84 protein-coding genes and 1 pseudogene are annotated in these 87,365 nt (G+C 33.3%); 39 read left to right on the forward strand and 46 right to left on the reverse strand.

The annotated features are described in order from the left end of the window. The 24 genes from BLQ93_RS06650 to hypF form a co-directional block, all read right to left on the reverse strand. The coding region (locus tag BLQ93_RS06650) for a cache domain-containing protein (protein WP_143338715.1) at positions 1-1,039 on the reverse strand (1,039 nt) is incomplete at its 3' end. Between the two features lie 38 nt (positions 1,040-1,077). Beyond that, the gene (locus tag BLQ93_RS06655; protein WP_092129105.1) at positions 1,078-2,172 is read right to left on the reverse strand and encodes an aminopeptidase; all 1,095 of its coding nucleotides are present in this window, start codon (positions 2,170-2,172) and stop codon (positions 1,078-1,080) included. Next, positions 2,150-2,344 carry a YgaP family membrane protein gene (locus BLQ93_RS06660; RefSeq protein ID WP_092129107.1) on the reverse strand — a complete coding sequence of 65 codons (195 nt, stop codon included), beginning with the start codon at positions 2,342-2,344 and terminating at the stop codon, positions 2,150-2,152. The genes BLQ93_RS06655 and BLQ93_RS06660 overlap by 23 nt, the downstream gene beginning before the upstream one ends. Before the next feature lie 12 nt (positions 2,345-2,356). After that, complete coding sequence (locus BLQ93_RS06665) at positions 2,357-2,917, reverse strand: CDP-alcohol phosphatidyltransferase family protein (RefSeq protein WP_025391251.1); 561 nt, start codon at positions 2,915-2,917, stop codon at positions 2,357-2,359. Next, a complete protein-coding gene (gene lepB / locus BLQ93_RS06670) occupies positions 2,907-3,551 on the reverse strand; it encodes a signal peptidase I (protein WP_092129109.1) in 645 nt (214 codons plus the stop codon). Before lepB ends, BLQ93_RS06665 begins: the two co-directional genes overlap by 11 nt. Before the next feature lie 12 nt (positions 3,552-3,563). After that, positions 3,564-5,363, reverse strand: a complete 1,800-nt coding sequence (gene lepA / locus BLQ93_RS06675) for a translation elongation factor 4 (protein WP_092129111.1) — start codon at positions 5,361-5,363, stop codon at positions 3,564-3,566. Beyond that, entirely contained in the window at positions 5,341-5,757 is a 417-nt protein-coding gene (locus tag BLQ93_RS06680) for a hypothetical protein (protein WP_025391248.1), read from the reverse strand. The genes lepA and BLQ93_RS06680 overlap by 23 nt, the downstream gene beginning before the upstream one ends. Next, positions 5,727-6,284, reverse strand: a complete 558-nt coding sequence (locus BLQ93_RS06685; protein ID WP_092129113.1) for a phospholipase D family nuclease — start codon at positions 6,282-6,284, stop codon at positions 5,727-5,729. The genes BLQ93_RS06680 and BLQ93_RS06685 overlap by 31 nt, the downstream gene beginning before the upstream one ends. Then, positions 6,235-7,686 (reverse strand): IMP dehydrogenase, encoded by a 1,452-nt coding sequence (gene guaB / locus BLQ93_RS06690; RefSeq protein WP_025391246.1) that lies wholly within the window; start codon positions 7,684-7,686, stop codon positions 6,235-6,237. Before guaB ends, BLQ93_RS06685 begins: the two co-directional genes overlap by 50 nt. A gap of 10 nt (positions 7,687-7,696) precedes the next feature. Next, positions 7,697-9,712: a glycine--tRNA ligase subunit beta gene (gene glyS / locus BLQ93_RS06695; protein WP_092129115.1), complete on the reverse strand. Its 2,016-nt coding sequence runs from the start codon at positions 9,710-9,712 to the stop codon at positions 7,697-7,699. Then, positions 9,709-10,551: a glycine--tRNA ligase subunit alpha gene (locus BLQ93_RS06700; RefSeq protein WP_092129117.1), complete on the reverse strand. Its 843-nt coding sequence runs from the start codon at positions 10,549-10,551 to the stop codon at positions 9,709-9,711. Before BLQ93_RS06700 ends, glyS begins: the two co-directional genes overlap by 4 nt. Further along, positions 10,548-11,333: an exodeoxyribonuclease III gene (gene xth / locus BLQ93_RS06705; protein WP_092129119.1), complete on the reverse strand. Its 786-nt coding sequence runs from the start codon at positions 11,331-11,333 to the stop codon at positions 10,548-10,550. Before xth ends, BLQ93_RS06700 begins: the two co-directional genes overlap by 4 nt. Positions 11,334-11,440: 107 nt before the next feature. Further along, the gene (locus tag BLQ93_RS09415; RefSeq protein ID WP_159427509.1) at positions 11,441-11,608 is read right to left on the reverse strand and encodes a TOBE domain-containing protein; all 168 of its coding nucleotides are present in this window, start codon (positions 11,606-11,608) and stop codon (positions 11,441-11,443) included. Further along, positions 11,608-12,318, reverse strand: coding sequence for an ABC transporter permease (locus BLQ93_RS06710; RefSeq protein WP_092129121.1), 711 nt, complete (start codon positions 12,316-12,318; stop codon positions 11,608-11,610). Before BLQ93_RS06710 ends, BLQ93_RS09415 begins: the two co-directional genes overlap by 1 nt. Positions 12,319-12,344: 26 nt before the next feature. Then, positions 12,345-13,274 carry an extracellular solute-binding protein gene (locus BLQ93_RS06715; RefSeq protein WP_092129123.1) on the reverse strand — a complete coding sequence of 310 codons (930 nt, stop codon included), beginning with the start codon at positions 13,272-13,274 and terminating at the stop codon, positions 12,345-12,347. A gap of 9 nt (positions 13,275-13,283) precedes the next feature. Beyond that, a complete protein-coding gene (locus tag BLQ93_RS06720; RefSeq protein ID WP_092129125.1) occupies positions 13,284-14,468 on the reverse strand; it encodes a molybdopterin molybdotransferase MoeA in 1,185 nt (394 codons plus the stop codon). Between the two features lie 6 nt (positions 14,469-14,474). Then, positions 14,475-15,695, reverse strand: a complete 1,221-nt coding sequence (locus BLQ93_RS06725; protein ID WP_092129127.1) for an NAD(P)/FAD-dependent oxidoreductase — start codon at positions 15,693-15,695, stop codon at positions 14,475-14,477. 56 nt (positions 15,696-15,751) lie between these two features. Next, positions 15,752-17,560, reverse strand: a complete 1,809-nt coding sequence (locus BLQ93_RS06730) for an aldehyde ferredoxin oxidoreductase family protein (protein ID WP_092129129.1) — start codon at positions 17,558-17,560, stop codon at positions 15,752-15,754. A gap of 1 nt (position 17,561) precedes the next feature. After that, the gene (locus BLQ93_RS06735) at positions 17,562-18,041 is read right to left on the reverse strand and encodes a 4Fe-4S dicluster domain-containing protein (RefSeq protein WP_092129131.1); all 480 of its coding nucleotides are present in this window, start codon (positions 18,039-18,041) and stop codon (positions 17,562-17,564) included. A gap of 225 nt (positions 18,042-18,266) precedes the next feature. Then, a complete protein-coding gene (locus tag BLQ93_RS06740) occupies positions 18,267-18,551 on the reverse strand; it encodes an RNA recognition motif domain-containing protein (RefSeq protein ID WP_025391235.1) in 285 nt (94 codons plus the stop codon). 98 nt (positions 18,552-18,649) lie between these two features. Beyond that, on the reverse strand, positions 18,650-19,615 hold the full coding sequence (hypE, locus tag BLQ93_RS06745; protein WP_245670452.1) for a hydrogenase expression/formation protein HypE: 966 nt from the start codon (positions 19,613-19,615) through the stop codon (positions 18,650-18,652). Further along, a complete protein-coding gene (gene hypD / locus BLQ93_RS06750; RefSeq protein WP_025391233.1) occupies positions 19,605-20,693 on the reverse strand; it encodes a hydrogenase formation protein HypD in 1,089 nt (362 codons plus the stop codon). The genes hypE and hypD overlap by 11 nt, the downstream gene beginning before the upstream one ends. Beyond that, entirely contained in the window at positions 20,680-20,919 is a 240-nt protein-coding gene (locus tag BLQ93_RS06755; protein WP_092129135.1) for a HypC/HybG/HupF family hydrogenase formation chaperone, read from the reverse strand. Before BLQ93_RS06755 ends, hypD begins: the two co-directional genes overlap by 14 nt. Then, positions 20,910-23,117 carry a carbamoyltransferase HypF gene (gene hypF, locus BLQ93_RS06760; RefSeq protein ID WP_092129137.1) on the reverse strand — a complete coding sequence of 736 codons (2,208 nt, stop codon included), beginning with the start codon at positions 23,115-23,117 and terminating at the stop codon, positions 20,910-20,912. The genes BLQ93_RS06755 and hypF overlap by 10 nt, the downstream gene beginning before the upstream one ends. A gap of 259 nt (positions 23,118-23,376) precedes the next feature. Here hypF and BLQ93_RS06765 point away from each other — a divergent pair, with 259 nt between their 5' ends. The 15 genes from BLQ93_RS06765 to BLQ93_RS06835 all read left to right on the forward strand — a co-directional run bounded on the left by BLQ93_RS06765 (position 23,377) and on the right by BLQ93_RS06835 (position 37,738). Next, complete coding sequence (locus tag BLQ93_RS06765) at positions 23,377-24,594, forward strand: hydrogenase small subunit (protein ID WP_092129139.1); 1,218 nt, start codon at positions 23,377-23,379, stop codon at positions 24,592-24,594. Positions 24,595-24,611: 17 nt separating this feature from the next. Then, a complete protein-coding gene (locus BLQ93_RS06770) occupies positions 24,612-26,324 on the forward strand; it encodes a nickel-dependent hydrogenase large subunit (protein ID WP_092129141.1) in 1,713 nt (570 codons plus the stop codon). Between the two features lies 1 nt (position 26,325). Further along, positions 26,326-27,009, forward strand: a complete 684-nt coding sequence (cybH, locus tag BLQ93_RS06775) for a Ni/Fe-hydrogenase, b-type cytochrome subunit (protein ID WP_092129143.1) — start codon at positions 26,326-26,328, stop codon at positions 27,007-27,009. Next, on the forward strand, positions 27,006-27,485 hold the full coding sequence (locus tag BLQ93_RS06780; RefSeq protein WP_025391227.1) for a HyaD/HybD family hydrogenase maturation endopeptidase: 480 nt from the start codon (positions 27,006-27,008) through the stop codon (positions 27,483-27,485). The genes cybH and BLQ93_RS06780 overlap by 4 nt, the downstream gene beginning before the upstream one ends. Beyond that, positions 27,478-27,828: a hydrogenase maturation nickel metallochaperone HypA/HybF gene (locus BLQ93_RS06785; protein ID WP_025391226.1), complete on the forward strand. Its 351-nt coding sequence runs from the start codon at positions 27,478-27,480 to the stop codon at positions 27,826-27,828. The genes BLQ93_RS06780 and BLQ93_RS06785 overlap by 8 nt, the downstream gene beginning before the upstream one ends. Then, positions 27,828-28,487 carry a hydrogenase nickel incorporation protein HypB gene (gene hypB / locus BLQ93_RS06790; protein WP_092129145.1) on the forward strand — a complete coding sequence of 220 codons (660 nt, stop codon included), beginning with the start codon at positions 27,828-27,830 and terminating at the stop codon, positions 28,485-28,487. Before BLQ93_RS06785 ends, hypB begins: the two co-directional genes overlap by 1 nt. Before the next feature lie 104 nt (positions 28,488-28,591). Then, positions 28,592-28,954: a 30S ribosomal protein S6 gene (gene rpsF, locus BLQ93_RS06795; RefSeq protein ID WP_092129147.1), complete on the forward strand. Its 363-nt coding sequence runs from the start codon at positions 28,592-28,594 to the stop codon at positions 28,952-28,954. A gap of 8 nt (positions 28,955-28,962) precedes the next feature. Continuing rightward, entirely contained in the window at positions 28,963-29,355 is a 393-nt protein-coding gene (locus BLQ93_RS06800) for a single-stranded DNA-binding protein (RefSeq protein ID WP_092129149.1), read from the forward strand. Between the two features lie 23 nt (positions 29,356-29,378). After that, complete coding sequence (rpsR, locus tag BLQ93_RS06805) at positions 29,379-29,645, forward strand: 30S ribosomal protein S18 (protein WP_092129151.1); 267 nt, start codon at positions 29,379-29,381, stop codon at positions 29,643-29,645. 28 nt (positions 29,646-29,673) lie between these two features. Beyond that, positions 29,674-30,126 carry a 50S ribosomal protein L9 gene (gene rplI / locus BLQ93_RS06810; RefSeq protein WP_092129153.1) on the forward strand — a complete coding sequence of 151 codons (453 nt, stop codon included), beginning with the start codon at positions 29,674-29,676 and terminating at the stop codon, positions 30,124-30,126. Beyond that, complete coding sequence (dnaB, locus tag BLQ93_RS06815) at positions 30,116-31,543, forward strand: replicative DNA helicase (protein ID WP_092129155.1); 1,428 nt, start codon at positions 30,116-30,118, stop codon at positions 31,541-31,543. Before rplI ends, dnaB begins: the two co-directional genes overlap by 11 nt. 91 nt (positions 31,544-31,634) lie before the next feature. Next, positions 31,635-34,481, forward strand: a complete 2,847-nt coding sequence (gene uvrA / locus BLQ93_RS06820; protein WP_092129157.1) for an excinuclease ABC subunit UvrA — start codon at positions 31,635-31,637, stop codon at positions 34,479-34,481. After that, on the forward strand, positions 34,441-34,893 hold the full coding sequence (locus BLQ93_RS06825; RefSeq protein ID WP_092129159.1) for a TIGR00725 family protein: 453 nt from the start codon (positions 34,441-34,443) through the stop codon (positions 34,891-34,893). The genes uvrA and BLQ93_RS06825 overlap by 41 nt, the downstream gene beginning before the upstream one ends. 71 nt (positions 34,894-34,964) lie before the next feature. Then, positions 34,965-36,611 carry a methyl-accepting chemotaxis protein gene (locus tag BLQ93_RS06830; RefSeq protein ID WP_092129161.1) on the forward strand — a complete coding sequence of 549 codons (1,647 nt, stop codon included), beginning with the start codon at positions 34,965-34,967 and terminating at the stop codon, positions 36,609-36,611. 8 nt (positions 36,612-36,619) lie between these two features. After that, the gene (locus tag BLQ93_RS06835; protein WP_092129163.1) at positions 36,620-37,738 is read left to right on the forward strand and encodes a glycerate kinase family protein; all 1,119 of its coding nucleotides are present in this window, start codon (positions 36,620-36,622) and stop codon (positions 37,736-37,738) included. Between the two features lie 101 nt (positions 37,739-37,839). On the opposite strand, the gene BLQ93_RS06840 is transcribed toward BLQ93_RS06835, so the two are convergent. The 11 genes from BLQ93_RS06840 to BLQ93_RS06890 all read right to left on the reverse strand — a co-directional run bounded on the left by BLQ93_RS06840 (position 37,840) and on the right by BLQ93_RS06890 (position 51,078). Further along, entirely contained in the window at positions 37,840-38,811 is a 972-nt protein-coding gene (locus BLQ93_RS06840; protein WP_245670453.1) for an NAD(P)H-dependent glycerol-3-phosphate dehydrogenase, read from the reverse strand. Further along, positions 38,804-39,559 carry a type III pantothenate kinase gene (locus tag BLQ93_RS06845; protein ID WP_092129167.1) on the reverse strand — a complete coding sequence of 252 codons (756 nt, stop codon included), beginning with the start codon at positions 39,557-39,559 and terminating at the stop codon, positions 38,804-38,806. The genes BLQ93_RS06840 and BLQ93_RS06845 overlap by 8 nt, the downstream gene beginning before the upstream one ends. 8 nt (positions 39,560-39,567) lie before the next feature. Beyond that, positions 39,568-40,785 carry a tyrosine--tRNA ligase gene (gene tyrS / locus BLQ93_RS06850; RefSeq protein WP_025391214.1) on the reverse strand — a complete coding sequence of 406 codons (1,218 nt, stop codon included), beginning with the start codon at positions 40,783-40,785 and terminating at the stop codon, positions 39,568-39,570. Further along, positions 40,785-42,917, reverse strand: coding sequence for a vitamin B12-dependent ribonucleotide reductase (locus BLQ93_RS06855; RefSeq protein ID WP_025391213.1), 2,133 nt, complete (start codon positions 42,915-42,917; stop codon positions 40,785-40,787). Before BLQ93_RS06855 ends, tyrS begins: the two co-directional genes overlap by 1 nt. Before the next feature lie 2 nt (positions 42,918-42,919). After that, on the reverse strand, positions 42,920-44,596 hold the full coding sequence (recJ, locus tag BLQ93_RS06860; RefSeq protein ID WP_025391212.1) for a single-stranded-DNA-specific exonuclease RecJ: 1,677 nt from the start codon (positions 44,594-44,596) through the stop codon (positions 42,920-42,922). Further along, a complete protein-coding gene (gene argH, locus BLQ93_RS06865) occupies positions 44,574-46,397 on the reverse strand; it encodes an argininosuccinate lyase (protein WP_092129169.1) in 1,824 nt (607 codons plus the stop codon). Before argH ends, recJ begins: the two co-directional genes overlap by 23 nt. A 117-nt stretch (positions 46,398-46,514) precedes the next feature. Further along, positions 46,515-47,801: a homoserine dehydrogenase gene (locus tag BLQ93_RS06870; RefSeq protein ID WP_025391210.1), complete on the reverse strand. Its 1,287-nt coding sequence runs from the start codon at positions 47,799-47,801 to the stop codon at positions 46,515-46,517. After that, a complete protein-coding gene (locus BLQ93_RS06875) occupies positions 47,794-48,864 on the reverse strand; it encodes an NAD(P)H-dependent flavin oxidoreductase (protein WP_092129171.1) in 1,071 nt (356 codons plus the stop codon). The genes BLQ93_RS06870 and BLQ93_RS06875 overlap by 8 nt, the downstream gene beginning before the upstream one ends. Positions 48,865-48,976: 112 nt before the next feature. After that, on the reverse strand, positions 48,977-49,549 hold the full coding sequence (gene pth / locus BLQ93_RS06880; protein ID WP_092129173.1) for an aminoacyl-tRNA hydrolase: 573 nt from the start codon (positions 49,547-49,549) through the stop codon (positions 48,977-48,979). 9 nt (positions 49,550-49,558) lie between these two features. Beyond that, on the reverse strand, positions 49,559-50,131 hold the full coding sequence (locus tag BLQ93_RS06885) for a 50S ribosomal protein L25 (protein ID WP_092129175.1): 573 nt from the start codon (positions 50,129-50,131) through the stop codon (positions 49,559-49,561). Positions 50,132-50,142: 11 nt separating this feature from the next. After that, positions 50,143-51,078: a ribose-phosphate diphosphokinase gene (locus tag BLQ93_RS06890; protein WP_025391206.1), complete on the reverse strand. Its 936-nt coding sequence runs from the start codon at positions 51,076-51,078 to the stop codon at positions 50,143-50,145. Positions 51,079-51,392: 314 nt separating this feature from the next. Here BLQ93_RS06890 and BLQ93_RS06895 point away from each other — a divergent pair, with 314 nt between their 5' ends. The 3 genes from BLQ93_RS06895 to BLQ93_RS06905 all read left to right on the forward strand — a co-directional run bounded on the left by BLQ93_RS06895 (position 51,393) and on the right by BLQ93_RS06905 (position 54,873). Further along, on the forward strand, positions 51,393-52,556 hold the full coding sequence (locus BLQ93_RS06895) for an NRAMP family divalent metal transporter (RefSeq protein ID WP_092129177.1): 1,164 nt from the start codon (positions 51,393-51,395) through the stop codon (positions 52,554-52,556). A gap of 87 nt (positions 52,557-52,643) precedes the next feature. Further along, the gene (locus tag BLQ93_RS06900) at positions 52,644-53,246 is read left to right on the forward strand and encodes an IS607 family transposase (RefSeq protein ID WP_092129179.1); all 603 of its coding nucleotides are present in this window, start codon (positions 52,644-52,646) and stop codon (positions 53,244-53,246) included. After that, on the forward strand, positions 53,239-54,873 hold the full coding sequence (locus BLQ93_RS06905) for an RNA-guided endonuclease InsQ/TnpB family protein (RefSeq protein ID WP_092129180.1): 1,635 nt from the start codon (positions 53,239-53,241) through the stop codon (positions 54,871-54,873). The genes BLQ93_RS06900 and BLQ93_RS06905 overlap by 8 nt, the downstream gene beginning before the upstream one ends. 135 nt (positions 54,874-55,008) lie before the next feature. On the opposite strand, the gene BLQ93_RS06910 is transcribed toward BLQ93_RS06905, so the two are convergent. From BLQ93_RS06910 to pilB, 6 genes are read right to left on the reverse strand one after another with little or no spacing between them, the layout of a single operon-like run. After that, a complete protein-coding gene (locus BLQ93_RS06910; protein WP_038572152.1) occupies positions 55,009-55,773 on the reverse strand; it encodes a slipin family protein in 765 nt (254 codons plus the stop codon). A gap of 3 nt (positions 55,774-55,776) precedes the next feature. Next, positions 55,777-56,220, reverse strand: a complete 444-nt coding sequence (locus BLQ93_RS06915) for an NfeD family protein (protein ID WP_025391203.1) — start codon at positions 56,218-56,220, stop codon at positions 55,777-55,779. Beyond that, positions 56,217-56,711, reverse strand: a complete 495-nt coding sequence (locus tag BLQ93_RS06920) for a MogA/MoaB family molybdenum cofactor biosynthesis protein (RefSeq protein WP_038572149.1) — start codon at positions 56,709-56,711, stop codon at positions 56,217-56,219. Before BLQ93_RS06920 ends, BLQ93_RS06915 begins: the two co-directional genes overlap by 4 nt. Further along, positions 56,708-57,490 (reverse strand): nitrilase-related carbon-nitrogen hydrolase, encoded by a 783-nt coding sequence (locus BLQ93_RS06925; RefSeq protein ID WP_092129182.1) that lies wholly within the window; start codon positions 57,488-57,490, stop codon positions 56,708-56,710. Before BLQ93_RS06925 ends, BLQ93_RS06920 begins: the two co-directional genes overlap by 4 nt. Next, positions 57,487-59,622 (reverse strand): ATP-dependent DNA helicase RecG, encoded by a 2,136-nt coding sequence (locus BLQ93_RS06930; protein WP_092129184.1) that lies wholly within the window; start codon positions 59,620-59,622, stop codon positions 57,487-57,489. Before BLQ93_RS06930 ends, BLQ93_RS06925 begins: the two co-directional genes overlap by 4 nt. A gap of 3 nt (positions 59,623-59,625) precedes the next feature. Beyond that, positions 59,626-61,293: a type IV-A pilus assembly ATPase PilB gene (gene pilB / locus BLQ93_RS06935; RefSeq protein ID WP_025391199.1), complete on the reverse strand. Its 1,668-nt coding sequence runs from the start codon at positions 61,291-61,293 to the stop codon at positions 59,626-59,628. 147 nt (positions 61,294-61,440) lie between these two features. Here pilB and BLQ93_RS06940 point away from each other — a divergent pair. Next, positions 61,441-63,105: pseudogene (locus BLQ93_RS06940) on the forward strand (acyl CoA:acetate/3-ketoacid CoA transferase). A gap of 77 nt (positions 63,106-63,182) precedes the next feature. Then, a complete protein-coding gene (locus BLQ93_RS06945) occupies positions 63,183-63,848 on the forward strand; it encodes a nitroreductase (RefSeq protein WP_092129186.1) in 666 nt (221 codons plus the stop codon). A 3-nt stretch (positions 63,849-63,851) separates the two neighbouring features. Here the strand turns inward: BLQ93_RS06945 and der are convergent, their stop codons facing one another. From der to BLQ93_RS06965, 4 genes are all read right to left on the reverse strand, one after another. Continuing rightward, on the reverse strand, positions 63,852-65,120 hold the full coding sequence (der, locus tag BLQ93_RS06950; RefSeq protein ID WP_092129188.1) for a ribosome biogenesis GTPase Der: 1,269 nt from the start codon (positions 65,118-65,120) through the stop codon (positions 63,852-63,854). Next, positions 65,117-67,174: a glycoside hydrolase family 57 protein gene (locus tag BLQ93_RS06955; RefSeq protein WP_092129190.1), complete on the reverse strand. Its 2,058-nt coding sequence runs from the start codon at positions 67,172-67,174 to the stop codon at positions 65,117-65,119. Before BLQ93_RS06955 ends, der begins: the two co-directional genes overlap by 4 nt. Positions 67,175-67,249: 75 nt before the next feature. After that, entirely contained in the window at positions 67,250-67,594 is a 345-nt protein-coding gene (locus BLQ93_RS06960; RefSeq protein WP_092129192.1) for a hypothetical protein, read from the reverse strand. A gap of 21 nt (positions 67,595-67,615) precedes the next feature. Further along, entirely contained in the window at positions 67,616-69,607 is a 1,992-nt protein-coding gene (locus tag BLQ93_RS06965) for an aconitate hydratase (protein WP_092129194.1), read from the reverse strand. A gap of 84 nt (positions 69,608-69,691) precedes the next feature. Between BLQ93_RS06965 and BLQ93_RS06970 the strand changes: the two genes are divergently transcribed. The 14 genes from BLQ93_RS06970 to ruvB are packed head-to-tail and all read left to right on the forward strand — an operon-like array spanning position 69,692 to position 82,016. Further along, a complete protein-coding gene (locus tag BLQ93_RS06970) occupies positions 69,692-70,732 on the forward strand; it encodes a protein-glutamate methylesterase/protein-glutamine glutaminase (RefSeq protein WP_159427510.1) in 1,041 nt (346 codons plus the stop codon). A gap of 3 nt (positions 70,733-70,735) precedes the next feature. Continuing rightward, positions 70,736-71,704: a flagellar motor switch protein FliM gene (gene fliM / locus BLQ93_RS06975; RefSeq protein WP_092129198.1), complete on the forward strand. Its 969-nt coding sequence runs from the start codon at positions 70,736-70,738 to the stop codon at positions 71,702-71,704. Positions 71,705-71,714: 10 nt separating this feature from the next. Next, positions 71,715-72,593 carry a flagellar motor switch protein FliN gene (gene fliN, locus BLQ93_RS06980; protein WP_025391190.1) on the forward strand — a complete coding sequence of 293 codons (879 nt, stop codon included), beginning with the start codon at positions 71,715-71,717 and terminating at the stop codon, positions 72,591-72,593. A gap of 6 nt (positions 72,594-72,599) precedes the next feature. Further along, a complete protein-coding gene (locus BLQ93_RS06985) occupies positions 72,600-73,049 on the forward strand; it encodes a CoA-binding protein (protein WP_025391189.1) in 450 nt (149 codons plus the stop codon). Further along, a complete protein-coding gene (locus BLQ93_RS06990; RefSeq protein WP_092129200.1) occupies positions 73,046-73,903 on the forward strand; it encodes an ROK family protein in 858 nt (285 codons plus the stop codon). The genes BLQ93_RS06985 and BLQ93_RS06990 overlap by 4 nt, the downstream gene beginning before the upstream one ends. Then, a complete protein-coding gene (gene murA, locus BLQ93_RS06995) occupies positions 73,896-75,146 on the forward strand; it encodes a UDP-N-acetylglucosamine 1-carboxyvinyltransferase (protein WP_025391187.1) in 1,251 nt (416 codons plus the stop codon). Before BLQ93_RS06990 ends, murA begins: the two co-directional genes overlap by 8 nt. Next, positions 75,143-75,754: an ATP phosphoribosyltransferase gene (gene hisG / locus BLQ93_RS07000; protein ID WP_025391186.1), complete on the forward strand. Its 612-nt coding sequence runs from the start codon at positions 75,143-75,145 to the stop codon at positions 75,752-75,754. The genes murA and hisG overlap by 4 nt, the downstream gene beginning before the upstream one ends. Next, the gene (locus BLQ93_RS07005) at positions 75,755-76,408 is read left to right on the forward strand and encodes a uracil-DNA glycosylase (protein WP_025391185.1); all 654 of its coding nucleotides are present in this window, start codon (positions 75,755-75,757) and stop codon (positions 76,406-76,408) included. Further along, entirely contained in the window at positions 76,409-77,491 is a 1,083-nt protein-coding gene (aroB, locus tag BLQ93_RS07010) for a 3-dehydroquinate synthase (protein WP_025391184.1), read from the forward strand. It begins immediately after the preceding gene. Next, positions 77,488-78,234: a tetratricopeptide repeat protein gene (locus BLQ93_RS07015; protein ID WP_025391183.1), complete on the forward strand. Its 747-nt coding sequence runs from the start codon at positions 77,488-77,490 to the stop codon at positions 78,232-78,234. Before aroB ends, BLQ93_RS07015 begins: the two co-directional genes overlap by 4 nt. Next, a complete protein-coding gene (locus BLQ93_RS07020; RefSeq protein ID WP_092129202.1) occupies positions 78,221-78,796 on the forward strand; it encodes a hypothetical protein in 576 nt (191 codons plus the stop codon). Before BLQ93_RS07015 ends, BLQ93_RS07020 begins: the two co-directional genes overlap by 14 nt. Positions 78,797-78,813: 17 nt before the next feature. Beyond that, on the forward strand, positions 78,814-79,668 hold the full coding sequence (locus BLQ93_RS07025) for a sulfide/dihydroorotate dehydrogenase-like FAD/NAD-binding protein (RefSeq protein ID WP_092129204.1): 855 nt from the start codon (positions 78,814-78,816) through the stop codon (positions 79,666-79,668). Next, positions 79,661-81,070 carry an NADPH-dependent glutamate synthase gene (gene gltA / locus BLQ93_RS07030; protein ID WP_092129206.1) on the forward strand — a complete coding sequence of 470 codons (1,410 nt, stop codon included), beginning with the start codon at positions 79,661-79,663 and terminating at the stop codon, positions 81,068-81,070. The genes BLQ93_RS07025 and gltA overlap by 8 nt, the downstream gene beginning before the upstream one ends. After that, positions 81,048-82,016, forward strand: a complete 969-nt coding sequence (ruvB, locus tag BLQ93_RS07035; RefSeq protein WP_038572143.1) for a Holliday junction branch migration DNA helicase RuvB — start codon at positions 81,048-81,050, stop codon at positions 82,014-82,016. Before gltA ends, ruvB begins: the two co-directional genes overlap by 23 nt. Here ruvB and pseC read toward each other — a convergent pair. Further along, a complete protein-coding gene (gene pseC / locus BLQ93_RS07040; protein WP_025391178.1) occupies positions 82,013-83,164 on the reverse strand; it encodes a UDP-4-amino-4,6-dideoxy-N-acetyl-beta-L-altrosamine transaminase in 1,152 nt (383 codons plus the stop codon). The two genes, ruvB and pseC, sit on opposite strands and share 4 nt — an antisense overlap. Before the next feature lie 123 nt (positions 83,165-83,287). Here pseC and BLQ93_RS07045 point away from each other — a divergent pair, with 123 nt between their 5' ends. The 5 genes from BLQ93_RS07045 to pstS form a co-directional block, all read left to right on the forward strand. Beyond that, positions 83,288-83,947, forward strand: a complete 660-nt coding sequence (locus BLQ93_RS07045; protein ID WP_025391177.1) for a Crp/Fnr family transcriptional regulator — start codon at positions 83,288-83,290, stop codon at positions 83,945-83,947. Positions 83,948-83,976: 29 nt separating this feature from the next. Then, a complete protein-coding gene (locus tag BLQ93_RS07050) occupies positions 83,977-84,327 on the forward strand; it encodes a hypothetical protein (protein WP_143338716.1) in 351 nt (116 codons plus the stop codon). Continuing rightward, positions 84,302-84,949: a response regulator transcription factor gene (locus tag BLQ93_RS07055; protein ID WP_092129210.1), complete on the forward strand. Its 648-nt coding sequence runs from the start codon at positions 84,302-84,304 to the stop codon at positions 84,947-84,949. The genes BLQ93_RS07050 and BLQ93_RS07055 overlap by 26 nt, the downstream gene beginning before the upstream one ends. Further along, a complete protein-coding gene (locus BLQ93_RS07060; RefSeq protein WP_092129212.1) occupies positions 84,946-86,064 on the forward strand; it encodes a sensor histidine kinase in 1,119 nt (372 codons plus the stop codon). The genes BLQ93_RS07055 and BLQ93_RS07060 overlap by 4 nt, the downstream gene beginning before the upstream one ends. 356 nt (positions 86,065-86,420) lie before the next feature. Further along, positions 86,421-87,365 (forward strand): phosphate ABC transporter substrate-binding protein PstS (gene pstS, locus BLQ93_RS07065; protein ID WP_092129214.1); only part of this gene is annotated, 945 nt, incomplete at its 3' end.

An 87,365-nucleotide genomic window follows, 5' to 3' on the forward strand; every position in this document is an offset into this window, starting at 1 on the left:
TTATTTCTTTTGCTTCATCGGAAGATACCCTTATGTCTTCTGTTGATCTTGCAATACCGGATAGTGCATTTGCTGTGTCTTCTGTTGCGTGTGATATCTCTTTTGTGTTTGATGATACCTGCTCGCTTGAAGCAGATATTTGAGCAGCTGAAGTGGCAAGAGAGTTTACAGAAGATTGGACTTCTTTTGCCTTTGAAACAATCTGGCCAACAATATCTTTAAGTGTTGATATGAATTTGTTGAGATTGTCTGTTAGTTCTCCAAATTCATCATTTGAGTCCTTTGGCAATACAATAGTTAAATCACCACCACCTTTGGCAAGGGTGGAGACAAGAGAGTTTATATGAGAGAGGGGTTTAATAAGTTTTTTTGCTAATAACATACCAATTAAAGCCACAGCAGCAATTATAAAAATTACAATTATAGATGATACAATTAAAGAAGAAATCATATTTTTAATAATTATATTTCTTTGCTGTTCAATATCTTTGTTTAGGCCAGACAAATAAAATCCTGTGCCTAAAATAAATCCAAAATCTTTATCGTATCTTACATAAGTTACTTTCCTATCAATTTTATTTGTTGAAGGATTTTTAAAATTGTATTCGACATAGCCTGAACCTTGTTTTAAAGCAGTAGAAATTATTTCTTTAAAAATATATTTACCATTTGCATCTTTAAAGTCTAAAACATTTTTCCCCTCAAGCGAAGGGTCTGCCCTGTCCGCAAGCAATATACCATCTCTATCAACTACAAATATATAATTATTATTTCCGTACTTAACCTTTTTAATCCAATCAAGCGCGACTGCTTTTGCATCATCAAAACTCAATTCTCCGTTTTTGTACCTTTCGTATGGTCTTTGAATCATAGATGACACAGAATCTATAATGGAAACCAAGTTTTTCTTGTTATATGAAATAATTAATTCTTTTGTTGAGTTAATTTCCTGCTTTTCTAAGTTTAAATTCCAGTAAATTGCGTATACACCAAACAAACCAACAAAAATTAATACACTTAAAACACCGTATAAAACCATTTTTGTTTTGAAACTTATACATCCTCCACCTTAACTAATTAATCAAAATTCAAATATCGAGAACCATCGTCTTTTATAACAATCACATTGGGATTAAAAAGTACAAAATCCTGATGAAATGGGACACTAACTTTGCCGCCAAAAGATGAATTGTCTCCCAAAGCCATATGTATGGTTCTGTAAATTTTTTCAGCTTCTAGGATATTGAGTGGATCTTTTGCCTTAGTGTTTGTACCAATGCCAAGCTCAGCTACATTTGCAGCTTGTGGATGTTGATCAATTATCTTTTTTAGCGTTTTAGCGTAATTATCACTTCCTATAATTTCATTTAGCATACCATTCTTTATAACAAAACATAAATTACCATCAAACTTAAATGTAGGTCCAAACTCTGCTACAAAATAACCATTTGTTTTGCCTTCATTTGGTGCAATAAACACTTCTCCGGCAGGTAAATTTCCAAAACTACCCGGTTTATCCAATAAACCATAATCAGTTAAAAATTCTCTGCCTTCTAAATTAAACTCTATTTCTGTGCCATTTTTGGCATTAATTTTTATTATTTTAGCGTTTTTTACGACCTCGTATACTTGAAGCGTTTTATCTTTTAGTTCTTCTATGTCAATGCTTAATGGTCCAAAAAGCATACTTTCGTCAAATAATGGCATGCTTGCAAATCTGCTTTTGCAGCTATTGGTTAAAAGTTTTCTAAAAAATGTGTGGCTTGTAGAATAATTTGGCAGCGCAATAATAACATCTACACAATCGCACTTTTGCTTGACAATATCTTCTATAAAAGCTTTTTCTTCATCGCTTAAAGTCTTAGCAATTATTTTGTCTTTTAGGTGTTTAAACTGACTTGTACAGGATTTCCCAAAAGCTATTTCCCAAAGCTCAAAAGGTGGCTCACCTGCAGGTGAGCCAAGCGAGCCATATTCAAAGTAAAAAGCTTTTGCAAGTGAATTTGCTTCTTCAAAAAAAGCTTTTGCTATGTATGGAAGCTTTTTCCTTCGTAATTTTTCTTTTTCATCAACATCCTCATTTAGAATATCTGTAAACACAAGACATCGCTCATATGGCTTCAAACCCATATTGTCTTTGAGTATTTTTTTAATTATCCTGTCTGCGTTCATATGTATTTACACCTATTAAATCGTACAACGTACATTTTTGCAAGATTGCAGTGCCAAGCACCATCGCGCCTGGAACAATGAGTGCTTTCTTTTTTAGTAATCCGCATAAAATCAAACCAACACCAACTGCGTATCTAATCTTTTGGTCAAGTCCACCTACATTTTTTTTCATTAAAAACCTCCATTAAGTTTTAATTAAGTATAAAGCTTTTTTTACATAATGCAACAGGGCAAAAATCGAAAATGCAAAGGTTATATATACGATAACACTTAAAGCTAAATTATTGTGCAAAATATTAAGTTTCTCAAACAAAATATAAAGCAAAAGAACAATTTGAAAAAATGTAGCAAGTTTACCTGCATAAGAGCTTTTTATGACATGTTCTTTATTGTATGTCAAAATTACAAGGCTTCCAACAATCAAAACTGTATCTTTAAAAAATACTGTAACCCATAAAAATTGTGGTATAGCTCCTTTTATTGTAAAAAGCAAAAATGCATAATTTATCAAAATTTTATCTGCCAAAGGATCAAGAAGTTTGCCAATAAGTGTAGTCTGGTTTAACTTTCTAGCCAAAAAACCATCAAGAAAGTCTGTGATTGATGCAATAAATAATACAAAAAAAGCCTGCTTGTAAAATTCATTTAAAAGTAAATAGATTGTCGGAGCAATTAGTATAATTCTAAAAAAGGATAAACTATTTGGTAAATTTATAATTTTTTCATCGCAAAATTTATCTTCCATCTTGAGCATTTGTATTTATAATTTTAAATATTCGATTGAACCTTATTTTCCAATGATAAATTGAAAAATAAATAATAAATGGTTCGCCTGTAATATCATAGCGTGGCACAAAACCCCAAAATCTTGAATCGTAAGAATTGTCTCTGTTATCGCCCATCATAAAATACTCATGTGGTGGAACCTTAACAGGCCCCCAATTATCTCTTGAGCCATAAGGCGTTGTAATGCCTGGTATTTGAGCATTTCTTGGATAAATAATAGGACTCGAAAAATAAGCGTATGGTTCATAGACTTTTTTACCATTTATATAAACCTGCCTGTTTATTATCTGAACCGTATCACCTGGTACACCCATGCAACGTTTGATAAAATGCACGCTTGGGTCAGGTGGATACCTAAAAACTACAATATCTCCAACTTTAGGGTCTTTGCCTTTCCATAAAAATTCATGCGTAAAAGGTATTTTTATACCATATGATATCTTGTTTACAAGTATATAATCACCTGGCAATAGTGTAGGCTCCATTGAACCAGATGGAATTTTAAAAGCTTCAATAAAAAATGTCCTTATAAAAAGCGCTATTAATAGCGCTATAAGTATTGATTTTGTCCAATCCCAAAATTTTTTTGACATAACTACTCCTTTTTATCTTTTTGTGGGTTCCAAAAGTTTCATAAAGGCCTCCTTTGATATAGCAACCTTTCCTAATTGTTTTAACTTTTTTTTGCCTTCTTTTTGCTTTTCAAGCAATTTTCTTTTGCGTGTTATATCACCACCATAGCATTTTGCAAGCACATCTTTTCGAAGAGCTTTTATTTCCTCTTTTGCTATAATTTTGCCACCTACTTTTGCCTGAAGCCTTATCTCAAACAATTGTCTTGGCACAAATTCTTTCAGTTTTGCTAGCACCTCGCGAGCCTGAGCGTAAGCTTTATCCTTGTGGACGATTTGAGAAAAGCTATCTATAGGTTCATTGTTGATTAAAATTATCATTTTTACAAGATCCGATGGTTTATAGCCTTCAAATTCGTAATTAAAAGAAGCATAACCCCTTGTAATTGATTTAAGTGTGTCATAAAAGTTTGTTATTGTTTCAGATAAAGGAGCACTGTAAGTAATTAAACATCTATTTGCAGATAAATAGCTTAAATTTTTTTGATATCCTCTTTTTTCCTGCAACAAGTTTAATACGCTACCAATATACTCAGAAGGAGTTATAACATCAATGCTTACATAAGGCTCTAAAATAGATCTAATAAATTGGGGTTCAGGTAAGTCTTTGGGATTTGATATCTCAATTATGCTACCATCTGTTTTTTCTACTTTATACAAAACAGAAGGGTTTGTAACAACTATATCTAAACCAAATTCTTCTTCTAGACGTTCTTTTGTTATATTCATATGAAGCATGCCTAAAAAACCACATCTAAAGCCAAAACCTAAAGAATCGCTTTTTTCTGGTTCAAATTCCAAACTTGAGTCATTTAATTTAAGTTTTTCTAAACCTTCTTTAAGATCATCATATTTTTCAGTGTCAGTTGGGTATATACCTGCATATACAAAAGGTTTTATCTTTTTAAAACCCTTCAGGGCAGCTTTTGCAGGATTACTTGCAAGTGTTATTGTATCACCAACAAGCACATCATCTATATTTTTAATATTGGATATTAAAATACCAACTTCACCGGCATGCAAAGTTTCTATTTCTTTTGGTTTTGGTGTCAATACGCTTATACTTTCAACATTATACTCTTTTTTGTTTGAAAATATCATTATACGGTCATGGATCTTAATCTCACCTTCAAATACTCTAACAAGACACACAACACCTTTATAATTATCATACCATGAATCAATAATAAGAGCTTTAAGTGTCTCTTCGTTATTGATTTTTGGTGGAGGTATATATTTTATTATGGCTTCCAAAACTTTATCTGTACCTATATCGTTTTTTGCTGAAATCAAAATAGCACCAGAAGCATCTAAACCCAAATTTTCTATTTCACTTTTTGTTTTTTCAATATCTGCTGTGGGTAAATCTATTTTGTTTATAACAGGTATTATTTCTAAATTATTTTCTAAAGCCAAATATAAATTTGCAACCGTTTGTGCCTCAACACCTTGTGTAGCATCAACTACAAGCAATGCACCCTCGCATGCTGATAAGCTTTTTGATACCTCGTATGTAAAATCAGCATGCCCTGGAGTATCAATCATATTTAATTCGTATAAGACACCGTCGTATAAATACTCCATTCTAACAGCCTGAGCTTTTACGGTTATACCATGCCTGCGTTCCACTTCAAGATTATCTAAAACTTGATCTTTCATCTGCCTTTTATCAAGAGAACCGGTTTTTTCAATCAGTCTATCAGCAAGCGTTGATTTGCCATGATCAATATGGGCTATGATTGAAAAATTTCTAATGTTTTTTATATCTATCATACACTTTTTTTTCCAGTATATAAGTATCGTATCTTGCATGTTTGCATAATAATGAACTGTCAATATCAATTAATTTAAAGACTTCTTCCAAAACACGTAAAGATTCCTCGGTTCTTTTAAAGTTTGCAATTAAAACATCAAATAAAGAATCTCTATTTTTTTCTTCTTTCAATGTTACTTTTGTTAAACAGTCATTTTGTGTATCTCTGTGTTCAATTGAATCAATATGTTTTTTTGCAATAGAACCTAAAAGTGCACGTATACTTTTAGAGAAAGTTGCTAATTCTTCATCATCATACTCAAACCTTATTATATCTTCAACTACGCGAAGAGCTTCTTTTGAACGGTTCAAATTAGCATCAATTATTCTTTTGCAGGCAGCGCTTGATTCCATAATTCCTCAAATTGTTTTTTGTAAATATTTGCAATATCTGGCCTATCAATAATTAAAACATTTTCATCGTTTGCTTTGGGAGCCTGAGCTGTCCAATTTAGAGAACCAGTTTCAACTATTTTATCATCAAAAATAGCAAATTTATTGTGCATTATACCGTATCTATCATAATACTTGTGAGGCTTAGCAAATCTAATATCTATGCCATTTTTTAACAGGTACTCTACTTTTGAATATTTGTTTTTTGGACTATTCCATTCACCGTCTAATAAAAGCCTTACCTTGACACCGCGTTTTTTTGCATTTATAAGGCTTTGAGCAAGCGGTCTTGATGTAAAAGAGTACATTGCAACATCAATAGACTTTTTTGAATTATTTATGAGGTTAACAATCTTTTCTATAGGTACATCAGATGGTGTAAAATAAACTTCAATATCCCGTGCATAAGCAACATTGATTAAAACTAAAAATAAAACGCTAAATATTATAGTTAGGCGCTTCTTTTGTAATAATAACATCGTGAACATGACTTTCTCTCCATGAGTTTTCTGAAATTTGAATAAATGGCACTTCTCTAAGCTCTTCAATGGTTTTTGAACCAGTATAGCCCATACCTGCCTTTAGACCACCAACAAGCTGGTATAATACATCTTTTAATTCGCCTTTGTAGGGAACTCTACCTTCAATGCCTTCTGGTACAAACTTTTCAGGCTCAACTTCGTCCTGGAAATACCTTTCTTTGCCTCCTTTTTCCATTGCAGAAAGCGATCCCATCCCTCTGTAAACTTTGTACTTTCTACCTTGATATATAATGGACTCACCAGGTGATTCTTCCACGCCGGCAAGTAAATTACCAATCATTACACATGCAGCACCTGCAGCTAAAGCTTTAACAATATCACCTGAATACTTAATTCCACCATCAGCAATAATTTTTACGCCAAATTTATCGGCTTCTTCTGCACATTCTGATATTGCTGTAATCTGCGGCACACCAACGCCCGCAATAATGCGTGTTGTACAAATTGAACCTGGCCCGATTCCTACTTTTACAACATCTGCGCCAGCTTCTATCAAGCTTCTTGTGCCTTCGCGTGTGGCTACATTACCACCTATTACACAGCAGTCAAACTTTGACTTTATCCTTTCTATAGTCTTTAATACTTTTACAGAGTGTCCGTGCGCTGAATCTAATACTATAATATCAGCACCTGCTTCTAAAAGTGCTTTAGCTCTTGATTCACCATCTTTTGTGCCAACACTTGCAGCTACCAAAAGCCTGCCTTTTGAGTCTTTTGTGGCATCTGGATACTCTTCTTTTTTTATTATATCTTTTATTGTAATTAAACCTTTTAATTTATAATCTTTATCTACAATGGGTAATTTTTCAATTTTATTTTTCTTGAGATATTCAATTGCTTCTTTGAGCGTTGTACCTTCTGGAGCTACAATTAAACCTTTAGAAGTCATTAGGTCTTTTACTTTTTTTGTATAATCTGTCTCGAATCTTAAATCTCTATTAGTTATAATGCCAACGAGCGTATTATTGCTATCAGTTACCGGTATGCCAGAGATATGGTAGTTTCGCATTAAATTAAGGCAATCATTTATCGTAGCATCCGGGTGAATAACAATAGGATCCGTTATCATACCACTTTCACTTTTTTTGACCCTAATTACCTGTCTTACCTGTTCTTCTATAGTCATGTTTTTATGTATAACGCCAAGGCCACCGTTTCTTGCCATGCCTATTGCCATACGGTACTCTGTAACTGTATCCATAGCGGCTGAAATTATTGGAATCTTTAGTGCGTACCTGTTTGTCAGGTTTGTGCTTGTATCAACTTCGTTAGGTAAAACATGAGATTTTCTTGGAATTAAAAGCACATCGTTAAATGTCAAACCCAAAGTGTCTTTAAGTCTAATCATACACTCACCTTCAAATGTTTAAATATTTAAAATCTGCTACTTTTAATACTAATTGTTTGTAGTTGTTTAATAAAGCCAATCTATTATTTTTGATTTTTTCATCCTTATCCATAATAAGAACATTATCAAAAAAACTTGATATTATATTGTTGTCTATCATGTTTTTTAAATAAGATAAATAATCTTTAGTTTGCAAAAATTTTTCCAGATTTTGTTTTAAAGATCCTACAAATTCAAAAAATTTAGATTCTTCGCTAAAAACAAAAAGCTCACGATCAACATCTATTTTTTTAAAACTATCTGGCACTATATTAAACACCCTTTTTATACTATACAAATTTTCTTCATTGCTTTGAGTGTAAAAATCTTTTAATGCCTCGATTTTTAAAAATGCATCGTAAATATCACTAAAATCAACCTCAACCACAGCTTTTACAATCTGACTGTGTTCTTCGAACATATTTATAAATCTCACTTTTATAAATTCAAGTGTTTGGCTTACTGAATTTAATTGAGATATACCTTGTTTATCATAAAGATTTGCCGAGAATTCAACAATATCTTTAATATTAAAATTTAGTTTTGTGTTTAATGCAATTTTTATAATCGAAAGAGCTGCCCGGCGCAGTCCGTAGGGATCTTTATTGCCACTTGGCTTTAGATCAGCTATCATACCACCAACAATCAAATCAAACTTATCAGCTAATGATAGCGCTATACCTTCTTTTGTTTTAGGGTAAACTTCATCTTTGGGTAAATACTGTTCATATATGCAGTTTGCTACAAGCTCTTTTTCTGATTGCTTTTTTGCAATAATCGAGCCCATTATACCTTGTACTTCTGGAAATTCATAAACCATATGCGTTAAAAGATCTGCTTTTGATAAATATGCTGCACGCTGCGCCACATCTACATCTGCACCAATATCACTTGCTATTTTTTTGGTAAGCTCAACAAGCCTTTCTACCCTATCATACATTGACCCTAGTTTTTTATGAAAAAGCATATGTTTTAGTTTATCTACTAGGTCTGATAACTTGACTTTTAAATCTTCTTCATAGAAAAAAGCTGCATCTCTAAAACGGGCCCTTAAAACACGTTCATTACCTTTTACAATAACAGAATCATCATCTGTAATCATGTTTGAAACTATACAAAATTTATTTGTAAGCTTACCATTGTTTAAAGAGTAAAAGTATTTTTGATTGGCTTTCATTGAGCTTATTAAAACTTCCTGGGGCAATTTAAGAAACTCTTCTTCAAAAGTCCCTTCCAGGCAATTTGGGTATTCTACCAAATTTACAACTTCATTTAACAAATCCTCATCTAAAACATAGCGCTTTTGCGCGTTTGATAGTTTTTCAAGCGAATCTTTAATAATTGATTGCCTTGTGTGTTGATCTACTATTACATAGTGCTTTTTAAGTTCTTCCTTGTAGTCTTTTGATATTAAATCTATTTTGTGGCAAGCCAAAAATCTGTGACCAAATGTGTAAGAAACGCTAGGCTTGCCAAACAAAGAACATTCTATTACTTCGTTGTCAGCTAAAAGCACCAAATTGTGTACGGGCCTTAAAAAAACAAAATCGCCACTTCCCCAGCGCATTTGCTTTTCAAATGGGATTGAGCTTAAAAATTCACTAAAAATACCACATAAAAGCTCTTTTACTAACTTTTGTGTTTGTTTTGCAAAAACGCAAGCATAAGTACCTTTGCTTGTATTTTCAAAAAAGCACTCATCAATATTTGCATTGTTTTTTTCTAAAAAACTTAATAAAGCTTTTGTTGGCTTATTATCTTTGTCAAAACATACGTTTTTTGGCGGTCCAAAAATTTTTTGATTTTGCTGTTTTGTAAACTCTTTACAATTAATTATAGCAGCTATGCGTCTTGGCGTAAAATATACACTGGCGCTTTGATAATCAATATTGTGTCTGTCCAAGACCGCACAAAGCAAGCTATCATTTATATTAAGCAACTCTTTTGCTGGTAATTCTTCTGTTAACAATTCAAACAATACCCTCATTGGCTTTCTCCTACATAAGCTTTTGCTATGGCAACAGCCAGATCGCGCACCCTTTTTATATAATGCGTACGCTCTGATACGCTAATTGCACTCCTTGCATCAAGCAGGTTAAAAACATGAGAACATTTAATACAATAATCATACGCTGGTCTTATAAGATTAGCCTGAATGCATCTGTTTGATTCTTTTTCAAATATGTTAAATAACTCAAAAAGCATTTTTACATCAGCAACTTCAAAATTGTATGTAGAATATTCCCATTCATCGTGCTTATGAATATCGCCATAAGTTAAATGATCGTTAAATTTCATATCAAAAACATTTTCTACACCTTGAATATACATACCAAGTCTTTCTGTGCCATACGTTATTTCGACAGGTATGAGTTTTAAATCAACACCACCTATTTGCTGAAAATATGTAAACTGTGTTACTTCCATACCATCTAACCATACTTCCCAGCCAAGACCCCATGCGCCAAGCGTAGGAGATTCCCAGTTATCTTCAACAAACCTTATATCGTGTTGCTTTGGCGATATGCCTAAGAATTCAAGACTTTCTAAATACATTTCCTGAATGTTTTCCGGTGAGGGCTTAATAATTACTTGATATTGGTAGTAATGCTGGAGTCTATTGGGATTTTCACCATACCTACCATCGGTTGGTCTTCTTGAAGGAGCAGTATAGGCAACACTCCAGGGCTTATCGCCAAGCGATTTTAATACTGTAGCAGGATGAAATGTTCCTGCACCAGACTCAATATCGTAGGGTTGCAATATTACACAGCCTTTCGATTTCCAAAACTCCGATAATTTTAGTGGTATGTCCTGATAATTCATGATACACCGCCTGTATTAATATTTACTTTTGCATAAACTGGTGCGTGGTCAGATGCACCAGGCTTTGCACGTTCTTTTTCGTCTATATCGCACAACACGACTTTTTCAAAAATTTCTTTTGTTGTCAAAATATAATCTACCCTCATGCCTTTGTTTCTTAAAAAAGAATTTGCTCTATAATCCCAAAAACTAAATAGTTTTTTGTCTTTATGAAACTCGCGACATACATCAAAAAAACCGATGTTCAATATATCCTGTAAGGCATTTTTCTCTGAGTGTGTAAAGCCGATTTGATCACTCATCTGCGAGCTATTATAAACATCCAGGTCTGATAATGCAACATTTAAATCACCCATAAGTATTATTTGTTTTGTATCTTTCATTAAAGAAATTAAATACTCTTTTAATTTAGAAAGGTAATCTAACTTATAGTAATAATCACCTGTTCCAACCTGTTTACCGTTTGGTATGTACACATTTATAATTTTAATACTATTAATTTCGCAGCTTATCATACGCTTTTGGGCTCTTGCATCAAGTGCAAAACCTTTTTTAATGTTTTCCATTGGAAATTTCGAAGCAATTGCAACACCATTAAAACCAACTTCTCCAAAACTTTCAACATTATAACCTAAATCTTTGAAATTATTATATGGAAATTTATCATCCGGTGCTTTAATTTCTTGCATAGCTATAACATCTATGTTTTTTTGGGTTATCCAATCTAAAATTTTATCAAGCCTAACTCTAATAGAGTTTACGTTCCATGTAGCTATTCTCATTACTTTTCCTTTCTAAAAATTTAATTTATTACCTTCAATGCAAAAATGGCTCTTTGCCACAAAGCATTTAATATTGAATATATTAGCTATAATGTAATTTTTTTCAACTATTGATCTGGCAAAATTCTAACAGACGTTCTAGAAAAGCTTGCATAAACATTGGTGCCAATTTTTATATTCAGCTCATCAAAATAGTATTTTGTGAGACTTGCTTTTAGCTTAAAGCCGCAATTTAAATAAACACTATACACATGTCCGTTGAAACTATAATCCATTACCTCGCAAGGTTCATTTCGTTAAAAGCATTGTAAATTTTAACAGGAGCTGTCATTGGATAATATGCAAGCATAACGACTGCTCCAAACTCAGAAATAGCCCTTGCCCATACCAATATAAAACCAGAATAAATTGCACTTTTTGATAATGGCAGGTAAATATCTTTAAAGATATTAAACTCACTTGCACCAAGCATCTTTGCTGTTTTTTCAAGTTCTTTATCAATGCTTTTAAAACTTTCTTTAGCAGCATTAACCATATACGGCAAAGACACAAACAGCATTGCTATTGTAATGGCAATGCGCGTACCTGTAATCTGAAATTTAAATAACTTATAAGAAAGACTGCCGATAATACCTTCTTTCCCATATATAAATAACAAAGCTATACCAGCTACAGTGTGTGGTATAGAAATTGGGATATCAGATATTGTTTCTACAAACTTGTTGAATCTTTTAAAAAAATTTTTAGACAAAAGATAAGCAAATGGCACACCAACTCCTATAGAAATCAATCCGCAAATAAACGATAAAGAAAGACTATTAAAAATTGCTTCCAATACAGAACTTTGCTCTATTACGCTAACAGTTTTTGGATTTATAAAAAGCACAAGACGCGCAAGAGGAACAATTATAAAAACAAGCACAAAAAGGCTTATGATTAAAAATGAAACTTTTAGAGCTTTATCGCTTAAATAATTGTGCTTCATATTGATAAGAGAGGAAAAGCTTCCTCTTACTTAGTCAATTTTTTAACAACTGGCGGTATCTGAGTTATGTCCCCTACAGCTATAGCTGGACTGATTGCGGGCTGTCCGCTGTCGCTTAATATTTTTTGACCTTCTTTTGAAATTAAAAAGGCTAAAAACTTTGCAGCCAGTTCTTTGTGTTTTGCCTGATTGGGTATTGATATACCATAAATTATTGGTATACCGGGTGCTACTTTACCGGATTTTAACTTAAATGATACCTGTGAATAATATTTTGCATATTTTGGATCACCAAAGTTTATTTCATTTGGTAATTGTACATAGTCTAAACCATACTGTTTTGCTATGGATAAATACTCAAAAGCGTAATCAAGCTCTCCTGCTTTTAGATAAGCAATCAAATCTTCAGCTTTTGGTCTTATGTTGTTTTTATTTACATGCGATAAAAGGTAATCTGCAAGTTGAGGCTTATGATAATAAATAGAAGCAAGTTTTAAAACCATAACGGCTGTATAACCACCTAGGTCAAGGTTTGGGTTGCCGTAACCCCAGCTAACATCTTTTTTTGAAAGTATCTCATACCAGTTGTTTGAATTGATTTGTTTTGCATATTTGCTTTTTGGCGTATAGGCCAATACCTCCTGATTTGTAGAAAACTGCAAATACCAGCTTGTGTATTTTGGCATCAAGTCTTTTGGAAACAAAGAATAATCAGCCAATTCAACAATATCCGGTGTGGCATGCAAATCTGTAATCATTCTCACAATCTTTACACTGCCAAAAGCTTCATTTTGAAACTTTACATTTGTGTGATAAGTCTTGTTGAAAGCTTCTTCAATTTCTTTAAACGGTTTAGCCAAACTTCCTGCCTGCATAACAACAAGCGTGCTAGCAAATGATGTGCTTGCAAAAAATAATACCGCAATTACCAATACAAGCCTGGAAAATAATTTCATAAAGTACCCCTATATAAAAAAGAATTCGAGCATCTCACCTTTTTTTGCAATTTCTACTTCTTTTGGTATAGCTAAAAACGCATTTGCTTTAGATAGGGCACTAAAGTCACCAGAACCATTGTAATTTATCTTATAGGCTACATAACCGTCTTGACAAAAAGCTACTTTTGTTGGCAAAAAATGCATCCTATCCGATTTTTTTTTGTAATCAAAATCAATCTTGCACTTTAGAAAATCCACATCAAAATCTTTGCATTTTAACATCTTTGAAATAATATTTCCTACAAACAACCTAAAGACACTAAATGTTGATACCGGGTTTCCTGGTGAACCAATAATAAAACAATTGTCTTTTTTTGCTATAATTGTTGGTCTTCCTGGTTTCATATCAATGGTTCTAATTAGTATTTTGGCACCTATGGCGTTTAGCGCTTCCTGGGTATAATCCTTATCGCCAAATGAAGATCCGCCTGTTATTATTACGATATCACAGTTTAAGGTAGCATTATTAAGTGTATGTTGTATCTTTTTTGGGTCATCTAAAATACGTCCATAATCAATCGCTTCTTGATTAAACTGTCTTATCTGGGCAATTAAACTGTAGCGCGAGGTGTCAACAACGCTTGATGGTTTTTTGGGCTCACCAATATCAACTAGCTCATCGCCTGTTGTAATAACGCCAATATTTAATTTTCTGTAAACTTTTACGCCTTTATAGCCAAGTTGTGCAAGTAAATTGATCATATTTGGTTGTATTAGAGTACCTTCTTTTAAAACAAGCTCATTCTTTTTTAAATCCTCTCCAAGGTAAGCTATATTTGAACCTTTTTTTGGTGGTTTTATAAATTCAATAAAACCGTCTTTTTCTATTACAGCTTCAAATTCTACCACACTATCGCAATCATCTGGCACTTTAGCGCCTGTCATTATGCGCACGCAATACCCTTTTTGGGTCTTAATGTTTGTTTCTTGGCCTGCATAAATTACATCCTGGATTTTAAGCCTTTTGGGCAAATCATCTTCAAATCTGAAAGCAAAACCATCCATTGTGGCTTTGTTAAATGGGGGAAAATCTATATTTGATATAATATCAATTGCCAGTACTCTGTTTATAGACTCAATTAAATCAACCTGTTGGGTTTGAGCTACAAGCTCTGGCTGAATTGATTGGATTGCTTCATAAAATGTGGTCATGAGAACCTACCTATAGTTAAGCTTACTTAAAAATTTTGGATAGTTCATAAATTGATTTAGATTATGAAAAATATCTATTTTGGTGCGTGTTTTTACTAGATTATAGTAAAGTCCTGCATCGTTTGTGTCTTTAATAAGTGTTGCTCCAATTATAAAACCAGATTCATCAAAAAAGAGTTTTCTATAAAAAAACCTGCCTGGATCGTAAAACTCTATATTTTGTGCATCGTCTTTATTGTAACCAACAACAGCAACATCTATACCAAAAACCTCTGTTGTGTTGTTTTTTATGCTACCGTCGTAGGCTACATTTATACCTAAAATATTTTTTGCAGCAATAATTGCTTGCTCAACTGCCGTTATCCAGTTGCCTTGAATGACGCTTTTTCCTGTAACAAAATCTCTCCCTTGAGCGCAATCGCCAGCTGCATAAACATCCTGAGCACTTGTTTTACAAAAATCGTCTATTACGATTCCTTTGTCTGTTTCTATCTCGCCTTTTAGAAAATCTATATTAGGTAAAACACCTTTCCCTACAAGGAGTAAATCGCAATCTATTTGATGATTGGATTTTAAGCTAAGTTTTATTGAGCCATCCAAATTATCTTTTATGCTTTCTACATCATCATGTTTGTAGATAAATACATTTTTGTCTTTAAATATTTCTTCTAAGATATATGAAGCGCTTTTATCCACCACCTGAGAAAAAATTCTATCAGATGAAACTATTATGTGTTTTTTAACATCATCTTTTAAATGAGATAGCGTTGGTAAACTAACAAGACCTGCACCAAGTGCCGCAACAGATTTTGCATTTGAAAATAACTTGCGCAATTTATCTGCATCGGATATATTTCTCAACGTTAACACCTTTTCATGCTTTATATGCGACTGTTTTGCGAAAGCACCTACTGCAATAAGCAAATACCTGTATGTATATGTATCAAACTGCGTATAGATTGTTTTTTTATTTGTATCAACTCTAAATACTTCATCTCCTAAATAAGCGTCAATGCCATTTTTTGCATAAAAGCTTTTATCTACAATGTAGAGATGATCTTTATCTGTATCAAATCCTGCATAGTAAGGTGTTAGGACCCTTGAGTATGCGCTCTCAGCTTCTTTATCAAATACAGCAACAGACATTTTCTTATCAAAAGCTCTTATAGTCTTTATTGCACTTAAACCCGCTGCTGAGTTGCCTATTATAATTAAATCATAGTGCATTTATCCCTCACTTTGGTTTTAAGCGCAAAGCCTTTGAAAACTTTGCGCTTAAAATTTTATGCAATATTTAGCTCTTTTAGCTTTTCTTGCGTTGGCACCCCATCAGATCCCCAACCACGCTCTTTGTAGTACTCAGGCAAAAGCTCAGATAACTTTGCAACCATGCCTTTTGCCGGACCTTCTTTTACTGGCTCTTCAAGCAAGCGTTTTGGAAGTGTGTCCTGAGATGGATCAATACCAGCTTTGAGGTTAAATAAGCGCTCTATATTATATATGCGCTCTCCTGCTTTCATCATATCGTTTTGCGTGTAATTCAAGCCTGTAGCTGCAGTAAATAGGTTTGTTATGTGGTTTATGTTTATTGCAAATGTGGTAAACAAACACATACCCACAGAGTCCACCACTGCTGTCACATCCTGGAAAGTTTTTGTCCAGAAAGCTTTATTTTCTGTTGTATAAGGATCAAGTTTTTCCGGTACACCCATAATTTCTGGTGAAATCATATAGCCTCTAACATGGCAGGCACCACGGTTTGATGTAGCATACTCCAAAGCCATACCTTGAGCTACTCTACCATCGTATGCTGGAAATTCCTGTTTTTTTACTGTCATGGAAAACTCTGGGTGTCCATACAAACTTGCAAGTCTGTATGAGCCAAGAGCAAGCTTATCCCCAAATCCTTCTCTCTTGCCAGTTAGCTCAATCATTTTAACCATTGCATCAGCATCTCCAAACTTTAGAGGCATGCCTATATCGGACTGGGGTATTATGCCTTTTTCAAACATCTCCATAGCACATGCTACAGTAGCGCCTGCGCTTATTGGATCCATACCATATTGATTACAGATAAAATTTGCTTTTGTTATAGCATTTAAATCTGATACACCGCAATCTGAACCCAAAGCAAATATTGTTTCGTACTCTGGACCCTCACCTGTTTCTAGCTTATACCTTGGATCAACAAGCTTTGTAACCCTTGCACATCCTATCATGCAGGACATACAGGCTTTATTTCTAACAAGCAAGGTGCTAGCAAGCGTTTCACCAGATATTTTTTCTGCATCTTCAAACATATCTGCCTGGAAGTTTCTTGTTGGAAGCAAGCCATTTTGGTTTATAACATTCACAAGCACAGCTGTGCCATATGCAGGAAGCCCAGCTGAAGTTACAGGCGATTCTTTTATTGCCCTGAAAGCATCTGTTGCCGCTTCTCTAAACTTCACTCTATCTGCTACCTTAACACCCAATGTGCCCCTTACAGCTATAGCTTTTAGATTCTTTGAGCCCATTACAGCACCAACACCGCTTCTGCCTGCTGCCCTGTGTTTATCATTCATAATTGCTGCGAATAATACCTGCTTTTCACCTGCTGGACCAATAGAAGCAATCTTTGCATCTCTATGGAAAGTTGAATGTAGATAATCTTCTACTTCATCAGAGGTTTTGCCCCATATTTTAGAAGCATCTTTTATGGCTACCTGGTTGTTATAGATTGTAACATAAACCGGGTGAGCTGCTTTGCCTTCTATTATTATAAGGTCAATACCTGCATACTTTAGTTCAGCTGGGAAATAACCACCAGAATTTGAACAAGCAATCGTGCCTGTTAGAGGAGATTTTGTAATCATCATATAGCGACCATTTGCTGCACCGTATGTACCAGTCAACGGTCCTGGGGCAAGTATCAGCTTATTATCTTCAGAAAATGGGTCAACCGTTGGGTCTACTTCTTCCATGAAATACTTTGAACCAAGACCCCTGCCGCCTAAATACAGCTTGGCCCACTCGTAGTTTAAAGGCTCAAAAGCATAAGTCATTTTAGAGAGGTTTATCCTTAAGACATTTCCTATCCATCCACCAAACATACTACACCTCCAATCGTCCTTCTTTTACAACATTTACATAGTTTAGAATCTTTGTCCTAAGAGGTGCATCCTCTTCCTCAAATGTTAGACAACCTGTTGGGCAAAATGCGACACACTCCGGGTAATCGCCACCACAAAGGTTACATTTATCCGCTTTTTGTTTGTACTCCACATACTTTATCATACCAAATGGACAAGCACTTACGCATGTTCTACAGCCTACACATTTTTCTTCAATTACTTCTACCACACCTGTGTCTGGGTGCTTTATTATAGCATCAGATGGACATGCTCTAGCACACCATGGATCATCACATTGCTGGCATGTAACTGTAACAAACGAAGCTTCTTCCAAAAATACTTCATTGTAGATGCGAGACAAACTTGGGGCAAACATACCATGGTGTTTAAAAGAACAGGCAAGCTCGCATGTTTTACAACCAATACACTTTGAAGGTTCGATTCTAATTCGCTTTGACATAGAAACCTCCCTAATTAACTTATTAATTAATTATAACCCAAATTTATATTTTTTCAATTTTTTATAAATTTTTTAAGAATTGGAGGGTATATAAATAAAAATTTTTAAGATACAAAGGTACACTTAAACAATAACAAAAAAATACCAAAAGCATACTATATATTTTTAAATAAAATTTATTAAGAAATATATAAGCAGGGCTAAAACCCTGCTTTTAAAAGTGGATTAAAATCTGTTTCTTGAGTTAGAGTAATTTGACCTTTGTCTTGGATTTGACTCCCTTGGTTTTGCTTCATCTACCCTGATGTTTCTGCCGTCTAAATCTGTGTTGTCTAAAGCGTCTTTAGCTTTTTGGGCATCGTCTTTTGATTCCATTTCTACAAAGCCAAAACCTTTACCTTCAATAACCTTTACCGATACTACATTACCATAACCTGAGAAAACTTCTTTGAGTTTCTCTTCCGTCGTTCGGTAATTTAAATTACCGACGTACAACTTGTTCGTATTCACAAAACACACTCCAAAAAAAATTTACTATTGATGCGCCTATATAGTCCACACCAAATTATTTGCATTTTAACATAAAAAAACAAAAAGTCAAGTATTTTTTAACAAATCCTTGGCATTTTTTCTACAAGTGGCATAGAAAGCAATCTTTTTGTGCCATAATTCAAATTAAGCAATACCTTTTGTGGGTGATCTTTTGTAATATTTCCAATTATATTTGCATTTTTACCAAGTGGATTGCTGTGTAAAATATCTAAAATTTTTGGGGCATCAACCGGGTTTGCAACTATTACCATCTTACCTTCGTTTGCGCTATAGTAAGGTTCAATGCCAAGCATCTCAGAAATCGAGGACACTTCTTCAGAAATTGGGACAAGTTCTTCAAATATTTCAACGCCAAAATCTCTTTTGTAGCATAATTCGTTTAAACACATAGCAATACCGCCACGTGTGGGATCCCTCATCCAGTGAACATCTAAATCAGATTCAATTATTGGTAAAATTAGGCTTGTAAGCTGGGCGCAATCAGATTGCAAATTTGATGCAAGGTTTAAATTCTCGCGTTCGTTTAAAATCGAAAAGCCGTGTTCTCCAATATTGCCTGTTACAATTATCTGATCATTTTCACATATGTTTGAGCCATCTATTGGCCTTATGATTTTTCCTATGCCTGATGTATTTATATAAAAGCCTTTGCCAGCTTCAACAACCTTTGTATCACCACATACAATTTTAACATTAGCATTTTTTGCTTCATCGCGCATTGATTGTGCAATTTTTTCTAACTCATCAAGCTCAAAACCTTCTTCCATTATAAATGCGCTTGATAGATACATGGGCTTTGCTCCAACACACAACAAATCATTTATAGTTCCACAAACGGATAGTTTGCCAATATCACCGCCTTTAAAAAATAGCGGCTTTATTGAATGAGAATCCGTCGTAAAGGCTATATCGCCCAAAATCGCACTATCAAGACCCGGAGTTGCTCTAAATACATTTTCTATTAATTCAAGCGTCAATTTACCGCCAGATCCGTGATCCATTGTAATTTTGTCAAATTTCACCTTTAACCTCCCACCAGTTTCTGCATGTACCTTCATCTGATACCATACACGGTCCTACAGGATTGTGAGGATTGCATACTTTGGAAAACATTGGGCATTGCGTTGGCTCAATCAAACCTAAAATAACTTCTGCGCATCTGCAGCCTTTTTGTTCTTCTATATAATCTTCGCTAAATGGAATATTGAATTTTACTTTTGCATTTAAAAAGTCATATGTTTTTTTAAATTCAAAACCGCTATTTTCTATTGTGCCAAGCCCTCTCCATATGCAAGGCACAATATCAAAAACATCGTTTAGAGCTTTTTGAGCAAGTTTGTTGCCTTCATAGCTCAAAAGCCTTTCATACTCGTTTTCTACCTTGCAGGTATTATTTTCAATCTGGTTTATTATCATAAGTATGGCACTTAAAATATCAGCTGGTTCAAAACCCGCTGCAACACAAGGCAATTTAAAATCGCTTGAGGCCTTTTCATAAGGCACCAACCCTGAAACTATGCTTGCATGTCCAGGCAATATTAATGCATCAATATTTAGTTTACCTGCTTTCAACAATTCTAAAACACCATTTGGCGTGTATTTGTGGACACTAAAAAAGCTTAAATTTTCTGGCAAGCTTATACTCTTTATTATGCTTGCAATGGGAGCTGCTGTAGTTTCAAATCCCACAGAAAAAAATATCACATCTTGTCTGCTTTTTTTTGCAAAATCTATTGCTTCATCTAAACCATAAACCATCTTAACGCTAAGACCCATCTTGCTTGCACTAAAAAGTGAATAATTGCTTCCTTTCACCCTTAGCATGTCGCCAAATGTGGCAATTGTGCAATTATTTTTTATACCATAGTTTATTATAGCATCTATATCTTTTGAGCTTGTAACACATACTGGACATCCAGGTCCAGCAAGAAGCTTAATATTATCTGGCAATAAATCCCTTAGTGCGTATCTTACTATAGAATTCTCGTGTGTGCCACACACATGCATAATGCGCAAATTCTCGAAATTTTTTGATTTGACTTTTATGCTTTGAGCAAGTGCCAATACTAAATCTTTGTCTTTAAACTTACTCAGTTGCACCTTTTGCCCCCAATAAGCATTGTTCTATTAGCTCTACGTTTTCTTTTGCTTCTTGTTCATCAAGTTTTGCTATGGCATTTCCAGCGTGCACTAACACATAGTCTCCCACTTTTGGATTGTCTATTAGCATAAAAAAACAGTGTTTCTTTGTACCACCTGCTTCAACAACACCACTAATTCCATCTTCATAAACTTCAACAATTTGCATTGGTATACCTATACACATAATCCCTCCTTTGCAATATAGATTTGACCTACGGCTACGCCACCATCGTTTATTGGAAACCTTGAGTTAAATAATACATTAAAGCCAGCCTTGGTTAATTTTTTATATAGTAGGCTAAAAACTATATCGTTTTGGAATACGCCACCTGATAGCGCAACCACTTTTATGCCAGTAAGTTTTGATATAGACATTGTATTTTCATATATTGCTTCAACAAAAGTATTATGAAAAAGCCTTGCGCTTACTAAATCGCGCCTTTTTGCAATTGTTTTTAGCGTCATTGAAAAATCAACAACAAAATTATCAATCTTATAATCAAGTATCTTAGAAGTTTTGTGTTTTTTTGCTTCGTATTCTAAAAGCATTGCAGATTGTGCTTCAAACGTGTTTTTGTGTTTTATGTTAAGAAGGGCACTTACTGCATCAAATAATCTACCTGCTGAGCTTGTAATCAAATAAGGTGTTTTTGGCATAAGCTCAATTACATCAGTATAGTCAGAAAATAAGGATTTTACATATTCAATATCATCTGTTATATCATAAATATAAGAAGCTGCTATTCTGTATGGTTCTTTTATTGCTTTTTCGCCAAAGTAAAGTTTCATATTTTTAATATGTCCAATACGTTTTATGGTTTTATCCATTTTTACAAAAAATTCACCACCCCAAATATTGCCATCATCACCAAAACCTGTACCATCAAGCACTATCCCAATACAATCACCAGTGTAGTTATTTTCCAATAAAACGCTTGCAAAATGCGCTTTGTGGTGCTGTACTTCAAACACATTTGCAAATGTTTGCCTTGCATAATTACTTGATAAATAATTTGGATGCCTATCACAAATAGCCATATCAACTTTTTTTATATCAAAAAAAGACAAAAAATCATTAACTTTTTTATTAAATTGCTCATAGTTTTCATAATTTGATAAATCTGGCGTGTATTGAGATAAAATTACTGTATCTTTAAGGCTTATTGCTATATTGTTTTTCATATCGGCACCCAACGCTAAAATGTTGGGCTTTACGCCTTTTAAATAAAATGGCGAAGGTGCATAACCCCTTGCATACCTAAAAATTATTTGCTTATTTAAACTGAAATGTACAATAGAATCTTCAATTGGTCTTATAATTTTCCTATTGTGAAGCAGTACAAAATCTACACCATCAAAATTTACAGCATCCCTATCTTTGTAAATAAGCGAAAATTCACTTAAATTTGCACTTGTTGCAACAATGCACTCAAGGTTTGAAAAGTAAAACAAAAGCAAGTGTATTGGAGCATAAGCAAGCATTAAACCTACAAATGGGCTTTTGAGATTTACAAACTTTAAGCGCTCATCTTTATATTTTGCAAGCACAATTGGTTTTATTTGTGAGTTTAGAATTTCAATCTCTTTTTTTGATAGATAGGCAAGTTTTTTTGCAGTTTCAATGTTTTTTGCAATTACAGCAAACGGTTTTTCTTCCCTTTTTTTTATGTATTTTATTTTTTCAACAGCATATTCATCAAATGCATTGCAAATTAAATGATAACCACCTATGCCTTTTAATAAACCAACTTTAGAGTTTTCCAAATCAAAAGCTGCCTTTTTAACGGCTTTGATATCTTTTAACTCAACCTGTTTATTTTTTACATAAAAATATTTCGGGCCACATTCTTTACAAGAAATGGTTTGAGCATGAAAACGCCTATTTGAGCTATCAGAATATTCTGTTGCACACATTTTACACATTTTAAATGCGTTCATTGTGGTGTTGTTTCTATCAAACAAACCATCTTTTGCAATACTAAATCTGGGCCCACAATCTGTGCATGTAATCAAAGGATGCAAAAAACGCCTGTTTGAGCTATCGAATAATTCTTGCTCGCATTTTTTGCAAATACCCCAATCTGGCGTTATGTTTATATTTTTTTGAGCATCACCTTTGCTGTATTTAATAATAAAACTATTGTAGGCATGTTTTTTTATTTTAAAAATAACGCTATCTATAGATTTTATAAATGCATTTTGCGGTTTATTTTTAATGATAATTTTTTCTATATTAAGTATTCTATTTGATTCAATATAAATTTCAACACAACAAGAACTATTTCGTACCCACCCAGTATATTTTTTTAAGGCATTGTAAAGTGCTGGTCTAAAACCTACACCCTGAATAATACCATATACTTTAGCTTTGATTGCAAACATTTGCTAAATAAATTAAATATTTGTACATTGTATTTAAAAAACGATACATATCCCCCTCTTTTTAAACGATGCTATATTAATAATATTAAATACGAATGTCAACATGATATTATCATAATGTTATTTAATTTAGTATGTAATGTATGGTTCTTTTAATTGCAATTATTAGAAGATTTAATTAAAAATAATTAATTTTTTTATTGACAAAGCTAATTTTAATTCTTAAAATTGCATTCAAAATATACAAAGGAGGGGGGCTATGAAAAAAGACACTCTTGACTATCAAGCTCTATTGCCAGAAGTAGATGAACGGCTAAAAAACAGTTGTTCTAAAGAACAAGAACAACTATTCTACAACAATCTCAAAGAAGCAGGTTTTACAAGAAGGGATTTTTTGAAATGGACATCTATGATTACAGCTGCGTTGACCTTGCCACCTATATTTGAACCACGCGTTGCAAAAGCAGTTGCAGCTATTGCTCCAAGACCTACAGTAATCTGGCTGCACTTTGCAGAGTGCACCGGCTGCACTGAGTCGTTTTTAAGGACTATAAACCCAAGCATTGAACAGGTAATTTTTGATACGGTTAATCTCGCATTTCATGATACATTAATGATGGCCTCAGGCAAAAGAGCTGAAGAAGCTTTGGATTCTGCAATAGCAAAGTACAAAGGCAATTATATATTGGTAGTAGAAGGGGGTATACCTACAAAAGACGATGGCATATATTTACGTATTGGCTCAAATGCAGAAACTGGCCTTCATAGATTAAAAAGAATATCAAAAGACGCAAAATACATAGTAAATTTTGGCACCTGCTCGTCTTTTGGAGGCGTACAGGCAGCATATCCAAACCCAACAGGTGCAAAAGGCGTTCATGATATATTGGGTTGTGAAGTGGTTAATGTATCTGGTTGCCCACCAAACGCTGTAAACATGATAGGAACATTAGTACATATTTTATTGTTTGATAGGGTCCCACCACTTGATTTAAGCTATAGGCCAATTTGGGCATACGGTGGCAGGATTCACGACAATTGCGAGCGCAGGGCACACTTTGATGCAGGTGAATTTGTTCAAGAATGGGGCGATGAAGGCGCAAAAAAAGGTTGGTGTCTGTATAAAATGGGTTGTAAAGGACCTCTTACATACAACAACTGTCCAAGGTATAGATTTAACCAAGGCACAAACTGGCCAGTGGGCGCAGGCCATGGCTGTATTGGATGCTCAGAACCAAACTTTTGGGACACCATGGCACCATTTGAAGAGCCAAATGATAAAGCAGGCATAAGAATACCAGCTTTTGGCGGTGTAGAAGCTACAAGCGATGCTATCGGAGAGCTCGTAACTGGTATTACAATCGGTGCAGTTGGCGTACATGCTGCTGGCTCAATAATTAAGGCAAAAGCTGAAAAGAAAAAGAAAGAAGAAGAAAAAAATAAAAATGATCAAAACAATACAGGTGAAAATAAATAACAAAGAGGGGGAGCAATATGGCTAAGGCACAAAAAGAAGTTAATCAACACTTAGTAGTTGATCCTATTACACGTATTGAAGGGCATTTGCGTATTGAAGTTGATATAAAAAATGGCAAAGTAGTAGATGCTTGGAGCTCTGGTACATTATGGAGAGGTATAGAACCCATCTTGCAAGGCAGAGATATAAGGGATGGCGGCTTGCTTGCCCAGCGTATATGCGGTGTTTGCACATACTCTCACTATGAAGGCAACACTATGGCTACAGAAGTAGCCCTTGGCATAAGACCACCAACAAATGCAAGGCTAATAAGGAACTTAATTAATGCTACTCAGTTTATGCACGACCACATAGTACACTTTTATGCTTTGCATAGTCTCGATTGGGCAGATGTAGCTGGCGCATTAAAAGCCGACCCTCAAAAGGCAGCAGATTTAGCCTATGAATTTTCAAAAACACCATATAATGCTTCTGTTTCTCATTACAGAGAAGTCAAAGCCAAACTGGAAAAATTTGTAGCAAGTGGACAATTAGGTCCATTTACAAATGCTTACCTTGGCAATCCTTTATATAAAATGCCTCCAGAAGCAGATCTTGTAATGATAAGTCATTATCTGGATGCTTTGCATATACAGGTTATCGTGGCACAAATGCAAGCCATTTATGGTGCTAAAAACCCTCACCCACAAAGCTTAGTAATTGGCGGTATATCAAGTGTAATGGATATGCTTGACCCAAATAGGCTTGCGGAGTTTCAGTTTAAGCTTGATAGTGTTAAAAACTTTATACATAACGCATATTTGCCTGATATTGACATGCTTGTGCATTTTTACAAAGATGAGTTTGTGAAAGGTTGGGGAATTGGAAACTATAATTTCTTAAGTTATGGTGGTTTTCCAGAAACAAACGATTGGGAAGCAAAATACAGATATCTACCTCAAGGTGTTGTTTACGAAGGCGACTTAAATATTTTTGAACCTACAGTGGATGAAAAATCAATAACAGAAACCGTTGCCCACTCCTGGTACGAAGGACCCAGAGTTGGACTGTATCCTGGAATTGAAGAAACCATACCTCAATATACCGGCTTAAACCCAGATAATACAGTTAAAGGTGATGGTAAGTATTCATGGGTAAAAGCCCCTAGATACAAAAGAAAAGTTATGGAAGTAGGCCCGCTTGCCAGATGGGTTGTAGGATATGCTATAAACCACAAAGACATGAGAAAACGCTTGGATGAATTTTTAAAAAAGCACAATGCACAATTTGAACAAATGTATTCAACAGTAGGCAGAACTGCAGCAAGAGCATTAGAAACTGCCTATATTTGTGATGGCGCTTATATGTTCATAAAAGATTTAGTCGCAAACCTAAAACAAGGGGATGAAAGCACATGGACGCGCTTTGAATTTCCAAAAGAAGAGACAAATGCATGCGTTGCGCTTGTTGAAGCACCAAGGGGCTCTTTAGGTCATTTTGTAACAATAAAAGGCAAAACAATTAAACACTATCAGGTAGTTGTGCCTTCTACATGGAATGCTTCTCCAAGAGACGAAATTGGACAAAAAGGGGCTTACGAAGCTTCATTAACCGGTTTGCCAGTACCAAATCCAGACGAACCACTAGAAATTATCCGTACCATTCATTCATTTGACCCGTGTTTGGCGTGTGCTGTGCATTTAATTGATACAGATAGTGGTAAATTGCGTGAATTTAAAGTCGAGGTGTAATATGGATAGTCAAGTCAAAATGCACTATAGGTGGACAGTTGCACGAAGACTCATTCATTGGACAACATTTATATGTATAGCAGTGTTAACTTTCACTGGTTTTTATATAGCAGATCCCTTCTGGTTTATCTACTCACCAGGCACAAGAGAAGCATACAATACCTTTGCTATGGCAGATGTAAGGTTTATTCACTTTACCTTTGGCTTTATCTTTATGTTTGCTATTATTATGAGACTATATTATGCTTTCCTTTCAAGATACGATGCAGACTGGAAAAGTTTATTATTTGAGTGGTTTAACATTAAAGAATGGAAAACTGTACTTTCGTATTACATTACATTCAAACCATATGGTGTCCCGATTAAGAGTAAGTACAATCCGCTTCAATCGCTATTTTACTTTTTATTTATAATAGCTTGTATCTTTCAGGTTATATCTGGCCTTGTAATGTTTACAATGGGTCAAAACTCCATTCGCGGTATGTCTTTTATGCAAACAGTACTGTACTGGTTTGTAAGCCTAATGGGCGGCTATGCGCATGTGTATGATTTGCACAGATTACTTACATGGTTTTTTATAGTATTTTTTATAGGTCATGTGTATATGATATTAGCGCATGATGTAGGAGATAAAAAAGGCACAGTATCATCTATGATTTCTGGATACGAGGCAGAAAAAGAATGAACTCTATTGCAGTCATTGGCTTAGGTAATACATTGCTTGGCGATGAAGGCTTTGGCGTTCATTTTGTTAATAAATTGAAATCAAAATATACATTCAGTGAAAACGTCAAAATTTTTGATGGGGGAACCATTGGGTTCCTCCTTATTGAGCATTTTTTAGAAAATGATAAACTTATTTTTATAGATGCAATAAGAGCAAATGATACGCCAGGCAGTATATATAAATTCAATGTAAAAGAGCTTCCTCCAAATATTACATTTGTATCATCTATTCATGAAATTGGCCTGGGAGACATTTTAGGACACGTAAGGTTAATGGGCTTAGAAAAAGAGACAATAGTAATTGGAATTGAACCACTATCGGTATGTCCAAATAACTTAACTACTAAGCTAACGCCTTTAATGGAAGAAAAAATGCCTTCCGTTGAAAAGTTAGTGTTAGAACAAATAAAAGAATTTGGTGGAAGTTATGCATGAGGGGGCAATAGCCCAATCTGTCGTGGAAGTTTTACGCGACATAAAAGACCAAAATGGGCTATTGAGCATAACTTCCGCTACCCTTAAAATTGGTGCAATTTCGGGCGTTGTAGTTGACGCCCTTCTTTTTGCATTTGAAGCAATACAAAAAGAAGAAGATTTTATCAAAGACACAAAACTTAATATAATCTATGTAAATGTAAAAGCAAGGTGTAGTATTTGTGGTAAAACTTTTGAATTTGATAATACAGATGATCTGGTTATGATTTGTCCAGATTGTCAAATGCCACTTGCAATAATAAATGGCAAAGAATTAGAAATTGTTGATGTGGAGGGACAATAGTGAAAAGGATCGTTGTTGAAAAAAAGATACTTGAAAAAAACGATGACATCGCAAATAGCATTAGAAACCTACTAGATAAAAATCATATTTTTAGTTTAAATGTAATGAGCTCACCAGGTGCTGGTAAAACAACACTTATTGAACGCATAGTAGAAGCACTAAAGCCCGAGTATAAAATTGCAGCAATTGATGGTGATTTAGATACACAAAGGGATGCACAGCGTATCGCAGCACTTGGTATAGAAGCTGTTCAAATAAACACATCTGGCACATGCCATTTAGATTCTTCGATGGTTCAAAAAGCACTTAACGATATATCACTTGATCTGGACCTATTAATAATAGAAAATGTAGGAAACTTAGTCTGCCCTGCAAGTTTTTACTTAGGTACGCACAAAAATGCTGTATTAATAAGTACACCCGAAGGTGATGATAAGGTAAAAAAATACCCTACAATGTTTAATATAGCAGATGTTGTGTTGATTAACAAAATGGATATAGCCCAATTTGTAAATTTTAACGTAGAAAAAGTAGAAAATGAGATAAAAGAATTAAACCCAAATGCTATAATATTTAAAATAAGCGCCATAAAAAATGAAAGCTTAAGTGAATTTATAAATTGGATCAAAAAAAACATAGAATTATTAAAACACCAATAAAATATATAATATTTTGATTTTTTTAAAGAATTTGATACAATTATTGTTGTGTATATCCTTGCTATCTTGTAAACAAGATAGCCAAAAGTCCAAAAGGAGGTTTAATGTACTACGATTTTCTCTACATTGTTCAACCAAATGTTACAGATGAAGAATTTGATACTATACTCTCAGATGTAGTGTCAAGGATTGAAGGCAGTGGTGGTAAAGTATTAAAAAGCGCCATTTGGGGCAAAAAACAGCTCGCCTATCCAATTAAAAAATATAGGCAAGGTATTTATGTAAATCTTTTTTATGAAGCAAATACAACTGTCCCAAAGCAAATTGAAAGCTTTCTTGCCCTAAAAGATGATGTTTTAAGACAGATGACTGTCAAAATGTTAAAAAAAGATATAGCACGTTTAACCCAGGGTGAACAAAAAGTATCTACAGTGCAAGAAAATCAAGAGCAAAATGCACAATCTTAGGAGCGAAAGTGTCAAACTTAAATAGAATTTTTCTTATGGGTAACCTTACCAGAGATCCAGAATTGCGCTATACACCCTCAAATGTTGGCGTTGCAACATTTGGACTTGCAGTTAACTCTAATGTAGGAAAAGATGCTGATGGCAATAGAAAAACTGAAACATTATTTGTAGATATTATTGCTTTTGGCAAACAAGCAGAAACAATAGCCCAATACTGCAAAAAAGGCACGCCATTATTTGTTGAAGGGCGCTTAAGGTTGCGTACATGGGAAGACAAAGACGGCAACAAACGTTCAAAACATGAAGTTGTTTTAAATGCTTTCCAATTTATTGGTGGCGCAAACAACAATATAAAGGATGACATTAAATTGCCTGAAGACGATGAAGATGTACCATTTTAAAATTAAAAAACAAAGGAGTAAAAATGGAAAACAACGATAAAAACAAAAGAAAAAAAGTATTTAAATTTTCAAAGAAAAAGGTTTGTTACTTTTGTATCAATAATATTGATGAAATTGATTATAAAAATACTGATGTATTATCTAGATTTATTACAGAAAGATACAAAATTGTCTCAAGAAAAGCTAGTGGTGTGTGTGCAAAACATCAAAGAAAACTCAGCACAAGCATAAAGCGCGCAAGGATCATGGCATTGTTACCATTTACCATTAATACAAAGCTGAAAAGCTGATTTTAGTTTAAAAAAAGGGGATATGTATATGAGGGTTGTTTTACTTGAAGATATAGAAAATTTAGGATTGGCAGGTGATGTTTTAGACGTTAAAGATGGTTATGCACGCAATTTTTTATTTCCAAGAAAACTAGCTCTAAAAGCTACAAAAGAAAATGTAAAACTAATAGAAGAAAAAAGAAACAGTATAATAAAAAGGGCACAAAAAAGACTACAATTAGAACAAGCAAAAAAAGAGCAGCTTGATGGTTTAACTATTGAGTTAAAAGCAAAGGCAGGTGAAGGTGGCAAGTTGTTTGGTTCAATTGGGACAAACGATATCTACACAGCATTAAAAGAAAAACAAATAGATATTGATAAAAAAAGCATAAGGCTTGAGGATCCGATCAAACAAATAGGAGAATACGAAGTAACAATAGCTCTTTATAGAGATATAAAAGCTAATATAAAAGTTATTGTACGTAGTTTAGATGAAAATTAATACACCATTAAAACCTGCTACAAGCTCGTCTACTTCTATTGAATTACCAAATGCATATGAGGCAGAAAAAGCTTTGCTTTCTGCCTTATTTTTAGATAACTCTAAAATTGGTCAAGCATTAGAATATATAACTGATAAACATTTTTACGATAAAAGAAACGCGTTAATCTTTCAGACAATGCTAGTCTTGTATTCACAGGGTATAAGTTTTGATCATATAATTGTTGCCAACCATTTAGGCAAACAACTAGATACAATCGGTGGTATGGATTACTTGATTGAAATTACAGACTATCTTCCAAATATTTCCAATATAACACACTATGCAAAAATTATTTACCAAAAAAGTGTTTTAAGGGAATTGATTTTTGCTTCTCAAGAAATTGCTGATGTTGCCTATTCAGATGCATTAGATACAGAAGAAATATTAAATTTTGCAGAAAAAAAGATATTTAATATTTCAACAAAAAAGACAGAAAGCTACAAATCTCTAAATGATATAGGTGATGAAATAAAAGAATTAATACAAAATTTAAAACAAAGAAATGCTGAAGTTACTGGCCTACCAACAGGTTTTATTGACATAGATAGAATGCTAAATGGTTTTCAAAGAGGTGACCTAATAATTCTTGCTGCAAGACCAAGTATGGGAAAGACTGCTTTTGCCGTTAATATTGCTCTTAATATGGCACAAAAAAACAATATTTCGGTTGGCATCTTTAGTTTAGAGATGACCTACAGGCAAATTGCTATGAGAATTTTATCTTCAATGAGCAATATAGAATTTCATAAAATAAAATCTGGCAGACTAAGCGCAAGCGAATGGAATTTACTTGTACAAACAATAGACGAAGCACGTAATTTGCGTATATATATAGATGATTCTTCACTAATAACAAGCCTCGATATTAGAACAAAAGCTAGAAAACTAAAAATAGAGCGTAATATTGATTTTCTAATTATAGATTACCTTCAACTTATTGAAGGACTAAAAAGAGAAAATCGTGCTCAAGAAGTATCAGAAATATCAAGATCTCTAAAAATATTAGCAAAAGAGCTAAATATTCCTATTCTTGCATTATCACAGCTAAACAGAAGCGTAGAACAAAGAGATAACAAACGTCCAATGATGTCTGATTTGAGAGAATCGGGTTCTATTGAGCAGGATGCGGATATTGTCATGTTTATATACAGGGATGATGTATATCATAAAAAAAATGATGCAAATAACAAAAAAAATCAATCAGATGAACCACAAACTACACCAGCTGAAATACATATTGCAAAACATAGAAATGGACCAACAGGTACGGTAAATTTGCTTTTCCATAAAAATACAACTACATTTAAAAATATGAGCGATGAACAAACTGTAGATACATTTTACAACAATGTAAACGAAGTTGAAGAATTTTAAGTCATCATCCTGAGCGCAAGCGAAGTAAATCATCCTGAAGCGCTAGCTAAGGATCTCGAGCGTTGCTCTCAGAATGACAAACAGGATTCCTATGCAAGATCATATATTTATCAAAGGTGCAAGACAACATAATTTAAAAAATATTGATATTAAAATTCCTAAATTTAAAATTGTAAGTTTTGTTGGTCCATCTGGCTCTGGAAAATCAACAATTGTTTTTGATATAGTCTACGCAGAAGGCCAGCGCAGATACATAGAGTCGCTATCCGCTTATACACGTCAATTTTTAGAAAAGCTAGAAAAAAGTGATGTTGACTACATAACTGGCTTATCGCCATCTATTAGCATAGATCAAAAACTTTCATCAAATAGCCGCTCCACTGTTGGTACAACAACAGAAATATACGATTACATGAGGCTTATATGGGCAAATCTTGCTCAGTATTATTGCTATAATTGTGGTCGCAAAATTGAACAGCAAACCCCTCAGGCCATTATCAACAAAATATCCCAATTAAAAGGAAAAAAGATACTTATAATGCGACCAATAGCTATAAATAAAAAAGGTGAATTTAGTCAAGAATTTAACCTTCTTGCAAAACAGGGTTTTGTAAGAATTATTGCTGATGATATAGAATATACGCTTGATGATCCCCCAAAGTTAGACAAAAATAAAAAACACACAATATTCTTAGTTGTAGATAGAATTGTTGTAAATGAAGACTCAAAAGAGCGCGTTCAGCAATCTATAGAACTTGCACTTAAAAATTCTAAAACTGTGTATGTAAAAGATATACAAACAAATGCAATTGAAGTATTTTCAACTGAATTTAGCTGTCCGGTTTGCAATATCAATTATTCACCAAAAAATGCTCAAAGTTTTTCATTTAACTCTCCACTTGGCGCATGCCCGGTTTGCAATGGCCTAGGTTTTGTAAATAAACTACGCACTTGTGCTTTGATAAATGAAAATTTATCCATAAAAGAAGGCGCTATAATTCCATTTTCTAAACCAAGATACGCTAAGGCTCAAAATTATATAATACAAAAATGCATTTCTCTTGGCATAGATGTTTATATGCCTTTTAAAGACCTTACAACTCAGCAAAAAGATGTTGTTTATTTTGGAAGTGGCGATTTTGATGGAATCATATCTATGGTAGAGCGTTTTTTTGAATCAGATCCAATATTTGCAACTCAAAACGCTTTTTTGCATAAAAGTGTTGTGTGCCCAGATTGCAACGGCTTTAGGTTAAACAAAGAAAGCCTATCAGCCAAAATAGAAGGTAAAAATATTATAGAAGTTACAAACCTTCGCATTGATGAAACATTGGATTTCTTTAAAAATTTAGAAAAAAAGCTAGATCCAACACAAAAACAAATTGCAAAAAACCCACTTAATGAAATTATAAAAAGATTGCAGTTTCTTGTGGATTTGAATTTAGATTATTTATCGCTTTCAAGAAGCACGGCTACGTTATCTGGTGGAGAAGCTCAAAGGGTTAAACTTGCAACACAGATAGGTACATCTTTAAGCGGTGTAACTTATTGCCTGGATGAACCATCAATTGGTTTGCACCCTTCAGAAACAGAAAAACTTATAAAAATTTTGAAAGAATTGCGTGATTTAGGAAATACAATTTTAATGGTAGAACACAATGAGTTTTTAATAAAAAACAGTGATTATATCATAGATATAGGGCCAAAGAGTGGCAAATTTGGAGGAGAAATATGCGCTGAAGGCTCACTAGATCAAATACTAACAAACGAAAATTCTCTAACAGGTAAATATTTATCTGGAAAACTAAAAATTGAAGTACCGCCAAAAAGAAATTTTAAAGATTTTCTTAAATTAAAAAATGTTAATGTTCACAATATTAAAAATTTAAACGTTGATATACCGCTTGGATGTTTAGTTGGAATAAGTGGTGTTTCTGGAAGCGGCAAGTCAAGTTTAATTTTTGATTTCCTTTTGCCAAAATTAAAAGAAAAAATTAACATTCACCAAACCTTAAATAGAGAAGCTTTTCAAGAAACAGACTTTAATTCAAAAGATAATGAATTTTTTGATTCTTCTCAAAGTTCTGGAGATATTGAAAACTTTCAACTAATTGAACGCATCATTGCCATAAATCAATCACCAATAGGCAGAACACCTCGTTCAAATCCAGCTACTTATACATCTGTTTTTACAGATATCAGAGAATTATTCGCTAATGTTACACAAGCAAAAATTTTAGGTTTTACCCCCTCTCGCTTTAGCTTTAATGTAGCTGGCGGCAGATGTGAAAAGTGCAAAGGCGAAGGTTACATAAAAGTTGAAATGCAATTTTTACCTGATGTTTATGTATTATGTGAAGCCTGCGGCGGAAAAAGATACAATGATGCCACACTATCTGTTTACTACAAAGATAAAAATATAGCTGATGTGCTTAATATGAGTATCGATGAAGCTTATGAGTTTTTTGATAACATACCAAAAATTAAAAATAAACTTGGAATTTTAAAAGACATAGGACTTGGTTATATAAAACTTGGCCAAAATGCAACAACACTATCTGGAGGAGAAGCCCAGCGCATAAAATTAGCAAAAGAACTAATAACGCCTCCTAACAAAAAAACTCTATACCTGTTTGATGAGCCTTCTAGAGGTCTTCATCCAGATGATATAAAAAAACTATTGCATGTAATAAATAGGCTTATAGATAGTGGTCACAGTGTAATTATAATAGAACATGATTTAGATATATTAAAATGTGCAGACTATATTATTGACATGGGTATAGGTGGTGGAGATAAAGGCGGACAGGTAGTTGCTAAAGGTACTGTATACGAAATTGCAAAAAACCCAAAATCAATTACAGGTAAATATTTAAAAGAAAAATTGGAGGAATCAAATGTATCTAATAGGCGTAATAGGCTCTCAAAAAGCTTCTGAAAAAGCAAAATCCATTGCCTATGAGGTTGGAAAACTTATAGCTTTAAATAATTTTGTGCTGGTTTGCGGCGGTTTAGACGGTGTAATGGAAGCTGCAAGTAAAGGGGCATTTGACCATGGTGGTTTAACTGTTGGTATTTTACCAGACAAAGACAAAAAAAATGCAAATCCATATATAAAAATTCCTATTGCATCTGGTATGGGATACGCTAGAAATTTTTGTATAGTACAAAGCGCAGATTGCCTAATTGCTATTGAAGGAAGCTATGGTACATTAAATGAAATTTCTGCTGCACTCAATCTGCAAAAAACAGTAATTGGTCTTGAGTGTTCGTGGAACATAGAAGGTATGAAGTTTGCAAATAGCCCACAGGAAGCTATAGAATTAGCTAAAAAATTCATTTTTAGTTAACTTTTAGTGCGTTGACTTTATTTAATAATATTTATATAATTAGTTTATAAACTAGAGCAGGAGGTATATACATGGATAAAATTTTTTTAGGATTGGTTAGCATATATATATTGCTTTGCGCTGTATTTTACTATTTTAATCAAAATTCAATTTTTTTGATTTTTGGTTTAATCTCTGTAATTTTTTTTATCATAAATGGAATATTAACAAAATATAGGTTTTTAAAATTAGTAAAATCTGAGTCAGCTAAGCTTTCAGATAATTTCTTTAAAAAAGAACGTATTGATTTAATAACCAAAATAAGTTTAAACAATATTTTTTCTGAATTTAATACAATACTGAATAACATTAAAACTCAATTTAAAGAAATATTCAACGAAAAATTTACAAATGATACCCATATTGCAATATCAGCTGCAAAAATAAGCTTTGATACGCAAAAAACAAGCAATGATGTAAAAACAATTTTTCAAGAACTATCCATTATAGAAACAGGTTTGAATGATTCAAATGAGGCAGTAAAAAATATTGCACAAAACACCGTTTCAATGGTAGATTATATGGGTAAAATTAATCAAGTCTTAGAAACTTCATCTAAAAATGCAAAAAGTGTTATAGAAACAACTGAAAATATTTCAGCTAAAATCAATAAGAACCGTGAACATATTATCAAGTTAAATGAATCTTCCTCAAAAATAAGCGAGATAATTGACGTAATAAATGAAATTGCTGATCAAACTTCTCTTTTATCTTTAAATGCTGCAATTGAAGCAGCCCGTGCTGGCGAGCATGGCAGGGGCTTTGCAGTAGTAGCAGATGAGATAAGAAAACTATCTGAAAATACACTAAATGCAACAAATGAAATTTCAAACCTTGTAAAAACCGTGCAAAGCGACGTAGAAACGGTTATTAAAGCTAATAAACAAGTTGGTGAGTTAGTAATTCAAAATAAAAAAGTAGTGGAGCAAAGTATACATGCTTTCTTAGATGTAACTAACCACATTAACCAAGCCAATAATATGATAAATAATATTGCCAGTGCAGTTGAAGAACAATCAAAATTAATAAACGATATTAATCAAAGGATGCAAATAATTACTGAACACTTAAAAAATGCATCAAATAGTGTTGATCAAATTAGCTCAAATACAGCTAATTTTGCAAAAAAAGCCGAAAATAGTTTCAAAATGCTCCAGAAAGTAAATAGTGGACATTATTTAGATAAAATTTACGAAATTGCACTAATTGGTAAAGAAAAAATTGAATCGATATTTAATGATGCAGTTAAAAAAGGCATTATTGCATCAAATGATCTTTGGGATAGAAACTATATACCTATACCAAACACTAAACCTCAAAAATATGAAACGCGTTTCACAAAATTTATTAAAGATTATATACAACCAATTGAAGATGAACTTTTAGCAAAAGACCCTAATTTTTCTACAGTTGTTCTTGTAGATGATAATGGTTATCTAGCAGCACATAATTCAAAATATGATAAACCCCTAACGGGGGACTATAAAACTGATTTAAAAAATAACAGATCAAAAAGACTTTTAAATGATCCAATTAGCTTAGCATCAGCTAAAAGCGAAGAATCAGTATATATTCAGATTTATCCACGAGATACAGGTGAGATTATGTATAGGTTGTCTGTACCAATATTATTTGAAGGCAAACATTGGGGAGCTTTAAGAATAGGTTTTAATATATAGGAGAAAATATGAAAATATTGGTAAGTATTAATGCGTTTAAAGGTGCAGTATCTACTGTACTAGCAACCGATACAGTATCAGAAGAGCTTCTAAAATCTGGCCTTTTGGTAGAAAAATGCTACATAGCAGATGGTGGTGATGGAAGTGTAGATGTAGCAGCTTCTATGGGTGCAAACTTAAAATATTACGATACATATGACCCTTTAATGAGACCAATTAAAGCACCTATTGCATGGTTTGGTAAAACCGCACTAATTGAAATGGCAAAAGCAAGTGGCATTGCTTTAATTAGGCCTGAAGAAAGAAATCCACTAAAAACTACATCTTTTGGCACAGGTGTGCTTATAAAAAAAGCTATTGAAGAAGGTGCACAAGAAATTATACTTGGTATTGGTGGTTCTGCTACAGTCGATGGTGGTATCGGAATGCTAACAGCCCTCGATTTTAAATTTTTAGATTCAAAAGGAAATCCATCTTGGATAGGTGGCGAATCTTTAAAAAATATAAAAACCATTGTTAAAAGCCCTATAAATTTTCCAAAAATAACAATAGCAAGCGATGTAACAAACCCACTGCTTGGAACAAACGGGGCAAGTTATGTATTCGGACCGCAAAAAGGAGCCGATTCTAAAATGGTTGAATTTTTAGACAATGCACTGGCTCATTTCAATGATCTTACAAAAAAATATTTTAATATTGATATTGCAAATATAGAAGGTGCAGGAGCAGCAGGTGGAATAGGCGGATTTGCTTCTTGTTATTTAAACGCTCAAATAAAACCCGGTGCCGAATTATTTATGGACCTTGGAAATTTCAACAAAAAAGCATCCAATTGTGATTGTCTAATAACAGGTGAAGGTGCACTCGACAAACAAACCGCAAGTGGTAAGGCTCCATACCGTGTAGCAAAAAGGTTTAAAAGTATAAATAAAAATGGTTTAACAATTGCATTGGCTGGTAGCATATCAGATAGAGACACATACAAAGATACAATCGACATTGCTTTAAGTATAACAAACAAGCCTTTGTCAATTAGAGAATCAATAGAAAATACAAATGTTCTGTTAAAATCTTTCGCCTCTGAAATTGCAAAACTTTTAGCATGGAAGGAAAAAAAATTAAATTAATATCATACTTAAGCGCTAGCGAAGTTAGTCATCCTGAGGGCGCAAAGCCCGAAGGATCTACTTGTGGGATTCTTCGCTTAATGCTCCTCATAATGACGGACTTATTCTGACTTAAGTGGTCTGCTCATTAATGCGGTTATCGATTCAAAAGGGTCTTTTTTGTTTACTATAATATTGTAAATTTCATTTATTATAGGTGTTTCTATAGAATACTTTTTAGAAAATTCAAATACAGCCATCACTGTATTATAACCTTCAGGAATACCTTTTAATTGGCTTAAAATTTCGTCAATAGGCAAACCTTGGGCTAATTTTAAACCAAGCATACGATTTCGGCTTAAGTTGCCCGTTGTTGTTAAAATTATATCGCCAATGCCTGCAAGACCAAGCATTGTCTTATTTTTACCACCAAAAAATTTAAAAATTCTTGTAATTTCTGCAACACCACGAGTAATCAAAGCGGCTCTGGCATTTTGTCCTAAATTTAATCCGTCACTAATACCACAAGCAATTGCTAGGATATTTTTAAGCGCACCTAAATACTCTATGCCAATATAATCCGATGATGTATAAACTCTAAAATACATCGTATTAAAAATATTTTGAAACTTTTTAGCTAATTTTTTATTACATGAAGCTACAACGGATGCTGTAGGCAACTCTAATGCAACCTCAAGTGCAAAATTAGGTCCAGATAATACAGCAAATTGTTCTTTTGTAATACCTAGTGTTTCAATCAATATACCAGAAGGCGTTAGAAAGGTTTTTTCTTCAATACCTTTGCTTAAACTTAATGCCAAATCAACTTTTATAGAAAATTGTTTTATAAATCCTCGCAGATACTTAACCGGTACTGCAAAAATGCCAATAGACGAGTTTTTTGGTGTATCAAAAACTAAATTTTGAGATAGATGTACACCTTTTAAATACTTGTCATTTTGGTAGCTTGCCTGCATTGTTTCAATAAGTTTTTCATCGCGAGCACACAAACAAACGTTTAAATTTTTCTTTGCAAGTAAGTTAGCAATAGCAGTACCCCAGCTTCCAGCACCATATACACAAATTTCATACATTTTTGTAATATATACTCCAAAGTCCGTAAAATGTTAAGTTCGGCTCAAAATAATCAACATGTTTTATTTCTTTTATGAAAAACTGAGCATCTCCTCCTGTAAAAATAACAGAGGGGTTTTGCATCTCAAGCTTTAATCTTTCAATAATGCCTTCTACCATTTCAATATAACCAAAATAAATACCGCTTCTCATACTTTCTATGGTATTTTTACCAATAATTCGCATTGGTTTTTCAAGACTGATTTTTGGTAATTTTGCCGTGTGTTCCCTTAAGCATTCCATAGATATATTTACACCTGGTGCTATCACACCGCCCAGGTACTCGCATTTTTCACTAACACAATCAAATGTTGTAGCCGTACCAAAATCTACAACAATTGCAGCACCCAAACACTTCTCATAGGCAGCAAGGGCATTCACTATTCTATCTGCACCTACTTCTTTTGGGTTATCGTAAAGAATTTTTACACCAGTTTTTATTCCTGCTCCTACTTCTTTAGTTTTTACTTTGAATATTTTTTCAATTGCATTTACGATTTTTTGTGTTAAATATGGCACAACTGAGCTAATGATTGCACCTTCTATATTAAAATCGAGGCCATTAATCTTAAACAAATCATAAAGCAGTATTGTTATTTCGTCATCAGTACGGTTTATTGTGCTTATGCGAAATGTATATATAAGTGTTTTTCCTTCAAAGACGCCAAATCCTGTTGTTGTGTTTCCTACATCGATAGTCAAAAGCATAAAAGCCTCTACTTAATTGTTACCTTTGCAATTTGTTTTTTACCAACTTTCAATACAAAACTTTCACCTTTTTTTATTTGCAATCCTACATCTTCTAATACTTTATCGTTTATATAAACGCCTTTTTGCTCAATTAAGCGTTTTGCCTTGGATGTAGAATCACTAAAGCCTATATTTTTTATCAAGTGACATATCCAAATTGTTTGCGTATCAATTTTTAAATTTATCTCTTCAAGCAAATCGGGCCTTTCATTGTGTGTTAGGGCATCAAATGTCTTTTTTGCTTTTTGAGATTGACCTGGATGAAACCTTTCAACTATTTCTAAAGCAAGTTGTTCTTTAACAAATTTTGGGTTTAAAGAACCTTGTTGTATTTGTTTTTTAAAGCTTTCAATTTCCTGTACAGATTTATCTGATAATAGCTCGTAATATCTAAACATAAGCTCATCCGATATAGACATTATTTTGCCATACATATCAATTGGGCTTTCGTTTAACCCTATATAGTTACCCAAAGACTTGCTCATTTTGTTTTTACCATCTGTACCTTCAAGTATAGGCATCATCAAGATGCTTTGAGGCCTTTGGCCAAATTTTGACTGTAACAATCTACCAACCAAAAGGTTAAATTTCTGATCGCTTCCGCCAAGCTCCACATCAGCTTTTAGCGCAACAGAATCATATCCTTGAATCAATGGGTATAAAAATTCTTTTATTGATATGGGTTTTCCACTTTTGTACCTTTTCTCAAAATCATCTCTCTCAAGCATTCTTGCTACACTCATATGACCTGCAAGCTCAATTAAGCCCGCGGCAGATAGCTTTTCACACCATGTTGAATTATAAACGACTTTCGTCTTATCTTTATCTAAAATCTTAAACACTTGCTCTTTATATGTCTTAGCATTTTCTTCAACTTCTTCTTTACTTAAAGATGGCCTTGTTTGTGTTTTACCAGTAGGATCTCCTATGGTAGCAGTAAAATCGCCAATTAAAAAGTAAACTTCATGACCCAAATCTTGAAAATGCTTAAGTTTTTGTATGAGCACAGTGTGGCCAAGATGCAAATCTTTTGCAGTTGGATCAAAACCTGCTTTAATCTTTAGCGGTATTCCTGTTTTAAGTGATTCTTTTATTTTTTCTTTAAGCTCTTCTTCTTCTATTATTTCTATACTTCCTCTTTTTATTTGTTCGAACTGTTCAATAGCTAACTTTTCAATATCCATTAACTACACCTCGAATACCCACAGTTTTTGCACACAGCGCATCCTTCTACTTCTTCTAACACACCACCACACTCAGGACACTCTTCATAATTTTTTTCAACCTTTTTGTCTAAAAAATGATCCTTCAATACCTGTGCTATAGCATCTGGTACAGATTTAATAAGCCTGCCTTCATTCCAAATAGGCTGAGCGCCTGTAATGTTTATTAACGTATTTACAATCTTTTCAACATCTACTCCGTTTTGCAAAGCTATTGAAATAAGTCTGCCAATTGCTTCAGATAAAGCCGATATATCGCCACCTGATTTGCCAATATTAGCAAAAACCTCCACAGGTTTGCCTCCCATGGTATTTACCGTTACATATAAGCTTCCTCGGGATGTTTTGAGTTTTTCTGTAAAGCCACGCAATACACGTCCGCGTTTAATAGCCTGTAGTTTTTCTTGTTTGGATTCCGATACCAAAACCTGAACACTTCTTGAACCGTCTCTATATACGGTTAGGCCTTTTAAGCCTTTTTCTATAGCATAAAAATATGCTTTTTTAACATCATCTACAGTGGCAGAATTTGGCATGTTTATTGTTTTTGATACAGCATTGTCTGTGTAGTTTTGAAAAGCCGCTTGCATATCAATGTGGGCAGTGTAGTCCATATCCATTGAAGTTACAAAAATCTTGCTTAAATCTTCAATAGACTTTGGCAAGCCTAGGCCTTTTAGTCTTCCACCATTTGCAATAAGTTCTTCTAAAAAATCATCCACATTAATACCGCTTGATTGCAGTCTATCAAGCAGTCTTTCATTTACATACTTAAGTTTTTTGCCATCAAGAACCTGTTTGTAATAGGCCAGCGTAAAGTATGGTTCAATACCTGATGAACAATCAGCTATCATAGATATTGTACCAGTTGGAGCGATAGTTGTTGTTGTGGCATTGCGCATTGGTATATTTTGATCTTTGAAAATACTATTTTCATAAGCTGGAAAACAGCCCCGCTCATTTGCTAAATTACTTGATGCTATGTGACTTTCTTTTTGTATAAAACTCATAACATCACTTGCTAATTTAACACCTTCTTTGCTATTGTATGCTATATTTAAATCTACAAGCATATCTGCAAATCCCATTATGCCAAGACCTATTTTTCTGTTTTTTAGCGTTTCTGTTTTTATCTGTTCAATCGGATAGCTATTAACATCAATTACATTATCCAAAAAACGTACTGCAGTGTGAACACATTCTTTTAAATCTTCCCAGTCAATTGAACTATTTTTAACAAATTTTGATAAATTGATAGATCCTAAATTGCAAGATTCATAAGGCAAAAGAGGCTGTTCTCCGCAAGGATTTGTTGCTTCAATTTCGACACCTTTTAAAGTGTGAAGTTTGTTTATTCTGTCAATAAAAACAAGACCTGGCTCTCCATTTTTCCATGCATTATTTGCAATCTCATCCCATACAAATGAAGCTTTAAGTTTATTTGCTACCTTTTTTGTATGTGGATTTATTAGTTCATATTCTTCATCATTTTTAAGTTTTTCTAAGAAGTCGTCAGTTATAGCAACGCTTATATTAAAGTTCGTTATGGCATTTTCCTGTTCTTTGCAGTGTATAAACTCTAAGATATCTGGATGATCAACCCTTAAAATTCCCATATTTGCACCGCGTCTTACGCCACCTTGCTTAACAGATTCTGTAGCACAATCAAATACTTTCATAAATGATACAGGACCAGATGCTACACCTTTTGTAGATTGGACCACCTCACCTTTTGGTCTTAGCCTACTAAAAGAAAAGCCTGTTCCACCACCAGTTTTGTGTATAATAGCAGTTTGTTTTACAGCTTCAAATATCTCTTCCATAGAGTCACCGACAGGCAACACGAAACAAGCTGACAACTGACCTAGTGGGTTACCTGCATTTATCAAAGTAGGTGTATTTGGTAAAAATTTAAGTGAAGCCATTAAATCATAAAATTTCTCAAACCAATAATCAAAATCTTTTTCTAGCTGCGCTATGTGTTTGCTCACACGTTTTAACATCTCATCTGGCGTTTCTATAATCTCACCACGTTCATTTTTTTTAAGGTATCGAGACTTTAATACTGTTATAGCATTTTCACTAAAACCCATATTTACTCCTTAAATATATCTTTTATTGTAAAGTTGTAATACGCTTTATTAAAAGTTATATAAAAAGCTATACTGTAGCACTCATTTATTTTTAAGTTATCGGCATCTGTTGACACAAACGATTTACTTTTGCCATTGAAATCAAAAAAAAGAATATTATGGTAAGGTTTTTTCTGTATATCTTTCAAAATACCGCCTCTTACAAAAAATGTTGGTTCTTCATGCCCTGCGCCAAATGGTTCAAGTTCCCTTAGATTTTCTAAAAAATCAATATTATCAAAAATGTTTATATTGCAGGATAAATCAACTCTAAGCTTGTAAGAAGCGTTTACTTTAAGTCTTGAGACTTCTTTGTTGATAGCTTCTCTAAATGGTTCTATATGTTCCTTTTTAAGTGTAAGCCCAACAGCTAATTTATGACCACCAAACTTATCAAGCAAGTTTTCATGACGCTTTACAATTTCAAAGAGATTTATAGATTCGATACTTCTTCCACTACCTACACATAAATAATTATCTTCTGATATAACAATGGAAGGCTTTCTATAAAAATGGGCAAGGTTTCCTGCTACTATACCAATTACTCCTTTATGCCACTTACCACTGACTACAATTGCATCATAATGTTTTGCACCTGCTACTATTGATTTTGCTTCTTGTAAAATTGTCTGCTGCAGGCGTTTTCGTTTTATATTTAACTCATCTAGCCAGTTTGCTATCTTTAGCATCTTAATTTCTTGTGTTGTTGTAAACAAATCTATTGCAAGATTAGCATCGGCAAGCCTACCAGCAGAATTTATTCTTGGCGCTATTTTGTATGCAACATCATAAGTACTTAAATTGCTTGAGATATTTGAAACAGCTTTTAATTTATCCAATGCTTTTGAGCTTTTTGATAGGCCATACTTTACAAAAACCCTATTAACATCAACAAGTGGTACAACATCAGCAAGTGTGCCCAAACTAACAAGATCTAAATAGTTTGCAAGATTTGGCTCTTTCGTAAAAAAATTTCTCTCTCTCAATGTTTTTCTCAAAGCGAGTAAAAAATTAAATGCAACACCTACTCCTGCAAGCTCACTAAAGGGGTATTTGGAATTTTTCATCTTTGGATTTACAACGGCATATGCATTGGGTACAGTATTTGGTTCATGGTGATCTGTTATAATTACATCTATACCCAATTGTTTTGCAAATTCTATTTCGTCCTGGCTAGAAATACCGTTATCTACGGTTATAATTAATTTTGCTTTTTTTTGATGTGCGTATTTTATAGCAGAAAGCGATAAACCGTAGCCATCTTCTCTTTTTGGTATATAATATGTTATGTTTGCGCCAATTTCTTGAAAAAATTTTATGAGTATTGAACAAGCAGTTATTCCATCAACATCATAATCACCTACAATGCAAATACGCTCTTTTGCAATAAGAGACCTAACAGTGCGAGCTACAGCTAAATCCATATCACTTAGTAAAAATGGGTCGTATAGGTGCGATAGTGATGGTCTTAAAAATTTGTCAATATCCGAGATATTTCTATTTTTTAAGATCCTTACAAGAGCAAGATATGTATACGTGTTGCCAATTTTTACTTTTTTATTTTCGATATTGCAAAAATCTTCATTAATAATAATTTCAACCAACTCACCTTTGGTATTATATCTTTTTTCTGAATTCATAATAGTCTTTCAAGATTTTTAAGTGATCAAATACGATATGCTCAGGCAAATTATCCAGATCAAAAAAACCTAAATCCTCAGCATCATCCGAAGCTTTTGGGGTGCCACTTGCTTTGGCATAAAATACAACGCTTACCGTATGGCTTCTTGGATCTCTTTCTGGATCTGAGTAAACACCAAAAAGCTTTGGCTCTACAATATCAAGGCTTGTTTCTTCTTTTACTTCCCTAATTACAGCTTGCTCCACACTTTCGCCGTAATTTACAAAACCACCCGGCAAAGCAAAACCAAAAGGATAGTTTTTTCTGTTTATAAGAAGCACTTTATTGTCTTTTTCTATTATACAATCCACAGTCAAAGACGGGTTTTTATATATCTTAATTGGATAAGAACACCTGGGGCACAAATCTACATGGGAACTTTTTTCATCAAAGCTTTTAAGTGCTTCTTCAATTTGCTCTAATACATTGGCTCTGGAAGTGCCACCAAAAGATTTTCTTTTGTCTACACTACGCCTATAGTCTATGTAATCATAAACATCTTCTTCAATCTGGTCTGCAAACTGCTTGTATTCTTCAAGCGTCAGTTCTTTTAGCGTTTTGTTTTTAGTTATAGCATATGCTACAATTGAACCAACAATTTTGTGAGCATCTCTAAAAGCATAACCTTTAAAAGCTAGATAATCAGCCAAATCAGTTGCTGTAATAAAGCCTTTTTCAAGTGATTTTTCAATTTCATCAATATTTAGTTTAATTTTTGGGATTAGTTTTGATAGTATATCAATAATCATTAAACAATTGTCAATTGTATCAAAAAGTGCTTCTTTGTCTTCTTGCATATCGCGATTATACGAAAGTGGCAAACCTTTCATCACTGTTAAAAGTGTAAACAAATTACCATATACTCTACCTGTTTTACCCCTTATCAACTCTAAGCTATCAGGGTTTTTCTTTTGTGGCATAATACTTGAGCCTGTTGAAAATTCATCAGGTAGTTCTATAAAAGAAAACTCTGAAGATGAGTAAATGATAAAATCTTCTGCAAGTCTTGATGCATGCATAGAAAATATAGCGCAATTATTTAAAAACTCTATCATAAAATCTCTATCAGATACCGCATCGATAGAGTTTTTAGATATTTGTGTAAAATTAAGTAAACTTGCAGTGTAACGTCTATCTATAGGCCAAATTGTGCCAGCAAGCGCCCCAGCACCAAGTGGCATTACATCAATACGCTTTATTGTATCTAAAAATCTTTCTTTATCTCTCTTAAATTTTTCAAAAAAAGCCATTATGTAATGTGAAAATAATATCGGTTGGGCATGTTGCATGTGTGTAAAACCTGGTATTATAACATCAATATGCTCTTTAGCAAAAAGTGCAAGATTTTTTAACAATCCATTTAGTCTATCTATTATTTCTATGCTTATATCTCTTAAGAACAAACGCTCATCAAGTGCTATTTGATCATTTCTTGAGCGTGCCGTATGAAGCTTACCCCCTACTTTACCAATTAAATTAATAAGAGCACGTTCTATTGCCATGTGTATGTCTTCATCTTGTGGATTAAATTCAAATTCACCTGCTTCAATCTGTCTTTCAATTTTACGTAAACCATCAATAATTTTCTCGGCTTCTTCTTGTAAAATAATTGATTGCTTAGCAAGCATTTTAACATGAGCAATGCTGCCTAATATGTCATATTTATAAAGACGCTTATCATAGCTTATACTTTCTGAAAATTGTTCCATTAGATTATCCTGGCCAGTATTAAAGCGTCCAGCCCACAATTTACCATTCATAAACACTCCTTTTAAAAACTCTGCAAACTACTTGTCATTCTGAGCACACGAGTGTGCGAAGAATCCCAAAAGTAGATCCTTCTCTGACGCTCAGGATGAACCTAAAACACAATGTGATTAATCCAAAACTCTAATCAAAACAGTGCCATTTTTAATTATAGTCTGATGATTTTTTTCAATTTCTCTTATTGCTTTTTTAACATTAGACTCTTTAGCTTTGTGCGTTAATACTAAAAGTGGCACAACATCCAAACCTTTTCCTATTTGTACAACACTTTTTATGCTAATATTGTACTTGCTTAAAACATTGGCAATACGGCTAAGCACACCAACACTATCTACAACACTAAACCTTATATAAAAATGAGACTCAAGACTATCAATATCTACAAATTCCATTTTTTCAAACACACGCATAGAAAGTGTATCTTTTACTGTACCAGATTCAATATCTTTTGCAATATCAATGATATCTGCAACCACAGATGAAGCTGTGGGTAAACTACCTGCACCTTTTCCCACATATGTAGTCTGACCTGTCATATCAGAAATAACGCTTATTGCATTATAAACACCATCCACTTTAGCAAGTATATTATCTTGCTCTATAAAATAAGGGGCAACACGTACAAGTAGTTTATTATCTTTTGAATTTGCTATACCAAGCAATTTTACTCTATAGCCTAACTTTTGGGCAAAATCTATATCAATAAAGTCAATATCTCTTATGCCTTCAACATGTACATCTTTTTCTTCAACTTTAGCATTAAAACTAATGGAAGCTAAAATCGCCATCTTTTGAGCAGAGTCAATACCATCTATATCAAATGACGGATCACGTTCAGCGTAACCTTCTTTAATTGCTTTATTTAATATAGTTTCAAAAGACTCGTGTGTTTCAAACATCTGACTTAAAATATAATTACATGTACCATTTACAATTGCTTTTATGCTTTTTATGTTGTTTGCCATTAAGTCCCTGGTAATAACCTTTATAATAGGCACACCGCCTGCCACTGAAGCTTCAAACCCAATTTTTACACCATTTTGAGCAGCTTTAGAAAAAATCTCAAAACCATGATTTGCAAAAAGTGCTTTATTTGCGCTAACAATGTTTTTTTTGTTATCGATAGCTTGGCAAACAAACTTACGTGCTACATCAATACCACCAATGAGTTCCAAAACAATATCTATATCATCGTCAAATAATTCTTTATAATCTTTTGCGTAAATGTAATTTGTTATTAGATTCTTGCACTTGGAAGTTCGGGAAAAAACCTTTTTAATATTGATGCCAAAACCCAATCGTTTTCTTATTAAATCAGCATTATCCTGTAAAATTTTAACAACACCGCAACCTACAGTGCCAAGACCAAAAATCCCAATATTTATATCTTTATCCATAAACAAGCTCCTTCATCAACTCTTCTACACTTAAAAGCCTATCAATTCTATAAGCATTTGTGCCTACAGTGTAAATAGGTCTTTCCTTGTCACTATTGTAACCAGCACTCGAAAGTAAACCATTACATATGCAAAAATAGTTTACATTATCTACCATAGCAGGGCAATATCCATCTTTGTTTAATAAATAACCTTTATCGCAATTTGGTGGTCTTTTTGCTAAAAGTGCATCCTGATACATGGGCGATGATTTTATTACGCGAAATGGTAAACCAGAAGGTGAGCCTGGTCTATATGCTACAATAATATCGTCTTTATTTGCTTTAATTACTGCCTGTTTATAGTCATCGGAAGCACTGCTTTCAAATGTTGCTAAAAATCTTGTACCCATCTGCACACCATCTGCTCCCATATTCAAAAATTTTTTTATATCTTCGTGCGTGTAGATGCCTCCTGCTACAATAACAGGTATATCACCACATTTTATTGCTTTTTCTTTTATTGGAGGAAAAAGATTTTCAAGTTTATTTTCTTCTTTATCTAAATCTGCAAAATGAAAACCCAGGTGTCCTCCAGCTAAAGGCCCTTCCACTATAACAGCGTCAGGCCTTGCCCCAAAACGTTCCCAGCGCTTACAAATAATATCAAACGCCCTTAGGCTTGATACAATAGGGACAAGCGCCACATCTTTACTTGCAGCTATCTTCGGAAGTTCAGTAGGAAGTCCGGCACCAGATATGATTATGTCTACACCGCCAGCTATTGCACCTTTGACGCTTGCTTCGTAATCTTTTTGCACAGCTACCATAATATTTATGCCTATACAGTTTGAACCGTCTTTTGCAAGTGCGATTTCTTCTTCACAAGCTTCATATATAGAATATTTTTTGTTATTTCGCTTACTTAAGATTCTATCTAAAGCTACACTTGATACAACGCCCACACCGCCGTTTTGTGAAACAGCTTTTGCCAAAGGATACAGGCTTACTCCTACACCCATACCACCTTGTATTATACAATGTTCGACTATTTTATCTTTAATTTTTAGTTTCTTTAGTGCCATCGTTGCTCTTTACATCCTTTTTATTCATAACTTTTGTCAATTTAGCTAGTACATCATTTTAAGGACACCGCCCGAAGAACTTTATTGCTTACAACCCATCCTCAGAGCAAATCTAGTTATTATATAAATTTGCCGCTTTTTCAAATCCATCCGCCACAACTTTCATACAAGCTTCGCATGCAATTTCAGCGCTTTGACTTAAATTTTTTTTTTCATCTTCGCTAAGTTTTTTTAACACATAATTTGCTACATCACCCTTAAAAACATTTACCAATGATATATTTCTCACTCCAATCTTTACCTGCACAAAAGCTTTTGAGCCCAAAGTGTCAATAATTGATTGTATACCTTTGTGCCCACCGCTTGATGAATTCCGCTTAAGTCTAATTCTCCCAAGCTCTATATCAATATCATCCCTTACTACAATTAGGTTTTTTATGTCAATTTTGTAAAAACTAACAATTAAACCTACAGCCTTTCCGCTTAAGTTCATGTAGGTGGTTGGTTTTACAAGCAATACTTTTGTCTGTTCAATGTAAGACAATGCATACATTGCATGAAATGAGCTTGTAGTAAATTTTGCACCTAGTTTTGTTGCTATTAAGTCAAGAACTAAAAAACCTGCATTATGAAAAGTATTTGCGTAAACCTCACCAGGATTTCCAAGCCCAACAATTACATGCATAAAAGATTATTAAGTTTGAGGAGTTTCAGTTTTCTCTTCAGCCAATTCTTCCTTAGATTTACCTACAACACCTACAATTTCAAAATTTTTACTGCTTGCTATCTTTACTCCTTCGGGAAGTTCTAAATCAAATGCATGAATAGAATCGCCAATTTCCAGATTTGTTACATCTAAAACTATTTCATGCGGTATTTTATCTGGTAGGCTGTTTAGTGCAATTTTCTTTCTTGGCTGATACAAATCACCACCTGCTTTTACACCTTTTGGTTCGCCTTTTAGCACAATTGGCACTTCTATATTAATGTGCTTGTTTGGGTCAAATTTATAAAAATCTACATGGTAAATATCAGAAGTTACGGGGTGTTTTTGTACTTCTTTTATAATGCATCTAAAAGTCTCGTTATCAAAGCTAACCTCAAAAATATCAGTTCGTCTTGCTTTTCTTAAAATTGCAAGTGTTTCTTTTTTATCCAGGCTTATATTAATAGGCTTAGGCAATTGCCCATAAATTACAGCAGGTATGCGGTTTTGTTTTCTAAGTGTTTTTGCCTTTGCATCCCTGATTTGTGCTTTAAATTGCATTGTTCCTCCTTTTAATCAAACAGTGAACTCACCGATTCTTTATTATAAATTCTTCTAATTGCTTCCCCAATAACATTGGCAACAGAAAGCGTTTTTATCTTTTTGCAATCCCTATCTTTATTCCACACAAGTGTATCTGTAACAACAAGTTCTTTTATAGGAGAGTTTTCTATTCGTTCAAGCGCAGGTCCAGAAAGTACAGGATGTGTACAACATGCATAAATTTCCAATGCACCTTTTTCTGCCAAAGCAATACTTGCATTTACAATTGTACCTGCTGTATCTATAAGATCATCTACAAGCACAGCGGTTTTTCCCTCTACTTCACCTATAATATGTAGCACTTCGCTTACATTGGGTTTAGGTCTTCTTTTATCTACAATAGCAAGACTGCATCCAAGCTTTTTGCCCAACTCTCTAGCTCGCTCAACGCCACCTGCATCTGGTGAAACTATGACAATATCTTCCTTGTGAAGTTCACGAATATAATTAGCTATAACAGGCGACGCATATAAGTGGTCAACCGGTATATCAAAAAAACCTTGGATTTGACCAGCATGTAAATCCATAGCCACAATCCTGTCTGCTCCAGATACAGTAAGCAAATCTGCCATAAGTTTTGCACTTATTGGCACACGTGACTTTACTTTTCTATCTTGCCTAGCATACGCATAATATGGTAAAACAACAGTTAGGGAATTCGCGCTTGAGCGTTTTATCGCATCCATTGTAACAAGCATCTCCATTATGTTTTCATTAACGGGTCTAGATAAAGAACAAATCAAAAATACATCGGAGCCTCGAATGTTTTCCTTTATCTGAACCGAAACTTCACCATCGCTAAAGCGCGAGATCTCTGTATCGACAATTGGCTCATTAAGATAATCACTTATTTTTTGAGATAATTCCTTGTTAGCTGAGCCAGCAATTAACTTTAGACCCCTCATCAAAACCACCTTTTTAAAGCACTATAGATAAATAATAAATTTAAAACTCTACTTTAGCCCTTTTTTTAAAAAACGTATCTGGCTTTAACCTACCACACAAAAGCCCTTCAAAACTTACCAGCTTAATCTACCAAATAGCGCTGATTTTGTCAACAATATGTAGATTAAAAGGACTTTTAAATACAACAAGTATTTATGCTTGACTCAATTTAATTTAGTTGACTTTTTATATTTGATTTATATGAGACTAATTATTCTTTTAAGTTAGAGGAACACTTTATGAAAAAAACTTCAAAATCTGGTTTTTATCCTTTTTGGCTGCATTTGGTCCGGGTTTTATAGTGATGATTGCGGGTGTGGACGCCGGTTCAATTACAACAGCTTTTGTGTCAGGTGCAAAATATGGCTATACTCTGATACCTTTACAAATATTGCTTATACCATTGTTATATATAGTACAAGAAATTGCATCAAGACTTGGATGCGTTACAAGTAAAAGGCATGGCGAGTTAATCCGTGAATATTTTGGTGAAAATTGGGCTGCGTTTTCCACTATTTTATTACTTGTTGTGGTTTTTAGCGCACTTTTAACAGAGTTTTCAGGTATTGCAGCAAGTTCAGAAATTGTAGGTATACCAAAGGATTATTCTATTATTACAAGCGCATTGTTATTAGTTTTTGTAGCTTTAAGCGGCAAATATAAGCGCGCAGAAAATATCGCTATTATCTTTTCTTTAGTCTCTTTCGCTTTTATACCTGCTTGCTTAATATCTCATCCAAATTATTCAGAAATAGCAAAAAGTTTCAGTTTAGCTCAACCTTTTAATAACAAAAATTACCTTTTCCTTATAGCTGCAAATGTAGGTGCAGTTATCATGTCATGGATGATTTACTACCAACAAAGTGCTACAGTGGAAAAACGCTTGCAAGCTTGCGATATAAATTTTGCAAAATGGGATACTTTAATCGGGAGCTTTGCAACGCAAATTTTAATGATTGTAGTAATTATACTTGGCGCATCTGTGCTATATAGAGAACATATTTCTCCTAATAATGCTTGTAACTTTGCTCTGGCTTTGGTGCCAATTGCAGGAAAATACAGCGCATTGCTATTTGCTGTTGGACTTTATGCTTCAAGTATTTTAGCTGCATTTGTTGTATCTATGTCGTTTGCGTGGGCATCTGGCGAAACCTGGAATTTTGGTCATTCTCTAAATGCTAATTTTAAGCAAGAAAAATTATTTTACTTAATATACATTACTTTAGTTGCCCTAAGTGCGATTATTATATTAATACCTGGAATACCACTTGTAAAAATTATGGTCGATGTAGAAGCTTTTAATGGTTTTGTATTACCAATCGGTTTTTTAATAGCACTTGCAAGCAGCAAAAAAATACTCAAAAATTATTCGTATTCTAAAGCTTATATAAGCATAGTTGCACTTCTTGCTTTAGCAATTATCGTGTTAGGTATATAGTTCCCTCTTTCATTAACTTTATTCTATTATATTCTTTTTTTTTATTAAAAACCTTGACTTTTTCTGATTTAGGAATATAATATAATTATGAAAACAAAAGAAGTTTTAAACCTGCTGCGTATTACACGCCAAACACTTACTAAATATGTCAAAAACGGAACAATAAGAGTAACTGTTCTTCCAAGCGGACATTATGATTATAACGATGAAGATGTATATAAGATATTTAACAAAGGCATAAACCGCCAGACTGTGATATATGCAAGAGTGTCAACAAGGAAACAAAAACAGGATTTAGAAAACCAGATAGAAATGCTCAAAACATTCTGTTACTCAAACGGCTGGACTATTAATGCAGTATTTTCCGACATTGCATCCGGTATAAGTTTTAAAGACAGAAAAGAGTTTTTTAATATGCTTGATTTAGTCATAGCAGGAAAAATAGAAAGAGTAATTATTTCATACAAAGACAGGCTTTCAAGGGTTGGTTTTGATCTATTTGGTTATCTGTTTAAAAAATACAATACGCAAATAGTTGTTGTAAACGAAATTGGTTCTAAAAAACTGGACAGCGAAGAGATATTTGAAGAAATAGTAAGCCTGCTTCATTGCTACTCTATGAAACTCTACAGCAAAAGAAAAAAAACGCTCATAGATCAGCTTATTAAGGGAGACAGCAGCAATGATTAAATCTGTTTTGTTTACTTCTAAATACTACAATAAAACCAAAGGCGAAGACGTTTTTGCTGTGCTGAAACGAACAACAGAGATTAAAAACAAACTTTCTGAGTGTATTTACGCTAACAGGCATCTCCTCTTAGTTTCAGACGGCATTAAAAAGCTTAACGCACTTTACAGTAGTGTTAATCTTTACAATGATGAAACAGCTGAAAATCCGACAAAAGACCCACTCATCCCTGCATGGAACATCCAGAAAGAACATCAAATGCTTGTAGATAACTATAAAAACGCTTTAAACAAGCGCCTGCAGAACTTCAAAGTCAGACTGCAAAGTGAAATGATTATAGAACGCTACAAAAAAGACACAAAATATGCTAAAAAAGGCGATACAAAGCGTTTTGAAATAAAATTCAAATCAACAAAACTTACAAAGTTTGTCAAATACCTTGTTTACCTTGAGTTAGACAAAGACATACTGCCGCAGCTTAAAAATGAAGGTATTACAGCTTTGTATGAGTATTACAAAACCAAGCCTTATTTTGCCCGCATTGTAAACCTTGCAAAAAACATACAAACAAGAATTTTAAACAAATTAAAGCTTATAAAGTTTACAGAAACATCTTCTTTACTGCTAGACCACACTGTAAATAAAGCCCGCATTGATTACGATAATGAAAATACTCTGTATAAATACTGGTTTGTATTTAGAATGAAAAACGGCAAAGAATTTAGATTGCCACTGCAGATAAACGATGATTACCACAACGGAACTAGAAAGCCTACAGCAAAAGAATTTGTCATTTATCCGTCTGCTAAAGGCAATAAGATAAACATAGCAACTGTCTATGAAGCAGAAAAGCCTACATTCAAGCCTTACAGCAAACCTATAGGCATGGACTTGAATCTTAAAAACAACTTTGCCACTCTTTCTGATGGTTACATAGTAGATTACGACCGAAACTATATGAAACGTATTGTGTCAAACCTTAAAGAGTTAGATCAAATAGGTTATCAGAATCTAACAGCTAAACAGCTTAAAAAACTTAAAAAAATATACAGACAGCTTGACTGGTATGTATCTTATCTCATATATAGTCTCTTAAACTATCTTGAAAAAAACAGCATTACAGATCTTGTAATAGAAGACCTTTTGTTATCTGGTAAGTTTGGCATTAATGAAGAATTTGACATAAAATACTCAAGACTTTCCAAGCTCCTGCACTTATCTAATGTTAAAAACAAGCTTATTACCCAGGCAGAAAAAAGAGGTATCAGGGTTCATATTACTCCAAGCCACTATACTTCTCAAACCTGCCCGGTATGCGGACATATATCAAGATCAAATAGAAAAACCCAGGAAGATTTTGAGTGTGAAAATTGCGGACACAAAGCTAACGCAGACTTAAACGCAAGTAAAAATATTCTTTTAAGATTTGTTTCAGATGTTCTGAAAACAAATCTTCATAATACCGATGATTATGGCAGGTTAACGCCTAAGAAACTCAACAATTACACGATTAAAAACATACTCAATCGGTATTATGTAGACATCAGGCAGTGTTGCATCACCCCGTTTGTGCCTGATCCGTTAAGTGTTGGTAATGCAGAATTTATTAAAAATGCTAACAATATTTAACGGAGTTAATGAAATCGCGGGTGTATTCTGTTATTGTGTAATCTCAAAAAAGCTTTAATAGTAAAAACCACTTAATAGAATTAAAATATCACTAGTATTTCTCTATTTTAAAAGCAATAACAAAAATTTAAGCTTTTAGGCTTGTTCTTTTTGAGCAATTGATTTTCCAATTTCCCTTAATATATCAAGCGGAATAGGCAAAATCGTGGTTGTGTTGTTTGTAGAAGAAATCTCATTTAATGTTTGAAGGTATCTAAGCTGGAGTGCTATTGGATTTTGTGATATAATGCGTGCTGCTTCGTTTAATTTTTCAGCTGCTTGATATTCACCATCAGCGTTAATAATTTTAGCCCTTCTATCTCTTTCTGCTTCAGCCTGGCGCGCCATGGCTCTTTGCATATCCTGTGGTAAATCAATCTGTTTTAACTCAACAAGTGTTACTTTTACACCCCAGGCATCTGTGTGTTTGTCAAGAATTTCCTGGATTTCTGAATTAACTTTTTCACGTTCTGAAAGCAGTTTATCAAGCTCAGCCTGACCACAAACGCTTCTTAATGTAGTTTGCGCAAGCTGCTCTACTGCATATGCGTAATTTTTAATCTGAACTACTGCATTTAGAGCATTTACTACTTTAAAATACACAACGGCGTTTATTTTAATTGTTATGTTATCCTTTGTTATAACATCTTGCGGTTGCACTTCAAGTGTATTAATCCTTAAAGAAACCTTTGCCATACTATCAATAATTGGCCAAAGTATAATCAAACCAGGTCCTTTGACGCCTACTGCTCGACCAAGTCTAAAAATTACTGCTCTATCGTATTCTTGAACAATACGAATAGAGTTTAAAATAACAAGTAATAAAAAAATAACAACAACAATAAATACGATACTTTCCATAAACTATGCCTCCTTTTTTACAAATAATTTTAAAGATTCTTGTTTAATTACTGTAACTTTTTGGCCAATTTCTATATCAGAATCACTATATGCAGTCCAAATTTCGCCTTCTATTTCAATTTGACCTGGATTATCTTTTTTAATCGGTTTTTTGCATATACCAGTTTTTCCTACAAGATTTTCTAAAGTTTTCACAGGAAGCTTTTGAGCCTTTAAACCAAGACCAACTACAAAAACAACAAAAATAAAGATACCTATAAAAATAGGACATATAACGTACAAAAACACCGGCGGCAAACCATTAAAACCTAAATACAAAAAGTAAGTCCCAATTATAAATGATACCAAACCTACAAATGTAAAGATACCACCACTTGCAAAAAATATCTCTAGTGCTAAAAAAGTAAAAGATAAAAAAACCAGTACTTCGCCTATATCAACACTCATACTGCACCCGCACAAGGAGTTTGATCACCTTGTAATTTTTTTATCGTATGTTCAATTGCTTTATATATAAAACCAATATTTTCGATTGCCGCCTTTGGACTGCCTGGCAAGTTTATAATAAGCGTGTTCTTTCTTGTGCCCACGCATGCTCTTGAAACAATAGCCGTTGGTGTTTTTTCAAAACTTTTTAATCGCATAGCTTCTTCAAATCCCCAAAGTCTTTTTTCTATTACCTCCTGTGTAACATCGGGTGCAATATCGCGTGGAGCTATACCAGTTGAACCATTAGTTATTACTAAATCAACATTTGCTTCACAAAGCTCTAAAAGCTCTCTTTTAAGCGCATCTTTATCATCTGGTATTATTGTATAGTATGATAATTCCATAAAACCTAAATTTTTTTGAATAAAATCTATCAAAGCAGGCCCTGTTAAATCTTCTCTTTCTTTGGCATAACCTTTATCAGATAGTGTGATAATAGCAAATTTCATAATTTTTCCCCCATACAATTCAAATCATATGCTCTAATTAAACTTGGAAATTCTTTTTGAATTTTGCGTGAATATTCAGGATCAAAAACAACACTTTTTAAAGTTGTACAATCCAAAGCACACTCAAGAAGTAAACCATTTGGATCATAAACACTTGAATGTCCTGCACACATCCATTTACCAGATCTATCATTTGCATTGCAAGTTACAACAAACGCCTGATTTTCAATTGCTCTTGCACATGACAAACTCTGCCATGCATGTAGTCTTTCAACGGGCCAGATTGCACTCACAAGCAAAACCTGTGCACCATTAAGTGCTGCTTTTCTTAAAATTTCTGGAAAACGTAACTCAAAACATATACATACCCCAAATTTGACACCAAATAAATCAAATGTATTTGGTTGATTTTTATTGCCAGCTTTAAAATAATAGTCTTCTTTTGTTACTTCAAATAACTTGATTTTCGAGTACTTAAATAAAACTTTTCTTTCGTATAAACAGTAAAAAGTATTGTATATTTTATTGTCAATATTTTCCAAAAAAGTACCACAAATTGCAATATTTTTTGATTCTTCAAGCAATTTATCGATATATTTCGGTGAAAGTCTTGATAGTTTATCTAAATTTGTATAATCAAACCCAGACAAAAAAAGTTCAGGAAAAAGCACAAGATTGCTTCCATTTAATTTAGCTTTTTGTATCATATCCAAAGAAGTTTCATAATTTTTTTCCATATTGCCCTCAATAACTTGCATTTGAGCTACACTTATTTTCATATTACCCTCGCAAAAGAAAATTTTTTCTGCCACTTATGCTCCACCATCTTGATCAGTCCATTACTTAATGGATACTTTAGGCTCAAAAGCTCATAAATATCACTTTGGGCTTTTTCCAATAGTTCTCTATCATTTAGTATATCAGCAAATTCCAAATCTGGCAAACCATGTTGCCTTGTTGAGTAAATTTCACCACTCCCTCGCAAAATTAAATCTTGCTTTGCTATTTCAAAACCATCATTTGTAGAAAGCAATACATCAATGCGCCTTTTTGCCAATGAAGATATTCTATCTTTTGTAATTAAATAACAAAATGAATCCAGATCGCTTCTTCCCACCCTTCCCCTAAGCTGATGAAGCTGGGCAAGGCCATAATTTTCTGCGTTTTCAATTATTATAACTGTAGCATTGGGATTATCTATACCTACTTCAATTACAGTTGTGCTCATAAGACAATCAATCTTGCCATGTACAAAATCATGAAAAATTTTTTCTTTTTGAGCACTTTTTATGTTTGAGTGCAAAAAAGCACATTTAAATTCGCCAAAGTATTTATTTTTAATATCCTCATAACTTCCCATTAATGAATCAAAATCTACTTTTGACTGTGATTCTTCTATTAAAGCAAATACGATATAAACCTGATGTTTTTTTAATATCTCTTCTCTTGCATGCAAAAAGGCTTTATCTTCAGACTTTTTATAAAGATGAATTGTATGAACCGCTTTTCTATTTTTTGGCATAGAACGGATTTCAACAATTTTAGTTTTACCATAAATTGCAAAAGCCAGACTCCTTGGTATAGGAGTTGCACTCATAATTAACATATAAGCGCTTTTTCCTTTGCTTGAGAGAATTTTTCTTTGGTCAACGCCAAAGCGGTGCTGTTCGTCAATCACCAAAAAACCCAAATTACTAAACTCAAGCTTTTCGTTTAGCAAAGCGTGCGTTCCTATCAAACAATGAATTTTAAAATCTTTAACTGCTTGATAAATTTCATTTTTTTTCTTTGTTGTACTGACAAGCAAACCTACATTAAATCCCTCATCCTCTAAAAACTTTTTTGCAACCGTAAATGTTTGTTCTGCAAGGCTTGTGGTTGGAGACATTATACAAACCTGGTAATTGTTTTTCAATACAGCCAAAGCGCAAATCAAAGCTACTATGGTTTTACCAGATCCTACATCACCTTGTAGCAATCTTGATGAAGTTTTGGCATAATGCATATCATTTAAAATTGTATTGATAGCTTTTTTTTGATCAATTGTAAGCTCAAATGGCAACTTTTTTTCTATTTTTTGTAAAAAATCCTCATCAAATTCAATACTGATTGGTTCATTTGCTTTATATGCTTCCTGCAAAGCAAGTCCTAGCTGCATCAAAAAAAGCTCATCATACTTTAAACGTTTTTCTATTTTTTCATCAAAAGCGCTTTTAACATGTAAAGCTTCAAATACTTCACTTAAAAATGGCAAATTGTTTCTTGCAATTATTGTATAAGGCAAATAATCATAAGGTGGGTTTGGTGATAATAATAAGTGCTGTTCTATAATTTTTTTAATTGTGGTGTTTTTAAGATTTCCAAACGAAGGATAGATTACCTCAATATGTGGTTTAAATTGACTAGATGCCTTTATGCGAGGATGGTGCATTTCTTTAAAAAGCCCAAATTCCGTTATTTTTCCTTCGCAAACAACGTGTGATCCAACCTTTATATTTTTCAGTATATGTTTTAAAAACTGATTAAGATTAAACCATTTACAATCAAGCCTGCCATAGCCATCATCAATTACAATTGTATAAGGATTACCAGCTTTTTTTGATACAACAGTACCTTGGATACAAGCATAATCTTTTGCGTGGATAATAGGCGTTATTTGAGTGTAATGTTCGTTTCGCAAAGGTTTTGTTAGTAGTAAATCCCAAACACAATAAATATGTTTTTTATTAAAAATTTTTTCTACCTGTGGCTTTAAAACAAGTTTTGATAACAACCAATCGGCACATTTATCAAACTTAAGCACTGAATTTTCTTTTTTAATATAAACTTCAGCGCTTTTATAATCTTTTAAATGGACAAATTTAAGAATTTGAGTTTCAAGTGAATTTAATACTTGTTTTGTTTTAAGCATTTTTTAAATTGTTACTTCGAGAACTTCATCAATTGTAGTAATACCATCCAAAACTTTTTTTATACCACTTTGCCTTAGTGTTTGCATGCCATTTTTAATTGCTATTTTTTTTATTTCATCTGTATTTGCACCAGAAATTATTGCTTTTTTTATCTGCTCATCTATTGGCATAACTTCATATATTGCTATTCGGCCTTTATAACCTGTATTGTTACAAAAAGCACATCCTCTACCACGATAAAAGGTAGTTTTAGTATTATCTAATCCTAGGTCTTTTATCAATGCTGGCTCTGGCTCATATGCAGTTTTACAAGACTCACAAATCTTTCTAACAAGTCTTTGTGCCAGTATAAGCCTTAGCGATGAAGAAAGTAAATAAGGAGCTATACCCATATCTACAAGCCTTGCTATGGCACTTGGTGCATCATTTGTATGAAGTGTTGACAATACTAAATGACCTGTTAGTGCCGCTCTAATTGCAATATCTGCAGTTTCTGTATCTCTAATTTCTCCAACCATAATAATATCTGGATCCTGTCTTAAAAATGAACGCAAGGCTTTTGCAAAAGTCAAACCAATTTCTTCGTTAATCTGAAGTTGATTTATACCTTCTAAATTATACTCTATTGGATCTTCTGCTGTTAGTATGTTTACGCCTATATTATTTAACAAATTTAGTGTTGCATAAAGCGTGGTTGACTTACCAGAACCTGTTGGGCCTGTAACTAAAATAATACCGTGTGGAGATTTGGCTGCTTTTATGTATTTTTCTAAATCTTCAGGCTCAAAACCCAAATCATTTAACTTAACTTTTATACTGGTAGAGTCTAAAATTCTCATAACACATTTTTCTCCAAAAGCCACAGGTATGGTAGAAACCCTCAAGTCAATTTCTTTACCTGATACCTTAAGCTTTATTCTTCCATCTTGAGGGAGTCTTTTTTCTGCAATATCTAAGTGAGACATGATTTTAATTCTTGAAATAATACTTAAAGCAAATTGTTTTGGTAAACGCATAGCTTCTATATTTTTACCATCAATTCTATAACGAATTCTTAAGATGTTTTCAAAAGGCTCTATATGAATATCTGAAGCCCTTGCAAAAATAGCATTTTCAATAATTGAATTAACCAATTTAATTAAAGGCGGATCATTTTCTTCTATAATAGTCTGAGTTTCTTCTTTAATTTCTTCTATAGTTTGCATCTGAGGTAGATTTTTTACAAATTCTTCAAGTTTGTTATACACAGTATAGCTTGTGTTTATAGCATTTATAATATCTTGTGGCGTCGTAATATATAAAACTACTTTTTTAATACCTGTTTTAAATCTAATTTCATCTATCAAATAGGTATTTTCTGTAGGATCAACTACGGCTATGTGGAGTTCATTGTCCGTTTTAGCAAAAGGTAAAATTAAACGCTCTTTAGCCACATCTTCTTTAATTACTGATAAAGCTGATTTATCAATAACGATATTACTTAAGTTAACTCTCTTTAAGTTAAACTGTCTACTTAGAACATCGGCAATATCTTCATCAGTTATTAAATTATGTTCTTTTAAAATTTCTCCCAAGCGTTTATTAGTTTTTTCCTGTTCAAGTATAGCTTGTTTTAGTTGTTCTTGTGTTATTTTCTGGTTATTTAGTAATAACTGTCCAATTAAAGACACATGACACCTCTTTTTTCAATTTTAACATTTTTTTATAAAAATAACAAATATAGCTGTTTAATAAAATTAATTTTAATTAATTTGACTTTTTAGGTTAAATCTTTTAGTATAGGCGCAAGAAAAAATTTTTTTAGGAGGTATGATTTAATGGGTCACGGAAAAGTTGTAAATGTTTCCGACGCATTAAGCGTTATCAAAGATGGCGATGTTGTTGCTATCTCAGGGTTTAATCTCTCAACCGCACCAGAGTACCTTATCTTGGAGCTTTTTGAGCAGTACAAAAAAACAGGCCATCCAAACAATTTATTTATCATCTAAGATACACTACCAGCTGTACCAGACAGAGGCCTTGACAAAGTCTTTTCTGAACTTTATCAAGATAAAAACCAAACGTTCATTAGAGGCGTTTTAATGCCTTTTATTGGTTGGTCGCCTGCTTTAATGAAAATGACACTTGAAAACAGAATTGAAGTGTATTCTTTTGCCATTGGAACGACTTCTTATTGGTTTAGGGAAGTTGCAAGCAATAGACCAGGATTATTAACAAAAGTTGGTCTTGGGACATTTTTAGACCCAAGAATCGATGGTGGTGCATCAAATGATATTGCAAAAGAGAAAAAGACCTGTAAAGTAGATGTGTTAAACATTAATGGTGAAGAGTGGCTACTCTATCAAGCACCAACGCCAGATGTAACACTCATCAGAGGCACAACAGCAGATGAAGATGGCAATATTTCAATGGAAGAAGAAGGCATATATGGTACAGTTCTAAATATGGCTCAAGCTGCAAAAGCGCTTCCAAATCAAGGTAAAGTTATTTGCCAGGTAAAGTATGTTGCACGAAAAGATACTATACCAACAAGAGAAGTAATTGTTCCAGCTCCACTTGTTGACTATGTGGTTGTAGCTCCCGATGCAGAAAAATATCATAAACTCTCTGGTAGCTATGTATATGACCCAAGGCTAGCCGGACATGTAAAAGCCAAAAAAACAAAAGAACTAGAAGAACTCCTGCCTGCACCAGATCAAATAAGGGATAGAATTGCAGCCGGTAGAGTTTTGATTGAAGTGATGAGAACAGCAGCAAAATTGAAAAAACCTTTGTTTGGTAACTTAGGTATAGGCATACCTGTGTATGTTTCCTGGCTTGCTGGCGAGCTAGGACTTAGCAATTTACTTGCTTTAACAGTTGAGCCTGGTCCAATTGGTGGTATTGCTTTAGTTGGACCAGATTTTGGCGTTGCAATATCTCCGCAGGCTTTGATTCCTATGCCTGATATGTTTACAAACTATGAAGGTGGCATTATAGACTTTGCTTCACTTGGTTTCATGGAAATAGATCCCAAAGGCAATCTAAATCCATCATATAGTTCAACTAGGGTGTCAGGCCCAGGTGGTTTTCCTGTAATTAGCGCAGGCTCACCTAGAACATTCTTTGCTGGTGGTTTTACTGCTGGCAAGTTTGATATAGATGCTGCTAAAGGAAAATTGATAATAAAAAATGACGGAAATATACCAAAGTTTAACGAAAAAATTGCAAAAATAGTATTTAGCGGTCCACAAGCCGTAAAAGCAAAAAAAGAAATCATTTATGTAACCGAAAGGGCTGTGTTTGGCCTAAATGAAAACGGTTTAATACTAAAAGAAATTGCACCAGGTATTGATCTTGAAAAAGATATATTAGCAAAGATGAACTTCAAGCCTCAAATTGCTGATAAACTTCAGACAATGCCAGAATGCCTATTCCACCAAAGTCTTGATCCATTAAAAGAATATGTAGATGACATTTTAGAAGAAGCTGGCCTTTTATAAAATCAAGGGGGGAAATTTCCCTCTTGATTTTTTCGCTTTTATTGTTTACACTTTAAATAAAAAGCAGGGGGTTTTAAATGACAGTTTCTGAAGCTATAAAATTAAGAAAATCAACACGGGCATTTTTAGACAAACCAGTTGATAAAGAAATACTCTACAAACTATTTGATATTGCAAGATTTGCTCCCTCAGGTCACAATGTCCAGCCATGGGAAATTTTAGTATTGACAGGAAAAACCAAAAAGCAATTAAGCGACGCTTTAGTAGAAGCTGTTAAAAGTGGCGTTGAAAGACAATACGATTACATCTATGAAGTCAAAGACATGCCCCAATACATAAAAGACAGGCGTAAAGCTTGCAACACAAGGGTATTTGAGTTTAAAAACTTGGATCCAAAAGATAAAGTTGCTTTACAAGAACACATATTGGAAAATTTCAGATTTTTCAATGCACCTGTAGAATTGCTTTTATTGAGAGAAAAAAATCTAGGCGAAAATACATTTATAGACATTGGCATTATGGCTCAAACTATTATGTTACTTGCTTTAGAATTTGGCCTTGCTACTTGTCCAAAAACATCCATTGCTGCATATGCTCCAATTATTAAAAAAACACTTAATATACCAGATACAAAAATAGTTGTTATGGGAATTTCATTGGGGTATCCGGATAATAATGCCTATATAAACAAATTAACTATGGATAGGATTGCCGTAGAAGATTTTGTAACATTTTATGATTAATCTTTAATCATTTTTAAAAATCAGCTTTAAAGGACAACCTGTAAATTTAAATATTGAATATAGCTGGTTTTTAACAAAGTGCTCGTAGTTTTTGGGCACTTTTTTTACATTTGTAAAAATAACAAAAGTAGGTGGTTTTATATCGACCTGATTAATAAATTTTATCCTTATAGGTTTGGAATTAACACTTACTGCATGGTGTTTTGCGCTTAAAAAACGAAATGCTTCGTTAAGATTGTGCGTTGAAACTCTTTTATTATAATATTCTTCAACAATACTTACATACTTAAAAATTTTATCGATGTTTTTTGATTCTTTAGCGCTTACCTTCAAAAATGGAACGAAATTTATAAAAGAAAGTCTGTTTTTTAAATCCTTAAAAACTTTTTCGGCATCTTTTTCAACCAAATCCCACTTATTAAACAAAACAATAATACCTTTGTGTTTGCGCTCAAGTATCGAAGCTATCTTTAAATCTTGTGTTGTTACGCCTTGACTGGCATCAATTACAAAAAGCGCTATATCACACCTTTCAATAGAAAACAATGTAAGGTAAGATGCCAATTTATCAAGGCTTTCTTTTTTTAATTTCAATCTTAAACCAGCCGTATCAATAATTTTATATGTTTTTTCATGATACTTTATTAAAGTTTCAACACTATCACGCGTTGTACCTGCATTATTGTCAACAATTGAGCGTTCCTTTCGTAAAATAGCATTAAACAAACTTGACTTTCCAACATTAGTTCTGCCAACAATAGCCAGTCTTGTATTGGCATCTTCAATCTTAACATTTTTCTCTATTAACTCATAGAGCCTTTCTTTTAGAATGTTTAGGTTGGTTCTACGCTTTGTTGAAATAAATATGGCATTTTTGAAACGAATATAATCGTAAAAAAATTCTTCATTTTTTTCATCTATTTTGTTAACAACAACAATGTATTTTTTTTTGAGTTTTGCAATCATTTTAAACAAAGATATGTCAAAATCATTTAAGGGTTCTTTTGCGTCAAATACAAGGATAACAATATCGCTTGATTCAATAGCTGCTTGCGTTTGTAAATTGATTTTTTTTGATAAAGCGTAGTCTTTATCATTTAATCCACCAGTATCTATAAGCATAGCGCTTTTATCCTTAATGTACATGTAATCGGCTATTCTATCCCTTGTTGTGCCAGGAATATCGCTTATTATACTTTTATTTTTGCCTATAAGTAAATTAAATAGGCTTGATTTGCCAACATTGGGTCTGCCTACTATAGAAACTATCATATAAACCAATTCTCATATTCAAAATTTCTGGATGGTATTTCAATAAGTATGTCTTTGTTGGTTGGAAATCTTTCTATAATTTGATTTTCATGTTTAATATTAATATGTAAATAAACTTTTTCTTTTTCATGGACACCTAAAAAATCTTTTGAAATCTTAAGTTCAAGAATCTTATCTATAGCATAATCCAGAAAATTCTCCTGTGCAATTATTTTTCCATTTCTATCAAATCTTTGGATATAACTTGACTTTTTTGATAGAAAAAGGAAGGTTTTAATATTGTCAAATATTTCTATGCAAATATCATATTTATCAAATAAATCATGTGGTCTGCTGTTAAAATCTACCCTCAAAAAAATATCGTTTTCATTAAAACCATAGTTAATTTTTTTAATCATTCTATCTGAAATACTCATTGCAGATTCTAGTTCTACAAATTCGCCAGATCCTGCCCATTCAAAATAAGAACTAATTATGCCATCAATTTTTGGGTTTATGAAACTAATTGGATTTTTGCTTTCCAGAGCGCTCACTTGTTTTTTAATAGGTAAATAAAGATCTTCGGGTGGATTTTTTTTTGCAAGTAAATAAGCTTTTATAAGCAAGTTTCTAAATAAATTATCAAACAAAACATCGTCTGTAGATGAGTGGTCTTTCCCATACCACCAGTTCCAATCACTACCTTGAGCTTTGTAAAGCTCTTGCATGCTTGCTTTGTTTGATCCAACCTCAAGGCGAGCTTTGTGTAGTAAATCCCATGCTTTGTTGTCCTCATCGTCGCCAATCCATATATTAAAATTAGCCCCAATCCACGAACCAGGCCAGATTTTGCTGAATTTTAGTTCTTTAATATCTTGTAGCTCTAGATACTCATTTGGAGTTGCAAGTTCGATTTTTGGGTCTTTTTGCAAGCTATCGTATAGATGGTTCAAAAAATCATAACCATTGTTATCATAGTATTCCCACGCATTTTCACCATCTAAAATTATACTTACAATTGAGCGTGGATTATTTGATTCTATAGATTTTATAGAGCCTAAAAAATCTTCTACTGCATCTTTGTAATTTAGATGTGAGTATACAAAACCTATTTTATCGGATAATGTATGGTCTCTAAAAAACATATGTAGCGATAAATTATTGTTTTCATATAAATACGGTTTATAAATATCACTGAAACCTGAATTTTTTATGATTTGCTCATCTGTTGCTGCAAATTTAAAACCACACTCAGCAATTAAACAAAGTGCTTCGTCACTCACGGAGCCTTCCGATGGCCACATACCTTCTATTTTAGATTCGAAAATGCGCTCCATATAGTTTTTTGCAGTTTGTATGTGCCATTTTGCATCTTCTTTGTAGCTAAATTTTTTTGGTAAATTAATTTCTGGGTTTGAAACTTTTGCTATATCAGTATCAATAAGCAAAGGCAAAATTGGATGGTAAAATGGTGTTGTGGTTAAACAAATATCACCATTGTGGACAGCTTTTTTATATTCTGGTACAATCGATTGAAGAATTTGGAGTTGTTTGTCAAGCAAGTATTGTTTTTCTTCTTCACCAACTGTACTTAAATTTTCTTCTATTCTTTTTATTGTTTCATCTTTTTGAAGATTCCCAAACCACGAAAGTAAATAAGCTACTTCACATATTAAAATTTCTTCATCACTAAAAACATTCAAAATATTTGCATTAGCATTTTGTTTTTTATGGTAAAGTTGCCTGTATTTTGGCATTGTTTGTATAATGTTGGGGTTTATTTTAAAAGAATCTTCTAAAATATACAACTTCTGCTTATCGTTAAGCTCTTTAACGGGCTTTGCAAGTAAACTTGCTGTGCTTTCGCATTCCAGGCTTTTATAGGACAAAATTTGATTTACAAGTACAGGCGTTAGATTGAAAGTAACACGTGCATTGTTGTTTTGGGCAATTTTTAGCATATCAAGGTAGTCTTTTGAAGCGTGAAGCCTTACCCAGCTTGCTAAATATTTACCTTCAATATCGTTTTTGTAGTAGGGTTGATGCATGTGCCAGACAAAAGAAACAAATACCATACTTAATTATTATAATCTTTTAAAAATTGATTACAACAAGAAAATTTAGGAGAGCTTTTGACTCTCCTAAAAAATTTAAAACACAATTATACTATAGCCATCTTTTATGTATGGTTCAAGTGCAACATGATTATCAAGATTTCCAATTACTGGCAAACCTTGAGCCTCTGCAGCCTCTAAGCTTTTTGTAGCAATAGCACAGCCTTTGCAAACTGCCGCAATAGCACTTTTTATATCTTCATATGCAGCATTTAGGGGGTGATTTTTATCTGACATTTTTTGGACAACGCTTGTTGCATAACCTTCCAATATAATTTTGACATCATAATTCTTCTTTCTTAGATCTTTTACATTTAGAAATAAATGAAAATAATCCATTGTATTTGATGGGTCTTTTAATACATAAAATAATGTTTTCATTACTTTCCTCCTTTTTATTTTTTAGGAATCAAAAACTATTTCTTTAAAGCTTTTACCTGGAAAATCTTTTGCTAGTTTCATTGTGCCACCAGCCAGTATAGTTTTAATTTCTCTATCTGTTAAGTGATATTGCAAAGGTATAGAAATGCCTTTTGTTTCGTTATAAAGTATTACTTCTCCTTTGTTTTCGATTAGAGCTTTTCTTATGTTTGGTAATTTAATTCTATCGCCTTGATCGATTTTTTCATAATCGTCTGGGTTCTTGAAAGTTAACGGCAATATGCCAAAATTTATAAGGTTAGCTCTATGTATACGTTCAATAGCTTTTGCGATAACAGCTTTTACACCTAAATACATAGGACATAAGGCTGCATGCTCTCTTGATGAACCTTGACCGTATGAATCGCCACCTACAATGATATTGTGAATACCCATTTTTTTATTTTCTAAACACCTTTGTGCAAATGTTGGATCCCTTTTTACGAAAACATACTCAGCATACTTTGGCACATTAGAACGATACTTTAACAAATCACCTGCTGGCATTATATCATCTGTAGTTATTTTATCTCCAAATTTGCCAGCAACTTCGCCAATCAAATCGGATGGCATAGCGCTACCACCAGGAGGATCAACAATATTTGGACCTTTATAAAGCTCAATTTTTGACGCTTCAGATTCACTTGCTGGTGGTATAATTAAAGAATCATCTATTGTAAACTCGCTTGGCACTTCTACTTTTGGATATTTGATACCAAAGAGTTTCTCCAAATCTCTTGGGTCCGTTATCTTTCCGGTTAAAGCACATGCAGCTGCTGTTTCTGGGCTCACTAAGTAAACTTTAGCTGTAGTTGTTCCACTTCTTCCAAAAAAATTTCTGTTATTAGTCCTTATGGAGACTGCATTATTTCTTGGGGCTTGACCTGCACCTATACAAAAACCACATGCTGATTCTAAGATTCTAGCACCGGCTGCTATAATATGGCTTAATTCACCTTCATCTGCAAGCATTCTTAAAACTTGCTTTGATCCTGGCGCATAACCAAAGCTAACATTTTCGTTTGCTACTTTACCTTTAAGAATTTCTGCCAATATTTTGCCGTCTTTGTAAGAAGAGTTTGTGCAGCTTCCAACCATAACCTGATCTACAGGTGTACCTTCAACATCCCTTACGCGAACAACATTATCTGGTGAATGGGGTTGAGCTATCATTGGTTCAAGTTCATTGAGGTTAATTTCGATTACCTTATCATACACTGCATCAGGATCTGCTTCTAAAGGTATCCAGTCTGATTCTCTCTTTTGCGCTTTCAAAAAATACCTTGTTGTTTCATCTGATGGAAAAACACTTGTTGTAACACCAAGCTCTGCACCCATATTTGTAATTGTAGCGCGCTCTGGAACACTTAGGTGTTTTACACCATCTCCAAAATACTCCGCTATCCAACCAACATTACCTTTTGTCGTAAGTATTTGAAGCACTTTCAAAATAATATCTTTTGCTGAAACCCATGGCTGAAGCCTGCCAGTTAGTTTAATACCAACGATTTTTGGCCTTGGCATATAAAATGGCATACCTGCCATAGCACTTGCCACATCAAGTCCACCAGCGCCAATTGCTATCATACCAATACCGCCACCTGTTGGCGTATGCGAGTCAGAACCAAGCAATGTTTTACCTGGTTTTCCAAAACGTTCTACATGAACTTGATGACATATACCATTGCCTGCTTTTGATAAATAGAGTCCATACTTTTTTGCAAATGTTTGCAAATATGTATGGTCATCTGCATCCTCAAAGCCCATCTGGATTGTTTTGTGGTCAATGTAGCTTACAGAAACTTCAGTTCTGACACGAGGTGTACCCATTTGTTCAAACTGGAGATCTGCCATTGTGCCTGTTGCATCTTGTGTGAGTGTTTGATCAATTTTTATACCAATCTCGTCTCCTTCTGTGAGGCTACCATCAACCAAATGCTCTTTGAGTATCTTTTGAGCTACTGTCAATCCCATGCTCTACCTCCTAGAAAATTTATTTGCTTTTCTGACACAAAATTTATATTATTTCTTTATAAATGTCAAATCTTTGGAGAATTTATGGTTAGGGTTTTAGTTGTTGATGACTCGCTTATTTCAAGAAAATATTTAACAAGAATATTGGAAGAATCTGGTAAAATACAAGTAATAGATACAGCTTCAGATGGGCTAGAAGCCATAGAGAAAGCAAAAACTCTCAAACCTGATGTTATTACAATGGATGTAGAAATGCCAAAGCTTAATGGTCTTGAAGCGCTAAAGCGCATAATGATTGAAAACCCAACGCCAGTAATTATGGTATCTACCCTAACAACTGAAGGCGCAAGCACAACACTTGAAGCGCTTCATCTTGGTGCAGTTGACTATATACCAAAAAATGATGTTTTAAATTTCAATAAAATTACAAAAGACGCAAGAGAATTATTAATTGAAAAAATTATTGCAGCAAAAAATTCAAAAGTTGCCAAACCAAGACTTATTAAACAAACTGAACCTGTGTCTGTAAAACCTCCCAAAATATCTGAAATAACAAAAAAGGATGTAAGACTTATTGCTATTGCTACTTCAACTGGCGGTCCAGTTGCTTTAGAAAAAATAATGAGCGAATTTCCGAAAGTTAATGTGCCAGTTTTAATTGTACAACATATGCCTGCTACATTTACACCAATCTTTGCAAAATCGCTAGATAGAATTTCAACTATACCTATAAAAGAAGCCCAAGACCTAGAAATTGCTGAAAATGGCAAAGGTTATTTAGCTCCAGGTGGTTTACAGATGAGCGTATATGAAAAAGGTGGTTTGCTTATTATAAAAATCTCTGACCAGCCAAAGACAATTTATGTACCAAGCGCTGACGTTTTGTTTGAATCGTGCGCACAAACAACAAAAGACAAAACACTGGCAATTATTATGACAGGCATGGGAAATGACGGATACCAAGGCCTGGTAAAGTTAAAAAAAACAGGTGGTACAATTATTGCACAAAGCAAAGAATCTTGTGTCGTTTGGGGAATGCCAAGAAAACCTACGGAAAATAATATAGTTGATTATATAGGTGATTTAGAAGAAATACCAGAAATTGTTAAAAAAATTGTTGGATAAAAAATGGCAGAAATTTTGTCTCAAGAAGAAATAGATGCACTGCTTTCAGCAATAGGCAAAGAAGAAGCTCCCCAAGAATTACCAGAAACGCTTATTGAAGAAAAAGTATCTATATATGATTTTAAAAGGCCTGATAAAGTATCAAAAGAGCAAATAAGAGCATTAAAAAACCTTCACGATAAATTTGCAAGGAATTTTTCATCAAAACTTTCTGGTTTTTTGCGCACCATTATAGAAATAGACGTTGCAAGTGTAGACCAGATGACTTATGGTGAGTTTGTCCTATCATTGTCTCAATCTGTTAGCTTCAATGTTATAAATCTATATCCACTCGAAGGTAGTGGTATAATAGCAATAGAACCAGATATTGGCTTTGTGTTAATAGATAGATTACTTGGTGGCTTTGGAACAACTTTTCAAAATATAAGACCTTTTACAGACATAGAACAAAGTATACTATTAGATATTGTTAATTTGATGCTCAGTGATTTAAAAAACATCTGGGCTCCAATTGCAGAAATTAGATTCGAGGTTACAGCCCAAGAAACAAGTCCAAATGTAGTCCAAATCGTAGCACCATCAGAAGTAGTGGTATTAATTGTATTCGAAGTTAAAATGGGCGATTACAAAGGCATAATAAATTTTTGCATACCTGTTATAACACTTGAGCCAATTTTAACAAAAATAAGCACACACGATATGCTTTCAATTTCAAGAAAAGAGCATGTAAATAGGGTAGTAAATATTTTGCAAATTTTAGATAACGTTTTAATGAGAATCGAAGTATATTTGGGCGATTTCAATATAAGTGTGGAAAATTTTTTAAACTTAAAGCCAAATGATATATACATACTACATAAAAATACAAACGAATTTTCTGAAGTATATTGCAATGGTGTTAAAAAGTTCGAAGCAAAATTAGGTAAAGTAAAAAATAAAAAAGCTATCAAGATAGCTAAACTTACCTTTTAGGAGGCGCATCTTGTTTGATTTAAATAAAGACATTAAGTCAAATATTGAAATCTTTTTTACACAAGAAACTATTGTTTTAGAAGAAACAATAAAAAAAGCATTAAACATAGACTGTTTTGTAAAATTTACAAAAGCCCAGATTACAAATAAAATTGAAGAAGGTGATTTTTTCGGAAAATATAATCTAAATATCAATGGTGTAAATTTAGGATTATATGTATCCATGAATGCAAAATTGGCATCTATTATATCCGACTTGATGCTTATGGGGCCAGGTCAGGCTAAAGATATTTTAGACCCAGATGATATAGATTCTTTAAAAGAGCTATTTTCTCAAATTTTTGGTGCATATGCGCAAGTAATTAGAGAAAATGGCTATAAAGTTAGTTTTGATGGATTTTCTTCGGAGAAACCACAAGATGGCTCTTTTTTTGAATCAGAATTTGAAATTATTATTAAAAATATAACTGAAAGCTCTTTATATCAATATATAAATATTGATGAGTTTAAAAAAGTTTTGGATAGTTTAAAAATTGAAATCTCACAAAGTCAAGATACTAAAAATACCGCCCCTATATTTGAAATCGCAGATGAATCCAAGCACAATCAAGTTCAAGAGACCTCAAAAGACAATCTAAATTTACTAATGGATATAGAACTTAATGCCCGCGTAAGAATTGGCTCAAAACAAATGTTACTCAAAGATATTGTAAAATTATCAGAAGGCACTATAATAGACCTTGACAAAAATGTTGATGAACCAATGGAAATTTTAGTTAACGGCAAGACAATTGCCAAAGGTATAGTTGTAGTAGTTGGTGGCAATTTTGGCATAAAAATTACACATGTGGGTACAAAAGAAGATAGAATAAAAAGTCTTGGGGGTTAGTAAAAAATGGAAAGTTGTAGATTAGGCTTTGGTGAGATATCAAAAGAAGATGAAGAAATAGTAAAAGAAATTCTAAAAATGAAAACAATAGCTGTGGTTGGTTTATCACCAAAACCAGATAGACCAAGTTTTGATGTTGCTCAATACATGCAAAGCAAAGGCTACAAAATCGTACCAGTAAGACCAGGCGTGAGTGAAATATTGGGAGAAAAATGCTATGCAAGATTAGAAGACATACCATTTGAAGTAGATGTTGTAGATATTTTTAGAAATGCCAAAGATTGTCCAGCTGTCGTTGAATCTGCCCTAAAGATAAAACCCAAAGCAATATGGCTTCAGGAAGACATTATAAGCCCTGAATCCAAAAAAATGACCGAAGGTACAGGAATTTTATTTATAATGGATTACTGCCTAAAAAAAGCTTATCAAAAATATATTGAAGGAACGCTTCGTTGACTTTGTGCTTTGACATCGGTGGAACACGTATAAAATACGCAATAATTGACAAGTTGTACAATATAGAAGAAGTAAATACCATACAAACACCAAAAAATATATACGATTTTAAAAACGAAATATTTAGTATTATACAAAAAAATAAATTAGAACGTATAGGGTTTTGTGTAGCTGGTATAGTTGATTATATGTCTAAAAAGATCTTATACTCACCTAACATGTTATTTTTAAACGATTTTTCATTTAAAGAATTCCAAAAACCAAATACACATATTGAAGTAGAAAATGATGCAAATGCAGCTTGTCTAAATTCTTATAGGAAACACAAAATACCAAATATGATACACTTAACATTGGGAACAGGCCTGGGTGGTGGAGCAATAGTTAATGGCAAACTCCTTAAAAGCTCTATAAGTGTTTTTGAAGTAGGCCACATAAGCGCCACAATAAATGGCAAACGATGCGGGTGTAATAATAGAGGCTGCATAGAAAAATACACTGGAATAGAAAACATACTTAATTTTGCTAAAAAAAATGATGTAGACAAGCCACTTGAATACATTTTTTCCAATTACACACAAAATAAAACCTACAAACGCATAGTAGATAGGTTTGCACAATACTTAGGCATTGTGGTAGCGGATCTTATAAATATTTTTGGAAGTGATCTTGTTGTATTTAGCGGCGGCATTGCAAATAATTTTGATGCTTTTATTCAAACGCTAAAAAAAACTGTTCAAAGACGATCTTTTGTATACAGAATAAAACCTTGTGAATTTGCAGTTGATGAAAACCCTTCATTTGCTGGTTTGCTTGGGGTTGCAAGTATATTTAATGAGGGATTGTATGGATAAATTTGTTATAGAAGGCTCAAAAACCTTGCATGGTAGTGTTGAAATAAGCGGATCAAAAAATGCAGCACTACCCATTATAGCAGCAACAATACTATGTAGTAAGCCCTGTAGTATACGTAATGTGCCGGATCTAGCTGATATTAATACAATGCTTAAATTGCTTGAAAATATGGGCTGTCAGTATAGCTTTGAAAATAACACACTACATATTGACTGTTCAAGCTTAAAATCCACGAAAGCTGAGTATGAGCTTGTGCGCAAGATGCGAGCTTCAATTTTAGTACTAGGACCTCTTGTAACAAAATACAATAAAGCTATTGTCTCTTTGCCTGGTGGATGTGCAATTGGCGTTAGACCTGTCAACTTACACATTGAAGCTTTAAAAGCAATGGGAGCAAAAATAAATATTGAACAAGGCTATATTCATGCAAGTGCAAAAAAACTTAAAGGAACAGATATTTATCTTGATACACCAACTGTTACTGGTACAGAAAATATAATGATGGCAGCTACGCTATCTGATGGTAAAACAACAATATACAATGCAGCCAAAGAACCAGAAGTAGTTGATTTAGCAAATTTTTTAAACAAATGTGGTGCAAAAATTACAGGTGCTGGCAGCTCAACTATAGAAATTACAGGCGTAGAAAATCTTGATGGATGCGACTATGAAGTAATGCCAGACCGTATCGAAGCAGGCACTTTTATGTGTATAGCGCATGCTACAAAATCAACTCTAACTATTAAAAATGCGCCAGTTTACTGCATGCATGCTATTATCGACAAAATTAAAGAAGCGGGTGCTCAAGTACAAATAAATGACAATACAATAGTCATTTCTCACTCAAAGTTTTTACCTGTTAACATTAAAACATTTGCCTACCCAGGGTTTCCAACGGACATGCAAGCTCAGTTTACTGCTATGCTAACACTTGCAAGTGGCACAAGTATAATAGAAGAAACAATATTTGAAAACCGTTTTCAACATGTAGCTGAACTTAACCGAATGGGCGCAAATATCTCAATAAGTGGCAATAAAGCAATTGTAGTTGGTGTTAAAAAACTTTATGGAGCTCCCGTAATGGCAACAGATTTAAGAGCAAGCGCAAGTCTTGTAATAGCAGCTTTAGCTGCAGAAAATACAACGGAGATTTTACGTATTTATCATCTGGATAGAGGATACGAACATTTGGATAAAAAATTACAAGTACTTGGTGCAAGAATTAAGAGGCTACCACAGTGAAACAGTTAACAATTGCTCTTGCAAAAGGGCGCTTAATGGATGAAACGATTGAGCTTTTCAAAAATAAAGGCATTCCAATAGATTACGATGAAAAAAGTAGAAGATTAATTTTTGAAAGCTCTGACAAAACATTTAGATTTTTGATTGTGAGAGCTCAAGATGTAGCTACATATGTAGAAGGAAACGGCGCTGATTTAGGAGTTGCCGGTATAGATGTATTGATAGAAAACAAAAAAGATGTATTCGAGCTTATGGATTTAGGTATAGGAAAATGCAGTGTCGTTGTAGCAGGCAAAAGTCCTAATTATCCAGACACCCCTACACAACTAAAAGTTGCTACAAAATTTGTAAATATAACGGATGAATTTTTTGCAAAAAAAGGTATGGCTATTGAAATTATTAAACTTTACGGATCAATTGAACTCGCAGGTGTTATTGGGCTTGCAGATTGCATTGTTGACATTGTTTCAACAGGACAAACTTTAAAAGAAAATGGTTTGCATATTATAGAAAAAATTATGGACTCAAGCGCTTTTTTAATTTCAAACCGTGTCAGTTACTACACAAAAAACAAAGAAATAACTAATCTTCTTGAATTATTAAAGTAAATGAAAGAAAATCAATTGAGTAACATTTTAAATTTTTATAAAGATTTAGGTGTTGAATATTTGAATATCAAATTTAAAAAAACCACTGAAACACAAAAAAATGTGGAAGCTGAACTTGAAAAATTAAAAAAAGCCGTAGAAAACTGCAAAGCTTGTGACCTACATAAAACAAAAAAAAACTATGTTTTTGGCGATGGAAACCCAAATGCCCAATTGATGTTTATCGGTGAAGCACCTGGCGCAAGTGAAGATGAGCAGGGTTTACCTTTTGTTGGTAGAGCTGGACAGCTATTGAATGAATTATTAAAAGAAGTAGGTATTGCGCGAAAAGATGTTTACATAGCAAATTGCTTAAAATGCAGGCCTCCAAATAATAGGGATCCTCAAGAAAATGAGTTAAAAGCCTGTAGGCCATTTTTGGATAAACAAATGGAATTAATAAAACCAAAAGTTATTATTACATTAGGAAGATTTGCTTTAATGCAAATTTTGGGAAACGATAAAAAAATCACACAAACAAGGGGCTTAATATTTGACAAAAAAACATACATAGCAATCCCTACCTATCACCCTGCCTACCTATTAAGAAATCCAAAAGCCATAGAAATTTTTTTAAATGATCTAAAAACAGCAAAGCAGTACTTAGGAGGCTAAATGAATCAGATAATAACGGTAAATGCATCTCAAAGCTATAATATTAATGTAAGTTACGATAACCTAAACGATTTAGTTAATTTTTTAAAAAATTCAAATTTTGTAAGAAAAATTTTTATTATTTCAGATACAACTGTATGTAGATTACATTTACAAACCCTTTTGTCATATATAGAACAAACCAATTTTGTATACTCAGTATATTGCTTTGAGCCTGGAGAACAAAGCAAAAGTAAAGAAGTGTTATTTGACATATATGATTTTTTAATAGAAAACAATGCAGATAGAAAAACCCCTTTATTGGCATTTGGTGGTGGAGTGGTAGGTGATATAGCTTCATTTGCCGCAAGCACATTTATGCGTGGTATACCCCTCATTCATGTGCCTACTACTATTGTGTCTCAAACAGATAGTTCAATTGGAGGAAAAACAGCTATAAATCATGCAAAGGGTAAAAACCTAATTGGCACTTTCTATCAGCCAAATGCTGTATTTATTGATACAAAATTCTTGGATACCCTAAGTGATGAAGAATTTTTTAATGCTTTTTCTGAAATTATAAAATATGGTATTATAATGGATAAACAGCTTTTTGAATTCCTAGAAACTTACATTGATGATATTTTAAAAAGAAACTATAAAACTATAACGAAAATTATTTATGATTGTGCAAAAAATAAAAGCATAATTATACAAAAAGATGAAAAAGAATTAGGTCTTAGGGCAATATTAAACTTTGGTCATACACTTGGACATGCAATTGAAGCTTTTTTTGAGTATAAAAAATACACTCACTCACAAGCAGTATCAATAGGTGAAGTATTTGCTGCAAAACTTTCTTATAAATTAGGTCTTATTGATGAAAAAACATTTTATAGAATTAAAAATTTGCTTGAAAAATTCAATCTTCCAACAAAAATAGATAAAATTGAACCAATCGAGCTTATAAATATTATGCAACATGATAAAAAATCCAAAGGCGGCATATTGGAATTTATATTGACAAAAGGGATAGGAGAGGCTATTATTGCAAACGACATAAATAATAGTCTACTTACAGAAACGATTAGAGAGTTACAATGAAAAGGCTTATCAAAAAAATTGAAAAGTACTATAAAACAAAGAAAACAAGCCTGTTTTTCTATCCTTTAGCATGTTTGCTTTATGAAAATGGTGCCAAAGAAGAAGCGTTTGATATACTAATAGAAGGCGTTTCTAAATTTCCTCATTATCTGCTTGCTTTAATTAAAATTGCACAAATTCTTATGGATGAAGAAAAATACGAAGCAGCAGAGAGCTATCTTGAAACAGTTTTACAGATTAATAATGCAAATGTACTTGCATTAGAACTACTAGCAAATGCGTACGAAAAACAAGGTAAAATCGAGCAAGCAATACAAACTTTAGAAAAATTACTTATACTTAATCCATCTTCTCAAATTAAATCCAGATTATTATCTCTTGCTAGTGTATATACGCCAAGCATAGAAAAAGTAAAAGAAATTGTCGAGCAAACCAATCCAAAACAGCAACAAGCACAAGAAAAAACCGAGGTTAGTGATGTTGTAATATTGGATGTTGATAAGATAGACAATGCTTTAGATGAGGAAAAACAATCTCTACTTGATAACAAAGAAGAACCAATAGTTTTTGAAGACATACCCACTATAGATTTAGAAGAAGATGATCAACTAAATATAGCAAAATTATATATCGAACAAGGCTATATTGAAGATGCTAAAAATCTATATAGAGAAATACTTGCAAGAAACCCTCAAAATACTCAAGCCAGAGAGGCTCTGGAGGCTTTAGATGAGAAAAATTAAATTTTTTTTTCCCGTATTAATGCTTATATTTATTGCTTCTTGTACACAGATGCAGCAGGTAGGTTTTAGAAGTTATGAAACAGAATTTTCAAAAAATTTAGATAAACAAACACAAGAAAAGAAACTCTACAGAGATTTTGAAACTATAGCTATAGCAAAAGTTACATACTTTAACTCAGCACTTGCAAACCAATACTACAATTATCTAAAACAACACAATGCAATTTCAAGCTCAAATGAAAAACTATACGAATCATTCGTTAACGAGTGTTCTAAAAATACAGTTTTTTGGGTTAATTTATATAGCTCAGATTATGAATCAAGCAATATATCAAGTAAAAACTCATTTTGGAATATTTATTTGGATTGCAACGGTGAAAAAATACAACCTTTAAAAATTGAGAAGGTCTCAAAAGATAGTCCTTTAAATGTCTGGCTATATTTAAAGCCAAAAAATTATTGGTCTAATAATTATATAGTGGAATTTAATAAAAGTTGTCTGAATAATTCTATTGATTTTAACATGGCTTCTATTGTTGGCAGTTTAGATTTTAAATTTTAGGTAAAGGAGGGTTTTTGATGTACAAAATTTTAAAAAAGCAAAAATGGAGCGATACTATCTATTCCAACTGGATAGAAGCTCCATTTGTTGCAAAAGCAGCCCAGCCTGGTCAGTTTATAATACTGATTACAAATCAAAAAGGCGAAAGAATCCCTTTGACAATTGCAGATTCAAACGCCAAGGAAGGTTGGGTTCAAATCGTTTATCAGGTTGTTGGAGCAAGCACATTAGAGCTTTCTTTAATGAACGAAGGTGATAGTTTATATGCTTTCGTTGGTCCTTTGGGTATACCATCTGAGGTAGAAAATTTTGGTGGTAAAGTGTTAATTATTGGGGGTGGCATAGGTATTGCACCAATACATCCAATTGCAAAAAAACTAAAAGAGCTTGGTAATTACGTAGTGTCTATTATAGGTGCACGCACAAAAGATCTAATTATAATGGAAGATAAGATGAGAGAAGCGTCAAATGAACTCCACATTGCTACAGATGACGGTACATATGGGCAAAAAGGTTTTGTAACAAACATTATGGATGATATATTAAAAAAAGAATCGGAAGCTATAAAAGATATATGGGCCATTGGACCGCCAATAATGATGAAAATGTGCACTCGTGTTGCGAATGAACATAACAAACAAATATGGGTTTCCCTAAACTCAATTATGGTAGATGGTACTGGTATGTGTGGTGCATGCAGGGTAAGTGTAGGTGGGAAAACAAAATTTGCATGCGTGGATGGTCCTGAATTTAGAGGTAACCTAGTTAATTTTGATGAAATGATGTTAAGACAAAAACAGTATTGTGATCAGGAAAGAGAAGCTTTAATGTTATTAGAAGAAAAAATAAGGAGGCAAGCTTCAAATGGCTGAAAAATTAAAACCTGCTGAAAGGCTTAAAAAAGATAGAGTTCCAATGAGAGCTCAAGAACCAGAAGAAAGAATAAATAATTTTCTTGAAGTGCCCTTTGGGTATTCTTTACAAGAAGCTATTGAGGAAGCTCAAAGATGTTTGCAATGCAAACCGCCCTACTGTGTAGCAGGATGCCCTGCAGATGTTAGAATACCTGAGTTTATTGAAAAAATAATAGAAGAAGATATAAAAGGCGCATTTTTAGAAATTAAAAAAACAAATGCTTTGCCAGCAGTATGTGGTAGAGTGTGCCCTCAAGAAGAACAATGCGAAGGTGCATGCATAATGAATAAAAAAGGCAAACCTATTGCTATTGGTAGACTTGAGCGCTATGTAGCAGATTGGGCAAGAGAACTTAATTATTCAGATGCTAAAAAAGCTTCTGTAAGGCTTAACAAAAAAGTAGCTATAGTAGGATCTGGACCAGCTGGTCTTGCGTGTGCATCAGACCTTGCAAAATTAGGCTATGATGTTACCATATACGAAGCACTTCATAAAGCAGGTGGTGTTCTTGTGTATGGTATACCTGAATTTAGATTGCCTAAAGCTATCGTAGATTATGAAGTGGATCAAATTAAAGAATTAGGAGTAGAAATAAATTTAAACTACGTAATTGGTTTAACTAAATCAGTAGATGAACTAATACAAGAATACGATGCCGTATTCTTAGCAAATGGAGCTGGAGCACCATCATTTTTAAATATTCCTGGTGAAAACTTAAATGGTGTTTATTCTGCAAGTGAGTTTTTAACTAGATCAAATCTAATGAAAGCCTATGAATTTCCAAATTATGCAACACCAATAAGAGTAGGCGAACGCGCAGTTGTGGTTGGTGGTGGCAATGTTGCTATGGATGCAGTTAGAACAGCCAAAAGACTTGGTGCAAAAGAAGCTATAATTGTTTATAGAAGAAGCAGAAAAGAAATGCCTGCACGAGCAGAAGAAATTGAACATGCCGAAGAAGAGGGTATAAAATTTGAACTGTTAACAAACCCAGTTAAAGTGTTAGGCGACGAATATGGAAATGTGGTAGGTATAGAGTGCGTTAGAATGGAGCTAGGCGAACCAGACGAATCAGGTAGAAGAAGACCAAAAGAAATTAAAGGTTCAAATTTTGTAATAGATACAGATACAGTTATTGTTGCAATTGGTCAAAGTGCAAACCCCATTGTAGCAAGAAGCGCAACAGGTGTAGAAACAAATAAATGGGGCTATTTTGTTGCTGATGAAAACGGTAAAACCACACACCCAAAAGTTTGGGCAGGCGGTGATATAGTAACTGGTGCAGCTACAGTTATTTTGGCAGTGGGCGCTGGTAAAAAAGCTGCTAAATCTATACATGAAACGCTTAGTAGACAGTGAAATTAATGTGTCTATAAGGCCAGAAAGGTTAAATGAGTACATAGGCCAAAAACATGTAGTTGAAAATTTGTCACTTGCAATAGCTGCAGCAAAAAAACGAAACGAACCCATAGAGCATTGTTTGCTCTATGGGCCTCCTGGCATAGGAAAAACCACGCTTGCACATATAATAGCCAAAGAAATGGGCTCAAATATAATAACAATAAGCGGTCCTTCTATAGAAAAAGTTGGAGATATTGCTGCAATATTAACGAGTTTGGATGATAAAGATGTGCTTTTTGTGGATGAAATACACAGGCTTAACCGTAATATTGAAGAAATGCTTTATTCAGCCCTTGAAGATTTTAAATTAGATATTGTCGTCGGACAAGGACCAGGTGCTAAAACACTTCGATTGGATCTTCCAAGGTTTACTTTCGTTGGGGCTACAACACGCATAGGGATGCTTACAAACCCACTACGAGACAGGTTTGGACTTATCTTAAGGCTTGATTATTATAGTTTAGATGAACTTGTTAGCATAATTAAACGTTCAAGTTTTGTTCTTAATATAAAAATTGATGATGAAAGTGCGCAAATTATTGCTCAGCGTTCACGTTCAACACCCCGTATAGCAAATAAAATCCTAAGGCGTGTAAGAGATTTAGCTCAAGTTAAGCAAATAGATAAAATTACAAAGAGTATCGCTCAAGAAGCGTTAGAAATTATAAATATTGATGAAAATGGCTTGGATTATCTGGATAAAAAATATCTAGATATTATAAATAATGTATTCAATGGCGGACCTGTAGGTATCGAAACGCTTGCATCAAGTTTAGGCGAAGATAAAAAAACACTTGAAGAAGTTGTAGAACCATATCTATTACAATGCGGGTATATAAAAAAAACACCAAAAGGTCGCGTTGCCGTAAATCAAGCATTAATTGAAAAATCTACATTATTCTAGGACAGTATTTCGGATTTTAAAGCATCAATAACAAATTTTTGATCTTGCTCAGTTAAACCCACAAATAAAGGAATTGATAAACACTGATTATAGTATTCAAGCGCTTTAGGTGTAGAATGAGGGTTATATCCCATATTTTGGTAGAAAGGCTGAGCATTTATTGGTATATAATGCGTTTGAAGATGTATACCTTTTGATTTTAATGATTTCATTATAGAGGATCTATTTTTACCAAGTTCTTTAAAATTAACCCTTACAACATAAAGATGATAAGAACTTTCAGCATTTGTATGTAATGGTTTTATTTGTGTATCTACAAAAGCTGCATCATAGATTTTTGCAAGCTTTCGTCTAGTTTCTAAAAAGAAATCTATTTTTTTCAGTTGAGATAAACCAAGGGCACTATGGACATCACTAAGCCTATAATTAAAACCCAGATCCTGCATTTCAAAATACAAAGGATTATCATCATCTTTATAAATAAACTCATTTTTATTTCTTACAATACCGTGATTTCTAAGCATCAAAGCCTTTTTTGCAATATAATCATTATTGGTTACAATACAACCACCTTCAGCACTTGTTATGCTTTTTACTGGATGAAAGGATAAAGTTGCAACATCGCAAAATTTACAATCACCTGCCTTGTAGTTTTTCCACGTTGCACCAAGCGAGTGGGCACAATCCTCTAATATTTTTACACCGTATTTTTCTTTCAAATATATTAACCCTTCTGGATCAATCATATTTCCTGCAAAATCCACGGCAAAAATTGCCTTTATAGAATTGCCTTTTTTTAATATATCTTCACATAAGTTTAAATCGATATTGGCATGAGCATCTACATCAACAAAAATAGGTATAGCGCCTGCGTAAACTATCGCGTTTGAGGTAGCCAAAAATGAGTTTGGAGTTGTAAGAACCTTATCACCTTTATTAAGTAAACTCAATGCAGCTATATGTAAACTAGCTGTACCGCTTGATACACATACAGCATGTTTTACATTTAAATATTTCTTTATTGCTTCTTCAAACTCATCTACCTTTGGGCCGGTTGTTAAAAAATCACTTTTTAAAACCTCGATAACCGAATTTATATCATCTTGATCAATATATTGCCTAGAATAACCAATTGTTTTTTGATACATAAAAACCCCTTTTTTAATAGTGCATAAAAAGCTTTTCTATTATAAGCTTAAGTTTAAGTATTTTCAAGCTTTATATTAAGAATTTATTGACATAAAATACATTTTTGACTATTGTAATGTTGTATGGATACAAAAGAAAAAAAATTGATACAATTAATATTTAAATCAATTTTTGGCATAAACGATCCAAAAATCTTAGAGATGCTTGAAAAAACATGTACTATTGTTAAAAAACAAAAAGATGAAATACTTTTTAGACAATATCAAAAAGGCTCTATTATTTATTACTTGATTGATGGTAGAATAAAACTTTATAGATTAGACGAAAAAGGCAATGAGTGTGTTGTGCACTTTGTTAGAAACAATGAATTTTTTGCAGAAATTTTACTAACACAAGATGTATATCCAGTAAATGCTCAAATGCTTATGGATTCAATAATGATAGGCATAGATAAAAACATACTTTTATCGTTTCTAAAACCAAACCCGGAGTTATCGCTTCATATAATATACTTGTTTTCGCAGCGCATAAATTACCTAGTTGATACACTTGAACGTTTATCTACACAAAATGCCAAAGAAAGATTTCTAAATTATCTAAATTACCTAAAAAGAACACAAAAATCAAATACAATTGTGCTGGATCTACCAAAACAGGAGCTTGCTTTACTTCTTGGTATGAGCAAAGAAACATTCTCAAGAATTGAAAAACAACTTATTCAAGAAGGTATAATTTGCGTAAAAAACAAACAAATAGATATATTAAAACAAATTTTACCTTGAATTTACCTTGCAGGATTAAAAGATTAACAATGTGGTTAAAAAAATTTTTTGTAGTTTTATTTAGCTTATTTTTATTTTCAAACGCTTTTGGAAAAGATTTCAAAAAAGTAGAGCCATCATATAAATCTATGTGTATTTCTTACTTACACACGGCTAAAGAAATGAGAAAAAGCCCACTGGTTACTAAGTTTGCCAGCAATCCAGAATATAAAAATCAATTAAATCTGGTTGATCAAAATATATCTCAGGCTCAAGAAAGCCTCTCACAAAATCAGTTTGAAGCTTGCTATTACAGATCAGTGAGTGCAATACTATTGATGAAAAGCTTATCAAACATACAAAAAGCAAAAAAACATGAAAATCCTACTTTTGGAAGATGACAAAACGCTTGGAAAAGCGTTAAAAGAGTTGCTTGAACAAAATGGCTTTGAAACAGAATGGATAACTGAATTAGACGACTTTTCTCTATTTGCAAAAACGCGTACTTATGATTTATTTATAATGGATAGAGCTATTAAAAATAAAGATTCCATATATACTCTAAAAGAATTAAGAAAAACTATATCAACACCAGCTATTTTTTTAACCGTAAAGAGCTCATTGAGTGATAAATTAGAAGGTTTTGAGGCTCAAATAGACGATTATATTACAAAACCTTTCTACAAAGAAGAATTGCTTGCTCGAATAAGAGCTATTGCAAATAGAAACATGCCAAAAGGTATACTAAAAGTTAAAAATATAGAGATTGACACACAAAAACACGTGGTTTATATAGACTCAAATCCTATAGAAAATCTAACCCAAAAAGAATTTATGTTACTTGAGTATTTAGTGCGCAACAAAAATAAGGTTGTAAAAACAGATAGCTTAATAGATTATATATGGAATGAAGATGGCAGTATAGAAACACTTAAATCGCATATATATAGCCTTAGAAAAAAACTTTCAGACAAAGATTTAATTAAGACCATCAAAGGATATGGCTATAAAATAGATGAATGAATAAATACATACAAAAATTCATTAACAATATTATACTTTTGCATACATTGCTAGTTTTCATAATGCTTGTTTTTTTTGATTGTATTTTGTCTTATCAAAGATACTTAGATCTTCAAAAAACCAGAGAAAATTTAGCAAAAAGGGTAATTGAAAATATTGAGCTTTCAATTAAAACAACAGGTATATATCAAAGTAAGCCTCAAGATATTTTTTATTTGATAATTGATAATAAAAATAAAGTAATGAGCTCAAATGTAAGCATAAATAAAGATTTAATTGAAAAAATTATACAATCAAAAGAAAAAAAATTTCAATTTGCTGGACTTGCTTTTAGAAAAATAAGCTTTGAAGACGCTACGCTTGGACATATTCAAATTATAGCAGCATATTCACTTAATGAAATTTATAAAAATATTGCTTATTTTTTTGGCATTGCATTGGTAATATCTTTATTTATTGTAGCACTTTATCATAGAATAAGCTATGTCTTATCGCAAAAGTGGTCTACACCGCTTTTGTCTTTATATAAAACAACAGAAGAATTTTTAGACACAGTGGCCCACGAAGTTTTAACGCCACTTGCATATATTAGCTTAATAAGCGAAGATGAGCGTATTAAACATAGTATTGATCGTATAAAAAACATATTAAATGGTATACTAGAAATAAAAAAATTTGATGTAACAAAACAGGAGGGAAAATCTGAAATCAACATAAAAATTCTAATAGACACGATTTTACAAGAATTAAATTTCGCACTTAATTTAAAAGATATACGACTAAAACTTAATATTGAGGACGCAAAAATCACGACATATCAAAATATATTTTATATTCTTTTGCGTAATTTAATAGACAACGCTATTAAATATAATATAGAAGGTGGTATTCTTCTGATAGAATCTAACCTTGGAGATAAGCATTTATATCTTAAAGTAGAAAACAACTATCAACAAAGTGATACAGATATAAACTCTCAAGCGCTACATTTTGGCAAAGGCCTTGGGCTTTACTTAGTCTACAAAACCCTTAATATTTTAAATGGTGATATTGAGATTACTACAACAAAAAACACATTTAGAGCCACTGTAAAATTACCATTCTACTTTTCTTAATAGCATTTATCCATTTAAAACTCATGCAATTCTCACTGGACTTTTTGCATTCTTTTAATTTGTCTTTACCTTAATTTTATAAGCTTTTTGTGGTTTTAGAACCAAAAGTCCATTATATCATATTAATTACATAATTTAATAGATTTTTTAACATTTATAACATTTATTTTACAATACCTTGATGAATTTTTAACACAGCATCTTGTAATATGTACTAAAATTTTAGGGGGTGTTTGTGTGGAAAGCGATGTAACTCAAAAATCACCAAGGTGGTTATCGCGTGTTAAGGGTTTAAAAGAAAAAGCTGCAGTAAGTGTAGTTTTACATTAATTACTATTTTTTGGGAGGTTTTAGCAATGTTTAAAAAAGTAGCAAAGCTACTGTTACTTGGGGTTTTTGCGCTAAGTAGTCTTGCTTTTAGCCCGACACGATCGTATGCATGGTTTTCAATTAACGGAGCAGGTTCTACGTTTGCTTATCCAGTTTACACAAAGTGGGCTTATGAGTTTGAAAGGGCAACGGGTAATAAAGTGAATTATCAAGGTGTAGGCTCAGGTGCAGGTATACAGGAAGTTAGCCAGGGCACGGTTGCTTTTGGTGGCACAGATATGTGTCTATCAAAAGAAGAATTGGAAAAGAAAGATTTGGTTCAGTTTCCTTCTATGGTAGGTGGTATTCTAATTGTGGTTAACATACCCGGCATTAAAAATAACGAATTAAAACTAAGCAACGCTGTCATACCAGAAATATTTATGGGGCAAATTAAATACTGGAATGATCCTCGTATAGAAAAAGACAATCCAGGGCTTAAACTTCCCCATCTACCAATCACAGTAGTCCATAGAGCGGATGGTTCTGGTACAAACTGGAATGTTACTTACTGGCTAAGTCAAATTAGCAAAACCTGGAATGAAAAAGTTCATTACGGCTTATCTGTAAACTGGCCAGTAGGCGTTGGCGGAAAAGGCAATATGGGTGTGTCAAACTATGTAAAGCAGATAAAAGGCTCGATTGGCTATGTTGAGTATGCATTCTGGCTACAAAATCATCTAACAAACGTAGAATTGCAAAACAAAGCAGGTAAATGGGTTATACCAAGCATAGCAGCCTTCAAAGAAGCTGCAGCAAAAGCACAGTGGGCTCCTCAAAACGGTTTTTGTCAATCTCTAGCATATCAGCCTGGTGTAAACACATGGCCTATAGTATCTGGCACATTTGTGCTTATTCCTAAAAAACCTACATTACCACACAAAGAAGCAGCTGAGTTTTTCAAATGGGGTTTTGCCCATGGTGACAAAGCT

Source organism: Desulfurella multipotens (assembly GCF_900101285.1).
GTDB classification, from domain to species: Bacteria; Campylobacterota_A; Desulfurellia; order Desulfurellales; family Desulfurellaceae; genus Desulfurella; species Desulfurella acetivorans.

Excerpts from the sequence above, each read along its gene's own strand:
- recJ (WP_025391212.1), bottom strand. The coding sequence starts at position 44,596 with ATGAATTCAGAAAAAAGATATAATACCAAAGGTGAGTTGGTTGAAATT.
- der (WP_092129188.1), bottom strand. The coding sequence starts at position 65,120 with ATGATAGTTTCTATAGTAGGCAGACCCAATGTTGGCAAATCAAGCCTA.
- BLQ93_RS06735 (WP_092129131.1), bottom strand. The coding sequence starts at position 18,041 with ATGTCAAAGCGAATTAGAATCGAACCTTCAAAGTGTATTGGTTGTAAA.
- pth (WP_092129173.1), bottom strand. The coding sequence starts at position 49,549 with ATGCATGTAATTGTTGGGCTTGGAAATCCTGGTGAGGTTTACGCAAAT.
- BLQ93_RS06715 (WP_092129123.1), bottom strand. The coding sequence starts at position 13,274 with ATGAAATTATTTTCCAGGCTTGTATTGGTAATTGCGGTATTATTTTTT.
- BLQ93_RS06925 (WP_092129182.1), bottom strand. The coding sequence starts at position 57,490 with ATGAAAATAAGTGTAGCTCAAATGCAAGTTATTGAGGGCAATATGGAA.
- BLQ93_RS06780 (WP_025391227.1), top strand. The coding sequence starts at position 27,006 with ATGAACTCTATTGCAGTCATTGGCTTAGGTAATACATTGCTTGGCGAT.
- BLQ93_RS06770 (WP_092129141.1), top strand. The coding sequence starts at position 24,612 with ATGGCTAAGGCACAAAAAGAAGTTAATCAACACTTAGTAGTTGATCCT.
- BLQ93_RS07045 (WP_025391177.1), top strand. The coding sequence starts at position 83,288 with ATGGATACAAAAGAAAAAAAATTGATACAATTAATATTTAAATCAATT.
- BLQ93_RS06830 (WP_092129161.1), top strand. The coding sequence starts at position 34,965 with ATGGATAAAATTTTTTTAGGATTGGTTAGCATATATATATTGCTTTGC.
- glyS (WP_092129115.1), bottom strand. The coding sequence starts at position 9,712 with ATGAGGGTATTGTTTGAATTGTTAACAGAAGAATTACCAGCAAAAGAG.
- BLQ93_RS06915 (WP_025391203.1), bottom strand. The coding sequence starts at position 56,220 with ATGAGTGTTGATATAGGCGAAGTACTGGTTTTTTTATCTTTTACTTTT.
- BLQ93_RS06875 (WP_092129171.1), bottom strand. The coding sequence starts at position 48,864 with ATGGCACTAAAGAAACTAAAAATTAAAGATAAAATAGTCGAACATTGT.
- ruvB (WP_038572143.1), top strand. The coding sequence starts at position 81,048 with ATGAAACGCTTAGTAGACAGTGAAATTAATGTGTCTATAAGGCCAGAA.
- BLQ93_RS06960 (WP_092129192.1), bottom strand. The coding sequence starts at position 67,594 with ATGAAAACATTATTTTATGTATTAAAAGACCCATCAAATACAATGGAT.
- BLQ93_RS06870 (WP_025391210.1), bottom strand. The coding sequence starts at position 47,801 with ATGGATAAAGATATAAATATTGGGATTTTTGGTCTTGGCACTGTAGGT.
- BLQ93_RS06725 (WP_092129127.1), bottom strand. The coding sequence starts at position 15,695 with ATGCACTATGATTTAATTATAATAGGCAACTCAGCAGCGGGTTTAAGT.
- pseC (WP_025391178.1), bottom strand. The coding sequence starts at position 83,164 with ATGTATCAAAAAACAATTGGTTATTCTAGGCAATATATTGATCAAGAT.
- BLQ93_RS06720 (WP_092129125.1), bottom strand. The coding sequence starts at position 14,468 with ATGACCACATTTTATGAAGCAATCCAATCAATTCAGCCAGAGCTTGTA.
- BLQ93_RS06955 (WP_092129190.1), bottom strand. The coding sequence starts at position 67,174 with ATGGTATTTGTTTCTTTTGTCTGGCACATGCATCAACCCTACTACAAA.
- argH (WP_092129169.1), bottom strand. The coding sequence starts at position 46,397 with ATGAATGGTAAATTGTGGGCTGGACGCTTTAATACTGGCCAGGATAAT.
- dnaB (WP_092129155.1), top strand. The coding sequence starts at position 30,116 with ATGAAAATTAATACACCATTAAAACCTGCTACAAGCTCGTCTACTTCT.
- rpsR (WP_092129151.1), top strand. The coding sequence starts at position 29,379 with ATGGAAAACAACGATAAAAACAAAAGAAAAAAAGTATTTAAATTTTCA.
- BLQ93_RS06900 (WP_092129179.1), top strand. The coding sequence starts at position 52,644 with ATGAAAACAAAAGAAGTTTTAAACCTGCTGCGTATTACACGCCAAACA.
- guaB (WP_025391246.1), bottom strand. The coding sequence starts at position 7,686 with ATGATTAGACTTAAAGACACTTTGGGTTTGACATTTAACGATGTGCTT.
- BLQ93_RS06885 (WP_092129175.1), bottom strand. The coding sequence starts at position 50,131 with ATGCAATTTAAAGCACAAATCAGGGATGCAAAGGCAAAAACACTTAGA.
- xth (WP_092129119.1), bottom strand. The coding sequence starts at position 11,333 with ATGAGAATAGCTACATGGAACGTAAACTCTATTAGAGTTAGGCTTGAT.
- lepB (WP_092129109.1), bottom strand. The coding sequence starts at position 3,551 with ATGTCAAAAAAATTTTGGGATTGGACAAAATCAATACTTATAGCGCTA.
- BLQ93_RS07005 (WP_025391185.1), top strand. The coding sequence starts at position 75,755 with ATGAAAGAAAATCAATTGAGTAACATTTTAAATTTTTATAAAGATTTA.
- aroB (WP_025391184.1), top strand. The coding sequence starts at position 76,409 with ATGAATCAGATAATAACGGTAAATGCATCTCAAAGCTATAATATTAAT.
- BLQ93_RS06970 (WP_159427510.1), top strand. The coding sequence starts at position 69,692 with ATGGTTAGGGTTTTAGTTGTTGATGACTCGCTTATTTCAAGAAAATAT.
- BLQ93_RS06905 (WP_092129180.1), top strand. The coding sequence starts at position 53,239 with ATGATTAAATCTGTTTTGTTTACTTCTAAATACTACAATAAAACCAAA.
- lepA (WP_092129111.1), bottom strand. The coding sequence starts at position 5,363 with ATGATAGATATAAAAAACATTAGAAATTTTTCAATCATAGCCCATATT.
- BLQ93_RS09415 (WP_159427509.1), bottom strand. The coding sequence starts at position 11,608 with ATGGATTATAGTTTCAACGGACATGTGTATAGTGTTTATTTAAATTGC.
- tyrS (WP_025391214.1), bottom strand. The coding sequence starts at position 40,785 with ATGGATATTGAAAAGTTAGCTATTGAACAGTTCGAACAAATAAAAAGA.
- BLQ93_RS06910 (WP_038572152.1), bottom strand. The coding sequence starts at position 55,773 with ATGGAAAGTATCGTATTTATTGTTGTTGTTATTTTTTTATTACTTGTT.
- BLQ93_RS07060 (WP_092129212.1), top strand. The coding sequence starts at position 84,946 with ATGAATAAATACATACAAAAATTCATTAACAATATTATACTTTTGCAT.
- BLQ93_RS06855 (WP_025391213.1), bottom strand. The coding sequence starts at position 42,917 with ATGGGTTTTAGTGAAAATGCTATAACAGTATTAAAGTCTCGATACCTT.
- BLQ93_RS06710 (WP_092129121.1), bottom strand. The coding sequence starts at position 12,318 with ATGAAGCACAATTATTTAAGCGATAAAGCTCTAAAAGTTTCATTTTTA.
- BLQ93_RS06730 (WP_092129129.1), bottom strand. The coding sequence starts at position 17,560 with ATGTTTGGTGGATGGATAGGAAATGTCTTAAGGATAAACCTCTCTAAA.
- BLQ93_RS06930 (WP_092129184.1), bottom strand. The coding sequence starts at position 59,622 with ATGCTTAAAACAAAACAAGTATTAAATTCACTTGAAACTCAAATTCTT.
- BLQ93_RS06965 (WP_092129194.1), bottom strand. The coding sequence starts at position 69,607 with ATGGGATTGACAGTAGCTCAAAAGATACTCAAAGAGCATTTGGTTGAT.
- BLQ93_RS06840 (WP_245670453.1), bottom strand. The coding sequence starts at position 38,811 with ATGTATGAAATTTGTGTATATGGTGCTGGAAGCTGGGGTACTGCTATT.
- BLQ93_RS06655 (WP_092129105.1), bottom strand. The coding sequence starts at position 2,172 with ATGAACGCAGACAGGATAATTAAAAAAATACTCAAAGACAATATGGGT.
- BLQ93_RS06920 (WP_038572149.1), bottom strand. The coding sequence starts at position 56,711 with ATGAAATTTGCTATTATCACACTATCTGATAAAGGTTATGCCAAAGAA.
- hypF (WP_092129137.1), bottom strand. The coding sequence starts at position 23,117 with ATGTTTGCAATCAAAGCTAAAGTATATGGTATTATTCAGGGTGTAGGT.
- BLQ93_RS06765 (WP_092129139.1), top strand. The coding sequence starts at position 23,377 with ATGAAAAAAGACACTCTTGACTATCAAGCTCTATTGCCAGAAGTAGAT.
- BLQ93_RS06785 (WP_025391226.1), top strand. The coding sequence starts at position 27,478 with ATGCATGAGGGGGCAATAGCCCAATCTGTCGTGGAAGTTTTACGCGAC.
- uvrA (WP_092129157.1), top strand. The coding sequence starts at position 31,635 with ATGCAAGATCATATATTTATCAAAGGTGCAAGACAACATAATTTAAAA.
- rpsF (WP_092129147.1), top strand. The coding sequence starts at position 28,592 with ATGTACTACGATTTTCTCTACATTGTTCAACCAAATGTTACAGATGAA.
- BLQ93_RS06945 (WP_092129186.1), top strand. The coding sequence starts at position 63,183 with ATGACAGTTTCTGAAGCTATAAAATTAAGAAAATCAACACGGGCATTT.
- BLQ93_RS07055 (WP_092129210.1), top strand. The coding sequence starts at position 84,302 with ATGAAAATCCTACTTTTGGAAGATGACAAAACGCTTGGAAAAGCGTTA.
- fliM (WP_092129198.1), top strand. The coding sequence starts at position 70,736 with ATGGCAGAAATTTTGTCTCAAGAAGAAATAGATGCACTGCTTTCAGCA.
- cybH (WP_092129143.1), top strand. The coding sequence starts at position 26,326 with ATGGATAGTCAAGTCAAAATGCACTATAGGTGGACAGTTGCACGAAGA.
- BLQ93_RS06665 (WP_025391251.1), bottom strand. The coding sequence starts at position 2,917 with ATGGAAGATAAATTTTGCGATGAAAAAATTATAAATTTACCAAATAGT.
- rplI (WP_092129153.1), top strand. The coding sequence starts at position 29,674 with ATGAGGGTTGTTTTACTTGAAGATATAGAAAATTTAGGATTGGCAGGT.
- BLQ93_RS07050 (WP_143338716.1), top strand. The coding sequence starts at position 83,977 with ATGTGGTTAAAAAAATTTTTTGTAGTTTTATTTAGCTTATTTTTATTT.
- BLQ93_RS06680 (WP_025391248.1), bottom strand. The coding sequence starts at position 5,757 with ATGGAATCAAGCGCTGCCTGCAAAAGAATAATTGATGCTAATTTGAAC.
- BLQ93_RS07015 (WP_025391183.1), top strand. The coding sequence starts at position 77,488 with ATGAAAAGGCTTATCAAAAAAATTGAAAAGTACTATAAAACAAAGAAA.
- BLQ93_RS07020 (WP_092129202.1), top strand. The coding sequence starts at position 78,221 with ATGAGAAAAATTAAATTTTTTTTTCCCGTATTAATGCTTATATTTATT.
- BLQ93_RS06660 (WP_092129107.1), bottom strand. The coding sequence starts at position 2,344 with ATGAAAAAAAATGTAGGTGGACTTGACCAAAAGATTAGATACGCAGTT.
- BLQ93_RS06985 (WP_025391189.1), top strand. The coding sequence starts at position 72,600 with ATGGAAAGTTGTAGATTAGGCTTTGGTGAGATATCAAAAGAAGATGAA.
- BLQ93_RS07025 (WP_092129204.1), top strand. The coding sequence starts at position 78,814 with ATGTACAAAATTTTAAAAAAGCAAAAATGGAGCGATACTATCTATTCC.
- BLQ93_RS06890 (WP_025391206.1), bottom strand. The coding sequence starts at position 51,078 with ATGAGGGGTCTAAAGTTAATTGCTGGCTCAGCTAACAAGGAATTATCT.
- BLQ93_RS06685 (WP_092129113.1), bottom strand. The coding sequence starts at position 6,284 with ATGTTCACGATGTTATTATTACAAAAGAAGCGCCTAACTATAATATTT.
- BLQ93_RS06835 (WP_092129163.1), top strand. The coding sequence starts at position 36,620 with ATGAAAATATTGGTAAGTATTAATGCGTTTAAAGGTGCAGTATCTACT.
- BLQ93_RS06700 (WP_092129117.1), bottom strand. The coding sequence starts at position 10,551 with ATGAATTATCAGGACATACCACTAAAATTATCGGAGTTTTGGAAATCG.
- murA (WP_025391187.1), top strand. The coding sequence starts at position 73,896 with ATGGATAAATTTGTTATAGAAGGCTCAAAAACCTTGCATGGTAGTGTT.
- BLQ93_RS06755 (WP_092129135.1), bottom strand. The coding sequence starts at position 20,919 with ATGTGTATAGGTATACCAATGCAAATTGTTGAAGTTTATGAAGATGGA.
- BLQ93_RS06845 (WP_092129167.1), bottom strand. The coding sequence starts at position 39,559 with ATGCTTTTGACTATCGATGTAGGAAACACAACAACAGGATTTGGCGTC.
- gltA (WP_092129206.1), top strand. The coding sequence starts at position 79,661 with ATGGCTGAAAAATTAAAACCTGCTGAAAGGCTTAAAAAAGATAGAGTT.
- BLQ93_RS06825 (WP_092129159.1), top strand. The coding sequence starts at position 34,441 with ATGTATCTAATAGGCGTAATAGGCTCTCAAAAAGCTTCTGAAAAAGCA.